The sequence below is a fragment of the Pseudomonas sp. MWU318 genome (genome assembly GCF_016756945.1).
Classification (GTDB): domain Bacteria; phylum Pseudomonadota; class Gammaproteobacteria; order Pseudomonadales; family Pseudomonadaceae; genus Aquipseudomonas; species Aquipseudomonas putida_A.
The window spans coordinates 56,707-145,460 of record NZ_JAESJL010000013.1; the positions used below are offsets into that span (position 1 = coordinate 56,707).

General features: G+C 60.1%; 88 protein-coding genes (1 of these 88 running past the window's edge). 51 read left to right on the top strand and 37 right to left on the bottom strand.

Going from position 1 to position 88,754, the window contains the following annotated elements:
- The 7 genes in view from nuoH to nuoN are tightly spaced (at most 39 nt apart) and all read left to right on the top strand, a layout consistent with a single transcriptional unit that may run on beyond the window.
- Positions 1-567: the 3' portion of an NADH-quinone oxidoreductase subunit NuoH gene (nuoH, locus tag JN524_RS24770; protein WP_007964859.1), read on the top strand. Its footprint begins 441 nt before the window's first position; the window shows 567 of its 1,008 coding nt (coding positions 442-1,008); its start codon lies beyond the left edge, outside the window; the stop codon is at positions 565-567.
- Between the two features lie 11 nt (positions 568-578).
- On the top strand, positions 579-1,127 hold the full coding sequence (nuoI, locus tag JN524_RS24775; protein WP_003223795.1) for an NADH-quinone oxidoreductase subunit NuoI: 549 nt from the start codon (positions 579-581) through the stop codon (positions 1,125-1,127).
- 9 nt (positions 1,128-1,136) lie between these two features.
- Complete coding sequence (gene nuoJ, locus JN524_RS24780; protein WP_003223793.1) at positions 1,137-1,637, top strand: NADH-quinone oxidoreductase subunit J; 501 nt, start codon at positions 1,137-1,139, stop codon at positions 1,635-1,637.
- A gap of 3 nt (positions 1,638-1,640) precedes the next feature.
- Positions 1,641-1,949: an NADH-quinone oxidoreductase subunit NuoK gene (gene nuoK / locus JN524_RS24785; protein WP_003180046.1), complete on the top strand. Its 309-nt coding sequence runs from the start codon at positions 1,641-1,643 to the stop codon at positions 1,947-1,949.
- Entirely contained in the window at positions 1,946-3,799 is a 1,854-nt protein-coding gene (gene nuoL / locus JN524_RS24790) for an NADH-quinone oxidoreductase subunit L (protein ID WP_007964862.1), read from the top strand. The genes nuoK and nuoL overlap by 4 nt, the downstream gene beginning before the upstream one ends.
- A 39-nt stretch (positions 3,800-3,838) precedes the next feature.
- Entirely contained in the window at positions 3,839-5,371 is a 1,533-nt protein-coding gene (gene nuoM, locus JN524_RS24795) for an NADH-quinone oxidoreductase subunit M (RefSeq protein WP_202371040.1), read from the top strand.
- A gap of 7 nt (positions 5,372-5,378) precedes the next feature.
- Positions 5,379-6,842 (top strand): NADH-quinone oxidoreductase subunit NuoN, encoded by a 1,464-nt coding sequence (nuoN, locus tag JN524_RS24800; RefSeq protein ID WP_097088123.1) that lies wholly within the window; start codon positions 5,379-5,381, stop codon positions 6,840-6,842.
- Between the two features lie 142 nt (positions 6,843-6,984).
- Here nuoN and JN524_RS24805 read toward each other — a convergent pair whose 3' ends face one another.
- Positions 6,985-7,449, bottom strand: a complete 465-nt coding sequence (locus JN524_RS24805) for a GNAT family N-acetyltransferase (protein WP_202371041.1) — start codon at positions 7,447-7,449, stop codon at positions 6,985-6,987.
- 293 nt (positions 7,450-7,742) lie between these two features.
- Between JN524_RS24805 and JN524_RS24810 the strand changes: the two genes are divergently transcribed.
- Positions 7,743-9,068 (top strand): OprD family porin, encoded by a 1,326-nt coding sequence (locus JN524_RS24810; protein WP_202371042.1) that lies wholly within the window; start codon positions 7,743-7,745, stop codon positions 9,066-9,068.
- Between the two features lie 184 nt (positions 9,069-9,252).
- Here JN524_RS24810 and JN524_RS24815 read toward each other — a convergent pair whose 3' ends face one another.
- The 4 genes from JN524_RS24815 to JN524_RS24830 form a co-directional block, all read right to left on the bottom strand.
- Positions 9,253-9,408 carry a DUF2474 domain-containing protein gene (locus tag JN524_RS24815; protein ID WP_202371043.1) on the bottom strand — a complete coding sequence of 52 codons (156 nt, stop codon included), beginning with the start codon at positions 9,406-9,408 and terminating at the stop codon, positions 9,253-9,255.
- The gene (gene cydB / locus JN524_RS24820) at positions 9,395-10,411 is read right to left on the bottom strand and encodes a cytochrome d ubiquinol oxidase subunit II (protein ID WP_202371044.1); all 1,017 of its coding nucleotides are present in this window, start codon (positions 10,409-10,411) and stop codon (positions 9,395-9,397) included. Before cydB ends, JN524_RS24815 begins: the two co-directional genes overlap by 14 nt.
- A gap of 3 nt (positions 10,412-10,414) precedes the next feature.
- Positions 10,415-11,818, bottom strand: coding sequence for a cytochrome ubiquinol oxidase subunit I (locus JN524_RS24825; RefSeq protein WP_202371102.1), 1,404 nt, complete (start codon positions 11,816-11,818; stop codon positions 10,415-10,417).
- A gap of 106 nt (positions 11,819-11,924) precedes the next feature.
- Entirely contained in the window at positions 11,925-14,249 is a 2,325-nt protein-coding gene (locus JN524_RS24830) for an FdhF/YdeP family oxidoreductase (protein WP_202371045.1), read from the bottom strand.
- Positions 14,250-14,606: 357 nt separating this feature from the next.
- Here JN524_RS24830 and moaA point away from each other — a divergent pair, with 357 nt between their 5' ends.
- Positions 14,607-15,605, top strand: coding sequence for a GTP 3',8-cyclase MoaA (gene moaA, locus JN524_RS24835; RefSeq protein WP_202371046.1), 999 nt, complete (start codon positions 14,607-14,609; stop codon positions 15,603-15,605).
- 35 nt (positions 15,606-15,640) lie between these two features.
- A complete protein-coding gene (locus JN524_RS24840; protein WP_202371047.1) occupies positions 15,641-16,540 on the top strand; it encodes a bestrophin family protein in 900 nt (299 codons plus the stop codon).
- Between the two features lie 242 nt (positions 16,541-16,782).
- Here JN524_RS24840 and JN524_RS24845 read toward each other — a convergent pair whose 3' ends face one another.
- Entirely contained in the window at positions 16,783-17,988 is a 1,206-nt protein-coding gene (locus JN524_RS24845; RefSeq protein WP_202371048.1) for a molybdopterin molybdotransferase MoeA, read from the bottom strand.
- A complete protein-coding gene (gene moaB / locus JN524_RS24850) occupies positions 17,985-18,524 on the bottom strand; it encodes a molybdenum cofactor biosynthesis protein B (RefSeq protein ID WP_027611709.1) in 540 nt (179 codons plus the stop codon). The genes JN524_RS24845 and moaB overlap by 4 nt, the downstream gene beginning before the upstream one ends.
- Before the next feature lie 285 nt (positions 18,525-18,809).
- Between moaB and JN524_RS24855 the strand changes: the two genes are divergently transcribed.
- From JN524_RS24855 to JN524_RS24890, 8 genes are all read left to right on the top strand, one after another.
- On the top strand, positions 18,810-19,703 hold the full coding sequence (locus JN524_RS24855) for a LysR substrate-binding domain-containing protein (RefSeq protein WP_202371049.1): 894 nt from the start codon (positions 18,810-18,812) through the stop codon (positions 19,701-19,703).
- Positions 19,704-19,922: 219 nt separating this feature from the next.
- Positions 19,923-20,756 (top strand): formate dehydrogenase accessory sulfurtransferase FdhD, encoded by an 834-nt coding sequence (gene fdhD / locus JN524_RS24860; protein WP_202371050.1) that lies wholly within the window; start codon positions 19,923-19,925, stop codon positions 20,754-20,756.
- Positions 20,753-21,238 carry a cyclic pyranopterin monophosphate synthase MoaC gene (moaC, locus tag JN524_RS24865; protein WP_202371051.1) on the top strand — a complete coding sequence of 162 codons (486 nt, stop codon included), beginning with the start codon at positions 20,753-20,755 and terminating at the stop codon, positions 21,236-21,238. Before fdhD ends, moaC begins: the two co-directional genes overlap by 4 nt.
- On the top strand, positions 21,235-21,486 hold the full coding sequence (locus JN524_RS24870) for a MoaD/ThiS family protein (protein ID WP_202371052.1): 252 nt from the start codon (positions 21,235-21,237) through the stop codon (positions 21,484-21,486). The genes moaC and JN524_RS24870 overlap by 4 nt, the downstream gene beginning before the upstream one ends.
- A gap of 2 nt (positions 21,487-21,488) precedes the next feature.
- Complete coding sequence (gene moaE / locus JN524_RS24875) at positions 21,489-21,950, top strand: molybdopterin synthase catalytic subunit MoaE (protein ID WP_202371053.1); 462 nt, start codon at positions 21,489-21,491, stop codon at positions 21,948-21,950.
- A 240-nt stretch (positions 21,951-22,190) separates the two neighbouring features.
- Positions 22,191-23,534, top strand: a complete 1,344-nt coding sequence (gene chrA, locus JN524_RS24880; protein ID WP_202371054.1) for a chromate efflux transporter — start codon at positions 22,191-22,193, stop codon at positions 23,532-23,534.
- Positions 23,535-24,082: 548 nt separating this feature from the next.
- Positions 24,083-25,447 (top strand): glutamine synthetase family protein, encoded by a 1,365-nt coding sequence (locus tag JN524_RS24885; RefSeq protein ID WP_202371055.1) that lies wholly within the window; start codon positions 24,083-24,085, stop codon positions 25,445-25,447.
- A 147-nt stretch (positions 25,448-25,594) separates the two neighbouring features.
- The gene (locus JN524_RS24890) at positions 25,595-26,878 is read left to right on the top strand and encodes an NAD(P)/FAD-dependent oxidoreductase (RefSeq protein ID WP_202371056.1); all 1,284 of its coding nucleotides are present in this window, start codon (positions 25,595-25,597) and stop codon (positions 26,876-26,878) included.
- Positions 26,879-27,055: 177 nt separating this feature from the next.
- On the opposite strand, the gene JN524_RS24895 is transcribed toward JN524_RS24890, so the two are convergent.
- Entirely contained in the window at positions 27,056-27,841 is a 786-nt protein-coding gene (locus tag JN524_RS24895; RefSeq protein WP_202371057.1) for a DeoR/GlpR family DNA-binding transcription regulator, read from the bottom strand.
- 252 nt (positions 27,842-28,093) lie between these two features.
- Positions 28,094-28,987, bottom strand: a complete 894-nt coding sequence (locus JN524_RS24900; RefSeq protein ID WP_202371058.1) for a LysR family transcriptional regulator — start codon at positions 28,985-28,987, stop codon at positions 28,094-28,096.
- An 86-nt stretch (positions 28,988-29,073) separates the two neighbouring features.
- Here JN524_RS24900 and JN524_RS24905 point away from each other — a divergent pair, with 86 nt between their 5' ends.
- Complete coding sequence (locus tag JN524_RS24905) at positions 29,074-29,850, top strand: NAD(P)H-dependent oxidoreductase (RefSeq protein ID WP_202371059.1); 777 nt, start codon at positions 29,074-29,076, stop codon at positions 29,848-29,850.
- Between the two features lie 130 nt (positions 29,851-29,980).
- Here the strand turns inward: JN524_RS24905 and JN524_RS24910 are convergent, their stop codons facing one another.
- The 7 genes from JN524_RS24910 to JN524_RS27295 form a co-directional block, all read right to left on the bottom strand.
- On the bottom strand, positions 29,981-31,000 hold the full coding sequence (locus tag JN524_RS24910; RefSeq protein WP_202371060.1) for an AbrB family transcriptional regulator: 1,020 nt from the start codon (positions 30,998-31,000) through the stop codon (positions 29,981-29,983).
- Between the two features lie 142 nt (positions 31,001-31,142).
- The gene (locus JN524_RS24915) at positions 31,143-31,565 is read right to left on the bottom strand and encodes an HD domain-containing protein (protein ID WP_202371061.1); all 423 of its coding nucleotides are present in this window, start codon (positions 31,563-31,565) and stop codon (positions 31,143-31,145) included.
- Positions 31,566-31,580: 15 nt separating this feature from the next.
- Entirely contained in the window at positions 31,581-31,961 is a 381-nt protein-coding gene (locus JN524_RS24920; RefSeq protein ID WP_202371062.1) for a hypothetical protein, read from the bottom strand.
- Between the two features lie 201 nt (positions 31,962-32,162).
- Positions 32,163-32,576 (bottom strand): hypothetical protein, encoded by a 414-nt coding sequence (locus tag JN524_RS24925; protein WP_202371063.1) that lies wholly within the window; start codon positions 32,574-32,576, stop codon positions 32,163-32,165.
- 131 nt (positions 32,577-32,707) lie between these two features.
- Positions 32,708-33,046, bottom strand: coding sequence for a hypothetical protein (locus JN524_RS24930; RefSeq protein ID WP_041073440.1), 339 nt, complete (start codon positions 33,044-33,046; stop codon positions 32,708-32,710).
- 80 nt (positions 33,047-33,126) lie between these two features.
- Entirely contained in the window at positions 33,127-33,558 is a 432-nt protein-coding gene (locus JN524_RS24935) for a hypothetical protein (RefSeq protein ID WP_041073442.1), read from the bottom strand.
- A gap of 70 nt (positions 33,559-33,628) precedes the next feature.
- Positions 33,629-34,054, bottom strand: coding sequence for a hypothetical protein (locus JN524_RS27295; protein ID WP_237403166.1), 426 nt, complete (start codon positions 34,052-34,054; stop codon positions 33,629-33,631).
- Between the two features lie 588 nt (positions 34,055-34,642).
- Here JN524_RS27295 and JN524_RS24945 point away from each other — a divergent pair.
- The 5 genes from JN524_RS24945 (at position 34,643) to JN524_RS27605 (ending at position 37,557) form a co-directional block, all read left to right on the top strand.
- Positions 34,643-34,924, top strand: a complete 282-nt coding sequence (locus JN524_RS24945; protein ID WP_103386517.1) for a fructose-bisphosphate aldolase — start codon at positions 34,643-34,645, stop codon at positions 34,922-34,924.
- A gap of 256 nt (positions 34,925-35,180) precedes the next feature.
- Positions 35,181-35,543, top strand: coding sequence for a hypothetical protein (locus tag JN524_RS24950; RefSeq protein WP_169429849.1), 363 nt, complete (start codon positions 35,181-35,183; stop codon positions 35,541-35,543).
- 121 nt (positions 35,544-35,664) lie between these two features.
- Complete coding sequence (locus JN524_RS24955) at positions 35,665-36,405, top strand: hypothetical protein (protein WP_202371065.1); 741 nt, start codon at positions 35,665-35,667, stop codon at positions 36,403-36,405.
- A 37-nt stretch (positions 36,406-36,442) separates the two neighbouring features.
- Positions 36,443-37,132, top strand: coding sequence for a pentapeptide repeat-containing protein (locus JN524_RS24960; RefSeq protein ID WP_202371066.1), 690 nt, complete (start codon positions 36,443-36,445; stop codon positions 37,130-37,132).
- 38 nt (positions 37,133-37,170) lie between these two features.
- Positions 37,171-37,557 carry a potassium channel family protein gene (locus tag JN524_RS27605; RefSeq protein ID WP_202371067.1) on the top strand — a complete coding sequence of 129 codons (387 nt, stop codon included), beginning with the start codon at positions 37,171-37,173 and terminating at the stop codon, positions 37,555-37,557.
- A 187-nt stretch (positions 37,558-37,744) separates the two neighbouring features.
- On the opposite strand, the gene JN524_RS24970 is transcribed toward JN524_RS27605, so the two are convergent.
- The 4 genes from JN524_RS24970 to JN524_RS24985 form a co-directional block, all read right to left on the bottom strand.
- Positions 37,745-38,293: a cupin domain-containing protein gene (locus JN524_RS24970; protein WP_042558757.1), complete on the bottom strand. Its 549-nt coding sequence runs from the start codon at positions 38,291-38,293 to the stop codon at positions 37,745-37,747.
- A 489-nt stretch (positions 38,294-38,782) separates the two neighbouring features.
- Entirely contained in the window at positions 38,783-40,066 is a 1,284-nt protein-coding gene (locus tag JN524_RS24975; protein ID WP_202371068.1) for an NAD(P)/FAD-dependent oxidoreductase, read from the bottom strand.
- 51 nt (positions 40,067-40,117) lie between these two features.
- Positions 40,118-41,608: an aldehyde dehydrogenase gene (locus tag JN524_RS24980; protein WP_202371069.1), complete on the bottom strand. Its 1,491-nt coding sequence runs from the start codon at positions 41,606-41,608 to the stop codon at positions 40,118-40,120.
- 178 nt (positions 41,609-41,786) lie between these two features.
- Positions 41,787-43,163 (bottom strand): glutamine synthetase family protein, encoded by a 1,377-nt coding sequence (locus JN524_RS24985; RefSeq protein WP_027611689.1) that lies wholly within the window; start codon positions 43,161-43,163, stop codon positions 41,787-41,789.
- A 282-nt stretch (positions 43,164-43,445) separates the two neighbouring features.
- Between JN524_RS24985 and JN524_RS24990 the strand changes: the two genes are divergently transcribed.
- From JN524_RS24990 to JN524_RS25010, 5 genes are all read left to right on the top strand, one after another.
- Positions 43,446-44,207, top strand: coding sequence for a gamma-glutamyl-gamma-aminobutyrate hydrolase family protein (locus JN524_RS24990; protein ID WP_135296113.1), 762 nt, complete (start codon positions 43,446-43,448; stop codon positions 44,205-44,207).
- 350 nt (positions 44,208-44,557) lie between these two features.
- A complete protein-coding gene (gene potA / locus JN524_RS24995) occupies positions 44,558-45,700 on the top strand; it encodes a polyamine ABC transporter ATP-binding protein (protein WP_041073459.1) in 1,143 nt (380 codons plus the stop codon).
- Positions 45,701-45,729: 29 nt separating this feature from the next.
- Positions 45,730-46,611, top strand: a complete 882-nt coding sequence (locus JN524_RS25000; protein WP_171061872.1) for an ABC transporter permease subunit — start codon at positions 45,730-45,732, stop codon at positions 46,609-46,611.
- Positions 46,608-47,480 carry an ABC transporter permease subunit gene (locus JN524_RS25005; RefSeq protein ID WP_103367711.1) on the top strand — a complete coding sequence of 291 codons (873 nt, stop codon included), beginning with the start codon at positions 46,608-46,610 and terminating at the stop codon, positions 47,478-47,480. Before JN524_RS25000 ends, JN524_RS25005 begins: the two co-directional genes overlap by 4 nt.
- A 222-nt stretch (positions 47,481-47,702) precedes the next feature.
- Positions 47,703-48,800, top strand: coding sequence for a polyamine ABC transporter substrate-binding protein (locus JN524_RS25010; protein WP_202371070.1), 1,098 nt, complete (start codon positions 47,703-47,705; stop codon positions 48,798-48,800).
- A gap of 229 nt (positions 48,801-49,029) precedes the next feature.
- Here the strand turns inward: JN524_RS25010 and thpR are convergent, their stop codons facing one another.
- Entirely contained in the window at positions 49,030-49,569 is a 540-nt protein-coding gene (gene thpR, locus JN524_RS25015) for an RNA 2',3'-cyclic phosphodiesterase (RefSeq protein WP_202371071.1), read from the bottom strand.
- A 105-nt stretch (positions 49,570-49,674) separates the two neighbouring features.
- On the opposite strand from thpR, the gene JN524_RS25020 reads away from it, so the two are divergent.
- Positions 49,675-49,869, top strand: coding sequence for a hypothetical protein (locus JN524_RS25020; RefSeq protein WP_202371072.1), 195 nt, complete (start codon positions 49,675-49,677; stop codon positions 49,867-49,869).
- A gap of 251 nt (positions 49,870-50,120) precedes the next feature.
- Here JN524_RS25020 and JN524_RS25025 read toward each other — a convergent pair whose 3' ends face one another.
- Positions 50,121-50,474 (bottom strand): DUF1428 domain-containing protein, encoded by a 354-nt coding sequence (locus JN524_RS25025; protein WP_202371073.1) that lies wholly within the window; start codon positions 50,472-50,474, stop codon positions 50,121-50,123.
- 2 nt (positions 50,475-50,476) lie between these two features.
- Positions 50,477-51,556, bottom strand: coding sequence for a hypothetical protein (locus JN524_RS25030; protein WP_202371074.1), 1,080 nt, complete (start codon positions 51,554-51,556; stop codon positions 50,477-50,479).
- A gap of 303 nt (positions 51,557-51,859) precedes the next feature.
- On the opposite strand from JN524_RS25030, the gene JN524_RS25035 reads away from it, so the two are divergent.
- Entirely contained in the window at positions 51,860-52,132 is a 273-nt protein-coding gene (locus JN524_RS25035; protein ID WP_003226119.1) for a hypothetical protein, read from the top strand.
- A 45-nt stretch (positions 52,133-52,177) separates the two neighbouring features.
- On the opposite strand, the gene JN524_RS25040 is transcribed toward JN524_RS25035, so the two are convergent.
- Positions 52,178-52,381 (bottom strand): hypothetical protein, encoded by a 204-nt coding sequence (locus JN524_RS25040; RefSeq protein ID WP_202371075.1) that lies wholly within the window; start codon positions 52,379-52,381, stop codon positions 52,178-52,180.
- A gap of 241 nt (positions 52,382-52,622) precedes the next feature.
- Between JN524_RS25040 and JN524_RS25045 the strand changes: the two genes are divergently transcribed.
- From JN524_RS25045 to paoC, 4 genes are all read left to right on the top strand, one after another.
- Complete coding sequence (locus JN524_RS25045) at positions 52,623-54,377, top strand: L-lactate permease (protein WP_202371076.1); 1,755 nt, start codon at positions 52,623-52,625, stop codon at positions 54,375-54,377.
- Positions 54,378-54,656: 279 nt separating this feature from the next.
- On the top strand, positions 54,657-55,280 hold the full coding sequence (paoA, locus tag JN524_RS25050; RefSeq protein ID WP_097088855.1) for an aldehyde dehydrogenase iron-sulfur subunit PaoA: 624 nt from the start codon (positions 54,657-54,659) through the stop codon (positions 55,278-55,280).
- Positions 55,277-56,233 carry an FAD binding domain-containing protein gene (locus tag JN524_RS25055; RefSeq protein ID WP_202371077.1) on the top strand — a complete coding sequence of 319 codons (957 nt, stop codon included), beginning with the start codon at positions 55,277-55,279 and terminating at the stop codon, positions 56,231-56,233. Before paoA ends, JN524_RS25055 begins: the two co-directional genes overlap by 4 nt.
- Positions 56,230-58,425, top strand: coding sequence for an aldehyde oxidoreductase molybdenum-binding subunit PaoC (paoC, locus tag JN524_RS25060; RefSeq protein WP_202371078.1), 2,196 nt, complete (start codon positions 56,230-56,232; stop codon positions 58,423-58,425). The genes JN524_RS25055 and paoC overlap by 4 nt, the downstream gene beginning before the upstream one ends.
- A gap of 94 nt (positions 58,426-58,519) precedes the next feature.
- On the opposite strand, the gene JN524_RS25065 is transcribed toward paoC, so the two are convergent.
- Entirely contained in the window at positions 58,520-58,951 is a 432-nt protein-coding gene (locus JN524_RS25065) for a (R)-mandelonitrile lyase (protein ID WP_202371079.1), read from the bottom strand.
- Between the two features lie 197 nt (positions 58,952-59,148).
- Between JN524_RS25065 and JN524_RS25070 the strand changes: the two genes are divergently transcribed.
- On the top strand, positions 59,149-60,042 hold the full coding sequence (locus JN524_RS25070) for a LysR family transcriptional regulator (RefSeq protein ID WP_202371080.1): 894 nt from the start codon (positions 59,149-59,151) through the stop codon (positions 60,040-60,042).
- 4 nt (positions 60,043-60,046) lie between these two features.
- Here the strand turns inward: JN524_RS25070 and JN524_RS25075 are convergent, their stop codons facing one another.
- Entirely contained in the window at positions 60,047-61,006 is a 960-nt protein-coding gene (locus JN524_RS25075) for an aldo/keto reductase (RefSeq protein ID WP_202371081.1), read from the bottom strand.
- 112 nt (positions 61,007-61,118) lie between these two features.
- On the opposite strand from JN524_RS25075, the gene JN524_RS25080 reads away from it, so the two are divergent.
- The 3 genes from JN524_RS25080 (at position 61,119) to JN524_RS25090 (ending at position 64,059) form a co-directional block, all read left to right on the top strand.
- Positions 61,119-61,892 (top strand): alpha/beta hydrolase, encoded by a 774-nt coding sequence (locus JN524_RS25080; RefSeq protein WP_202371082.1) that lies wholly within the window; start codon positions 61,119-61,121, stop codon positions 61,890-61,892.
- A gap of 262 nt (positions 61,893-62,154) precedes the next feature.
- A complete protein-coding gene (locus tag JN524_RS25085) occupies positions 62,155-63,021 on the top strand; it encodes a CAP domain-containing protein (protein ID WP_202371083.1) in 867 nt (288 codons plus the stop codon).
- Positions 63,022-63,627: 606 nt separating this feature from the next.
- The gene (locus JN524_RS25090) at positions 63,628-64,059 is read left to right on the top strand and encodes a nuclear transport factor 2 family protein (RefSeq protein WP_202371084.1); all 432 of its coding nucleotides are present in this window, start codon (positions 63,628-63,630) and stop codon (positions 64,057-64,059) included.
- A 149-nt stretch (positions 64,060-64,208) separates the two neighbouring features.
- On the opposite strand, the gene mqo is transcribed toward JN524_RS25090, so the two are convergent.
- Complete coding sequence (mqo, locus tag JN524_RS25095) at positions 64,209-65,855, bottom strand: malate dehydrogenase (quinone) (RefSeq protein WP_007962427.1); 1,647 nt, start codon at positions 65,853-65,855, stop codon at positions 64,209-64,211.
- 448 nt (positions 65,856-66,303) lie between these two features.
- Positions 66,304-67,917: a methyl-accepting chemotaxis protein gene (locus JN524_RS25100; RefSeq protein ID WP_202371085.1), complete on the bottom strand. Its 1,614-nt coding sequence runs from the start codon at positions 67,915-67,917 to the stop codon at positions 66,304-66,306.
- A 190-nt stretch (positions 67,918-68,107) separates the two neighbouring features.
- Between JN524_RS25100 and JN524_RS25105 the strand changes: the two genes are divergently transcribed.
- The gene (locus tag JN524_RS25105; protein WP_007962425.1) at positions 68,108-68,422 is read left to right on the top strand and encodes a DUF2388 domain-containing protein; all 315 of its coding nucleotides are present in this window, start codon (positions 68,108-68,110) and stop codon (positions 68,420-68,422) included.
- Positions 68,423-68,490: 68 nt separating this feature from the next.
- A complete protein-coding gene (locus JN524_RS25110; protein ID WP_442964291.1) occupies positions 68,491-68,913 on the top strand; it encodes a hypothetical protein in 423 nt (140 codons plus the stop codon).
- On the opposite strand, the gene ligD is transcribed toward JN524_RS25110, so the two are convergent.
- Genes ligD through JN524_RS25125 form a run of 3 tightly spaced genes read right to left on the bottom strand, consistent with a single transcriptional unit; the run spans position 68,914 to position 73,892 of the window.
- Positions 68,914-71,532, bottom strand: a complete 2,619-nt coding sequence (gene ligD, locus JN524_RS25115; RefSeq protein ID WP_202371087.1) for a DNA ligase D — start codon at positions 71,530-71,532, stop codon at positions 68,914-68,916.
- Positions 71,533-71,549: 17 nt separating this feature from the next.
- A complete protein-coding gene (locus tag JN524_RS25120) occupies positions 71,550-72,503 on the bottom strand; it encodes a methyltransferase (RefSeq protein ID WP_202371088.1) in 954 nt (317 codons plus the stop codon).
- A 9-nt stretch (positions 72,504-72,512) separates the two neighbouring features.
- Positions 72,513-73,892 (bottom strand): iron-containing redox enzyme family protein, encoded by a 1,380-nt coding sequence (locus JN524_RS25125; RefSeq protein ID WP_202371089.1) that lies wholly within the window; start codon positions 73,890-73,892, stop codon positions 72,513-72,515.
- A gap of 338 nt (positions 73,893-74,230) precedes the next feature.
- Between JN524_RS25125 and JN524_RS25130 the strand changes: the two genes are divergently transcribed.
- Positions 74,231-74,689 carry an REP-associated tyrosine transposase gene (locus JN524_RS25130; protein ID WP_202371090.1) on the top strand — a complete coding sequence of 153 codons (459 nt, stop codon included), beginning with the start codon at positions 74,231-74,233 and terminating at the stop codon, positions 74,687-74,689.
- 89 nt (positions 74,690-74,778) lie between these two features.
- On the opposite strand, the gene JN524_RS25135 is transcribed toward JN524_RS25130, so the two are convergent.
- Complete coding sequence (locus JN524_RS25135) at positions 74,779-75,546, bottom strand: tellurite resistance TerB family protein (RefSeq protein WP_202371091.1); 768 nt, start codon at positions 75,544-75,546, stop codon at positions 74,779-74,781.
- Positions 75,547-75,806: 260 nt separating this feature from the next.
- Here JN524_RS25135 and pcsA point away from each other — a divergent pair, with 260 nt between their 5' ends.
- On the top strand, positions 75,807-76,529 hold the full coding sequence (pcsA, locus tag JN524_RS25140) for a phosphatidylcholine synthase (protein ID WP_098964514.1): 723 nt from the start codon (positions 75,807-75,809) through the stop codon (positions 76,527-76,529).
- A gap of 117 nt (positions 76,530-76,646) precedes the next feature.
- Here pcsA and JN524_RS25145 read toward each other — a convergent pair whose 3' ends face one another.
- On the bottom strand, positions 76,647-77,459 hold the full coding sequence (locus JN524_RS25145) for a class I SAM-dependent methyltransferase (protein ID WP_097088834.1): 813 nt from the start codon (positions 77,457-77,459) through the stop codon (positions 76,647-76,649).
- A 30-nt stretch (positions 77,460-77,489) separates the two neighbouring features.
- Positions 77,490-77,762 (bottom strand): DUF4242 domain-containing protein, encoded by a 273-nt coding sequence (locus JN524_RS25150; RefSeq protein WP_202371092.1) that lies wholly within the window; start codon positions 77,760-77,762, stop codon positions 77,490-77,492.
- A 228-nt stretch (positions 77,763-77,990) separates the two neighbouring features.
- Between JN524_RS25150 and JN524_RS25155 the strand changes: the two genes are divergently transcribed.
- Positions 77,991-78,452 carry a GNAT family N-acetyltransferase gene (locus JN524_RS25155; protein WP_202371093.1) on the top strand — a complete coding sequence of 154 codons (462 nt, stop codon included), beginning with the start codon at positions 77,991-77,993 and terminating at the stop codon, positions 78,450-78,452.
- Positions 78,453-78,495: 43 nt separating this feature from the next.
- Here JN524_RS25155 and JN524_RS25160 read toward each other — a convergent pair whose 3' ends face one another.
- The gene (locus JN524_RS25160; RefSeq protein WP_202371094.1) at positions 78,496-78,759 is read right to left on the bottom strand and encodes a DUF2790 domain-containing protein; all 264 of its coding nucleotides are present in this window, start codon (positions 78,757-78,759) and stop codon (positions 78,496-78,498) included.
- Between the two features lie 296 nt (positions 78,760-79,055).
- Between JN524_RS25160 and JN524_RS25165 the strand changes: the two genes are divergently transcribed.
- The 4 genes from JN524_RS25165 (at position 79,056) to JN524_RS25180 (ending at position 83,333) form a co-directional block, all read left to right on the top strand.
- Positions 79,056-79,796: a response regulator gene (locus tag JN524_RS25165; RefSeq protein WP_202371095.1), complete on the top strand. Its 741-nt coding sequence runs from the start codon at positions 79,056-79,058 to the stop codon at positions 79,794-79,796.
- Positions 79,793-81,094: an ATP-binding protein gene (locus tag JN524_RS25170; protein ID WP_202371096.1), complete on the top strand. Its 1,302-nt coding sequence runs from the start codon at positions 79,793-79,795 to the stop codon at positions 81,092-81,094. Before JN524_RS25165 ends, JN524_RS25170 begins: the two co-directional genes overlap by 4 nt.
- Before the next feature lie 197 nt (positions 81,095-81,291).
- Positions 81,292-82,338 carry a class I SAM-dependent methyltransferase gene (locus tag JN524_RS25175; protein WP_202371097.1) on the top strand — a complete coding sequence of 349 codons (1,047 nt, stop codon included), beginning with the start codon at positions 81,292-81,294 and terminating at the stop codon, positions 82,336-82,338.
- Positions 82,339-82,490: 152 nt separating this feature from the next.
- Positions 82,491-83,333 carry an NAD-dependent protein deacetylase gene (locus JN524_RS25180; RefSeq protein WP_202371098.1) on the top strand — a complete coding sequence of 281 codons (843 nt, stop codon included), beginning with the start codon at positions 82,491-82,493 and terminating at the stop codon, positions 83,331-83,333.
- Positions 83,334-83,455: 122 nt separating this feature from the next.
- Here the strand turns inward: JN524_RS25180 and JN524_RS25185 are convergent, their stop codons facing one another.
- Positions 83,456-84,331 (bottom strand): LysR family transcriptional regulator, encoded by an 876-nt coding sequence (locus tag JN524_RS25185; RefSeq protein ID WP_202371099.1) that lies wholly within the window; start codon positions 84,329-84,331, stop codon positions 83,456-83,458.
- Between the two features lie 263 nt (positions 84,332-84,594).
- Between JN524_RS25185 and JN524_RS25190 the strand changes: the two genes are divergently transcribed.
- The 3 genes from JN524_RS25190 to JN524_RS25200 are packed head-to-tail and all read left to right on the top strand — an operon-like array spanning position 84,595 to position 87,176.
- Positions 84,595-85,293 (top strand): CoA transferase subunit A, encoded by a 699-nt coding sequence (locus JN524_RS25190; RefSeq protein ID WP_098964529.1) that lies wholly within the window; start codon positions 84,595-84,597, stop codon positions 85,291-85,293.
- 24 nt (positions 85,294-85,317) lie between these two features.
- A complete protein-coding gene (locus JN524_RS25195) occupies positions 85,318-85,983 on the top strand; it encodes a CoA transferase subunit B (protein ID WP_096796497.1) in 666 nt (221 codons plus the stop codon).
- 11 nt (positions 85,984-85,994) lie between these two features.
- On the top strand, positions 85,995-87,176 hold the full coding sequence (locus JN524_RS25200) for an acetyl-CoA C-acetyltransferase (RefSeq protein ID WP_202371100.1): 1,182 nt from the start codon (positions 85,995-85,997) through the stop codon (positions 87,174-87,176).
- A gap of 195 nt (positions 87,177-87,371) precedes the next feature.
- Here the strand turns inward: JN524_RS25200 and JN524_RS25205 are convergent, their stop codons facing one another.
- Positions 87,372-88,691, bottom strand: a complete 1,320-nt coding sequence (locus JN524_RS25205; RefSeq protein ID WP_202371101.1) for an Nramp family divalent metal transporter — start codon at positions 88,689-88,691, stop codon at positions 87,372-87,374.
- Positions 88,692-88,754: the final 63 nt, after the last annotated feature.

An 88,754-nucleotide genomic window follows, 5' to 3' on the forward strand; every position in this document is an offset into this window, starting at 1 on the left:
CGTGCCTCGGCGCAGACCGTGTCCTACGAAGTGTTCATGGGCCTGGCCCTGATGGGCATCGTGGTCCAGGTCGGCTCGTTCAACATGCGCGACATCGTCGAGTACCAGGCGCAGAACCTGTGGTTCATCATTCCGCAGTTCTTCGGCTTCTGTACCTTCTTCATCGCTGGCGTCGCCGTGACTCACCGTCACCCGTTCGACCAGCCGGAAGCGGAACAGGAACTGGCCGACGGTTACCACATTGAATACGCCGGTATGAAATGGGGCATGTTCTTCGTCGGTGAATACATCGGCATCATCCTGATCTCGGCGCTGCTGGTCACCCTGTTCTTCGGTGGCTGGCACGGTCCGTTCGGCATCCTGCCGCAACTGTCCTTCGTCTGGTTCGCACTGAAGACCGCGTTCTTCATCATGCTGTTCATCCTGCTGCGCGCTTCCATCCCGCGTCCGCGTTATGACCAGGTGATGGATTTCAGCTGGAAATTCTGCCTGCCACTGACCCTGATCAATTTGCTGATAACCGCTGCGGTTGTGTTGTGGAACACACCTGCGGTTGCGGTTCAGTGAGGATTTGACCCATGTTCAAATATATTGGCGACATCGTTAAGGGTACCGGTACCCAGTTGCGCAGCCTGGTCATGGTCTTCGGCCATGGCTTTCGCAAGCGCGACACCCTGCAATACCCGGAAGAGCCGGTCTACCTGCCACCACGCTACCGTGGTCGCATCGTCCTGACCCGTGACCCCGATGGCGAAGAGCGTTGCGTAGCCTGCAACCTGTGCGCCGTGGCGTGCCCGGTAGGTTGCATTTCGCTGCAGAAAGCTGAAACCGAAGACGGTCGCTGGTACCCGGACTTCTTCCGTATCAACTTCTCGCGCTGCATTTTCTGCGGTCTCTGCGAGGAAGCCTGCCCGACCACCGCAATCCAGCTGACCCCGGATTTCGAGATGGCCGAGTTCAAACGTCAGGACCTGGTGTACGAGAAAGAAGATCTTTTGATCTCCGGCCCCGGCAAAAACCCTGATTACAACTTCTATCGTGTTGCAGGTATGGCAATCGCTGGCAAGCCGAAAGGCTCTGCGCAGAACGAAGCCGAACCGATCAACGTGAAGAGCTTGCTGCCTTAAGGAAGAACGATGGAATTCGCTTTCTATTTCGCATCGGGTATCGCGGTGGTGTCCACGCTACGTGTGGTCACCAACACCAACCCTGTGCACGCCCTGCTCTACCTGATCATCTCGTTGATCGCCGTGGCCATGACCTTCTTCGCACTCGGCGCACCGTTCGCCGGCGTGCTGGAAGTGATCGCCTACGCCGGCGCCATCATGGTGCTGTTCGTGTTCGTGGTGATGATGCTGAACCTGGGTCCCGCCTCGGTTCAGCAGGAACGCACCTGGCTAAAGCCCGGTATCTGGGCGGGGCCGGTGATTCTCGCCGCCCTGCTGCTGGCCGAACTGCTGTATGTGCTGTTCGCTCACCAGAGCGGTCAGGCCATCGGCCACACCACCGTCGATGCAAAAGCCGTGGGCGTCAGCCTGTTCGGTCCGTATCTGCTGGTGGTCGAACTCGCCTCGATGCTGCTGCTCGCCGCAGCCGTCACGGCGTTCCATTTGGGCCGTAACGAGGCGAAGGAGTAAGACATGCCTGCTATCCCTCTCGAACATGGTCTGGCCGTTGCCGGCATCCTGTTCTGCCTTGGTCTGGTCGGCCTGATGGTCCGCCGCAACATTTTGTTCGTGTTGATGAGTCTGGAAGTGATGATGAACGCCTCTGCCCTGGCCTTCATCGTTGCGGGCGCCCGCTGGGCGCAACCGGATGGACAGATCATGTTCATCCTGGTGATCAGCCTGGCAGCTGCCGAGGCCAGTATTGGCCTGGCGATCCTGCTGCAACTGTATCGCCGCTTCCACACGCTCGATATCGACGCTGCCAGTGAGATGCGCGGATGAACCTAATCTTTCTGACTTTTGTATTCCCTCTGATCGGTTTCCTGCTGCTGTCGTTCTCCCGTGGACGCTGGTCGGAAAACCTCTCGGCGCTGATCGGCGTGGGTTCCATCGGCCTGTCGGCGATTGTCGCCGCCTACGTCATCTGGCAATTCAACGTCGCGCCTCCCGAGGGCGGCCACTACACCCTGGTGCTGTGGAAGTGGATGGCGGTCGAAGGCTTCAAGCCTGACTTCGCTCTTTACATCGATGGCCTGTCGATCACCATGCTTGGCGTGGTGGTGGGCGTGGGTTTCCTGATCCACCTGTTCGCGTCCTGGTACATGCGCGGCGAAGCGGGTTACTCGCGCTTCTTCTCGTACACCAACCTGTTTATCGCCAGCATGCTGTTCCTGGTACTCGGCGATAACCTGTTGTTCCTGTACTTCGGCTGGGAAGGCGTGGGCCTGTGCTCGTACCTGTTGATCGGTTTCTACTACAGCAACCGCAACAACGGTAACGCCGCACTCAAGGCCTTCATCGTGACCCGGATCGGCGACGTGTTCATGGCCATCGGCCTGTTCATCCTGTTCCAGCAAGTGGGCACGCTGAACATCCAGGAACTGCTGGTGCTGGCACCGCAGAAATTCCAGGTCGGCGACTTCTGGATCACCCTGGCGACTCTGATGCTGCTGGGTGGCGCAGTCGGTAAATCGGCACAACTGCCACTGCAAACCTGGCTCGCGGACGCGATGGCCGGCCCTACCCCGGTTTCGGCACTGATCCACGCTGCAACCATGGTGACCGCGGGTGTCTACCTGATCGCCCGTACCCACGGTCTGTTCACCCTGGCGCCGGAAATCCTCCACCTGGTCGGCATCGTCGGTGGTGTGACGCTGGTTCTCGCAGGTTTCGCCGCACTGGTGCAGACCGACATCAAACGTATCCTCGCCTACTCGACCATGAGCCAGATCGGCTACATGTTCCTGGCGCTGGGCGTTGGTGCCTGGGATGGCGCGATTTTCCACCTGATGACCCACGCCTTCTTCAAGGCCCTGCTGTTCCTTGCTTCCGGTGCGGTGATCGTTGCCTGCCACCACGAGCAGAATATCTTCAAGATGGGCGGTCTGTGGAAAAAGCTGCCACTGGCCTACGCCAGCTTCATCGTCGGTGGTGCTGCACTGGCCGCCCTGCCACTGGTCACCGCAGGCTTCTACTCCAAGGACGAAATCCTTTGGGAAGCGTTCGCCAGCGGCAACCACGGTCTGCTTTACGCAGGTCTGGTCGGCGCGTTCATGACTTCGCTGTACACCTTCCGTCTGATCTTCATCACGTTCCACGGTGAAGCCAAGACCGAAGCCCACGCCGGCCACGGCATCTCGCACTGGCTGCCTCTGTCGGTACTGATCGTGCTGTCGACTTTCGTCGGCGCGATGATCGTGCCACCGCTGCACGGCGTACTGCCTGAAAGCGTTGGCCATGCCGGTGGCGAAGCCAAGCACAGTCTGGAAATCGCCTCGGGCGCCATCGCTCTGGCCGGTATCCTGCTGGCGGCCCTGCTGTTCCTCGGCAAGCGTCGCTTCGTGACGGCGATCGCCAACAGCGGCATCGGCCGTTTCCTTTCGGCCTGGTGGTTCGCTGCCTGGGGCTTCGACTGGATCTACGACAAACTGTTCGTCAAGCCGTACCTTGCGATCAGCCATGTACTGCGCAGAGACCCGCTCGACCAGACCATCGGTCTGATCCCGCGTATGGCCAAAGGCGGTCACACCGCCCTGAGCCGCACCGAGACCGGTCAACTGCGTTGGTATGCCGCCTCGATGGCTGCTGGTGCCGTGCTGGTAATCGGCGCCATCGTGCTGGTAGCGGTCTGATATGAACCTTGCGAATTTGCGAAAGGAAACGAGCCCGTCATGATTCTGCCTTGGCTAATCCTGATCCCCTTCATCGGCGGCCTGCTGTGCTGGATGGGTGAGCGCTTCGGCGCTACCCTCCCCCGCTGGATTGCGCTGTTGACCATGACCCTGGAACTCGCCCTCGGCCTCTGGCTGTGGGCCCACGGTGACTATTCATTTGCTCCGGCGCCTGGCGCCGATCCGACCTGGGCGCTTGAGTTCAAGCACGTCTGGATCCAGCGTTTCGGCATCAACGTGCATCTGGCCCTCGACGGCCTGTCGCTGTTGATGATCCTGCTGACCGGTCTGCTGGGTATCCTCTCGGTACTCTGCTCGTGGAAAGAGATTCAACGTCACGTTGGCTTCTTCCACCTGAACCTGATGTGGATCCTGGGCGGCGTTGTCGGCGTGTTCCTCGCCCTCGACCTGTTCATGTTCTTCTTCTTCTGGGAAATGATGCTGGTGCCGATGTACTTCCTCATCGCGCTCTGGGGTCACAGTTCTTCGGACGGCAAGAAAACCCGGATCTACGCGGCGACCAAGTTCTTCATCTTCACTCAGGCTTCCGGCCTGATCATGCTGGTGGCGATCCTCGGTCTGGTGCTGGTCAACTTCAACAACACTGGCGTGATTACCTTCAACTACGCCGACCTGTTGAAGACCAAGATGTCGATGACCACCGAGTACATTCTGATGCTCGGCTTCTTCATCGCCTTCGCGGTCAAGCTGCCAGTTGTACCGTTCCACTCGTGGCTGCCTGATGCCCACGCCCAGGCGCCGACTGCCGGTTCCGTCGACCTCGCCGGTATCCTGCTGAAAACCGCGGCCTACGGTCTGCTGCGTTTCGCCCTGCCGCTGTTCCCGAATGCTTCGGCCGAGTTCGCGCCGGTCGCCATGACCCTCGGTCTGATCGGGATCTTCTACGGCGCGTTCCTCGCGTTCGCGCAAACCGACATCAAGCGTCTGATCGCCTTCTCGTCCGTTTCCCACATGGGCTTCGTGCTGATCGGCATCTACTCCGGCAGCCAACTGGCGCTGCAAGGTGCAGTGATCCAGATGCTGGCGCACGGTCTGTCGGCCGCGGCCCTGTTTATCCTCAGCGGCCAACTGTACGAGCGTCTGCACACCCGTGACATGCGTGAAATGGGCGGTCTGTGGTCGCGTATCGCGTACCTGCCGGCGATCAGTCTGTTCTTTGCAGCCGCCTCCCTGGGTCTGCCGGGTACCGGTAACTTCGTCGGCGAGTTCCTGATCCTGATCGGTACGTTCGCCAGTGCGCCATGGATCACCGCGATTGCCACTTCCGGTCTGGTGTTCGGTTCGGTCTACTCGCTGATCATGATCCACCGTGCCTACTTCGGTCCGTCGAAATCGGATTCGATCCTGCACGGCATGGACGGTCGCGAACTGACCATGGTGCTGGGCCTTGCGGTGCTGCTGATTTACCTCGGCGTCTACCCGCAACCGTTCCTCGACACTTCCGCCGCCACGATGCATGGCGTGCAGCAGTGGCTCGGCACCGCCTTCACTCAACTCGCTTCGGCCCGGTAAGAGCGCTATGGAATTCACGATTCAACACTTTATTGCGCTTGCGCCACTGTTGATCACCAGCCTCACCATTATCGTGGTGATGCTGGCAATCGCCTGGCGCCGCAACCACTCGCAGACCTTCCTGATCTCGGTCGCCGGTCTGAACCTGGCCCTGCTGTCGATCCTGCCAGCCCTGAAAGTCGCGCCTCTGGCCGTGACTCCTTTGCTGCAAGTCGACACCTTCGCCTGCCTGTACATGGCGCTGATCCTGGTCGCCACCCTCGCCTGTGTGACCCTCGCCCACGCCTACCTCGGCGATGGCGGTTCGGGTTACCCGGGCAACCGTGAAGAACTGTACCTGCTGATCCTGATGGCCGCCGCCGGTGGTCTGGTTCTGGTCAGCGCGCAGCACCTGGCCGGTTTGTTCATCGGTCTGGAACTGCTGTCGGTACCGGTCTACGGTCTGGTGGCTTACGCCTTCTTCAACAAGCGTTCGCTGGAAGCCGGTATCAAGTACATGGTGCTGTCGGCCGCCGGTTCCGCGTTCCTGTTGTTCGGTATGGCCCTGCTCTACGCTGACGCCGGCACCCTGAGCTTCGTCGGTATCGGTCAGGCGCTGGCCACCACCAACCTGCCGAGCTCGCTGGCTCAGTTGGGTCTGGGCATGATGCTGATCGGTCTGGCGTTCAAGCTGTCGCTGGTACCGTTCCACCTGTGGACGCCGGACGTGTACGAAGGTGCTCCGGCGCCGGTCGCCGCGTTCCTCGCCACGGCGTCGAAGGTTGCCGTGTTCGCGGTGATGGTGCGTCTGTTCCAGATCTCCCCTGCCGCGAGCAGTGGCGTGCTGAGCGACGTACTCAGCGTGATCGCCGTCGCCTCGATCCTGTTCGGTAACCTGCTGGCCCTGACCCAGAGCAACCTCAAGCGTCTGCTCGGTTACTCGTCCATCGCGCACTTCGGCTACCTGCTGATCGCTTTGGTGGCGAGCAAGGGTCTGGCGGTGGAAGCCATCGGCGTGTACCTGGTCACCTACGTGATCACCAGCCTTGGCGCCTTCGGCGTGATCACCCTGATGTCCTCGCCGTACAACGGCCGTGACGCCGACGCACTGTACGAGTATCGCGGCCTGTTCTGGCGCCGTCCGTACCTGACCGCGGTACTGACCGTGATGATGCTGTCGCTGGCCGGTATCCCGCTGACTGCCGGCTTCATCGGCAAGTTCTACATCATCGCCACCGGTGTCGAGTCGCACCAATGGTGGCTGGTCGGTTCGCTGGTACTGGGCAGCGCCATCGGCGTGTTCTACTACCTGCGCGTGATGGTCACCCTGTACCTGATCGAACCGAACCTGCGCCGCCACGACGCCCAGCTGCACTGGGAACAGAAGGCAGGCGGCGTGATGCTGCTGGCCATCGCCGTGGTCGCGTTCTTCCTCGGTGTGTACCCGCAGCCACTGCTGACTCTGGTTCAGCAGGCAGGTCTGGCGGGCTGATATTCGGCTGGCTGGAAACGGAAACGGCACCTTCGGGTGCCGTTTTTGTTTTTGTGGGATTTAACGTCAAAAGATCGCAGCCTGCGGCAGCTCCTACAGGTGAATTGTGTAGGAGCTGCCGAAGGCTGCGATCTTTTGATCTTTACAACCTCTTCACCATCGGCACGCACGCCAGTTGCAGACCCGAAGGCGATTGATAAACCGCACTCTCTTCCCCGACATAACCACAGCGCCGATAAAAGTCGGCCGCATTCAATGTTGCGTCCAGACACACCTCGGTCAGCCCGAGATCCCGCGCCAAATCTTCGAGAAAGAACAGAACACGCTTGCCCAGCCCACGCTGCATGAAATCCGGGCGAATGAAGATCGCGCCGATTTCACGGTAATCCAGATCAAGCATGCCGGTCGCTACAGCCTGACCCTCAATGCAGCCCAGATAAAAGTGTTTTGCCATCAGCGAGTCGTAGCCGTCTTCGGCCGCGCCTTTGGTCCAGTCGAGCATTTGCTGCTGACTGTAGGCACCGACGCATTGATGCCGGATGGCCAGTCGCCGAATCTCGAACGCGATCTGCGCGTCGTCCGGGGTGGCTCTTCTTATGTCGAACATTTCTCTCTCCTTGAGCCATGTGCGGACGGGAATGAACCTGCGAAGGTAACAGCCATTTCTGCACAAATGTGGATCATTGTGGGAGCGTGGCTTGCCCGCTCCCACAGGTTTGCGTGGGATTCACAAGATCCGGGTTCAGCCACATGACGAAATTGTAATTCCCCCATCACCTTGGCGTTATCCGCAGCTTGCAACGATGTGACCCGGCGACCAATGCCGGCGGGCCCTGCCCCGCCGAACAATAAAACCACGCCGACGCACGTTCCCGTTCTGCCGAACCCAAGGAGTGTTTGATGGTTAACAATACAAAAATGTCGATGGCCGCTTTAGCGGTGGTGGTCGGCTCAGGGCCGTCCATGGTGTTTGCAGAAGACAAGCCTGAGGGCTTTGTCGAAGGCAGTAGCCTGACGGTGCTCAACCGCAACTTCTACTTCAATCGTGATCATCGCAACGGCCAGTCCAGCCCCACCGGCAACGGTTATTCCGAGGCCTGGGCGCATGCGGTAATCAGCAAGTTCGAATCCGGTTTCACTCAAGGCACCGTTGGGGTCGGTGTCGATGCGTTTGCCATGCTCGGCTTGAAACTCGACACCGGTGATGGGCGCAACGGCGGGCGCAGTTCGTTCGATGTGCTGCCGGTCAACCGTGACGGTCAGGCAGGGGATGAATACACCAAGATCGGTGGCGCCGCCAAAGTGCGGGCGTTCGATACGGTGATCAAGGTCGGGGATGTGTTCCCGGTCAACCCGGTGGTGGCGGCCGGTGATTCGCGCTTGTTGCCGGAGAGCTTTCGCGGCGTGACGGCGAGCAACACCAGTATCGACGGTCTGTCGATCCAGGGCGGCCGTCTGCATGCGATGAGCCAGCCGGTGTCCAGCGACATGCGCGAAAACTTCGCCACGTTCTACGCAGGTCCAGTCAATTCGCCGTGGATCGCTTACGGCGGCGGCGATTATGTGCTGAACAAAAACTTCAGTTTCAGCCTGTACTCCAGCCGCCTCAAGGATGCCTGGAACCAGTACTACGCCGGCACCGCCTGGACCTATCCACTGTCGGACGAGCTGTCGCTGTTCGGCGGCCTGAACTATTACAAAGCGGTCGACGAAGGCAAACAACTGCTCGGCCAGTTCGACAACAACATCTGGAGCGGCCGCGTCGGCGTGAAGCTCGGCGCGCACTCCGTCGCCCTCTCCCACCAGCGCAACAACGGCAACGACGACTTCGATTACCTGCGCCAGTCGGACTCGATCTTCCTCGACAACTCGATCCAGTACAGCGACTTCAACTCGCCGAAAGAACGTTCGTGGATGGTGCGTTACGACCTCGACATGACCCCTTACGGTGTGCCGGGTCTGTCATTCATGACCCGTTACGCGCGCGGCACTGACGCCGACTATTCCAACGCCAACGCCGTGTATATGCGCCGCGATGCCGAGGGCAATCCACTGACCGACCAGAAGCGCTGGGAGCGTGACATCGAAGTCAAATACGTGGTGCAGAGCGGTTCGATGAAAGACCTGTCGCTGCGCTTGCGCCAGGCCACCACCCGCGCCACGGCGTTCGAGTCCGACCTGGATGAAGTGCGGGTGATCGTCGAATACCCGCTGGCGATTCTCTGAGTTTCCCGAGCAATACCATTCACCTTTAGAAGCTCCTTGCTCCTTTGGTCAGAGGTGAATTTTTTGGCGTCCTTCGGGATGCCTTTTTTATGTCTGCCGATTTCACGCCGCTGCCCCAGGTTTGATCAACGATTGCAGAACGCCGGGCACAAAAAAACCGGAGCCATGGCTCCGGTTTTTCAGGTCAGTGGGTCCTCATTCCCGCTGCATACATCGCCAGTTTCAGCACACTCGCCACCACTCCGAGCGATACCACGCTGCCAAACCAGATCAGCAACAACCAGCCCAGACGCTTGTACCAGCGGGAGGATCTGACCTCACGCGAATCAATGGTAGCCATCGCCAATCCTCACTTTTCCGCGGAATACGTAGTAGCTCCAGAAGGTGTACATCAGGATCACCGGCAGGATGAACAGTGCGCCGATCAGGGCGAACAACTGGCTCGAGGGCGGGGATGCCGCTGCCCACAGGCTCACCGATGGCGGGATGATGTTCGGCCAGATGCTCAGCGCCAGACCGATGTAACCGAGCAGCATCAACACCAGAGTGAACACAAACGGCCAGTGGGTGTGACGCTGACGCAAGGTGCGCAGCAGCCCGAACAACGCCAGCAGCGCCAGCACCACCAACCCGGCGAACACCATCAGATGTCCGCTGGTCGACCAGCGAGTGGCCAGTTCCGGGTGCAACTTCAGTGTCCACGCACCAATCACCACCACCATCGCCGTCAGCAACCACGCCAGCGGCCGGGTGAACAGACGCATCCGCGACTCGAGCATGCCTTCGGTCTTGACCAGCAACCAGGTGCTGCCCAGCAGCGCATAAGCCACCACCAGACCGACGCCGCACACCAGCGGAAACGGCGCCAGCCAGTCCAGGCCGCCACCGGCAAACTGCCGATTCACCACGGGAATGCCCGACACGTAGGCGCCGATCGCCACACCCTGGGAGAACGTCGCCAGCAGCGAACCGCCGATGAACGCCTTGTCCCACCAGTGACGCTTTTGCGCTGACGACTTGAAGCGAAACTCGAACGCCACGCCACGGAAAATCAGCCCGCAGAGCATCAGGATCAGCGGCAGGTACAGCGCCTCCAGAATCACCCCGTAGGCCAGCGGAGACGCGCCATACAACGCCGCACCACCGAGCACCAGCCAGGTTTCGTTGCCGTCCCACACCGGGGCGACAGTGTTCATCATCACGTCGCGCTCCTGCTCATCCGGGATCAGCGGAAACAGGATCCCCAGGCCCAGATCGAAGCCGTCCATGATCACGTACATCATCACCCCGAAGGCGATGATCACACCCCAGATCAACGAGAGATCGATACCTTGAATACCCATGACTCAATGCTCCTTCATCGGGGCGGTAGCCGCCGAAATAGGCCGGCGCGGGGTCTGCAACTGATCGCCCTCCGGCGGATGTTCGTGATGCGGCTGCGGGCCCTTCTTCACCAGTTTCATCATGTAGCCGATGCCCACGGTGAATACCGAGCAGTAGATGACCACGAACAGCAACAGCGAGGTGCTCATCTGCGCCACCGAGTGGTGCGACGCGGCGTCATGGGTGCGCATCAAGCCATAAACCACCCACGGCTGACGCCCGACTTCGGTGGTGATCCAGCCGGCCAGCAACGCGATCAACCCGCTCGGCCCCATCAGCAATACCAGACGCTGGAAGCCGCGATGCTGATAGAGCTTGCCGCCACGGCGCAGCGCCAGACCGAGCACACCGACGAGGATCATCAACATGCCCAGCCCGGCCATCACGCGAAAGCTCCAGAAGATGATGGTCGAGTTCGGCCGATCCGCTTTCGGGAAGCTCTTCAGCGCCGGGATCTGCTTGTCGAGGCTGTGGGTCAGGATCAGGCTGCCGAGGTACGGGATTTCCAGCGCATATTGGGTCTTCTCCGCCTGCATGTCGGGGATGCCGAACAGCACCAGCGGCGTCGGGCCGTTGTCGGCGTTTTCCCAGTGGCCTTCGATGGCGGCGATTTTTGCCGGTTGATGCTCCAGGGTGTTCAAGCCATGGGCGTCACCGACCACTGCCTGAATCGGTGCCACGATCAGCGCCATCCACAACGCCATGGAAAACATCCTGCGCACCGGCGCGGTATTGTTGCCGCGCAGCAAATGCCAGGCCGCCGACGAGCCCACGAAGAAGGCCGTGGCGACGAACGCGGCAATCGCCATGTGCGCCAGACGGAACGGAAACGACGGGTTGAACACAATCGCCAGCCAGTCCAGCGGCATCACCCGCCCGTCGACGATTTCGAAGCCCTGTGGGGTCTGCATCCAGCTGTTGGACGCGAGAATCCAGAACGTTGAAATCAATGTGCCGATGGCAACCATCACCGTGGCAAAGAAGTGCAAGCCACGGCCGACGCGGTTCCAGCCGAACAGCATGACCCCGAGGAAACCTGCCTCAAGGAAGAACGCCGTCAATACTTCATAGGTCAGCAACGGCCCGGTGATGCTCCCGGCAAAGTCCGAAAAGCCGCTCCAGTTAGTGCCGAACTGGTACGCCATGACCAGCCCCGAGACCACGCCCATGCCGAAGTTGACGGCAAAGATCTTCGACCAGAAGTGGTAGAGATCGCGGTAGCTGTCGTCACGGGTTTTCAGCCACAGGCCTTCGAGTACCGCTAGGAAACTCGCCAGGCCGATGGTGATCGCCGGGAAGATAATGTGGAACGAAACCGTGAACGCGAATTGAATTCGCGCCAGGTTCAGTGCCTCCATGTTGAGCATGATGATGTCCTCATCCAGGCTGAAAAGCGGCAGCACGTCGCCGGGCCACCGCCAAGCGCGAACGCCTGCAGCCAGTCAAATTGCCAAGGTTTTTATAAGTAGCGGGTCAGGCCAGCGATGCCGGGATCAGGTTGCTGACCTTGGCCGCTTCGAGGCGAATCGCGACGAATTTCGAGGTCGGCGTGTAGGTCCGGTCGCCGTAGCTTTCCAGCGGTACCAGCGGGTTGGTTTCCGGGTAGTACGCCGCCGCCTGACCGGGCGGAATGTCGTAGGCAATCAGGGTGAAACCGCTGACCCGTCGCTCGCGCTCGTCATCCCACAGCGCCACCAGATCGACCTTCTGCCCCGGTTCGAAACCGAGACGCTGGATGTCCTGCTCGTTGGCGAAGATCACGTCGCGCATGCCATAGACCCCGCGATAACGGTCGTCGAGCCCGTACAGCGTGGTGTTGTACTGGTCGTGGGAGCGCATGGTCTGCAGGATCAGATCCGGCTTGACCGGCAGGTTGCGCACGCCTTCGCTGATCAGGTGTTCCGGCAGCACGCACGGGGTGAACTGGGCTTTGCCCGACTCAGTGTTCCAGACCCGATCCGAGGCATCGTTGCCGAGGTGGAAGCCGCCCGGGGTCAGCAGTTTTTCGTTGAAGTTCTCGAAGCCCGGAATCACATCGCCGATCAGGTTGCGGATGCGTCCGTAATCGCCCACCGCCCACTCCCAGTCGATTGGATGCTTGCCCAAGGTCGCGGCGGCAATCCCGGCAATGATCGCCGGCTCGGACTTCAAGTGCGCCGACTTCGGTTTCAACTGACCGAACGACAAGTGCACCATGCTGAAGGTGTCTTCCACGGTCACGCCTTGCGGGCCTTCGGCCTGGATGTCGATGTCGGTGCGACCGAGGCACGGCAGGATCAATGCGTCGCGACCGGTGACCAGATGGCTGCGGTTGAGCTTGGTCGAAATGTGCACCGTCAGGTCGAGTTTGCGCATCGCTTCGTGGGTGCGCGGGGTGTCCGGCGTGGCTTGGGCAAAATTGCCGCCCAGACCGATAAACACCTTGGCTTCGCCACGCTCCATGGCACCGATCGCCATGACGGTGTTGTGGCCGTGCATGCGCGGCACTTTGAAGTTGAAGCGTTTTTCCAGCGCGTCCATCAGTTCTTTCGGCGCCAGTTCGTTGATACCCATGGTGCGGTCGCCCTGCACGTTGCTGTGACCACGCACCGGCGACAGGCCGGCGCCCGGACGGCCAACGTTGCCGCGCAGCAGTTGCAGGTTGATGACCTCCTGCAGGGTCGGCACCGAGTGCACGTGTTGGGTCAGGCCCATGGCCCAGCACATGATCACGCTCTTGGCGCGGCCATACATGCGCGCGGCCAGTTCGATGTCGTGCAACGGCACGCCGGACTGCTCGAGGATGTGCTCCCAAGTCGTGGCGTCGACTTCTGCCAGGTAGCTGTCCAGACCCGAAGTGTGCTCGGCGATAAACGCGTGATCGAACACCGGTTCGCCACCGCTGGCCTGGGCTTCACGCTCCCACTGCAGAAGGAATTTGACCATGCCACGAATCATCGCCATGTCACCACCCAGCGCCGGGCGGAAGTACGCAGTGTTGGTCGCTTCCCAGCCGTTGCTGAGCATTTCGATCGGGTTCTGCGGGTTCTGGAAACGCTCCAGGCCACGCTCTTTCAGCGGGTTGATGCACACCACTTGCGCGCCGCGTTTCACCGCTTCACGCAGCGGTTCGAGCATGCGTGGGTGGTTGGTGCCGGGGTTCTGGCCGATGACGAAGATCGCGTCGGCATGATGCAGATCCTCGTAGACCACGGTGCCCTTGCCCACGCCCAGCGTCTCGCCCATGCTCACCGCACTGGCTTCGTGGCACATGTTCGAGCAGTCGGGAAAGTTGTTGGTGCCGTAGGCGCGGACGAACAACTGATAGAGAAACGCCGCTTCGTTGCTGGCCCGGCCCGAGGTATAGAACTCGGCCTCGTGCGGCGATTTCAGACCCTTGAGGTGTTCGGCGATCAGCGCGAACGCATCTTCCCAGGTGGTTTCCACATAGCGGTCGACCCGCGCGTCGTAACGCATCGGGTGGGTCAGACGGCCCTGATATTCCAGCCAGTAGTCGCTCTGCTCGGCCAGGCTCGATACCGTGTACTTGTTGAAGAACGCCGGGTCGACCAAACGCCCGGTGGCCTCCCAGTTCACCGCTTTGGCGCCGTTCTCGCAGAACTTGAGCATGCTCGCACCGGGTGCTTCACCCCAGGCACAGCCCGGGCAGTCGAAGCCGCCGTTCTGGTTGGTCTTGAGCATGGCGCGGATGTTTTTCAGGGCGTTTTCACTGCCCAGCCAACTTTTGGTCAGGCTGATCACAGCCCCCCAACCGGCAGCGGCACCCTTGTAAGGTTTGTAACGGTCGACTTGTGACATGGGACATCTCCATGACGATGCACACAGGCATGAACCTGATCTTGGTTAAACAGCGACGGCCGACTTTGCACAGCAATAAAGTGGTCGTTTCAGTTGCCGGAGCAAGGATATGAACCGTTACAAAACATTGTCTAATCGCTATTTATGACCACATTATCGAAACCCTCTATCACGGCGAAAAACCCTTTATTTACGGTGTGTTGCGAAACTAAAGCGGTAACTTTCCAGAGAAAATAATTGATCATCGACGCGCTCAATCAAGCAGTCATAAACAGTGATTGGACGAGATCTGAAGTTGCCCATAATCTGCGCTAACCGGTTCCGTCCAAGCGGACTTCCCACTTCTGCGAGGCTGTCATGTCAGAGCGTGTCCTGATCGATGGTTACAACCGCCGCGTCGACTATCTGCGCATGTCGGTCACCGACCGCTGCGACTTCCGCTGCGTGTATTGCATGTCCGAGGACATGCAGTTTCTGCCGCGCCAGCAAGTGCTGACGCTGGAGGAGATCTATCAACTGGCGCAGAGCTTCGTGGCGCTGGGCACGCGCAAGATTCGCCTGACCGGCGGCGAGCCGCTGATTCGTCCGGGCGTGGTCAAGCTGTGCGAGCAGATCGCCGCCCTGCCCGGCCTGCGTGAACTGTGCATGACCACCAATGGCTCGCAGCTGGGCAAACTCGCCGCGCCGCTGTTCGACGCCGGGGTCAAGCGGCTGAACATCAGCCTCGACAGCCTCGACCCGGAGCGCTTCAGGCAAATGACCCGCACCGGTGATCTGGCGCAGGTGATCAGCGGCATCGATGCGGCGCGCAAGGCCGGTTTCACCCGAACCAAACTCAACGTGGTGGTGATGCAGGGGCGCAACGATCAGGAGATCAACGATCTGGTGAGCTTTGCCATCGACCGCCAGCTCGACGTCTCCTTCATCGAGGAAATGCCGCTGGGGATCATCAGCGAACACAGCCGCGCCGAGTCGTTTTTCTCCAGTGCCCAGGTGCGCGAAAAAATCGCCGAGCGCTACACCCTGATCGACTCCGCCGAGTCGACCCAGGGCCCGTCGCGCTATTGGCGGCTGGCCGAGGCGCCGGACATTCGTCTGGGCTTTATCTCGCCGCACAGCCACAATTTCTGCGGTACTTGCAACCGGGTGCGGCTGACTGTCGAGGGGCGCCTGCTACTGTGTCTGGGTAACGAGCATTCGGTGGATCTGAAAGCCGTGCTGCGCGCTCATCCGGGGCAACCAGAGCGGCTGGAGAAGGCCATTATCGAGGCGATGAAGCTCAAGCCGTATCGACACAATTTCGAAGTGAACGACGACGTTCAGGTCGTGCGCTTCATGAACATGACCGGCGGCTGAGCCGCCCTCACCCTGCGTAACCGGGATCGCCCAGCATGATCATCAGACCCAAGGTCAACCAATTCGCCATCCTCTTCACCCTCAAGGGTTCGATCGCCAAACGTATCGCCCTGCGCACTCTGATGGTCACCCTGCTGGCTTCTGCCATCGTGCTGATTGAAATGCTCCATCCGAGCAACTTCACCAAGGTCAACGCCACGCCGTTCACCTTGCTCGGGCTGTCACTGTCGATCTTCATGAATTTTCGCAACAACGCCTGCTACGACCGCTGGTACGAAGCGCGCAAGGCTTGGGGGGATGTGCTGGTGCACATTCGTTCGGTGATTCGCGAAACCCATGTCATCCGCGAATCGGCGCAGCGCAAGCCATTGCTGCTCAACCTCTGCGGATTTGCTCATGCGCTGAATGCGCGATTGCGCCGGGAAAGCGAAGCGGCGGCCAGCAGTGACTGGATCACGCCGAAACACGATGCGCAGGTGCCGGACTATAGCGGACGGATTCTGCAGCAGGTCGGCCAGCAGTGTTCCGACCTGCATCAAAGCGGTGAACTGACTGAATGGCGCTACATGCTACTGGCCAATCACTTGACCAGCCTGACCCAGGCGCAAGCGGTGTGCGAGCGGATCAAAAACACCCCGCTGCCCTTCCCCTACACCTTGCTACTGCACCGCACCATCTACCTGTTCTGCATCCTGCTGCCGTTCGCCATGGCCGAACCGCTGGGCTGGCTGACCCCGCTGTTCACGGCGATTGTCAGCTACACGTTCTTTGGTCTGGATGCGATTGCCGATGAACTGGAAGACCCGTTCGGCCGCGACGAAAACGATTTGGCAACCGACTCGCTGGTGCGCACCATCGAGCGCGATATTCTCAGCGAACTGGGCGTGACCGATCTGCCGCCGATGTTGCTGCCGGTGGACTATGTGCTGAGCTGATCACATTTCTCCAAACACCAAAAAACCTGTGGGAGCTGGCTTGCCAGCGATAGCGCCGGGTCAGCCAACTTCAATGTTGGATGTGCCGGCCTAATCGCTGGCAAGCCAGCTCCCACAGGGATTGCTAGTGTTTATACGTTCTGCATAAGCATTACAAAAAAGATCGCAGCCTTCGGCAGCTCCTACAGTGGAATGCGTTTCCTGTAGGAGCTGTCGAAGGCTGCGATCTTTTGATCTTCGCTTTAAAACAGTTCGCTGAAGGGAATAAAGCGCAGCGGATCGCCAATGCCGTGGGTGCTGTTTTCCGGCACCTCCACCAGCCCATCGGCCCAGGTCGCTCCGAGCAAAACGCCGGAACTCTGGTTCGGATACAACACCGCGCGCCCCGCCTCCAGCCGCACCCGCAGATACTCTCGACGGCTGCCCGCCTTGTTCCAGGCGAAACCGGCATTCACCGTGAAGCTCAACGGCATGACCTCTTCCACGCCTTGAATGCGCAGCAGGTACGGCCGCGCCAGCAGGCCGAAGGTCACCAGCGCCGAGGTTGGATTGCCCGGCAGGCCAATCACCGGCACCGTGCCGAAATGCCCCACGGTCAGCGGTTTGCCAGGCTTGATCGCCAGCTTCCACAGCAGCGGTTTGCCGTCCTCGCGCAGCACCTGCCCGAGGCAATCGGCATCGCCGGCAGACACACCGCCGGTGGTCAGAATCAAGTCAGCCGCCACTTGCAGCTGCTCAAGTTTGAGCCGCGTCTGCGCCGGACGATCCGGCAGGATCCCGGCGTCGATCACCTCGCAGCCCAGTTCCTTCAGCCAGTGGCCGAGCAGCACACGATTGCTGTTGTAGATGCTGCCGGGACGCAGCGGCTGGCCCGGCTCGACCAGTTCGTCACCGGTGGACAGCAGCGCCACGCGCGGGCGCCGCACCACGTGCAACTGTGCCAGCCCTTGCCCGGCGGCGACCGCCAGTTCGAACGGCCCGAGGCGTTTGCCGGCACGCAGCAGGATGTCGCCGACGCGGTTTTCCTGACCCTGCGCGCGAATGTTCTGCCCCGCCTTCAACGGCTGCAAAAAACGCACGCGGCCGTCCTCCAGCACTTCGACGTTCTCCTGCATCTCGACGCAGGTAGCGCCAGGTGGCAACGGTGCGCCGGTAAAGATCCGCGCGCAGGTGCCGGGCAATAGCGCGTCCGGTGCCAGACCGGCGTAGACCTTCTGCGACACCTTCAGCGGCTGACGATGCAGATCGGCCAGGTTCAAGGCATAACCGTCCATGGCACTGTTCGGCCACGGCGGCAGGTCGAGTGTCGCCACCAGATCACTGGCCAGCACCCATCCACGCGCCTCGTCGAGCGGCAACAGTTCGCTGTCGGCCAGACGTTGCTCATTGGCCATGCCGAGCAACTGGTCGAGGGCGTCCTCGACCGGCATCAACCCTGCCTTGCTCATCCGCGGGGCCCACAGGCAGCGACTGATTTGAGGTGCGGCACAAAGTTGCACGGGCGATGGCGGTTATCCAGTTGCTCGGCGAGGATGCCTTCCCACGCGGTGCGGCAGGCACCGGTCGAACCCGGCAGGCAGCACACCAGCGTGCCGTTGGACAGCCCGGCCAGCGCGCGGCTTTGCACAGTCGAGGTGCCGATATCGAGAATCGAAATGGCGCGGAACAACTCGCCAAACCCGTCGATCTGCTTGTCGAGCAGACAGGCCACTGCTTCCGGCGTGCTGTCGCGCCCGGTGAAACCAGTGCCGCCGGTGATCAGCACTACCTGAATGCTGTCGTCGGCAATCCAGTGCGCGACCTGAGCGCGGATCTTGTACAGGTCATCCTTGAGCAGGTTGCGTTCGCTCAGGGTGTGGCCGGCCTCCAGCAAACGACTGACCAGCAATTGGCCCGAGGTGTCGCTCGCGTAATCGCGGGTATCGCTGACGGTCAGTACGGCTATGTTCAGAGGAACAAACAGGGCATCCGCTTTCGCACTCATGAGAATCTCCGGCAGTAGTCAATCAGATTGCCAAGCAGCCTAAGTGCCACTTATGAGTACTGTCTAATCACTCTGGCCAACCACATTATCGAGCTGCTCTATCGGCGCCGTTGACCTCGGCCAAAGCGTTTGAAACCATGGGCGATAGAGCTGATCGATAGGCTTTTCAATGCTTCCGATTGGACGCAAACACGGTCAAATGAGATCGTCGCACCTCGCGTTTTCCGTGCGCTGCGCGCATCTGCGTCAATACTCCATCCAATTTCTCAACGAGCAGGTGCCTGCGTGGACATCAAACAACTCAAGTTCCTGATCGCACTGGACGAAACCCGACACTTCGGCCAGGCTGCCGCACGCTGCCACATCACCCAGCCGACCCTGTCGATGCGCCTGCGCAATCTCGAAGACGAACTGGACCTGGTGCTGGTCAATCGCGGCCAGCGCTTTGAAGGTTTCACTGAGGCCGGCGAACGGGTACTGGCCTGGGCGCGCACGCTGCTGGCCGCACATGACGGTCTGTTCGCCGAAGCGGCGGCGTGCCGCGGGCAACTGGTCGGTAGCTTGCGCCTGGGTCTGGTGCCGCTGAGCAATTTCAACCCGGTCAATTACATTCAGAGTTTGTCCGGGACCTATCCGGAGCTGAAATTCAGTCTGTCGTCGGGGAGTTCCGACGAGATCATCGCCGGCCTTGGCAACAACCAACTGGACCTGGGCGTGTGCTATCTGGACCACGTCAACTCGAACTATTTCGATTTTTTCGAGATCGGCGAAACCCGCGTCGGGTTGCTTTATGACAACCGCCACTTCCATTTCGAAGGCTCGGAAATGAGCTGGGAAGACGCCGCCGAACTGCCGCTGGGGATGATCACCACCGGCATGCATTACCGCAAATCCATCGACCTGAGCTTCCGCAGTCGCGGGCTCAATCCGCAGCCGATCATGGAAAGCGATTCGACCTATCAGCTGCTACAGGCGATTCACCAGGGCTTCTGCTGCTCGATCATGCCGCTGGACAGCGGGCTGGAAGAGCCGATCGAACACCTGTCGTTCATGCAACTGCCGGATGCCAGCGTACTGGCGCCACTGGGGCTGGTGATGCGCAAGACCGAGCCGCGCTCGGCGATTGCCGAAAAGTGTTTCGCCGAGGCGCGGAAGATGTTTGGGGTTGAAGTAATTTAAGCCAGATCCCCCCCCTGTAGGAGCTGCCGAAGGCTGCGATCTTTTGATCTTGATTTTTGTTTTTAAGATCAAGATCAAAAGATCGCAGCCTTCGGCAGCTCCTACAGGGGTAGGCCTTGGTGATAGATCAGCCCGATCATCGCATCAGAACAAGCGATTGGACGCACTTTTGACTCCCCCGTAGCCTGAACCCACTTCAGCGCTTCGGGACTTTTCAAGATGCTCTGCCACGTCGAACCCACCACCGAACCCAACGCCCCCGCCCCGCAACCGTCACAGGTGGCGTTTCGCGAACACCTGCCGCACGCCCCGCTCTCGCACGCCGCCCTGGCTGCGGAAATTGCCTTGGCGATCACCTTCAATGGCCTGAGCCAGGCGGTGATGATGGTCTCGCCCGGCAACCTCGAAGACTTCATCCGGGGCTTCGCCCTGAGCAACGCGATCATCGACAGCGTCGACGAGATTTACGACATTCGCCTGAGCCATTTCGATCAGGCCTGTCAGGCTGACGTGCAGATTTCCAGCCGGGCGTTCTGGGCGCTGAAAGATCATCGTCGGCAAATGGCCGGCACCAGCGGCTGCGGCATTTGTGGCGTCGAGGCGCTGGAGCAGGCGTTGCCGCAACTGCAGATTCTGCAACCCTGCGCCCTGCCGCCGGCCGCGCATTTCGACGGTATCCGCCAACGCATCGAACAGGCTCAGCAACTGGCCCGCAGCAGCGGCGCCCTGCACGCGGCGCTGTACTTCGATGCCAGCGGTGAAGCGCTGCTGTGCCGCGAAGACATTGGCCGGCACAACGCGCTCGACAAGCTGATCGGCGCAATGCAAATCGCTGACGTCGATGTACGGCAGGGCTTCGTGGTGGTCACCAGCCGTTGCAGCCTGGAGCTGATCCACAAAGCCGTGCGCGCCCGCCTCGGCACCCTTGTCAGCCTGTCCGCCCCCACCGCATTGACGGTGCGTTGGGCGCTCAAGCATCGGCTCAATCTGATCCACGTGCCGCACCGCAACGCCCCGCGAATCTACAGCCCGATCCAGGAGCTTTTGCCATGAGTAACCCCCTCACCCACCTCGACGATCAGGGCCGCGCCAACATGGTCGACGTCAGCGACAAAGCCGCAACCCGCCGCGAAGCCACGGCGCAGGCCTGGGTGCAGATGCAACCGCAAACGCTGCAGATGATCCAGGCTAACGGTCACCCCAAGGGCGACGTTTTCGCCGCGGCGCGCATCGCCGGGATTCAGGCGGCCAAGCGCACCCACGAACTGATCCCGCTGTGTCACGCGCTGCTGCTCAGCTCGATTCACGTTGAACTCACGGCCTGCGAACCGGACCGCGTGCAGATCACCAGCACCTGCCGCCTCACCGGCCAGACCGGCGTCGAACTCGAAGCGCTGACCGCCGCCAGCGTCGCCGCATTGACGATCTATGACATGTGCAAAGCGGTGGACCGGGCGATGGTCATCAGCGACATCCGCCTGCTCAGCAAACACGGCGGACGCTCCGGGCATTTTCAATGGGAGAACGCGCAATGATCCTGATCAACTACTTCGCCAGCTACCGTGATCGCCTCAATCTGGGCGGGGAAAAAATCCCCTTGAGCGACAACCTGCGCAGCATCGAGGACGTGCGGCAGATGCTCATGGCTCGCGGTGAGGAATGGCGCGAAGTGCTCGGCGCCGGCAACCTGATGTGCGCGTTGAATCAGGAGCTGTGCCAACCGAGCGCGGCCATCGAAGACTACGACGAGATCGCGTTTTTCCCACCGGTCACCGGGGGCTGAGCATGACGGTTCGAGTTCAGTACAAAAGCTTCGACGTCGGCCAGTTGACCGCCGACCTGCATGCGCGCAATCCACGGGTCGGCGCGGTGGTGAATTTCATCGGTTATGTGCGCGATCTGAACATTGGCCAGAGCGTGAACGAGCTGTTCCTCGAACACTATCCGGGCATGACCGAAAAAGCCCTCGAACAGATCGCCGAAGAAGCGCGCCAGCGCTGGCCGCTGCTGGGAGTGGAGATTGTGCATCGGGTCGGCGCATTGTCGGTGTGCGAGCCGATCGTGTTCGTCGGTGTCAGCAGCAAGCACCGGCACATGGCGTTCGAGGCCTGCGCGTTTATCATGGACGTGCTCAAGACCCGCGCGCCGTTCTGGAAGCGCGAGACCACGGCGCAGGGTTCGCATTGGGTCGAGGCGCGGGAGAGCGACCAGAATGCGGCGCTGCGCTGGAGTCTGGCGCATGCCTGAAGAGCAAAAGCCCCTCACCCTAACCCTCTCCCCGAGGGAGAGGGGACTGATTGGGGAATATTGAAGAAATTCACCGAATTGAAAGATTGGTTCTGAATCCATAATCGACTCGATCTTTCAGGTCGATGGATAACGCCAGACACCTCGGTCGGCCCCCTCTCCCTCTGGGAGAGGGCTGGGGTGAGGGTTGAAAGTCTGATTAGATAGCCACTCCGCCAGGATTAAACTCCGGAGTCTCGTTTGAGCACAGCGCCCAACAACCTGCCCCGCCCCGCTCCCGTCACCCTGCGCCAAGCCTGGCGCTTCTGGTTCAAGCTCGGCTGCATCGGTTTCGGTGGCCCGGCCGGGCAGATCGCGATCATGCATCAGGAACTGGTCGAGCGCCGACGCTGGATCTCCGAGCGACGCTTTCTGCATGCACTCAACTACTGCATGTTGCTGCCCGGCCCCGAGGCCCAGCAACTGGCGACCTACATTGGCTGGCTGTTGCATCGCACCTGGGGCGGGGTGATTGCCGGGGCGCTGTTCGTGCTGCCGTCGCTGTTCATCCTGATTGCGCTGTCGTGGGTGTACATCGCGTTCGGTGATGTGCCGGTGGTGGCCGGGGTCTTCTACGGAATCAAACCGGCGGTGACCGCGATCGTCTTGCACGCAGCGCACCGTATCGGCTCGCGGGCACTGAAAAACAGTTGGCTGTGGGCGATCGCCGGGGCGTCATTCGTGGCGATTTTTGCCTTCAATCTGCCGTTCCCGCTGATCGTCCTCGGTGCAGCGTTGCTCGGCTATTTTGGTGGACGCCTGGCGCCGCAGCGCTTCAACAATGGCGGGCAGCGCAGCAGTGCCAAATCCTTCGGCACGGCGCTGATCGATGACGACACGCCGACACCTGAGCATGCGCGATTCAGCCTGCCGAAACTGTGGCGTCTGCTGCTGGTTGGCGCAGCGCTGTGGTGTTTGCCGATGGCGCTGCTGACCGCGCTGTTCGGCTGGGACGGTACGTTCACGCAAATGGGCTGGTTCTTCACCAAAGCCGCGTTGCTGACGTTTGGTGGCGCTTACGCGGTGTTGCCCTACGTCTATCAGGGCGCGGTCGGGCACTACGGCTGGCTGACGCCGACGCAGATGATCGACGGCCTCGCCCTCGGCGAAACCACGCCCGGGCCGCTGATCATGGTGGTAGCGTTTGTCGGTTTCATCGGCGGTTATGTGCAACCGACGTTCGGTGCGGAACATGCATTCGCCGCTGGCGCACTGGCGGCGACGCTCGTGACCTGGTTCACCTTCCTGCCCTCGTTCCTGTTCATCCTCGCTGGCGGGCCGTTGGTGGAATCAACGCACAACGAACTGAAGTTCACCGCACCGCTGACCGCGATCACTGCGGCAGTGGTCGGGGTGATTCTGAACCTGGCGTGTTTCTTCGCTTATCACGTGTTCTGGCCCAACGGTTTTGCCGGGCACGCGGATCTGTTTTCGATCGGGCTGGCGCTGCTGGCGGCGTTGGCACTGTTCATTTTCAAACGCGGCGTGATTGAAGTGTTGATCGTTTGCGCCATTGCCGGGCTGGGCTTGCACCTGCTGCGCTGAGCGTCGGCCAAAGAAGCAGGGGCACAATCAGCGGTTTACAGGCCCGCAGATTGCCCCTTACTATCCGGACACACCGGTCGGCGGGGCCATCCCGCCACCGACGTTTTCCGCCAACGGAAACACGCGTTATGAGCACGTCACCACAACAACCAGAAAGGTTGAACGTCTCCGCTGTGTGCGCCCTCTGTCACAGGGGCCGCGCATGAATCGCATCGTCAATCTCCCCATGGCCCTGCGCCGTTCCAAGCTGCGTCACTCCGCACGCCCGCCGGATATCGCCTGCTGACTCCGACAGTCAGAAAAGATCCATTGTGGTGAGGGGATTCATCCCCGATGGACTGCGCAGCAGTCCCTATCTTTTTGGCCCGCTACGCGCGCCGTCGGGGATAAATCCCCTCACCACAGGTTCAGTGTCACTTCCGACTGCCGGGCATTAGCGAAATACTTTTTTCTTTTTGATATCCCTGCCAGGACACCCACGCCTATTTACCGCGTCGTGTCCGGCCCGATTCTGCGCGCCCATGCGGCGCCATCGTGAGTGATTGACCATGAAATTCGCAGCCATCGAAGACGCACGCCTGTTCCTGGAACAGAATCCCGATATCGACATGATCGAGCTGTTCATCCTCGACGCCAACGGCGTGCCGCGCGGCAAGCTGTTGCACCGCGAAGAACTGCTTGCCGTATACGAAAGCGGTCGCCCGCTGCCCAGCACCATCCTTGGCCTGACCGTGCAGGGCGAAGACGTGGAAAACTCGGGTCTGGTGTGGGACGTCGGCGACATCGACTGCCGCGCCTACCCGCTCGAAGGCAGTCTGGTGCGCCTGCCATGGCGGCAGATTCCGACCGCGGCGGTGCAGGTCAGCATGCACCCCACCGAGGGAATGCCGGCGAGCATCGCCGACCCGCGTCATCTGTTGATCAAGGTGATCGACGGCCTCAAGGCCGAGGGTTACCACCCGGTGATGGCCTGCGAACTGGAGTTCTATTTGCTCGACGCCAAACGCGATCACAACGGCCGTCCGCAACCGGCGCTGGACGCCGACGGTGGCCGACCGCGACACACCCAAGTCTACGGTTTGCGTGAACTGGAACAGATCGAACCGTTCCTCGCCGACCTCTACAGCGCCTGCAAACTGCACGGCATTCCGGCGCGCACGGCGATCTCGGAGTACGCCCCAGGCCAGGTGGAAATCACCCTTGAACACGGCGACGCATTGCTCGCGATGGATCAGGCGGTGCGCTACAAACGTCTGGTCAAAGCGGTGGCGCACAAGCACGGCATGCAAGCGACGTTCATGGCCAAACCGTTCGATGATCTGGCCGGTACTGGCATGCACATGCACGTCAGCCTCGCCGATGCCGAAGGGCGCAATCTGTTCGCCTCCGAGGACCCGGCGGGCACCCCACTGCTGCGTACGGCGATTGGCGGCATGCTCGCTTCGCTGCTCGATACGCTGCTGCTGTTCTGCCCCAACGCCAACTCCTACCGCCGCTTTCAGGCCAACAGCTACGCACCATTGGCGCCCACCTGGGGCGTCGACAACCGTACTGTCAGCCTGCGCGTACCAGGCGGCCCGACCAATACCCGGCACATCGAACACCGCATCTGCGGCGCCGACGCCAACCCGTATCTGGCGGCGGCAGCGATCCTTGCCGGGATCCATCGTGGCATCCGCGAGAACCTGGATCCGGGCGCACCGGTCGAGGGCAATGGCTATGCGCAAGCCAAGGAATTGCTGCCGACCGACTGGCTGACGTCGCTGCAGGCACTGGAGAATTCTGCGTGGGCGCGGGATGCCCTGGGCCAGGAATTTCTCGGTGTGTATCTGGCGGTGAAGCGTGCCGAGTACCGGCAGTTCATGGCCGAGGTGGGTGAACAGGATTGGCGCTGGTATCTGACCGAAGCCTGACATACACCCTAAATCCTGTGGGAGCTGGCTTGCCAGCGATGGGGCCGGCAAATTCAGCATCTCTGGTGACTGATACTCCGCTATCGCTGGCAAGCCAGCTCCCACAGGGTCCTCGATTTGACTTCCGAATTTTGTGTGGACACCGACATGAGCCAACGCTGCAATTCCTACTACACCGCCACCCTCAACCAGGACACCGACTACCCGACCCTGCAGGGCCGGCATCAGGTTGATGTGGTGATCATCGGCGGCGGTTTCACCGGCGTCGCCACCGCCGTCGAACTCGCTGAAAAAGGCCTGAAAGTCGCCATCGTCGAAAGCCACAAGATCGGCTGGGGCGCCACCGGACGCAATGGTGGCCAAGTCACCGGCAGCCTCTCCGGCGATGGCGCGATGCGCAAACAGATGCGTCCGAAACTCGGTGATGACGTCAACGATTTCATCTGGCACCTGCGCTGGCGCGGGCATGAAATCATCCGGCAGCGCGTGGCGAAATATGGCATTCAGTGCGATCTCAAGCACGGTCATCTGCACGCTGCTTACAAGCCGAGCCACATGGACGGTTTGCGCAATGATTACGAGGAAGCCGTGCGTCGCGGCCTCGGAGACGAGGTCAGCCTGCTCGACCGCAGCCAAGTGCGCGACCTGCTGCAAAGCGACCTCTACCACGGCGCTATCAAGAACACCCGCAACATGCACCTGCACCCGCTCAACCTGTGCATAGGCGAAGCGCGGGCGGCGGAAAGTCTCGGTGCCTTGATCTTCGAGAACAGTGAGGTGCTGGAAATCATTCACGGCAAGACGCCAGGCGTGCGCACCGCCCACGGCCAGATCGATGCCAATCAAGTGATGCTCGCCGGCGACGTCTATCACAAGCTCGAACCGGGTCAGCTCAAGGGCAAGATTTTCCCGGCCATGGGCGGCATCGTCACCACCGCGCCGCTGGGTGATCTGGCGCGGCAGATCAACCCCGAAGACCTCGCGGTGTACGACTGCCGTTTCGTCCTCGACTACTACCGCCTCACGGCCGACGGGCGCCTGCTGTTCGGTGGCGGCGCCAACTACAGCGGCAAGGATTCACGGGACATCGCCGCCGAGCTGCGCCCGTGCATCGAGCAGACGTTCCCGGCGCTCAAAGGGGTGCAGATCGACTACCAGTGGAGCTGCGCGATGGGCATCGTGATCAACCGCATCCCGCAACTGGGCAAGCTTTCGGATAACGTCTGGTATTGCCAGGGCTACTCGGGACACGGCATCGCGACGACGCACATCATGGGCGAAATCATGAGCCGCGCGATCACCGGGCAGATGGAACAGTTCGACACCTTTGCGCAGTGCCAGCACATTCGGGTGCCGATGGGGGATTTGCTGGGCAATCCGTTGCTGGCGGCGGGGATGTGGTATTACCAGATGCTTGAACGCCTTCGCTGACACCCCCGATCCCTGTAGGAGCTGCCGCAGGCTGCGATCTTTTGATCTTGATCTTAAAAACAAAGTCAAAAGATCGCAGCCTTCGGCAGCTCCTACAGTGTCCGCGCGGTACACAACATCTAAAACCTGTGGGAGCTGGCTTGCCAGCGATGAGGCCATCTGCCTCAGCACAAAACCTCAGTCCGGCAACTGCTCCACCACAATCCCCAACCGCCGATAATCCTCGACACTCCCCGACGCCACATGCCGCTCGGTAATCAGCGTATGCAGGCGCGTACACGCGGCCACCACAAACGGCTCCACCGCCCCGAGCTTGTCTGCCGTGGTCACCGCGATCACCCGCGCTGCGCTGTCGAGCAGCGCTTGTTTCACCGGCACTTCATCGAAATGCAGCGAGGTGATGCCCACCTCCGGGTGAATCGCACAGACGCCGGTAAACGCCAGATCTGCCTTGATCCCGGCCAGCATGCGCACAGCCTCGTGCCCACTGGCCGACATCGTACGCGGGTTCAGTTGCCCACCCGCCAGAATCACTTTCACGCCCTCGTATTCGGACAAGGCAATCGCCGTCATCGGCGCGGCGGTCACCGCAGTGATCTGGATATCCGCGCGCAACGAGCGCGCCACCTGCAACGCGGTCGAACCGGAATCGAATAGCACAATCTGCCCGTCCTCGACCTTTTGCGCCGCCAACTGCGCCAGCCGCACTTTTACCTCATCTGTCTCTTCCAGCCGGGTGAAGTAATCCTTGCCGCTGTCCTTGGGCCTTGGCAGTGCCCCGCCATGCACGCGCTGCACCAGCCCGGCGTGGTCCAGTTCGGCGAGGTCGCGGCGGATTGTGTCTTCGGACACGGCGAAGTGCTGGCTCAACTCGGAGGCCATGACCCTGCCGTCGCGTTCGAGGATCAGGAGGATTTTCTGCCGGCGCAGGGATGGCAGTTCGGTGACCGAATGATCGTGCATGTTTTTGCCTGTTTGTGCTTGTAGTTGCAGGTTTCGCCGAGACTAGCGAAAGCCTTGGGCAAACACAAATCGGCCGGTATCAATTGTTTCAATCATTGGAATCAACATGCCGAATTTTTTCTTTGCATTCAGCCTGTTCAGAATGGCCTCACTTTAAAAAGGCTCAGGATGAACAGCTGATGAATCTCAATTTTGCGTTTGCGTGCATGATCGTTGTGTCTTTTGCGATTGCTCTGGGTCACGCCTGATACGTCACACCGACGCCGCCAGATGCTCACGCAACCATTTGTGTGCCGGGTCGCGATGCGCGCGCTCGCCCCAGAACATCGCCATTTCGTAGCCCGGCACCGGCAACGGCGCATCGACTATCTGCAACGCCGGGTTGTCACGCGCCAGCCGTGACGGCAGCATCGCCACCAGATCGGTACTCGCCAGCACCGACATCACCATCAGAAAATGCGGCACCGACAGCACCACTTTGCGCGCCAGGCCGACCTCGGCCAGCGCCTTGTCGGTCACCCCGAAAAAACCGCCGCCCTCGCGCGACACCATCACGTGTTCCAGCGCGCAGAACTGTTCGCGAGTCGGCTTACGCTTCAACCCCGGATGCCCGACGCGACCGGCCAACACGTAATGCTCGGTGAACAGCACCCGTTGATGCAGATCCAGCGGCGCCTCTTCGGTGATGTGCAGCGCCAGGTCAAACACGCCCTGCTCCGCTTGCTTGGCCAACTGCGCCGGCATCAGATCGAGCACCGCCAACCGCGTGCCCGGCGCCTGAGTGCGCAAACCGCTGAGCGCTGGCAGCACCACCGTCGATTCGCCGTAATCCGTCGCCGCAACTTTCCAGATGTGCCGGGCCTGCGCCGGATCGAACGCGCTGGCCGGCGCTACCGCGCGTTCCAGTGCTTCCAGTGCCTCGCGCAACGGTTCGCGCAATTCATCGGCCCGTGCGGTCGGGCGCATGCCCCGTGGCCCGGGCAGCAACAGCGGATCGCCGAAGATCTCGCGCAGCTTGGCCAGGTGCACGCTCACCGATGGCTGCGACAGGCTCAGGCGCTCTGCGGCGCGGGTTACGTTGTGTTCTGCCAACAACACGTCTAGGGTCAATAGCAAGTTGATGTCCAGACGTCGTAAATTATTCATGGCTATACCTGACATATCAGACATTCATTTCCAATATACCGATCAAGGATTGATCCTGCCTGCATTCAACCAAGGAGAGTTGCAACATGAATGTGCTACTGGTCTACGCCCACCCCGAACCCACTTCGCTCAACGGCTCGCTCAGGGACTTCACCGTCCAGCGTCTGCAAGCCGCCGGCCACACCGTGCAGGTCTCCGACCTGTATGCGATGAACTGGAAGACCACGATCGATGCCGATGATGCTCCGGAGCGCGACTCCAGTCGTCCGTTCGACGCCTCCGGCAATTCGAAACTGGCTTACGCCCAAGGCACCCAGGCCGCCGACATCGCCGCCGAGCAGGCAAAATTGCTCTGGGCCGACGCGCTGATCCTGCAATTTCCGCTGTGGTGGTTTTCCATGCCGGCGATTCTCAAGGGCTGGGTCGAGCGCGTGTACGCCTGCGGGTTTGCCTACGGCGTTGGGGAACACTCCGATTCGCGCTGGGGCGAGCGTTACGGCGAAGGGAAAATGAAAGGCAAACGAGCGATGTTGATGGTCACCACTGGCGGCTGGGACTCGCACTACAGCCCGCGCGGGATCAACGGACCGATTGATGACGTGCTGTTCCCGATCAATCACGGAATCCTGTACTACCCCGGTTTTGAGGTGGTGCCGCCGTTCGTGGCCTACCGCGTCGGTCGAATGGACGAGGCGAAATTTGCCGCCACTTGCGAGGAACTGGGCACGCGACTGGATGAGTTGTGGAGCACCCGGCCAATTGCGTATCGGCAGCAGAATGGCGGGGATTATGAGATTCCGGCGTTGACGCTCAAGGATGATGTCGCTCCGGGTGAGGAAGGCTTCGCCGCGCATCTGCGTTGACCCGAAAAAAAGATCGCAGCCTTCGGCAGCTCCTACAGGGAAAACGTAAATCCTCTGTAGGAGCTGCCGAAGGCTGCGATCTTTTGCTTCTAATGTGCTGGAGGCGCATCGGCACGACGTCCAGGCCGGATCAGCTTTGTTCCCGCGCCCGCCGCACCTGCACCAGCAACGCCGGCGCAAAGTGCAGCAGCACCATCCGCGCCAAGTGGTGCGTGAGGATGAACACTACATTCAAGCCACCGGCAAACGCGACAATCGCAATCGTCTCGATAGCCCCCGGCATGTACGCCAGCCACAGCGACAGCGGATCACTGCCCAGCCACCGCGCCGCCACTTCGGCGAAAACCGCCGCCACCACGATCATCAGGCCGACCGACACCAACGCCGTCCGCCCATGCCGCCCCAATTCCGCAAGGCCGAGCCCCTGAAAGCGCGAACCGATTCGCACGCCAAGAATCAGCGCCGCCAGGTTCAGGCTCCAGTCCGGCATGTGAAAGCCATGCAGCCATCCCGATTTCACAAACACCGCCGTCAGCAAAATCGCCGTCAGCATGAACGGCGCCGGCACGCCGATCACCAACAGCAGTCGCCCGATGACGATGCTCAAGCCGATCAGCGCCAGCACGGTCAACGCCATGCCCGTGCTCAACGGAGCGTTTTCAACCACCGCCACCGAGGCCTGCCCGGGAATCAAAAAGCTCACCAGCACCGTGATCAACAGCAAGCGCATCAGGTGCACGATGATGACTTTGCTTGAGGCCTTTTCCGACTCCAGTAAATCGAACACCGCCGCCAATGCACCGGGGTACACCGCCAACAGCGCATCGGTGCGATTCCATCCCGCGCCGCGAGTCAGCCACCATCCGGCGAGGGCGATCTGCACCGTCAGACACAGTAGCAACACGCCGAGGCTTGGCAACATCGCCGACGCCGTCGCACTGTCCCACGCTTCGAACATCAGCCCGGTGGCGATGCCCAGCGTGACCTGGATGTAGCCCAGGCCATGAGGGGTTGCCGGGGCAAAACCGCTGCGCGTGGTGACCAATGCGGTGACGAGGATCGCCCCCAGCAACAGGCCATGAGGAACACCGCTGACCTGCAACGCAGCGCCGACAGCGGCAGCGATCAACAAACACAGAATCGATTTCATTTTTTCGCCTTCCTGGCTATTTCCCTGATGTATTCCACTCCCCTGTAGGAGCTGCCGAAGGCTGCGATCTTTTGACTTTGATTTTTAGAAGCAAGATCAAAAGATCGCAGCCTTCGGCAGCTCCTACAGGGGGGATTCGTTCTTACGTGCGCAACCGCCCGATCGCGCGGCGGTATTTCTCGACCCGCTCCAGATCCTCCCAACTCGGCGAGGCGATCCGCGACAGGTCGCTGTTCTCTTCCAGATCCGCCAGTTTCACCACCCGACCAATCGGGTTCTGCGCCGCGCGCTCGACGAAATCCTCATAGGACTCGCCCGGCACTTTGGTCACGGATTCAATAGCGCGCAAAACGTCTTCACTGAAACCTTCCTTGCGCAAATCATCGAGGCTGATGCCGCAATCCTCGACCACATCGTGCAGCACGGCGACGATGCGCTCTTCCAGCGTGGTCATGCGCAACATGACTTTCAGCGGATGCAGAATGTACGGCGCACCACCCTTGTCGACCTGCCCGGTGTGGGCGGTGGCGGCGATGGCGATAGCGCGCTCTAGGGTCTGAGTCATGGAAGTCTCCGTGGGTTAAACGCCGTAACGGCCGCCGACATGAATGTTGCGTTTGAGCCAGTTGCCGATTGTTTTCAAGCGCCCCACTGGCTGGGAATGTTGTTCAAGAATCACGGAAACCAATATCGCCTGATCCGCCCCCGGATGCGCATCGATCACCTGCGCCACCCACGCACAATCGGCTTTCTGCAGATGCTCACGCCACTCGCCGGGCCACGCGTCCAGCTCATCCAGCGCCAACCACCGCGCCCCGCCCTGATTGGCATGCCCGCCGCCAATCGATTGCTCGAAACAGAACGGCGTCGCCGGTCGGGACAAGTCAATGCTGAAGATGTAGATGTCTTGAGTGGGGTGCTGCGGCGTGGGGGCGTTGTTGCGGCTGCCGATTTCGATCATGCGCGGTTCCGTCCGTGGGTGAGGCGTTACAACTTGTTTCGCAGTCTACGACGTGGTGTCGATGGGGGGAACCTTTGGCGATGAACCGGGTTGTGACAAGTGAAAAGTTTGACTGGGCAGTCCGGGAATTGCGTTTCAGCCGCCCAGAAAAAAGGGACACCGTTGGGTGTCCCTTTTTGCGTTTGGATTCAGGCCGACGGATCAGCGCTTCATGGCTTCGCACTGACTGCGCAGATCATGATCGCTGATGGACGAACAACTACTGCCTTTCTTCGCTTCACAAAAGGCACGTTGGTCATGATCACCAATGCTTGAACAAGAACTGCCTTTCTCCGCTTCGCAGGCCGAGCGCATGTCATGGTCGCCAATGGACGAACAACTACTACCCTTTTTGGCCTCGCAATAAGCACGCTGGTCATGATCGCCGATGCTTGAACACGAACTGCCTTTCTCCGCTTCGCAGGCCGAACGCAGGTCGTGGTCACCGATGGAAGAACAGCTGCTGCCTTCCTGCCTGGCCTGGCAATAACTGCGCTTGTCGTGATCACTGATGCTGGAACAACTGGCGGAAACGTAGCCGCTGAACAGCAACAACATCGCAAGAATAAGTTTCATCTCACACTTCCCTGGATTGCCAGGAAACAGCCTGGCTCTGCTTGATCCACTCAATGAGAGTTGCGATGCGTCAACACAAATCCAAAAAGCGACGAATCATTTGAATGATTCAGTCACCTTTTCACTTGCTTTTATTCTTTTGGCGTACTGACCAAGCATGCAGCGAAATATTTGTTCTGGAATTCCGTAGTCGCAACCTTTTGCTGCTCTTCAGTTTCTCGTCGCGGCTCTTCAAATGCGTCTTGAATAAGCTTCTGGTACATCTTGGCGATGAACTTATTATCATTTTTTTCGGAGATTTCCCAAAGCGTCGCCATGGGAGCACCCTCCTGTCGCGCTTGCATGACGACCATTGCAGCATTTTCCAGGATATTGCAGCCTTTCAAATATTCGGCCTTGGAGATGCCGGCTTGAGCAGAGATGCTTACGGTAAGTAATGCTGCACCGGTAAAAAGACGTTTGCTTAGCACAGATGGTCTTCCTTGAAAAATTGGCCCGGGACTCTATCACTGATATCGCAATGCCATCAAATCGATCTAACCTGCAAGAATCAGCGCTTCATCGCTTCGCACTGAGCACGCAAGTCCTGGCTACCGATTCCGTTGCAGCTGCCACCATTTGTCTTGGCCTCACAGAACCGGCGCTGATCCTGATTATCGATACCGTTGCAACTGGCGCCACCCGTTTCTGCCTCGCACATTCTTCGTAAGTCCTGACTGTTGATACCATTGCAACTGCCACCGCGAGTCTTAGCCTCGCAATAACGGCGCTGATCCTGATTATCGATGCCGTTGCAACTGCCGCCCCCCGTTTCCGCCTCGCAGGCTCTGCGCAGATCTTGATTGTTGATACCGTTGCAACTGCCTCCTTCCGATTTGGCTTCGCAATAGCGCCGTTGATCCTGATCAGCGATCCCCATACAGCCAGCAAATGCTTGCCCTGCAAAAGCAAACATCAACAACGTTGCAAGCATTCGTTTCATTGCGCATTTCCCTGGGTTGCCAGGAAGCAGCCTGGCTCTGCTTGATGCAATCACTGAGCGATTTATTGCTTCAACGTTTCATGGCTTCGCACCGGGTGCGCAGGTCATGGTCGCCAATATTTCCGCAACTACCGCCGCCGGTCGTGGCATTGCAATAAGCTCGTTGATCATGGTCATCGATGTTCCCGCAAGAACTGCCGCCCTGCTCCGCGTTGCACCGCGCACGCAAGTCGTGATCATCGATATTGCCGCAACTGCTGCCGCTCTTTTTGGCGTTGCAGTAGGCGCGCTGGTCATGGTCGTCAATGTTGCCGCAGGAACTGCCGCCCATCTCCGCGTTACACGCCGCCCGCAAATCGTGATTATCGATATTGCCGCAACTGCTACCGCTCTCCCTTGCATTGCAATAGGCACGCTGATCGTGGTCATCAATGTTGCCGCAACTGGCAAAGCTGTAGCCGCTGAACATCAACAACATTGCGAGTAATAGTCTCATCACACACTTCCTTGGTTGACCAGGAACCAGCCTGGCACTGCTTGAACCGATGAATGAGCGTCGCGACACGCCATCAAATTGACATCGGTTTTGGGGAAAGTTCCGGGGTTGGAATGTGTGATGATTTTTTTGATCTGAAAGCGCCGTAGGAAATTACTCCGCGTGGTGAGGGAGGTTGTTCTTGTGGGGCTGCGAAGTGGGTCGAAACATGGCGAGTCAATTTCCCCTGCTACTCCGCAGCCCTTGATTTACAAGGGTTGCGCCGCTGACCGGGAGCTAAAGCGCTGCCCACACGTGGTGATCTCACGTCCTACAGTCTGATTGCGACGATGGGAATCGGTACCTAGAGTGGGTCTGTCGCTGAACGAATTTGGCGATAGGGTTTCGCAGCCCTTAAGATTGACACCCTGTTCCGTCTGGCACGGCCGACTCCCGGCTGCGCAATTTTTATGGCGGTTGTGCGTGGGAGACTTTCGGGTCTGCCGGGTCTTGGTGTTAATCCTCCGGTCTGCGAACCCGCGCATAGCTGCCACCCATTTTGTTTCGCAGCAGGACGGTGGCAATTCTCCTCATTAAAGGATTAGCACCATGGCGAACAAAAAACCGCTCTACTACTGCGCTGACATGTCCTATCCGGCTTCGGATCACCCTGTCCTGCTGATTAATGCCGAAGCCCCCTTAAGTGACCTACATGCCTGTGCATCCGAACGCCTTGAGGCAGTCCTCAAGTATCTAGATCTCATGGCGTGCACCAGCCTCCCCGACCATTCCGAACACGACATCAGCACCATCACCACGATCGCGAGAATCCTGGTGCAGGACGTGAGAGACGTATTTCGGGTAATTGGGCAACGAGCAATCGAATCCTGACCCAAGCGTTCTGCCCCCCCTTTGAAACCATAAAAAACCGCGATATCGCGGTTTTTTAGTCCTTTGGATGGATCGGAGTAGAAAACTCAGTCGCAAAATCGGCTGACGCTCCGCCGGCTAGCGACTTTGGTCTCAAAGTCTTCCACTGACAAAAACTTAGTGGCACTCTGATATCCGGCATTGAACGGTGTACTGAGGATCTTCGATCCTGATCAGCGACAATCACGGCAACAGTAGACGAGGAAAGGATATCTCCATGAAAAAATTGCTCTGCATTCTCACATTCTTCAGCTCATTTTCTTGTTCCGCCGCGACAATTCTCAATCCGATGGATTTCGACGGTTCAGAGGCACAGAAACAACAGGTCATTGATTCCATCACCGCAACGGTGAGGAAGGACTACTGCGAAAAAATCGACATGTGTCAGGAAAGCACTCTTCGCATGATGGAAAAGAAGAATCTTGACTCCTTCAAAGAAGCGACTAAAGCCACAGATCGAAAAATAATGAACGCAGTGATTCATGACTACTGCGAGAAAATTGACATGTGTAATTACAGCACTATATGGATGATGTATAAGAAAAATTTTGAAGCCAAGAACAAAAGCCTTACATGGTAGTTAAAGTACGAAACTTAAAGGTGACAGATCTACAAAACGCCACACAAATAAAGCTGTCAACCTCTCACCTTTTCAGCAAGAACACAAGCGATCATTAGTCAGCCGAAAAACGGATATTAAAATGAGCAATAATTCTGAAAAAAACTGGTGGGAATTTTACGGAATAAGATATGCACAAGGAACTGTAATTGGTGCAATGATCGTATATTTTTTATTTTCACAAAACAGCAACTTAAAAAAACTTCTATTCATGCCCACAGAGGCTAAAGACTTCGGAGTAGCTCACCTCACACTGCTTGCGATATATGGTCTGACATATTGCTACATTGCGAGCGCGCCAATTCTAGTAATGCATGCGGGTCGAGCCTTAATATTCAAAAGCGCTGTGAATCCCACACCTTATAAGGGAGCATCAATACGCATCCTATCGCTACTCACAATATCAATAGGAATACCCGCTTTTCTTTCCTCAACCAATAAAATAAGCAATGCAGAAACCGGAGCACTAACCGCATACCTAATACTTGTATTACTCCAACTGCAAATCGTTACAAGAATTATAAGTGGCAGTTGGAGTATAGCAATAACATTTTACACAGCAATCATAGACAAGAGAAAAGAGCCCAAACACGCCGAATACATCGAATCCTACAGACACATGAGAGAACACGGCAACTCTTTTCTAATTGTTATATTTCAAATGCTACTTGCAGTTCCTTTATACATACTTGCATGCTCCCCAGAACTCCCAGCAACAACCTCCATAACTAACTTATTTATGATAATTTTTTTCTGGACGGTTCCCGCCGCTTTCATTTGGGCGTACGCCACGAAAATCGAAAACAATATTCAAAATCTATAACCGCACACCAAAAAAAAGCAAAAACATGGAAGACAACATGACAGATGAAACCGTAGAAACCCCTAACAAATCTCATTACGAACTATTGCTTAGATGTGCACAAAAAGAAGACTTTAGCGAGTGGAACGACTTCGTATCTATTAGTGATGACATTATAAAGCTTCGTGGAGCTGACTTAAGCGGGCTCACGTTAACATCCATTTTACTCACGAACAAAAAAGGCAAAGGCGCAGATCTTTACGCCGCAAACTTAGAAAACTCAAAAATTGATACAATCGACTTCTCAGAGGTACACCTTTCAAAAGCAAACTTTCGAAACGCTAAAATTTCAAACTGTTTATTTTCAGAAAGCACCTGCATAAAAACAAATTTCACAAGCGCAACATTTGTACTTGTAAACTTTTCTCGGGCAAACTTACATCAAGCAAATTTCAGAAAAACTGAATTTTATGAATGCGACTTTTATGAAGCATTATTTACGATGGCAAATGTGGAGAGTGCAAAATTCATGGGTGGCGGACGCAACCCTTTTTTAAAAAAAAAGAGCAACGACGAAACATGTGCGGAGCATCGTTCAACAGAGCGAAATTTAACAATGCCACCTATTTCGATTTATTTAACATATCTAAAAACACTGATTTCAGATCTAGCACTTTCGAAAACTCGACATTTTCGTGCGGCCTTAAACAATCACTACAATACTGCAATCGCCGACACAACTGGATAGATTGGTATAGAGATCAAGGACACCTTAAAAGCTTTCTGGTGAGAACATTCTGGTTACACTCCGACTATGGAAGATCAGCAAGACATGTTATCTATGCCTTCCTAATCGCCTCCATATTTTTCGCCTCAATATATTTTCTCTTTCCAGGACTCATCAAAGGTCTAAGCACGCACCAACCCGTACAATCTCTTTATTTCTCCATAGTTACGATGACAACATTAGGCTATGGTGACATGTCAGCATCCCCAGGCAGTTGGACAGCCCAATGCGTAATAATCACGCAGGTTCTTTATGGGTATGTATTACTAGGCGCATTAGTATCCCTTTTAGCAAATATTTTCATTGCAGACGGACCTGCTCGCGGCCTGATCAAACATCCGGCTCCTCCGGTAAAAATAATGATAAAAACAATAAAGTCTATTTAGCGATCAGTCCACGGAAGCGCATGTAAACTTAAAAATAAAAGACGTCTAAAAAATATAATCTAGAGGCAATTAGCCGACAGCAAGAAACCATCCATTGTAGTAGCTACGAAAAAATTTGCCGGCAGTATTTGCACGCCGGCTTTTACTTTAAACATAAAATTATAATCACGCGCTGCAGTTGTACGAATCAAAAATTCGCAGGCGTATTCGCACTAATAATCTCAGCCTCATCCGCCCCTATATTCCGGAACTTATGCGGCAGCGTCGTCGGAAAGTAATACCCATCCCCCGCATTCAACACACTCACCGACCCATCCACCGTCAACTCCACGGTGCCGCGCGTCACCAACCCACACTCCTCACCTTCCGAGTGAACAATCGGCTCTTCCCCGGAACTCGCGCCCGGTGCGTATTGCTCGCGCAGCAAGCGCATCTGGCGGCTGGGGACCGAGGCGCCGATCAGCAGCAGGCGCAGGCCGTGGCGGCCCAGATCGGGTTGTTCGTTGGCGCGGAAGACGTATTGGTGTTCGCGCGGGGGCTGGTCGAAGGTGAAGAAGTCGGCCAGGGACATCGGGATGCCCTCGAGCAGCTTTTTCAGCGAGCTGACGGAAGGACTGACGCGATTCTGTTCGATCAGGGAGATGGTGGCATTGGTCACGCCGCTACGCCGGGCCAGCTCGCGCTGGGAGAGTTTGTAGCTTTCGCGTACTAGTTTGAGTCGAGAACCCGTATCCATGACAGCCTTATGTGAGAACGACTTAAGGGCGATGGGGGTGGGTGGCGGGTGACGCGCCGAGGGCGCGGATCACGTTGCTCCCGTGTCCCGGAACCGTGAAAGGCGGCTATTAAATCACGTTTGCAGATGTTGCTCAGCAGGTTCGATGGACGGTGCAGCAAAAGTCCTTGTTGCCTTGGTAATACAGTCACTGCGGGAGCGAGCCTGCTCGCGAAAGCGGAGTGTCAGACGACATGGAGGTTGGCTGATATGGCCTCTTCGCGAGCAGGCTCGCTCCCACAGTTGGATCTCTTTTGTATCAGTTGGCTTTGTGGCGGTTGTCAGGGAGTCATCGCTGGCAAGCCAGCTCCCACAGGGTTTGCAGTGTTTCTGTGGGAGTGATGGTGCCTGTACTGGCGCCATCGCGAGCAGGCTCACTCTTACAGTGGGCACCTTGGTGTTTAAGGTAAAAAACCGGCGGGGTCTTGGGGACCGCCGCCGGGGAGGTAACTAGATGCCGAAGCGGTCGCGCAGCGAGTAGTAGACGGCGCCGAGGGCGGTCAATGGGGCGGAGAAGGTGCGGCCGCCGATCATTGGCATGTGTGGCAGGGAGGCGAAGGCGTCGAAGCGTTCGGCGTCGCCACGGATCATTTCCGAAATCAGTTTGCCGGCCAGGTGCGAGCAAGTGACGCCGTGACCGCTGTAGCCTTGCATGTAGTAGGCGTTTTTCTCGATGCGGCCGAATTGCGGCATGCGTGACATGGTCAGCAGGAAGTTGCCGGTCCAGCGGTAGTCGATTTTCACGTCCTTGAGCTGCGGGAAGGTCTTGAGGATCTTCGGCCGGATCAGTTGTTCGATGTCATCCGGCTCGCGCGCGCCGTAAACCACGCCGCCGCCGTACAGCAGACGGTTATCGGCCGTCAGACGGTAGTAATCCAGCAGGTAGTTGCAGTCTTCCACGCAATAGTTGTTGGTGATCAGGCTGCGCGCCTGCTTCTCGGTCAGCGGTTCGGTGACGACGATCTGCGAGCCGCACGGCATGCTTTTCGCGGTCACGCGGTTGTCCAGACCTTGCGGCAGGTAGGCGTTGCCGGCGATCAGCAGATACTTGGCACGCACCTGGCCTTTGGCGGTGCGCACGACATTCGGCTCGCCGTACTTGATTTCCACGGCTGCCGATTGCTCGTAAATCTTGCCGCCCAGACGCACGATGGCCGCGGCTTCACCGAGAGCGAGGTTCAGCGGGTGAACGTGGCCGCCCTGCAGATCCAGCAGGCCGCCAACATAGGCGTCGGAGCCGATTTCGCGACGGATGTCAGCGGCATCGAGCATCTTCAGGCTCTTGTTGCCGTAACGTTCCCAACTGCGCTTCTGCTCGGCCAGGCCGTTGAGCTGTTTCTTGTTCATCGCTGCGAAAATGCCGCCCGGGCGGTAGTCGCATTTGATGTCGTATTCCTTGATCCGCGAACGGATGATATCGGCGCCTTCGAAGATCATGCTGCCGAGGATTTCCGCCGTCTTGTCGCCGTAGCGTTCTTCGATCACATCGACGTCGCGGCTGTAGGAGTTGACCAGTTGCCCGCCGTTGCGACCGCTGGCGCCGTAGCCGACTTTCGCCGCTTCCAGCACCGTGACTTTGTAGCCGGCCTCGGTGAGGAACAGCGCCGAGGACAGGCCGGTGTAGCCGGCACCAATGATGCAGACATCGCACTCGACCGACTCTTCAAGGGTCGGGAAGTCGATGACTTCGTTGCGCGTGGCGGCGTAGTAGCTGTTGACGTGTTGTTGCTTCATTTTATTGTTCTCCGAGGGTCGCCCATCAAGGGCGACCACCGCTGTAGAAAATCAGAGCTTGATCCAGGTCGCTTTCAGCTCGGTGTACTTGTCGAACGCGTGCAGCGATTTGTCGCGACCGTTGCCCGACTGTTTGAAGCCGCCGAACGGTGCGGTCATGTCGCCGCCGTCGTACTGGTTGACCCAGACGCTGCCGGCCCGCAGGCCACGGGCGAAGGTGTGCGCCTTGCTCAGGTTGCTGGTCCAGACACCAGCAGCGAGGCCGAAGATGCTGTCGTTGGCGATCTGCAGCGCTTCTTCAACGGTGTCGAAGGTGATCAGCGACAGCACCGGGCCGAAGATTTCTTCGCGGGCGATGGTCATGGCGTTGGTCACGCCGTCGAAGATCGCCGGTTGCACATAGAGGCCACCGGTTTCTTCGAGGGTGCGCTGGCCGCCGGCAATCAGCTCGGCGCCCTGCTCGCGACCGATGCTGATGTAGCGCAGCACGTTTTCCAGTTGACGCTGATCCACAACGGCACCGACGGTGGTCGCCGGGTCGAGGGCGTGCCCCGGTTTCCACGCTTGCAGCGCTTCCACCAACAGCGGAATGAATTGCTCGCGGATCGAACGCTCAACCAACAGACGCGAACCGGCGGTGCAGACTTCGCCCTGATTGAAAGCAATGGCGCCGGCTGCTGCCTGAGCTGCCGCGCGCAAGTCCGGGGCGTCGGCAAACACCACGTTCGGGCTCTTGCCACCGGCTTCGAGCCAGACGCGTTTCATGTTGCTCTGGCCGGCATAAATCATCAGTTGTTTGGCAATCGCCGTGGAGCCGGTGAAGGCCAGCACGTCGACGTCCATGTGCAGCGCCAGCGCCTTGCCAACGGTGTGACCGAAACCCGGCAACACGTTGAACACGCCTTTCGGAATGCCCGCGTCCAGCGCCAATTGAGCGATGCGGATCGCGGTCAGCGGCGACTTTTCCGATGGTTTGAGAATAAACGAGTTGCCGGCGGCCAGGGCCGGGGCGAATTTCCAGCTGGCCATGATCAGCGGGAAGTTCCACGGCACGATCGCGGCGACTACGCCGGATGGCTCGCGGGTCACCAGACCGAGTTGATCGTGCGGGGTGGCGGCGACTTCGTCGTAGATCTTGTCGATTGCTTCGGCGCTCCAGCGGATCGCGTTGGCGGTCGCCGGGATATCGATGCTCATCGAGTCGCTGATCGGTTTACCCATGTCGAGGGTTTCCAGCAGCGCCAGTTCTTCCTGGTGTTGCAGGATCAGATCGGCGAAGCGGATCAGGATGCGTTTGCGCTCGGCCGGGGCCTTGTGCGCCCACACGCCGGAGTTGAACGACTGGCGTGCGACTTCGACGGCGAGGTTGGCGTCGGCTTCATCGGTGCTGGCCACGGAGGCGAGAAAACGGCCGTCGACGGGGCTCAGGCATTCAAAGGTGGCGCCGCTGATCGCCGGGCGATATTCACCGTTGATGAACGCGCGGGATTCGATGCTCAGGGACTGGAAGCGTTGTTCCCAGTCGTTGCGTGTGGTTGTCATTGTTGTGGCTCGACAAGGGGATTGGGGGATATCTGGTACTCCGCCCCCTGTAGGAGCTGCCGCAGGCTGCGATCTTTTGATCTTGCTTCTAAAAATCAAAGTCAAAAGATCGCAGCCTTCGGCAGCTCCTACAGGGAATGGTGGTGAGACCGTCACCAGCCATTACGGCGGATGGTCGTTACACCGTATGCAGATACCAGTTGTACTCAAGGTCGGAGATCGAGTTCTCGAACTCGGCCAGCTCGCTTTCCTTGCACGCGACGAACACGTCGATGTACATCGGGTCGATGTACTTGGCCATGACTTCGCTGTCGTCCAGCTCACGCAATGCGTCGCGCAGGTTGTTCGGCAGGCTCTGTTCGTTCTGCTCGTAGCTGTTGCCTTCAACCGGCGCGCCCGGCTCGATCTGGTTGGTCAGGCCGTGGTGAATGCCGGCCAGTACCGAAGCCATCAGCAGGTACGGGTTGGCGTCGGCACCGGCCACGCGGTGCTCGATGCGCACGGCGTCAGCCGAACCGGTCGGTACACGGACTGCAACGGTACGGTTGTCGATGCCCCAGCTCGGCGAATTCGGCACGTAGAACTGCGCGCCGAAGCGGCGGTAAGAATTGACGTTCGGGCAGAGGAACGCCATTTGCGCAGGCAGGGTCTCCAGCACACCGCCGATCGCGTGTCGCAGCGCGGCGTTCTGCTCGGGATCCTCGCTGGCGAAGATGTTGTTGCCTTCTTTGTCCAGAATCGAAATATGTACGTGCAGACCGTTGCCCGCCTGGCCCGGATACGGCTTGGCCATGAAGGTGGTGTCCATCTCGTGGTCGTAGGCGATGTTCTTCACCAGACGCTTGAGCAGCACCGCGTAGTCGCAAGCCTTGATCGGGTCGGAGACGTGATGCAGGTTGACTTCGAACTGCGCCGGGGCGCTTTCTTTGACGATCGCGTCAGCCGGAATGCCCTGCTCTTTCGCGCCTTCGAGGATGTCTTGCAGGCAGTCGACGTATTCGTCGAGATCGTCGATCAGGTACACCTGAGTCGATACCGGACGCTTGCCGGACACCGGCGAACGTGGCGACTGCGGACGGCCGTTCACGTTGTCCTGGTCGATCAGGTAGAACTCCAGTTCGAACGCGGCGCAGATGGTCAGGCCCAGTTCATCGAACTTGCGCACCACGTTGGCCAGCACTTCACGCGGATCGGCGAAGAACGGCTCGCCCTCGATCTCGTGCATGGTCATCAGCAGTTGTGCGGTAGGGCGCTTCTGCCACGGCTCGATGCTCAGGGTGCCCGGGATCGGGTAGCAGATGCGGTCGGCGTCGCCGATGTCCAGGCCCAGGCCGGTGCTTTCCACCGTGGAGCCATTGATGTCGAGGGCGAAGAGCGAGGCCGGCAGGTTGATGCCTTTCTCGTAAACCTTGTGAAGACTGGTGCGCTCGATGCGCTTGCCGCGCACCACACCGTTCATGTCTGCAATCAGAAGGTCGACGTACAAAACCTCAGGATGTTTCTTAAGGAATGCGTTTGCTTCGTTGAGTTGAACGGCACGCAGAGGGACCGACATGATGCACCTATTTAGCTGTTAATTATTATGTTCACCGCTGTTTCGCCGAGCCAGTCAATCCGAAAGGCAAAGTGAAGTCAATAGCGAACACCTGGCCGCTCAGCGTTTATTTTTCGGGCTTTTTTTAACACTCACGTGCCAATGCAGGCGCCGCAAGGCCTGGAATCATGAAGATTGGATGAACGGCGTTTAGAATTTTTTACATGGCAGTTGTTAATTAAAATCAACGAGGCTAAGCTCCGGAAAAGCTCGTTCAAGTGTCAAACTTCGAGGTGAATAAAAATGGCATTCAAGCCATTGATCGGCGTTACTGCGTGCGTCAAACAGATTGGCCTGCACCCCTATCACATCAGCGGCGACAAGTACGTACGTGCTGTCAGCGTTGGCGCTCAGGGTCTTCCAGTGGTCATTCCTTCCCTTGGCAAACTGACTGAAATCGAAGACCTGCTCGGTCAGCTCGACGGTCTGTTGCTGACCGGCTCACCCTCGAACGTGGAGCCCTTCCACTATCAAGGCCCGGCCAGCGAACCCGGTACGGATCACGATCCGGCGCGGGACGCCACCACCCTTCCTTTATTGCGTGCAGCCATTGCGGCGGGCGTTCCGGTACTCGGCATCTGCCGTGGCTTCCAGGAAATGAACGTGGCCTTCGGCGGCAGCCTGCACCAGAAAGTGCACGAGCTGCCGGGCATGCTCGATCACCGTGAAGCCGACAGCCCGGACGTGGCCGTGCAATACGCACCAGCGCATGCCGTGAGCGTGTTGGCGGGCGGCGTGTTCGAAGCGCTAGCGTTGCCGGGCGAGTTCCAGGTCAACTCGATTCACAGCCAGGGCATCGACCGCCTCGCGCCCGGCCTGCGTGCCGAAGCGGTGGCGCCGGATGGCCTGATCGAGGCGATCTCGGTCGAGCACAGTCCGACCTTCGCCCTCGGCGTGCAATGGCACCCGGAATGGCAAGTGCTGGACAACCCGAACTACCTGAAGATTTTCCAGGCGTTCGGTGAGGCTTGCCGGCAACGGGCGACGCGTCGCAGCCAGCGCTGACACCACCCAGGATTTCAAAACTGTTTACTGCCCCCACGGGGTCGGCGGTTGCGCGTGTGCGCATCCGTCATCCGTGAAAACAACAAACCGTAATAACAACAAGTACGACCCAGGCAGCCAGGACGGCGGCGCCGACCAGGTCAGGGTAACCCGCAGCCAATGCGACCCACTGTAGGAGCTGCCGAAGGCTGCGATCTTTTGATTTTGTTTTTCAGAATCAGGATCAAAAGATCGCAGCCTTCGGCAGCTCCTACAGGGGCCGTGTGTGGCGAGGACAGTTTTCCCTGGCTTGCAATCCACTTAAGCCCGGCCACGTTGGCCGAGCGAACGAAACCTGTTGGGAGTTTCACATGGCAAACGCCTCCAGCACTTACCGGAAGGCACTTGAAGGCCACCAGCAACCGAAAAAGGTTCTGGTGAAAGTCGATCGTGTCACCAAGAAGTTCGACGAAACCACGGCCGTGGATGATGTGTCCCTGGAGATCCATCAGGGCGAAATCTTCGCCCTGCTCGGCGGCTCCGGTTCGGGCAAATCGACACTGCTGCGCATGCTCGCCGGTTTCGAGCGGCCAACTGAAGGGCGGATTCTGCTCGACGGTGTGGACATCACCGACATGCCGCCGTACGAGCGGCCGATCAACATGATGTTCCAGTCCTACGCGCTGTTCCCGCACATGACTGTGGCGCAGAACATCGCCTTCGGCCTCAAGCAGGACCGTTTGCCGGCCAGCGAAATCGACGCCCGCGTCGAAGAGATGCTGCGCCTGGTGCACATGACCCAATACGCCAAACGCAAACCCCATCAGTTGTCCGGCGGTCAGCGCCAGCGCGTCGCCCTCGCCCGCTCCCTGGCGAAACGTCCGAAGCTGTTGCTGCTCGACGAACCGATGGGCGCGCTGGATAAAAAACTGCGTTCGCAGATGCAACTGGAACTGGTCGAGATCATCGAGCGCGTCGGCGTGACCTGCGTGATGGTGACCCACGACCAGGAAGAGGCCATGACCATGGCCGAGCGCATCGCGATCATGCACCTCGGCTGGATCGCCCAGATCGGCAGCCCGGTCGACATCTATGAAGCGCCGGTCAGCCGCATGGTCTGCGAATTCATCGGTAACGTGAACGCCTTCGACGGCACCGTAGTGGAAGACCTTGAAGGTCACGCGATCATCCACAGCCCGGACCTGCAGCAGAAGATCTACGTCGGCCACGGCGTCAGCACGTCGGTGCAGGACAAGTCGATCACCTACGCGATCCGTCCGGAAAAAATGCTCGTCAGTACGCTCAAGCCAGAGACCCGCTACAACTGGTCCGAAGGCAAGGTGCATGACATCGCCTACCTCGGCGGCCACTCGGTGTTCTACGTCGAGCTGCCGGGCGGCAAGATCGTCCAGTCGTTCATGGCCAACGCCGAACGCCGTGGCGCGCGTCCGACCTGGGACGACAAGGTCTACGTCTGGTGGGAAGACGACAGCGGCGTGGTACTGCGCTCATGAGAACCTTCAATCAGCAATTCCTGCGCCTGGTGCCCAGCGGGCGAAAATTCGTCATCGGCATCCCGTTCATCTGGCTGTTCCTGTTCTTCATGTTGCCGTTCTTCCTGGTGATGAAGATCAGCTTCTCGGAAGCCGCGCTGTCGATCCCGCCGTACTCGGAGATCTACACCTACGCCGAACAGAAATTCCAGCTGATGCTCAACATCGGCAACTACACCATGCTCGGCGAAGACGAGCTGTACCTGTCGGCCTACCTCGGTTCGCTGAAGGTCGCGGCACTGAGCACACTGATGTGCCTGGTGATCGGTTTCCCGATGGCCTACGCAATCACCAAGGCGAGCAAGGAAGCGCAAAACGTCCTGCTGCTGTTGATCATGATGCCGACCTGGACCGCGATCCTGATCCGTGTTTACGCGTGGATGGGCATCCTCAGCAACAACGGTCTGCTCAATGCGTTTCTGATGTGGACCGGGCTCACCGATCACCCGATCGAGATCCTCAACACCAACACCGCGGTGTATATCGGGGTGGTGTATGCCTACCTGCCATTCATGGTGTTGCCGCTGTACGCCAACCTGGTGAAGCACGATGGCAGCCTGCTGGAAGCCGCCTCGGATCTGGGTTCGAGCAACTTCAACAACTTCTGGAAAATCACCGTGCCGCTGGCCAAGAACGGCATCATCGCCGGCTGCATGCTGGTGTTCATTCCGGTGGTCGGCGAGTTCGTGATTCCGGAACTGCTGGGTGGCCCGGAGACGCTGATGATCGGTCGCGTGCTGTGGCAAGAGTTCTTCAATAACCGCGACTGGCCAGTGGCGTCTGCGCTGGCGGTGGTGATGCTGTTGATCCTGATTGTGCCGATTCTGCTGTTCAACCGCAGTCAGGCCAAAGAGATGGAGGCACGGGGATGAAACGCTTCGGTTTTTCCAAGTTCATGTTGATCTTCGGCCTGATGTTCATTTATCTGCCGATGCTGATTCTGGTGATCTACTCGTTCAACGCCTCAAAACTGGTGACGGTGTGGGGCGGCTGGTCGGTGAAGTGGTACGTCGGCCTGCTCGACAACACGCAACTGATGGGCTCGGTGGTGCGCTCGCTGGAAATCGCCTGCTACACCGCGATTGCTGCCGTCGCACTGGGCACCCTCGCCGCGTTCGTCCTGACGCGGGTCACGCGCTTCAAGGGTCGCACGCTGTTTGGCGGTCTCGTCACCGCGCCGTTGGTGATGCCCGAGGTGATCACCGGTCTGTCGCTGTTGCTGCTGTTCGTGGCGATGGCGCAGTTGATCGGCTGGCCGCAGGAGCGTGGCATTGTCACCATCTGGATCGCCCACACCACGTTTTGTGCCGCCTATGTGGCGGTGGTAGTCTCCGCCCGCCTGCGGGAGCTGGATCTGTCGATCGAAGAAGCCGCGATGGATCTGGGGGCCAAGCCGTTCAAGGTGTTTTTCCTGATCACCATTCCGATGATCGCGCCGTCGCTGGCAGCGGGCGGGATGATGTCGTTCGCCCTGTCGCTGGACGACCTGGTGCTGGCGAGCTTCGTCTCCGGCCCGGGTTCGACCACGCTGCCGATGGAAGTGTTCTCGGCGGTGCGCCTGGGCGTGAAGCCTGAGATCAACGCCGTGGCCAGCCTGATTCTGCTCGCGGTGTCGCTGGTGACCTTCCTGGTCTGGTACTTCGGCCGCAAGGCAGAAGCGAACCGCAAGAAGGCGATTCAGGAAGCGATGGATCAGACGGCGAATGAGGCGTGGCAGCCTCAGCGCGCAGCCACCGCCTAAGCAACACCGATGAACACTGTGGCGAGGGGATTCATCCCCGATGGGTCGCGAAGCGGCCCCAAACCAAGCACTTGCGGTGTAACAGGAACACCGCATGCAATGGTTTGGCGACTGCTTCGCAGCCGATCGGGGATAAATCCCCTCACCACAGCAAGCTCCCTCGCCACAGGTTTTACGTACACCCGGTTTGTGTTTTTGAATAAAAAAAATGGAGTTTCACCGATGAAAATGTTTGGCAGGACTCTGCTGACACTGTCCTTAATGGGCGCAATCGCCACGGGCGTCCAGGCCAACGACAAGGTGCTGCGTGTTTACAACTGGTCCGATTACATCGCGCCGGACACCGTCAAGAAGTTCGAAGACGAGACCGGTATCCAGGTGACCTACGACGTGTTCGACAGCAACGAAACCCTTGAGGCGCGTTTGCTGGCGGGCAAATCAGGCTACGACATCGTCGTGCCGTCCAACAGTTTCCTGGCCAAGCAGATCAAGGCCGGGGTCTATCAGCCGCTCGACAAAACCAAGTTGTCGAACTGGAAAAATCTCAACCCGGTGCTGCTGAAAAACGCTGCCGCCAGTGATCCGGACAACGCCCATGCGTTCCCGTACATGTGGGGTTCGATCGGCATCGGCTACAACCCGGACAAGGTCAAGGAAGTGCTCGGCGCCAAGGCTCCGACCAACTCCTGGGACTTGCTGTTCAAGCCGGAAAACGCCGAGAAGCTGAAAGCCTGTGGCATCAGCTTCCTCGATTCGCCGACTGAAATGATCCCGGCCGCCCTGCACTATCTGGGCTACCCGGTGAACGACAAGGACAAGGCGCACATCCTCGAAGCCGAAGCACTGTTCATGAAGATCCGCCCGTACGTGGCGTACTTCCATTCCTCGAAGTACATCTCGGACCTGGCCAACGGCAATATCTGCGTGGCGGTCGGTTACTCCGGTGACGTGCTGCAGGCGAAGGCCCGCGCGGTGGAAGCCGGCAACAAAGTGCAGATCGATTACAGCATTCCGAAGGAAGGTGCCGGCAGTTTCTATGACATGGTCGCGATCCCGCGCGATGCGGCGAACGTCGAGAACGCCTACCTGTTCATGAACTTCCTGATGCGCCCGGACATCATCGCCGAGATCACCAACAGCAACGGCTACAGCAACGCCAACTCGGCGGCGACGCCACTGGTGGACGAAGCGATCCGCAACGATCCGGGTTCGTATCCATCGCAGGCGGTAATGGCGACGTTGTATGCGGTGCCGGATCAGCCGATTGCCACGCAACGAATCATGACTCGCGGCTGGACCCGGGTGAAGCTCGGTAAATAACTGACACCGCCCCCTGTAGGAGCTGCCGAAGGCTGCGATATTTTGATCTTGCGTCTAAAAAACAAAGTCAAAAGATCGCAGCCTGCGGCAGCTCCTACACAGGGATGTGGCGTAGCTTTTCCGTTCACGCAGCGCCTTACCACCGCTGCACCCTGCAATGAACGGCCTCACCTGGCTCCCTCGGCTCAGGTGAATTTTCAGGCGCCCTCGGGCGCCTTTTTTTCTGCGCTCAATTCAGCGGCCAATCCTGCAGAATCCGGTAGCGGCCCTTGTGCGATTCAAACAGGGCAAAACGCTCGGCGCGCAGGAAAAACTCCGGCGGCGTGGCGGCTTCCGGCTCCGTTGCACGGTAGTCTCGGGCGAGGGTCAGGTGCGGGCGAAACTCGCGTGGTGATTCTTCGAAGCCGAACGGCAGCATCGCCTGCTCCAGCGCATACACCAGACGCAACAGCGCCGGCGGCGCCTGCTCCGGCGCCAGCGACAGAATTCCGGCCCGATGCCAGACCTGCAGACGATCCAGCGCAATCCGTAACGGCTCACCCGGCGTGCGCACCTTGCCAGCGGCTTCGCAGACTTCATGGATCTGCGCCAGCGGTACGGCACCGAGGAACAGCAGCGTCAGGTGAAAGTTATCCGCCGGCACCGCTTTGCCGGTGCGCAACCCCAAATCGCCACGCCACTGAGCTATGGCCTTGCGCTGCGCCGGTGGGCAGTCGAGGGCAAAAAACAGTCGCTTGAACGGTTCATCCCTGCGCGCATCATCGGTCATGTGCCAACTCCTTCGCTCGTCGATCAGCCGATTCTACACAGGCTCCTCTGACGACTGGCGACAGCCGGCTATAGTTCAAGGATTGCCATCGAACCGGAGGTCGCCATGCGCGAGATCCTCAGCAAAGAACCGTGGTGGGCCCGGCCACCCAGCCCCGGGCAGGATGAAACCGAGCTGGAATGGGGCTGGCTGGTGCATTACAGCGAAGGTGAACCGCGTTTCGAATTCGTCCGCGAACGGCCCACGGACGAGCAGATTCGCAACCGCAAAGGCTGCCGGATCACCCCCTCTTCAGAGTGACCACCACCCCATGTGGGAGCGAGCCTGCTCGCGAAAGCGTCCGCACATTCAGCCTCACATTGCCTGACACGCCGCTTTCGCGAGCAGGCTCGCTCCCACACTGGATTTGTGGCGTGCCCATAATCGTCGCCATCCGCAAAACCCTGTGGGAGCGTGGCTTGCCCGCGAAGAGGCCGGCACATTTTGCAAACCCGCTGACTGACACACCGCCATCACGAGCAGGCTCACTCCTACACGGAATCTGGTGAGTTTCAGGATTCAAGAAGGTTCTTAAAGCCACCAAAAATCATGCGCTGACCATCAAACCCCATCGGGTTGACGTCCGGTTGCATGCGCGGGTCTTCCATCATTTTCGCCATGCCGGCATCGCGGGTGGCCTTGTCGGGCCAGATCAGCCAGCCGGACGACACCGTCTCGCCTTCCTTGAGTTTTACCGCCATCGGGAATGACGTGACTTTACCTTCCGGCACGTCATCGCCCCAGCACTGAACCACCTCCTTCGCTCCGTATTCCTTGAACAGTTTCGCGGCGATCTCACAGTGTTTTTTGTACTGTTCGCGATTGGCATTCGGCACGGGTGCTACAAAAATATCGATGTAAGCCATGATCACTCTCCTTGCACGTTGGGTTCGATCTGCCGGGTAGTCGATTGCGGCGGCTGCCATTCGACACGATTCACGCCCTGCCCGACCGACGGTTGTTCGCCCCCGCCAAGGCTGCCCTCGACCTGCCCGGCGATATGCAGGGTTCCGGCCATGACCCCGGTGGTCGGGTTCTGCAGCAATTTCGCCCAGGCCTTGTCGAACGTGCTGCCCAGGCTGCTGCGAATCAGCGCTTCGCTGTCGGGCCGGTCGTTGGCCTGGATGATCGCGCGGATGCCCGCCACGCCGATCGAGATCACCCCGCCGACCAACTTGCCAGCCGCAGCCGCCACCGCACTGGCCGCTCCACGCGGAGCCATTTCCGCTTCCATCCGCTGACTGGCGCGTTTGGCCACGGGGGCCATACCGGCGTCGGTCGAAGCGATGCCCTTGCTACCGCCTTCGGTGTGGATCTTGTCGATCAGCGCGGCATACGCCGGCAAGGTGTTCAGCGGTTCGGTGCTGATGATTTGATAGAGCGACGCATCCCGCGCCGGCGGCGGCCCGAGGGCAATCGCCGGGACTTTCTGCAGACGCCCGTTGAGCTGGGCCACCGGCACACCGTAACGCTGGGCGATGAGCGGCATCTGCTGGGCCATCAGTTGCGCGTAGAACGCCGTGGCCTGACCGAGGATCGCGTCCGGATCGATCTCCACCGCCACCGGTGCCAGCACTCTTTCCTGATATTGCTCAAGCAGATAGCTCGCCAGGCGCTTGGCCGACGCATCCTGCTCGCCGCCGGCACTGATGGTGTACCAACTGACCTTCATCGACAGCCATTCCTGGGTCCAGTAGCTGCTGAACCACGGAATGAAATTTTCTTCAGTTTGCTGATAGACGCGAGTGCGCCAATGTTCCATCGAGCCACGGGCAAATACTTTGACTTGCTCGGTGGATTGCTGCGAGGCGCTGACGATGTCGCGATCGATCTGCTGCCAGGTCGCCGCCGATACCACCACTGCTCGCGGCGCCACCGGGGCCCGCGCCGAGGAGGCACAGCCAGCCAGCAGACACAGTGCGGCGAGGCTCAGCGCACGCAGGTTCACGGTGGTGGAGTCCTTGAATGGAGGAAAACAGCATTGAGTATAGGTGTGTCAGTTTCCGAGGATGTTGGCTGTACCGACGCCATCGCTGGCAAGCCAGCTCCCACAGAGATCTTCAGTGGCCATGAATCCAATGAACACCCGAAAAACCTGTGGGAGCTGGCTTGCCAGCGATGAGGCCAGTCAATCCACCACACCTCTCAACCATCAACGCCGTCGATATTCACCATCGCCACGATTGCCTTCCGCCCGCCGCCCGGCGAAGGCACGATTGACCCATCCGAGACGCAACGAGGAGTACCCATCATGATTCGCACCATCACCCTCTCCGTGAGCTTCCCGGTGTTCGGCAGCAACTACTACGACCAGCAAGTCGTCTCGCGCAAGACCCAGGCGCTGCTGTTCAACGAAGATTTCGACGATGTGCTGATGCCCGCCGCGAGCAATCACTTCAGCAATGAAGTGGTCGGCATCAACGATCAGTTCCGCTTTCTGAGCGACATACTCGCCACCCATTTGCTGGATCTCGAGGCCACAGCGCCTGCGCATTCCAGCGTCCGGGCGAGCGCTCACTTTTAATCGGCGAGGGCGTTCCCGTTGCGGGAACGCCCTTTTGATTTCTACTCAGTCGTCGTCGCGATCACGATAGTAACGACGCCCGTCGCGACGACCATCGTCGCGGTCATCCCAACGCCGGTCATGGTCGTAATAGCGACCGTGATCACGCTCGTAATGTCGTCCGTGGCGATGATCATCAAAGTCCGCCACACAGCCAGCCAGCAAAACAGCGGCGAATATCGTCAACAGCAAGGTTGTTGCACGCTTCATTCAAACTTCCCTAACACCAAGGTCTTGACCACGGAACGGCTGTCACTGCCCGCGCCTGCAGGACGCAGTGCGCGCAGCCGCTGATACGACCGGACAAAAGGACTTTGATTCACTGCCCGACCACGACCGTTGATCGGCCCGCCGCCGGCATCCGGGCGGCGGCGAAATGCCACCTATACTGCTGCTTAGCGACTCCCACGCAACGGATCTGCGCCTCGATAACAACAAGCAGAGGTGGACCATGGTCTGGCAGCAAATTTACGACCCGTTCGGCAACCCGTTGATCTCCACGCTCATGGCTGCGGTGCCGGTGGTGGTGATGCTCGCGGCGCTGGCGTTCTTTCACGTCAAGGCGCATCTGGCCGCTCTGTTGGCGTTGGCGTCGGCCCTGCTCATCTCGATCTTCGCCTTCGGCATGCCGGCGAGCATGGCCGGTTCGGCGGCGCTGTTCGGCGCCGCCAATGGCTTGCTGCCGATCGGCTGGATCGTGCTCAACATCATCTTTCTGCATCGCCTGACCACCGAGAACGGCTCATTCAAAGTGCTGCAGGACTCCCTCGCTCGGATCACTGATGACCGGCGTTTGCAGTTGCTGCTGATCGCGTTCTGCTTCGGCGCGTTTTTCGAAGGCGCGGCCGGGTTCGGCACACCGGTGGCGGTGACCGGGGCGATTCTGATCGGCCTCGGTTTTTCGCCCTTGGCCGCCTCGGGGCTGGCGTTGATTGCCAACACCGCCCCGGTGGCGTTCGGCGCCCTCGGCACGCCGATCATCACCCTGGCCAAGGTCACCGGGCTGGACGAGATGGAGCTGTCGATGATGGTCGGTCGACAGCTGCCGTTTTTCTCGGTGCTGGTGCCGTTCTGGCTGATCTGGGCGTTTGCCGGGTGGCGCAAGATGCTGGAGATCTGGCCGGCGATTCTGGTGGCCGGGGTCAGCTTCGCGGTGCCGCAATTCCTCGTGTCGAACTACCACGGGCCGATGCTGGTGGACGTGATCGCCGCGCTGATTTCCATGGCCTGCCTGACCCTGTTTCTGCGGGTCTGGAAACCGGCGACGGTGTACACCTCAGCCGCCCTGTCCGGGCGGGTCGACAACTCCAGGGTCGAGGAAGAAACAGTCACCGCCAGCGGCGCCTTCCGCGATCAGGCGCGCCCGGCGGTGATGCGTGCGTGGATGCCGTGGATCATCCTCACCGTGTTCGTGTTTGCCTGGGGCACCCAGGGCTTCAAGAACATCTTCGACGTGCGCCCGGCGCTGGATCCGGTAACCCATTCGGTGAAACTCGATGCGCAAGGCAAACCGCTGAATGAGGCCAACCCGATTTTCTCGCCAGCGCTGACCTTCACCACCCTGCACCTGCAAGTGCAGAAAGTCCCGCCGGTGGTGCCGGCGCCGAAAGCCGAGGAAGCGATCTACAAGTTCACCTGGTTCACTGCCACCGGCAGCGGCATCCTGCTGGCGGCAATTGTCGGCGGGCTGCTGATGGGCTATTCGATCCCGCAACTGATCAAGCAATACCTGCGCACGTTGTGGGTGGTGCGCTTTTCGCTGATCACCATTGCGGCGATGCTGGCGCTGGGATTTCTCACGCGTTATTCCGGACTGGACGCCACCATGGGTCTGGCGTTTGCCGCGACCGGGGTGTTCTACCCGATGTTCGGCACCCTGCTCGGCTGGCTCGGCGTGGCGTTGACCGGCTCGGATACGGCCTCGAACGTGCTGTTCGGCGGACTGCAACGGGTGACCTCGGAACAACTGGGCATCAGCCCGGTGCTGATGGCCGCAGCCAACAGTTCCGGCGGGGTGATGGGCAAGATGGTCGACGCGCAATCAATCGTGGTCGCCTCCACCGCCACCCGCTGGTATGGGCATGAGGGCGAGATTCTGCGCTACGTGTTCTTCCACTCGATCGTGCTGGCGGTGCTGGTGGGTGGTCTTGTCACCTTGCAGGCGTATGTGGCGCCGTTTACGCACATGGTGGTCGGCGGGCATTAAACACAATCCCTGTGGGAGCGGGCTTGCCCGTGATAGCGGTGTGTCATTCATGCGAAAGGCTGACTGACACGACCTCATCGCTGGCAAGCCAGCTCCCACAACGTCAAGTGTCGCCCAGCGTATTAATGAATCCTGCGCATAACTCTATAGCGCAAATCCGCAAAAACCTTTTCCCCTCCGCGCAGGTCATTCCAAGAACGAGACCGGTAAACATGCCGGCGCGCCCGTTTGGGCCCTTCAATCCCTGCCGTCCTGATTAAGCCAGAGAGGAATCGAAGCATGACGATTTCCCGACGAAGATTCCTGATCCTCGGCGCGGTGACCGCCACCGCGTTTGCAATGCCCCCCTTCATTAGCCTCAAGGCCTACGCGGCCAGTCTGGAGCAACCCGCCATGGCCAAACTGACGATCAACGTCAACGGTAAACCCCAAGCCCTTGAGGTGGACAACCGCACCACCCTGCTCGACGCCCTGCGCGAGCACCTGCACCTGACCGGCAGCAAAAAAGGCTGCGACCACGGCCAGTGCGGTGCCTGCACCGTCATCGCCGACGGCCGCCGAATCAACTCCTGCCTGACGCTTGCGGTCATGCACGAGGGCAGCGAGATCACCACCATCGAAGGCCTCGGCATGCCCGACAACCTGCACCCGATGCAGGCCGCGTTCATCAAGCATGACGGCTACCAGTGCGGCTATTGCACGCCGGGGCAGATCTGTTCGGCGGTGGCGGTGCTCAAGGAAATCCGCGAGGGCATTCCCAGCCACGTCAGCCCGAGCCTGACCGAAGCCCCGCAACTGATCGCCAGCGAATTCCAGGAACGCATGAGCGGCAACATCTGCCGCTGCGGCGCCTACTCGAACATCATCGAAGCCATCACTGAAGTCGCGCAGGTGCCAGCATGAGAGCGTTCAATTACAGCCGCGCCGATTCCCCCGCCGCAGCCGCAACGCTGGCGGCGCAGGTCGAAGGCGCGAAGTTCATCGCCGGTGGCACCAACCTGCTGGACCTGATGAAACTCGACATCGAAACCCCGTTGCACCTGATCGACGTCAACCACCTGGGCCTCGATCAAATCGAAGCCACGCCTGAAGGCGGATTGCGCATCGGCGCGCTGGTGCGCAACACCGATCTGGCCGCTGACAGCCGCGTGCGCAAGGATTACGCGTTGCTCTCCCGCGCCCTGCTCGCCGGGGCCTCGGGCCAGTTGCGCAACATGGCGAGCACCGCCGGCAACCTGCTGCAACGCACCCGCTGCCCGTACTTCTACGACGTCAATCAGGCCTGCAACAAACGCCAGCCCGGCAGTGGCTGCGCGGCGATTGGCGGGGTCAGTCGTCAATTGGGGCTGATCGGCGTCAGCGACGCCTGCATCGCGACCCACCCGAGTGACATGGCGATTGCCATGCGCGCCCTCGATGCGCAGGTTGAAACGGTGAAGCCGGACGGCAGCACACGCAGCATCGCCATCGCCGATTTCCATCAACTGCCAGGCAATACGCCGAACATCGAAACCAGCCTCACGCCCGGCGAGTTCATCACTTCGGTAACCCTGCCGGCCCCGGTTGGCGGCACGCACATTTATCACAAGGTGCGCGATCGCTCGTCGTACGCTTTCGCGCTGGTGTCGGTCGGTCTGATCCTGCAAAAGGACGGCAGCGGCCGTGTGGCGGTCGGCGGTATTGCGCCGAAACCGTGGCGGGTGGAAGCCGCCGACGCGTTGCTGCCCAAAGGCGCAAAAGCCGTCAGCGAACGCTTGCTCGACGGTGCCACGCCAACCCACGACAACCAATTCAAACTGACCCTGGTCGAGCGCACGCTCGGCTCGGTGTTGGCGCAAGCGAGGGATGAAGCATGAAGTTCGACACGCCCGCCACCACCAACCCGATTGACCAGCTCAAGGTCGTCGGCAAACCCACCGACCGCATCGAAGGCCCGCTGAAAACCAGCGGTCAGGCGCCATATGCCTACGAGCAGCACGAGGCCGTGGCGAATCATGCTTACGGTTTCATGGTCGGCTCGGCCATCGCCAAGGGCCGCATCAGCCACATCGATCTCGACGCTGCACAAGCGGCGCCCGGCGTGCTGGCCATCGTCACCGCCGCCAATGCCGGCAAGCTTGGCAAAGGCCAATACAACTCGGCGCCGCTGCTCGCCGGGCCCGAGGTGCAGCACTATCACCAGGCCGTGGCGCTGGTGGTCGCCGAGACCTTCGAACAGGCCCGCGCCGCAGCGCAACTGGTCAAGGTCGACTACGTCGCGGCCAAAGGCGAGTTCGAACTGGCCAACGTGCTTGACCAAGGCGTCGAAGACGACGAGTTGCCCGATGTCACCCACGGCGATTTCGACAAAGCCTTCGCCGCTGCGCCGGTGCAGTTCGACCAGACCTACACCACTCCCGATCAGTCCCACGCGATGATGGAGCCGCACGCGACCCTGGCCGCATGGAAAGGTGATCATCTGACCTTGTGGACCTCCAACCAGATGATCGCCTGGAGCGTCGGCGACGTCGCCACGACCCTTGGCCTGCCCAAGGAAAACGTGCGCCTGATCTCGCCGTACATTGGCGGTGGCTTCGGCGGCAAACTGTTCATTCGCGCCGACGCGATCCTCGCCGCCCTCGGTGCGCGCCTGGCCAACCGCCCGGTGAAAGTCGCCCTCGCCCGCCCGCAAATGGCCAACAACACCACCCACCGCCCGGCCACGATCCAGCGCATTCGGATGGGCGCGACGGCGGACGGCAAGCTCAGCGCCATCGCCCACGAAGGCTGGTCGGGCAACCTCAAGGACGGCAAGGTCGAAGTCGCCGCGCAGCCGAGTCAGTTGCTTTATGCCGGGGAAAACCGCCGGGTGACCATGCGCCGGGCGCCACTGGATCTGCCCGAAGGCAATTCGATGCGCGCGCCGGGTGAAGCACCGGGGCTGATGGCGCTGGAGATCGCCATGGACGAAATGGCCGAGCAGCTCAAGCTCGACCCGGTGCAGTTCCGCATCCTCAATGACACCCAGGTTGATCCGGTGAAAACCGAGCGTCCGTTCTCCCAGAGACGGCTGATCGAATGCCTGCAGACCGGTGCCAAGAAATTCGGCTGGAACCAGCGCAACGCCACACCCGGTAGCCGTCGCGAAGGTCGCTGGCTGATCGGCATGGGCGTTGCCGCCGCGTTTCGCAACAACCTGCTGCTGAAGTCCGGCGCCCGGGTGCGGCTGGAGCGCGACGGCAAGGTCACGGTGGAAACCGACATGACCGACATCGGCACCGGCAGCTACACCATCATCGCCCAGACCGCGGCCGAGATGATGGGCGTGGAACTGGCGGACGTCAGCGTGCATCTGGGGGATTCGACCTTCCCGGTATCGTCCGGCTCCGGTGGCCAGTTCGGCGGCAACTGCTCGACTGCCGGGGTGTATGCCGCGTGCATGAAACTGCGTGAAGCGGTGGCGACGAAGTTGGGCATGAGCGGTAGTGACGTCGAGTTCGCCGACGGTCAGGTGCGCGCCGGCGGCAAGGCCCTCTCGCTGCGTGATGCGGCAAAAGATGGCGTGGTCGAGGCCGAGGACAGCATCGAATTCGCAGACCTCGCCAAGCAGTATCAGCAGTCGACCTTCGGCGCGCATTTCGTGGAGGTTGCGGTGGATGCAGCGACCGGCGAAGTCCGCGTGCGGCGCATGCTCGCCGTCTGCGCAGCGGGACGGATTCTCAACCCGAAAGCCGCGCGTAGCCAGGTGATCGGCGCGATGACCATGGGCGTCGGTGCGGCGCTGATGGAAGAGCTGGCGGTGGACAAACGGCTGGGCTTTTTCGTCAATCATGACCTGGCCGGATACGAGGTGCCGGTGCATGCCGACATCCCGCATCAGGAGGTGATTTTCCTCGACGAAACCGATCCGATTTCATCGCCGATGAAGGCCAAGGGCGTGGGTGAACTGGGGATTTGCGGCGTGAGTGCAGCGGTGGCGAATGCGATCTACAACGCCACCGGGGCGCGGGTGCGCGAGTATCCGATCACCCTCGACAAGATCCTCTCTTCCTTGCCGCCGATGATCTGACTCCCTGTAGGAGCTGCCGCAGGCTGCGATCTTTTGACCTGGTTTTTGAAGATCAAGATCAAAAGATCGCAGCCTGCGGCAGCTCCTACAGAGGTCAGTTCGGGTACTGCGCCGCGCTCACCTGCTCCATCCACTCCACCACTTCACCGTCCAGCACTTCGGCAATCGCAATGTGCGTCATCGCCGTGGTCGGCGCGGCGCCATGCCAGTGCTTCACCTGCGGCGCGATCCACACCGTATCGCCGGGACGGATCTGTCGAACCGGCTGACCCCACTCCTGCACAAAACCTGAACCGGCGGTGACGATCAGCGTCTGACCCAACGGATGGGTATGCCACGCGGTGCGTGCGCCGGGCTCGAAGGTCACCGTGGCGCCGCTGACACGCGCGGCATCGCTGCCTTTGAACGGTGCATCGACCCGCACAGTGCCGGTGAACCAGTCTGCCGGGCCTTTGGCTGAGGGCTGCGAACCATTTGTGGTAACAGTTACCCCCGGGGCGTGCTCAGTATCAGCAATCGAATTCATCGCAAAACTCCAGATTTATACAGAATCTCCCTGTAGGAGCTGCCGCAGGCTGCGATCTTTTGATCTTGATCCTGAAAAACAAAATCAAAAGATCGCAGCCTGCGGCAGCTCCTACAGGGAACTTGCGTCACTTTAGCGGGCCGTATTCTTTAGATAATCGACTAGAATTCGAAAAAACTTATGCAGGACACTCATTAATGCTTCGAGAAAACGCCAGTGACCTGCTCGCCTTCCTTGCCGTGGCCCGCGAGCGCAGCTTCACCAAAGCCGCAGCCAAACTCGGCGTCTCGCAATCGGCGCTCAGCCATACCATCCGCGCCCTTGAAGCGCGCCTGGGCCTGCGCCTGCTGACCCGCACCACGCGCAGCGTCTCACCCACCGAGGCTGGCGAACATTTGCTGCAGACCATCGGCCCGCGCTTCGAAGAGATCGAACAGGAACTGGCGGCCCTGAGCAACCTGCGCGAAACCCCGGCCGGCCGGATCCGCATCAGCGCCACCGACCATTCGCTGAACTGGCTGCTGCGCCCGGTGCTCAAGGAATTCCTGCCCCAGTATCCGGACATCGCCGTCGAGGTGATCTGCGATTACGGTTTCGTCGACATCGCCGGACAAGGCTTCGACGCCGGCATTCGGCTGGGCGAAGACGTGGCCCAAGGCATGATCGCCACCCGCATCGGCCCCGACATGCGCATGGCGGTAGTCGGCTCCCCGGCCTATTTCGCCAACCGTACACGCCCGCAAACACCAAGAGATTTGACCGACCACGCCTGCAACAACCTGCGCCTGCCCACCAACGGCGGGCTGTACACCTGGGAATTCGAGAAGGGTGACGAAAGCCTCAAGGTGCGAGTGTCCGGGCAAGTCACGCTGAATGGCGTCTACCCGCTGCTCGACGCCGCACTGGATGGTTTCGGCCTCAGCTACATTCCGGAAAACATCGTCGCGCCGCATCTGGCCGACGGACGTCTGGAGCAAGTGCTGGCAGACTGGTGCCCGACGTTTGCCGGTTACCACCTGTACTACCCGAGCCGACGACAGGCGGCGCCGGCGTTTGCGCTGTTGGTGGAGGCGTTGCGGTATCGCGGTTGACCGCCTACCCCAGCAGCGCAATCAACTGATGCCGCTGCGCATCGGTGAGCATCGGCCCGAATCCGGCGCCAGCGTTGTCGGCCATGTAGCGCGGATTGCCGGTGCCGGGAATCACGCAAGTCACCGCCGGGTGCGACAGTAGGAACTTCAACGCCAGTTGCGGCCAGCTGTTGACCTGCACGTCCGAGACCCAGGCCGGCAACGATTTGCCCTTGAGCCGCGCGAGCAACCCGCCACCGCCGAACGGCCGATTGCAGATCACCGCCACCCCGCGCGCACGGCACAGCGGCAGAATGCGTTTCTCCACGCCACGGTCGTCGAGGGCGTAGTTGATCTGTAAAAAGTCGAGCTGTTCGGCCTTGAGTACAGCTTCGACTTCTTCATAGGCCGAGGGCGTGTAATGGGTGATGCCGATGTAGCGAATGCGTCCCTCGGTTTTCCATTCGCGCAGGGTCGGCAGATGGGTTTGCCAGTCCAGCAGGTTATGGATCTGCATCAGGTCGATGCGTTCGGTGCGCAGCAGACGGAAAGACTGCTCCATCTGTGCGATGCCCTCCTTGCGCCCGCGGGTCCAGACCTTGGTCGCCAGAAACGCGGGTGAACGCGGTTCGTGAATCGATAGCAGCTCGCCACTGGTTTGCTCGGCGCGGCCATACATCGGCGAGCTGTCGATCAACGTGCCACCCTTTTTGAACAGCTCGTCGAGCACTGCTGGCAATAGCTTATAAGCCGGATCGCCGGGGGCAACGTCGAAGCCGCGATACGTGCCCAGGCCCACCATTGGCAGAGGCTCGGAGCTGGAAGGGATGGCGCGGGTCTGCATGGTCTGGTCTCCTGCCGTGCTGGGCGAAGTGGCAGTCGGCGTGATGGCAGTGGCCAACGCCCGGTCAAAGGTCAAGACCGCCGAAACCCCGGCAGCCAGCGTAAGCAAGCGGCGCCGGGAACAACCCTCAGTGTGGCTCATGCGGGTTCCCCTGCTGCGTGAATCTGTTGCACGTTGTGTGCGACGGCGGTCGGCCCGATTCGCTGGACTACACTGCGACTGCGAACACCCGCGCCCCGTTAAAGTTAGCCGAATGTCCAGAAAACTGATGTCACTCGTCGCCTTGCTCATCGCCCTCTACCTGTTGCTGTGTGCAGCGCTGTTCATTTTTCAGCGCTCGCTGATCTACTTTCCCCAATCCGGCAGCGCCGTTACCGCGCCGGAGTCCCGGATGAAACTGGTGATGCGGGATGCTGATGTCTGGGTGACCGTTCGCGAGCATGCCGGGCCGAAAGCGCTGATCTACTTCGGCGGCAATGCCGAGGACGTGTCGCGCAATCTATCGTCGTTCAGTGCAGCCTTTCCCGACTACGCGGTGTTTTTGCTGAACTACCGGGGCTTCGGTGGCAGCAGCGGCTCACCTTCGGAAGAAGCGATTGCCGAAGATGCGTTGGCGCTGTTCGATCAGGTGTACGCCAGCCATCCAAAGATTGCCGTGATCGGGCGCAGCCTGGGTTCCGGGGTGGCGGCGCGGCTGGCGAGTCAGCGTCCGGCGGAGATATTGATTCTGGTGACGCCGTACAACAGCCTCGAAGATATCGCCGTCCGCCAATATCCGTGGCTGCCGGTGAAATGGCTGCTGAAGGATCGCTTCGAGTCGGGCCGCTATGCCGCGCACATTCGTGTGCCGACGTTGCTGTTGGCGGCCAGCGATGATGAGGTGATTCCTCTGGCCAGCACACAACGACTGCTGAAGAGTTTCCCCAAAGGCGTGGCGACCCTGCGGGTGGTGCCGGATTCAGGGCACAACTCGATTTCCGAGCGGGCGCAGTATCTGCAGTGGATCCAGGAAATGCTCAATCGCTGATAGTCGATTATTGCGTTGGCTGAACTGGCCCCTTCGCGAGCAAGCTCGCTCCCACAGAGGTACGCATTGCCAAGGTGGGAGCGAGCTTGCTCGCGAAGGGGCCAGTTCAGACAACACAAAGTCCGGCTCGCCTGCCCCGCATCAGCCCTGCAAAAAAGCCAGGTGGCCAGCATGAACCAAGTCCGAAAAGCCCAGTCCTAGTGGCGCCGCAATTCGCGGCTGCCCACTTCAGCACTGTCCTTTTCCCTGAGTCTGCCGTCCCATGCGCCATGTCGTTCGCTCATCACGCTTCGTTTCGCTGTGCCTGCTGATCCTTGCCCCACTGTTCACCGAGACCACCCACGCCAGCGAGGAGCGGCAACTGGTGGCCGCGATCAACGACTACCGCGCCCATCCGCAACGCTGCGACCGCCGCCCGGCCCAGCGCCTGGCACCACTGTCGCTGAAATCGAACCTGGCGTTGCCGATCGGCTATGGCTACGGCGGTGGTTTGCGCGAGACGTTGAAGTCCTCGGGTTATTCGGCGGTGGCGGTACGCAGTATCCACATCATTGGGGCCGGGGATGCCGAGGAAGCCTTTGAGCAGTTACAAGACAGCCACTGCAGCGCGCTGCTTGACACCCAGTACGCCGACATCGGCGTCAGCCGCTCCCGTGGTGAATGGCAAGTGGTGCTGGCGCAACCGGTGCTCGACAGTCGTGTCGGCGACAACCGCAGCGTCGGCAAGGCCCTGCTCGCCGAAGTCAACGCCGCCCGGGCACGACCACGGATGTGCGGGCGCCAACGCTTCGCCGCCGCCCGCCCCCTGAGCTGGAACGCCGCGCTGGGCGCCGCCGCACAAGGCCACAGCAAAGCCATGGCCTACGGCAACTATTTCGCCCACCGCGACCCGGACGGCGACCTGCCGGCGGATCGCGCCCGGGCAGCGGGTTATCGGGGACGGCAGATCGGCGAAAATATCGCCGCCGGGCAGAGCTCACCGGGCAAGGCGATGGCCGGATGGCTGGCCAGCCCCGGCCATTGCGCCAACTTGATGAACCCGATGTTCACTCAGGTCGGTGCCGGGTTCGCCAGTGAGGCGCGCAGTGATGAAGGGGTTTACTGGACGATGGTGTTCGGGGCGCCTTGATTCGCTTGAGAGGTTTCAGTGACGCTACTGGCCTCTTCGCGAGCAAGCCCGCTCCCACACTGGATCTGTGTTGTTCACAAATCCATGTGGGAGCGGGCTTGCTCGCGAAGAGGCCGGTACAGACACCCTCAATCGCTTGCGCCGCCTCCCGGTTCAGTCCAGTTCGGTGTGATGCGAGAAGTTACAGCGCAGTAGAAACAGTTGCGCCCTTCGACAAAAAGGGCGCTGGAGTCTGGTGTAAAACGACCGGGGTTCAGACCGGAGAAATCGTCGCAAGCATTCCGATCAGAATGGTCAACGTCAGAAACCCACCGAGGAAAATCGCCATTTTGTTCATGCTGCTCTCCTTAATGTTGAGCTTGCGGTGCACCGGGCGCTTCGGGATGAAGGGCTGCCGCGGGCGACCGAATTGCCGGGCTATTCTGAGCGCCTGACTGAGCCGGTTACAGAGGCAGATCCAACAGAAAAATACGGATCAGATGCCCATCTGATCCGCTCCGGCCATGCTCTGGTATTCAGATCGGCACACAACGGTTCGAGATCCGCCGCTTTGAACTAGAGTGATTGCCGTCGCGCGAAGAACAACAACAATTCCAGGAGTGGTCAATGTCCGAACTGAACCTGCACCCCAACGCCGCCGAATCCCTGAGGCGCTGGCACGAGATGATCCGCACCGGCAACCTCAAGGCCTTGCCCGAACTGCTCGACCCGAACGCGGTGTTTCGCTCGCCCATGGCCCACTCGCCCTACCCCGGCGCGCCAGTGGTGACGATGATCCTCAACACCGTATTCGACGTGTTTGAAGATTTCAAATACCACCGCGAACTGGTGACTGCCGATGGTTTGAATGTGGTGCTGGAGTTCAGTGCCAAGGTGGGGACGAAAGAACTGAAGGGGATCGACATGATTCGCTTCGATGAGAGCGGGAAAATTGTAGAGTTCGAGGTGATGGTGCGGCCGTTGAGCGGGTTGCAGGCCCTCGGCGAAGATATGGGGCGGCGGCTTGGTGCCTATCTGGCAAACGCAAAACCTGTGTAGGAGCTGCCGCAGGCTGCGATCTTTTGATCTTTTTTTTGAAAATCAAAGTCAAAAGATCGCAGCCTGCGGCAGCTCCTACAGGATTTGGGGCATGAAAAAGCCCACTGACCGTTACCGGTTCAGTGGGCTTTTGCGTATCTGGCGTCTAGTTACAGAGCCATGTCACGTGCAGCATTTTCCTTCGGTGCTTCAGCTTTTTCAGCTGCTGGTGCAGCCGGAGCAGCAGCCTGACCGATGACCGGAGGCGTTGGCAGTTCGAGGATCTTGGCGGTGTACGCCCACTCTTGTGCCACTTTGGCCGGATCGTTGTTCAGCTGAGTGCCGTAGCTTGGAACGATCTGGTGCAGCTTGGCTTGCCACTCAGGGGTCGCGACTTTGTCTTTGAAGACTTTCTGCAGCACGCTCAGCATGATCGGTGCAGCGGTCGACGCGCCTGGCGATGCGCCCAGCAGGCCGGCGATGGAGCCGTCTTGTGCAGCAACGATTTCGGTGCCCAGTTTCAGCACGCCGCCAGCGGCTTCATCACGCTTGATGATTTGCACGCGCTGGCCGGCTTGCCACAGGCGCCAGTCTTCGGCTTTGGCGTTCGGGAAGTATTCCTTCAGCGCGTTCAGACGGTCTTCATCCGACAGCATCAGTTGACCGGCCAGGTACTCGACCAGCGGGTATTCCTTGATGCCGACCTTGGTCATCGGCCAGATGTTGTGGGTGGTGGTGCTGGTCAGCAGGTCCAGGTACGAGCCTTCTTTGAGGAACTTGGTGCTGAAGGTCGCGAATGGGCCGAACAGGATGACGCGCTTGCCGTCCAGAACACGGGTGTCCAGGTGCGGAACCGACATCGGCGGTGCGCCAACCGAAGCTTTACCGTAGGCCTTGGCCAGGTGCTGCTCGGCGATGGCCGGGTTATCGGTCACCAGGAACGAGCCGCCGACCGGGAAGCCAGCGTATTCCTTGGCTTCAGGAATGCCCGACTTCTGCAGCAGGTGCAGAGCGCCGCCACCAGCGCCGATGAACACGAACTTGGCGTCGGTTTCGGTCTTGGTGCCGTCTTTCAGGTTTTTGTAGCTGACGCGCCAGGTGCCGTCGGCGTTCTTGGTGATGTCTTCGACTTCACTCGACAGCTTCAGGTCGAAGTTAGGCTTGGTCTGCAGGTAACCGGCGAACTGGCGGGTGATTTCGCCGAAGTTCATGTCGGTACCCAGCGGGCTCCAGGTGGCCGCGATTTTCTGGTTCGGGTCACGCCCTTCCATCATCAGCGGGACCCACTTCTTGATCACAGCCGGGTCTTCGGAGTACTGCATGCCGGCGAACAGCGGGCTCGCTTGCAGGGCTTCGTAGCGCTTTTTCAGGAACTTGATGTTGTCATCGCCCCACACGAAGCTCATGTGCGGCGTGGTGTTGATGAACGAGCGAGGGTTCTTCAGAACGCCTTGCTGAACCTGCCAGGCCCAGAACTGACGGGACACCTGGAACGCTTCATTGATCTCGACAGCTTTCGGGATCGTCACGTTACCTTTGTCGTCTTCCGGGGTGTAGTTCAGCTCAGCCAGGGCGGAGTGACCGGTACCGGCGTTGTTCCAGCCGTTGGAGCTTTCCAGGGCGACGCCGTCGAGGCGCTCGACCATTTCCATCGACCAGCTTGGCTCCAGCTCATTGATCCACACACCCAGGGTGGTGCTCATGATGCCGCCGCCGATCAGCAGAACGTCGACTTTCTTTGCTTCTGCAGCATTGGCGGACGACATCCCCATCGCCAAAGCCAGCCCGAGCAAGGCTGTGTTCACTTTCTTAAACATCCGTTGCACCTATGATAAAACGCCTTCCGCCCGCCGCTGTTATCTGTATGCGATCCGCTTTGATGACGCTCAGGCTCGCGTCGCAGATTCCGGCACACTTCAATTTTGACGGGTGGGCACACAAGGCCGACGTACCGCATCGACCTCAGTTAATGTCCCTTCTGAACTGACTTCTTATCATTATTGGCTTCAGCTACTTGAGCGACAGGGATTCCGTCAGCCCGCCCCAAAGGCAGGCAAACCGAATAAGGTCAAACCAAGTTGGCGCGAAGAATATCACGTCAGGGCAAACCCGCGCGTCTGTTCCCGACTTGAGAGTCTTTTTCCGCTCTGGGCGTTATCGGCCGGTTTGGGCTGAACATGATTCAGAAACCTGTGGTGGCTGGGCTGGCTCCATCGCGAGCAGGCTCACTCCTACAGGGAATGGGCTGCTCTCGCGATGGCGGCGCTACAACCGAAACCGATCCACCGACAACGCCAACGCCCCCGCCAGACTCGACAGTTCATCGGTGGTATTGGCCGTCTGCCCGATCACTTTGCTGTTGCCCTCGGACATCCCGGCGATCATTTCCACCTGATGGGCTATTTCGTTGCTGGCCTGGCTTTGCTCGCCAATGGTGCGGGTGATGTCGTTGACCAGTTGCGTGGTGCTGAGGGTGGCGTCGAGGATTTCGCGTATCGCTCGTTCGACTTCAGCCGTGACCGCCATGCCCTTGTCCACCTGGGCCACCCCGGCCTCCATGCTGCTCACCGCCTCGCGGGTGCTGTTTTGGATCCGTGCAACCATCGCAGCGATTTCCTGAGTTGAGGCACTGGTGCGTGCCGCCAGGCTGCGCACTTCGTCGGCAACCACGGCAAAACCCCGGCCCTGCTCGCCGGCCCGCGCCGCCTCGATGGCGGCGTTGAGTGCCAGCAGGTTGGTCTGGTCGGCGATGCTCTTGATCACCTGAATGATGTTGAAGATGCCTTCGGATTCCTGATCCAGCGTACGGATCACCTGCGCCGACTGTTGCGCCGAGCGGGCGATGTCGTCCATGTCGCTGACCACCTGATGGATCACCTGTCCGCCGCTCTTGGCCAGCGACTCGGCCTGATTGGCCATGCCCAGCGCGCGCTCGGCATGACGGGTGATTTCCTCGATGCTGGCGGTCATCTGGCTCGCGGCGGCGGCCATGGTGCCGGCCGCGGCGCTTTGTTGCTGACTGCTGTCAGCGACCTGATGGCAGCCGTGGCTCAACTGCTCGCTCATGCCGCTGACCCCATGGGCGTTGCGCCGAACGACATCGATCATGTTGCGCAGGTCACGCTGCATGGTCGCCAGACTGCGGATCAGCGTACTGGCCTCGTCCTTGCCGGTCGGCTCGCTGATCGGTTCGCTGAGGTTGCCGTGGGCAATGCTTTGCGCGATCTGGTTAGCGGATTTCAGCGGCCCCATGATGCTGCGAGTCACCCAACGCCCTTGCCCCAATAACAGCAACAGACTGGCGAGCAACACCACACCGAGGGCGATATTGGCATTGCGAATGGCGCTTTCGGTGGCCTGGCTGGTGTCACGGGTGTTGCTTTCGATCAGTTCGCTAAGGGCCGCCATCTGCTCTTCAAGCTGACTGAAGGCGCTGTTGAACGTGCCCAGCTCCCGTTGCGCGCTATCCGGGTTGTCCAATGCCAGGCCGACAATGCGCTCGGCCGCTGCAATGTAGGTGTCCAGGCTGGGTTTTATGTGTTCCAGCGCAGACTTGATCGTCGGGTTGACCGGCAATTTGAGGTTTTCATCCAGCACTTCGCGAAAATGCGTAGCGTGCTCGTTGATCGAGTCCCGCACCTCTGCGGCCGTGCCGGTACTTTTGCCCAGGCCCACCAGCATCGCCGAATACACGTCGGCCCGCAGCGCGTCGTGCATCATGTCGGCTTCCATGTGATTGCGCAGCGCGGTCATGCTCACCGCGTTGTCGTTCACCGCTGCAGACATGCGCGTATTCCCCACATAGCTGACCAGACTCACAATCAGCGCCGTCAACAGACTGGTGGCAATCAGCAGCAGCAAACGCAATTTGATCGACACGGTGGGTTCCTCCCCTGAGGCGCGCCGGAATGCGCCGTTCAGGATTTCAGTTAAGCTTATTTGTGCAGATGTGCCGCTTCAGAGCGTTTCAGCAAGTATCCACACGTTCGAATGGAACTCCGGCAAAGGTCGCACCTCTGAGATTATGTAGTCCTTCCTTTTTGCTTCGCGCTTGTGGAGGAACATCGTCATGCGCAAGTTAGTGCTCATTTCTTCTCTCCTGCTCTGCCTCCCTGTCGGCTCGGCTCTGGCCCGTGTCGACGCCGGCGATGTCGCCACCTCAGCGGGCGTTTCCGCGTCCCTGTACTCGACCTTCAAGGATCACAAAATGGTGATCCCGGCGCGCGACGACCTGTCAGCGTTCGTCGCCAGCGGCGGGGCCATCCGTGGGGTTTATCTTGAGTCGGTACTGCAACAGGTGCGGCACGACAACCCTGGCCTCAATGCCAGCGATGAAGACCTCGCCAACGCGATTCTGGTGCATTACGAAGGCCTGAATCAGTAGTTGCCAGGGACGCAGCGGCCGATGGACGGCAGCTGAGGGCACATAGGCAAAACCGTCTTACGGCCTCTATGATGGAGGCCATGACGACTCTTGCGCCTCCTGCGCCTTTGCGCTCACCCTGCCCGCCCGGCGCCTGCGATTGCGGGCGCGACGCGTTGCTGGAAACGCCGGGCACGGATCTGCGCATTCTGCGCCTGACCCGCGAGCAGGAAAAAATCCTCCTCGCACGCCTGGAACAACTCGAAGACCTTGCGGACTTGCGGCATCTGCAACAGCGCATGCACGAACAGTTGGGCCTGCGGGTGGAAATCTCCCCGGGCTTTCATGAAGTGCGCAGCATGCTCGGCATCGAGATTCAGATCGAGGCGCTCCCGGGACTGTGCCGCAAGACCCGCAAGTCAATTCCGGCGGCCATTCGCCGAGGCCTGAACAACCGCCCCGAAATCGCTTTCGAGCTGCTCAACGCTCACGACTTGCTGCGCGACACCTGATCATTTTTTCATGCCAACCCGCTTGCGCATCTCCGCGGTGATGCTCTGGCGGGTTTTCTTCAGGTCGGCCCACGGCTCATCGCCGATTTCGTTCAGACGCTCATGGACATTGCTGATGTTCCACTGATTGCCGCCCTTGATCTCGGCCACTTCCTCGCGAAACAGCGGCACGGACACCGGCAGCCCCTCTCGGGTGCGCGCGGCGTAGGCACAAATGGTGGTGGCGCCCAGGCCGTTGCGCAGGTAGTCGATGAAGATCCGCCCGACACGATTTTTCGGCCCGGACACTGCGGAAAAGCGTTCCGGCAGCAGGTTCGCCATATGGCTGACGATCGCGTGACTGAAGTCCTTGACCTCATCCCAGCCATGTTTGCGGGTCAACGGCACCACCAGGTGAATGCCCTTGCCACCGCTGGTCTTGAGAAACGCCTTGAGCCCCAGTTCATCCAGTACGGTCAGGGTCAACGCGGTGGCTTCGACCATGCTTTTCCACGGCAGCGCGGGATCCGGATCGAGGTCGAGGACGAAGCGATCAGGCTTGTCCAGATCGACGGTGGTGGCGTTCCAGGTGTGCAGCTCGACCGTGCTCATCTGCACCGCGCCGATCAGTGCTTCGGCATTGTTGATCAGCATCACCGGTTGCCCGGTGACGTCCTTGTCCAGTGTGGTAATGCCGGGAATCGCCAGGCGCTCGGCGTTTTTCTGGAAAAACAGTTCGCCGGCAATTCCGTCCGGCGCCCGCACCAGCGCGACCGGGCGATCCTTGAGCTGCGGCAGAATCCACTCGGCGACGCTGGCGTAATACTCGGCCAGTTGCATCTTGGTGGTGCCGCTGACCGCATCGATCACCCGATCGGGATGGGTAATGCGCACTTTGCCACTGGCCAGCCCCAGCTGGGACGGCGCCGGTTCGGCTTTCTTCGACTCAGCAGCTTTCTTTGATTCTGCAGCTTTCTTCGACGAGGCAGCTTTTTTCGACGGGGTGGCTTTCGCTGAAGTCTTCACGGGTTTCGCGCGCTCCTCGGTAATCGACCTGGCCGGTTTGTCATTGCGCAGACCATGGAACACGGCGTGACGTACCGAACCGTCCTTGGTCATTTCGGCGAACGCCACTTCTGCCAACAGTTTCGGTTTGAGCCAGTGCACGCCTTTGGCCTCGAAGCCGCTCAGTGGATTGACCACCGCAGCCTTCTTCACCTGCAACGGCTTGAGCTGGGCCAGGATGCTTTTCAGTGTGGTTTCGTTGAAACCGGTGCCGACCTTGCCGGCATAGCGCAACTCGCCACTGTCGCGATCATGCAGCCCCAGCAGCAACGCGCCGAAGGCACTGCGCGCGCCTTTCGGATCGGTGTAGCCGACGACCACGAATTCCTGCCGATGCTTGCACTTGAGCTTGATCCAGTCACTACTGCGCCGCGACACGTAGGGCGAGCCGAGGCGTTTGCCGATCAGCCCCTCCATCTGCATCTGACAGGCGCTGTTGAGCAGTGCGTCCGCCGTTTCATCGAAGGCTTCGGAGAAGCGCAGCAACGGCTGCTCATGCCCACCGAGTACCGTGGACAGCGCAGCGCGGCGCTCCTCGACCGGCACTTCGCGCAGGTCGACGCCGTTGAGGTACGGCATGTCGAACAGGTAGTACATGATGCTGGCGCTGCGCCCGGCTTCGAAGGCGTTTTGCAGCGCCTGAAAGTCCGGTACACCGCGCTCGTTGGTGACCACCACTTCGCCGTCCAGCCACGCCGATTCCAGCCCCAAATCGGCCAGGGCTTGCGCCTGTTGCGGCAGTTTGTGCGTCCAGTCGTGACCGTTGCGGGTGAAGAGTTGCACCTGATCGTGATCGATGCGCGCCATGATCCGGTAGCCGTCGAATTTGATCTCGTAACTCCAGTGTCCTTCGGGTGCACTGTCGACCAGGGTCGCCAGTTCCGGTTTGAGCTGCGTCGGCAGTTTGGCCTTGCGCGCACCCGTGAGCGTCCCGGACGCCGCTTTACGCGGTTTCGCCGGGGACTTCTTCACTGGCTTGGCTTGCTCGGCGGCGAGCTTGGGTTTGCTGATCAGGGTGCGTTCGCTGAGCACGCTGTCCGGCTCCGCACTGAGCACATCGTAGTCGTCCTGCGGGCGCGCAGCACTGTCCTGATGTTTGATCAGAAACCAGTTTTCCTTCTTGCCCGGCATGTGCGTGCGCACCAGATTCCAGATCCCGGAGAGCTTTTCGCCTTGCAGTTCGAACTTGAGTTTGCCCTTGGCGTAGGCCTTGGCTGGATCCTCCTGCGGAATCCACACACCACGATCCCAGACGATCACATCGCCCGCACCGTAATGCCCCTCGGGGATGCTGCCCTCGAAGGTCGCGTAGTCCAGCGGATGGTCTTCGACGTGCACCGCCAGACGCTTGACCTTGGGATCGAGCGACGGGCCCTTGGGCACCGCCCAGCTCTTCAGCGCACCATCGAGTTCGAGGCGAAAGTCGTAATGCAGGTGCGAAGCGTCGTGCTTCTGGATGCAGAACTGCCGCGCATGCTCAGTGGCCTTGCTGCGGCCTCGGCGTTTGACCGCGGCGGGTTCCGACGTCGCGGAAAAGTCGCGCATGCGGTTGTAGTCGTCAAGGTTCCTGGTCATGGCGCACCTGCCTTGTATCAGCCAATGCGGGTCACGGTCAGCGCGACCACAGCGATCCGGTCCACGCGCTGGTAACCGGGGTTCAACAACTCTTCACCGAACACGTCGGGATCCAGCTCGCGATAGGTCCAGCCGAATCGCGTCGAATCCAGCCGTGGGACAACCGTATCGAAAAACGGATCGCGGCCATCGACCATCGCTACCCCTGTGTACAACAGCAACGAGCCACCGGGCGCCAGTCGATTGAGCGCCTGCTCGACGATACGCAGCGACAGGCCGGCGCCGAGCGAGCCACCGCCATGCCGATAAGCACGCCCGGCCGGATCTGCCATGTACGGGGGGTTGGCGACAATCAGGTCGAAGTTGCCTTCAGTACCCTGCAGTACATCACTGGCCTGCACCTCGACATTGGCGACCTCGGCCAATGCCGCATTGATCGCGGTCAGGCGCAGCGCGGCAGGATTGATGTCCACCGCCAGCACCTGCGCTTCACGCCGTGCGCGCGCAATCAGAATCGCGCCGACGCCGGCACCGCAGCCGATGTCCACCGCGCGCTGAATCGGCGCGAAGCTCTGTTGCAGATGCGCGTGAATCAGCTGTGCGAAACGATAGGTGTCCGGGCCGAAAAACACCGAATCGGCGGCATCGGTTGGGAAGCCCGAATGCACGAACAACAAATCATCCAGACTCGACCAGCGCACCCGGCTTTTCAAGCGGCCGTCGTAGACGTCAATCACTTGTGCCTCCTGCAATTGCCGCTGTTCGTCAGCGGACAACAGCCCCGGTTCGAACGGCCGCGACCAACCGAAGACGTCGCGCAGGGTATCGGCCACCTGCCCTTCATCACGCTGGTTGACCCGCTGATGGGTCAAGGGCGTCGGCGTGATGAAACGGTAGCCGTCGGCCTGCAAGCGTCGGCCGAGTTGCAGCAGCGTCAGGTCGTGGGCGGACAGTTGTTCTTCCTGATTCATGAGATTTCCTTAACGCAGACTGGATTTGAGTTCGATGAAGCGGCGTGTCGCCAGAAGCCCCGCCGGGTGGGCATGGCGGGCCGGTGCCAACCATGGGATCAGCGTGGCCATTTGCGCGTGTCCATCCTGACCTTGCAGGGCAGACATGAGGCGCTGCACATCGGGATCGTGTTCGGGCACGGCGGCGTCCGGGGTGGCGACCTGACGGCCGCGTCGTGGCGCTTTGCGTTGGTCGGATGGCGTCCAGTCGCCGGCAATCCAGTCGTGCAGCAGTTGCTTTTCATAGGGACTGAACACGCCGAACATCGCCGCACCGTCGCCGTCGATCAACTGCCAGAAACGGCTGGCTTGCGGATCTTCATTGCGTTTGATCCAGCCTTTGTCCTGCATTGCCTGCAGGAAACCCGGTAGCTGTTCGGGAGTGGCCAGCCACTGATTGACGGTTTTGCCTTCGAAACGGCAGTAGTCGGAGTGCATGTGCTGACCGAACGGGCGCTTGCGCTCGAGCATCGCCAGCACTTCCTGCTCCAGGTCAAAACCTTCGATGATCGCGCGGCTACCCTGCCCCAGGTCGTTGAGTCGATAGCCCAGCGATACCCGGCGCAGGAATTCGCCGCGATCGGCTTCCAGCGGTAGCAGGTCGAGCACCGACTGCACGGCTTTTTGCGCGTGGCCGGTGCTGGCGTTATCGATGGTCACGTGGAGGGTGAAGTAGTAAGGATCAATGCCCAACTCGCTGAGTTCATAGGCACTGATCAGCAAGTGCAGCGGCAGTTGTTCGTAGCCGAGGTTGTAGCCGATCACCTCCGGCAACATGCTTTCGCCACAGGCACCGAGTGCCAGTTGCAGCGCACCTTGCAGGTAGCGTTCATCGGCAATAGCGCTGGCGTCCTGCAAACCGTGCTCAGCGAGCAGTTTGCGGTAGATCACCACGTGGTTTTGCGCCGGATTGCCGTCGCCGAGTTCTTCCAGATAGGTACACAGCAACCCGTCGAAACGCGGGTCGCGCCATTGCGCCAACAAGCCGTACAGCCACGCGCCATCCACCAGTTTGGTCGGCGCTACGGCTTGCAGAAAGTACAACGCGTGAGCCTTGTTGCGGAAGAACTGGCGCGGTCCGCCGGCCTGGCGCTGTTGCAGGTAATCGGCGTACTGCCGGGCAACTTCTGTGCAATGTTCGGCGACCCAGCCTTGCCACGCCGACGGATCCTGCGGAAGTTCTTCGGGCAACAGCGCGACACGCTGCAACTGCTCGGCGAGAAAATCCTGCGCGAGGGTTTCAGGCACATCCTCAAGCAGCAGTGCCTCATAAATACGCCGCAGGTCACCGTCGGCAGTGATGGGCTGTTGCTGCGCGCTCGGCGCCTGCAGAGGGGTCAGGGCAGTCATGTCAGTGTTCTCGTTCGGTTGGCCGGTCAGGGCGTTGTTTCACGCCTCTACATCAGCAGAGCAACCGCTACGGAGAAAAATTCAATCGACATGAAAATTGCCCTGACGGACGGCCTGATCAGTGCCGATTCTCTTTCACTTGGTCACTTGATCACTTGATCACTTGATCACTGTAGGAGCTGCCGCAGGCTGCGATCTTTTGATTTTGTCTTTCACGATCAAGATCAAAAGATCGCAGCCTTCGGCAGCTCCTACATTTACATCGTGTAATGGCTTGGGTTCGTGAACTGTCATTGGGCAGCTAGTGTTGAAGGACGATGGTTACAGAGGGCAATGGAATGCCTGAAGCTGCAAAAGCCTGCGGTTTACGCAAGGGACGCTATTCGGAGGTTGGGCGGGTTTATTTGCTGACGGCGGTGGTTAAAGAGCGTCGGCCGGTTTTTTCCGACTGGAAAGTCGGAAGATTATTGGTTGAGCAGATGCGCGCGGCAGATGAGGCAGGATTGGTCGTGTCTTTGGCTTGGGTAGTCATGCCGGATCACCTGCATTGGTTGGTCGACCTGAAACGAGGTTCCTTGGCCCAGCTGATGTGCCGCGTCAAATCGCGTAGTTGTCGGTCGGTAAACCTGATGTCTGACAGCCGGGGAAGCCTGTGGCAACGCGGCTATCACGACCGAGCTCTGCGTCGCGATGAAGATTTGAAAGCGGCTGCCCGCTACATTGTCATGAATCCATTGCGGGCAGGTCTGGTAAAGCGCTTGGGTGATTACCCGCTATGGGACGCAGTCTGGCTCTGAGGATCAAAAGATCGCAACCTTCGGCAGCTCCTACATTGGAATTCGTCTCTGTAGGAGCTGCCGAAGGCTGCGATCTTTTGACTTTTGCTTCAGCCCTGCCCCTTGGCCTGCTGTTCCAGATGCACCTGCAATTGCGGGTCGATCTTGAGCGCCGCAGCCAGTTCATCCAGGTAGGTGCGTTCGGCGTCTTGCTGATCGTCCACCAGGATCACGCTGACCAGGTACATTTCGGCGGCCGTCGCCGGGTCGTCGTTGGCCGCCTGCGCGACTTCGTTCGCATCCAGCGGTTTGGCAACTTCAGCGTTAAACCATTGCTGCAATTCTGGATCGTCGGTGTGTTTGCCAATCTCTTCATCGATCATCTGCCGTTCCCGGTCATCGATCTCACCATCCGCCTTGGCCGCCGCGATCAGCGCCCGCAGCACAGCATGCCCGTGCTCCTCGACTTCGGGCCCGGCCAGCAGATTTGCGGTTGGCGGAATCTGTTGTGGCGCCGCCGAGGCCTGACTGCGCTGCCAGGCCTGATATGCCTGGAACGCCATCATTCCCAATGAGGCCAGCGCCGCATAATTGGTGCCGCCGGAACGACTTTGTGTTCCGCCGCCACCGAGTGCCCCACCCAGCGCGCCGCCCAAGCCACCACCGCTACCGCCGCCGAGCAGGCCACCGAGCAAACCGCCCAAACCGCCCAGCCCTCCGGACTGCACCGCACTACCGCCGGGGCCTGCCCCGCCACCCAGCAGACCGCCAAGCAAGCCGCCCAATCCACCCAGCCCACCGCCGGCCGAACCAGCACCTTGTTGTCCCGCCGAGGCCTGGCCCCGCAGCAGTTGTTCGAGCAAATCGCTGGTGTTCATGATCTCGTCCTCAGCCATTGGCAATAAATGCGTCAGGCAACAATAGACCGCCGACGCCGGCGCGCCAGCACCGTTTGGCTGACGCCGGGTGCCACCTGCGGATTTCGCCGAGGTATTTTTTGTGCGGGCAGCTAAGATTCAAAGGTGGTGAACCTTATCCCGGCCAAACCGGTCGATAGCTGCAACCCCGACCCGGTTTGCCGGCGCCCTTTGCCCAAGGGTGATACCCGGCATGCTTCATTTTTCTGGAGAACGCCCCTGTGATATCGACCGTACACATCGCCAGGCTCAAAGCATGGGGCGCCCATGGTTTTACCGCGACCGGCGTGGTCACAGCCTTTCTGGCGACCCTCGCCCTGCTGGAGAACCAGCCGACTCACTGCCTGATGTGGCTGGGCGTAGCATTGATCGTCGACGGTCTCGACGGGGCGTTGGCGCGTAAGGTCAATGTGCAGTCGGTGCTGCCGAGTTTCGACGGCTCGATCCTCGATCTGGTGATCGATTATCTGACCTACGTGTTCATTCCGGCGCTGTTCATCTATCGCTACATTCCCCTGCCCGACTACACCCTGCTGCTGAGCGTGTCGCTGATTCTGGTGTCGTCGCTGTTCTGTTTCTGCAACGTCAACATGAAAAGCAAGGACAACTATTTCGTCGGCTTCCCCGCCGCGTGGAATGTGGTTGCCCTATGCCTGTACATCATCAATCCGGGGCCGTGGATCACCTTTCTGACCATCATCGGTCTGGCGCTGCTGACCGTGACCCGCATGAAGTTCCTGCACCCGTTCCGGGTACGCCGGTTCATGCCGATCAACATCGCGGTGACGGCAATCTGGCTGCTGTGCAGCCTGTCGCTGGTGCTTAATCACCCGATGATCAATCCGCTGGTGATGGGTTTGTGGTTGCTGGCGTCGGCGTACTTTCTGGGGATCTGCATCTGGCGTACGGCGCTGGAGTGGGTTGACGGGGCGCATTTGAAATAAACCCCACCGATGCCCTGTAGGAGCTGCCGCAGGCTGCGATCTTTTAAATTTGGTTTTGAAAAAACAAGATCAAAAGATCGCAGCCTGCGGCAGCTCCTACAGGGGGGCATTGATGTTTCAGCGTTTGGTGATGACCACCTCCAGATACTCGCTCGGCACCACCAGCGACTTCTCTCCCACCCGGTTCGAGCGGTTCAGCAGATCCGCCAGATCACTCTCCAGCGCCTGCCCGCTTTCCGGCGGCAATGCCGCAAAGGCCTTGTGCACCGGCCCGTACCAGTGACGGAAAATGTCGATGAAATGCGCCGCCGAGCGATAGCGGAAATTGAAGGTGCGGCGGGTGACCTGCAGCAGAAATTCGCGCTCATTGAAGTGGCTGTGCAACCACGCTTCAGTGCCCCAGTTCGACGGCGGCTGGGCCACGGCGGGGGGTGGCACGTGGCGACCGAGAACCTTGAACATCTGGCCGACGAAACCTTCCGGCGTCCAGTTCGCCAGACCGATGCGCCCGCCCCTTCGGCAGACCCGCGCCAGTTCCGCTGCGGCAGTCGCCTGATCCGGGGCAAACATCACGCCAAAGGTCGACAGCACCGCGTCGTAACTCTCGTCGGCGAACGGCAACGCTTCGGCATCGGCGACCTGAAAAATCACATCCAGATGCTCGGCCCGCGCCCGATCCTGTCCCCGCTCCAGCAGCGCCGCGACATAGTCGGTCGAGGTCACCTGACAACCACGTCGCGCCGCCGCCAGAGTCGCATTACCGTTACCGGCGGCGACATCCAGCACTTCCTCATCGCAGTGCAGGTCGCAGGCCTCGGCGAGGTTTTCGCCGACGATCTGCAGGGTGGTGCCGATCACCGCGTAATCACCGCTGGCCCAGGCGACTTTCTGGCGCTCTTTCAGGCCCGTCAGATCAATGGGAGTACTCATCAATCGTGCTCCGCAGCAGGTAGAAGGACTTCATTCGGCCGTGGTCGGGTCGATGACCGTCATCACCCGCGCCACGCTGTTGGCCGGGAATCCACCCAGCCTGGCGTGCTCGCGCCCCTGCTCTTCGTCAGGGGCGATGTAGACGCAATAGATTTTGTCGGCGGTGACGTAACTCTGCAGCCACTGCACCTGTGGCCCGAGTTCACGCAACACCTGGCAGGAGGTTTGCGACACGGCTTGGAGTTCTTGCGGCGACAGCTTTCCGGCCCCTGGAATCTCGCGTTCAATCACGAATTTCGGCATGGCAACCTCGCGTTCTTTTTATCAGTGACAGGGACGGCAGTGGCCCTGCTCATCCACTATCGCGCCGAGGGTCGATGGCGTCCCTGCCAATCGTCCGAAGAGCCCGGAAAACCCCGGCCTGGCCGATGAATGGCGACTTTTTGTAAAGGCCTCGAGACACTTCGAGATTGCCATTGCATGGGGCATTCGGCTTTTATGCCTTCCCGTCTTCCGTGAATGGATTCCATCATGTCCCTGCGTCTTGAATGGCTCGTCGATCACCCGCAGCACAGCGACACTTACGCCGCGTGGATTCACCGCCAGTTCGCCTACGAATATGGCGAGCAACCCTTGACCGATTGGCAACGCGAGTTCGCTGCCGGCCAGAACAATGGCGACTGGTCATGCCTGATTGCGCTGGACGGCGAGCGTCTGCTCGGCGGTGCGGCACTGGCCCGGGCGGATCTGGCCCTGCGCCCGGATCTCGGCCCGTGGCTGGCGTGCGTGTTTGTCAGCCCGCAAGCTCGTGGCCAGGGGCTGGCAGAGCGGTTGATCGATGGCATCAGCCAGACGGCGAAACAGCGCGGCTTCGCGCGTTTCTATCTGCACACCCAGAGCAAGCAGGACTACTACGCCAAACGCGGCTGGACAGTGCTGGAGCGCTTTCGCGCGTGGGACAACGAGCAATGGCTCATGGTGCGCGACCTGTGAGCCATTGATGTGCGCGGCGGTGACTGTCGATGCATCTGAGCACTCAGTTCTGGTTGTTACAGCCATCGGCAAATTTGCGGTAATCCAGCACCTGGGTTTTTCCGGCCGAATCCAGGTACGTCATGCGCGCATCGATAATGCCGCAGTTCACCGCGTTGTCCTCGGTCATCGATAGCACTTTCTGGATGTCCAGGTGCGTGCCGTAGTTGTAGGTGTGCGGGCTGACATCGGCTTCGGCCCGGGCCGACAGGGTGCAGATGTTCAGGGCGGCGAACAGGCAGGCGGCGACAACGGTTTTGTGCGTCATGGTGGTTTCCTCAAGGCTTGTATGGGTTGAGCCGAGGCAAACTGTGTGGGCCTCGATGGAGCCTATTTGAGGCGCGTGAGGTATCGCGTCTGTGTCAGGAAACGGCCGCTATCAATCACTGTGTATCCCCACCGCCCGGAGATACACAGCGATACAAAACCCTGAAAAAATCGCGTTTTTGCATGTGTGTGTATCCGCCATTACGCCAGATACACTGCAATACAAGCCCGGGCAGGCAAGCCGGCGCAGGCTCGATAGACTGCATGGCATTGCCCTTTGATAGAGGTTCTGCACCGATGGAACATGTCGATCACATTCTCATCGTCGACGACGACCGCGAGATCCGCGAGCTGGTCGGCAATTACCTGAAGAAGAACGGACTGCGCACCACCGTGGTCGCCGATGGCCGGCAGATGCGCAGTTTTCTCGAAGCCAACACCGTCGACCTGATTGTGCTCGACATCATGATGCCCGGCGATGATGGCCTACAGCTGTGCCGCGAACTACGCGTGGGCAAACACAAGGCCACGCCGGTGCTGATGCTCACGGCGCGCAACGATGAAACCGACCGCATCATCGGCCTGGAAATGGGCGCCGACGATTACCTGACCAAGCCGTTCGCCGCCCGCGAACTGCTGGCGCGGATCAACGCGGTGCTGCGGCGCACACGCATGCTGCCGCCGAATCTGGTGGTCACCGAAAGCGGTCGCCTGCTGGCCTTCGGCCGTTGGCAACTGGACACCTCGGCCCGGCATCTGCTGGACAAGGACGGCACACTGGTCGCCCTCAGTGGTGCCGAATACCGCTTGCTGCGGGTGTTCCTCGATCATCCACAACGGGTGCTCAGCCGTGATCAGTTACTCAACCTGACCCAGGGCCGCGAAGCCGATCTGTTTGATCGCTCGATTGATCTGCTGATCAGCCGTTTGCGCCAGCGCCTGCTTGATGATGCGCGTGAGCCGGCCTACATCAAGACCGTGCGCAGCGAGGGTTATGTTTTTTCGCTACCGGTGGAAATCCTCGGGGCCTCGGCATGAGCCTCAAGCTGCATTGGCCACGCACCCTGGCTTCGCGGTTGTCGCTGATCTTTCTGGTCGGGCTGATCCTGGCCCAGGCCCTGTCGTTTGGCGCGCAGTATTACGAGCGTTTCCAAAGCGCCAGAAGCACCATGCTCAGCAATATGCAAAACGACGTTTCGACGTCGGTTGCAATCCTCGACCGCTTGCCCGCGCAGGAACGCCCTGCCTGGCTGCCACGACTGGCTCGCACCAACTACGATTATCGGTTGAACGACGGCGATCCCGGCGCCCCGCTCGACGCCGAGGAGTTACCGGTGGCCGCGACCTCGATCAGCAGTGCGATCGGCGGCGCCCATCCGCTGTCCTTCAGCCGTTTTTCCGCAGAGAAAAAACACTTCCAGGCCCATTTGCGCCTCAGCGACGGCAGCCCGTTGACCATCGATGTGCGTCCGGCCATGCCGCCGCTGTCGCCGTGGCTGCCGGGGGTATTGCTCGGGCAACTGGCGCTGCTGATCGCCTGCACCTGGCTGGCGGTGCGCATTGCCATACGCCCCCTCGCCCGCCTCGCCAATGCCGTGGAATCCCTCGACCCCAACGCGCACCCGGTGATGCTCGACGAACACGGCCCGACCGAAGTGGCCTACGCCGCACGGGCCTTCAACGCAATGCAGGCGCGGATCGCTGCGTATCTGAAGGAGCGCATGCAACTGCTGGCGGCGATTTCCCATGACCTGCAAACCCCGATCACCCGCATGAAATTGCGCGCAGAGTTCATGGACGACTCGGTCGAGAAAGACAAACTGTGGAACGACCTCGGCGAGATGGAGCATCTGGTGCGCGAAGGCGTGGCGTATGCCCGCAGCATCCACGGCTCGACCGAGGAAAGCCGGCGCACCGATCTCGACTCGTTCCTCGACAGCCTGGTGTTCGACTATCAGGACATGGGCCAGGACGTGCAACTGAGCGGCAAGAGCGCGGCGGTGATCGATACCCGTCCCCAAGCCCTGCGCCGGGTGCTGGTGAACCTGACCGACAACGCACTGAAATTCGCCGGTGCCGCGCAGTTGCAGGTCGATATCGACGACGGTCTTTGCATCAAAATCCTCGATCGCGGGCCAGGCATTGCCGAAGCCGAGTTGCAACAGGTCATGCAGCCGTTCTACCGGGTGGAAAACTCGCGCAACCGCAGCACCGGCGGCACCGGCCTGGGCCTGGCCATCGCCCAGCAACTGGCCATGGCCCTCGGCGGATCGCTGACCCTGAGCAACCGCGAGGGCGGAGGCCTGTGCGCCGAACTCAAACTGCCACTGCGCTGATCCGCACAATGGAATCTGCATGGGGCACAAACACTGCATCTTGCCCCAGTCCGGCTAGACTGATTCATTACCCAGTCGAGGGGGAATGCAGGACGACGTCAGCTGTGCCCTGCCCACTTTTGTGACCACCGCCCTGCGGCCCATGCCTCGACAACGTTTTGCCACCGGACGGTGATCCTGTATCAGGAGCACTCGTGATGGACGAAACACGACTCAACGCATTCATGGGCAAACTGGTCAACGACATGGGCGGCGCCGCGATGCTGGCGAACGTCATCGTTGGCGAAGAACTCGGGCTGTACCGGGCGATGGCCGACAGTCAGCCGATCACCCCGCAAGCCCTCGCCGAAAAAACCACCTGCAACCCGCGTCTGGTGCGCGAATGGCTCAGCGCGCATGTCGCGTCCGGCTACATGGAGCATCACGATGGCCAGTTTCGGTTGCCGGAAGAGCAGGCACTGGCGCTGGCGGTCGAGGATTCGGCGGTGTATGTCGCTGGCGGACTTGGCGTGGTGGCCTCGTTTTTCCATGACAAGGACAAACTGGTCAAGGCTATGCGCGGCAACGGCGCCCTGCCCTGGGGCGATCACCATCCGTGCATGTTCAGCGGCACCGAACGCTTCTTTCGCCCCGGCTACAAAGGTCACTTGATCGCTGAATGGCTGCCGGCGCTGGACGGCGTGGTCGCCAAACTCGAAAAAGGCGCCAAAGTCGCCGACATCGGCTGCGGCCACGGCGCCTCGACGGTGATCATGGCCCAGGCGTATCCCAACTCGCGCTTCGTCGGTTTCGATTATCACGCGCCGTCGATCACCGTCGCCACCCAGCGCGCCGAAGAAGGAGGCGTCAGCAGCCGGGCGGAATTCTTCCAGAACGACGCCAAAAGCTACCCCGGCGACGACTATGACCTGATCTGCTATTTCGACTGTCTGCACGACATGGGCGACCCGGTCGGCGCGGCACGGCATGCGTTCGAATCATTGAAGGGCGACGGCACGGTGCTGCTGGTCGAGCCGTTCGCCAATGATGCGCTGGACGACAACATCAACCCGGTCGGACGCCTGTTTTACGCGGCCTCGACCTTTATCTGCACGCCGAATTCGCTGTCCCAGGAAGTTGGCCTGGGGCTGGGTGCGCAGGCCGGTGAAATGCGCTTGCGCAAGGTGTTTACCGAGGCCGGGTTCAAGCATTTTCGCCGGGCGACGCAGACGCCGTTCAATCTGATTCTGGAGGCGCGCAAATAAATCACCGCGATCACCTGTGGCTAGGGAGCTTGCTCCCGTCGGATTGCAAAGCAAGCCCAAAACAGGCCTGCTGCGCAGTCCCGCGGGAGCAAGCTCCCTCGCCACACGGTTAATGCTAACCTGCGGGCATCGTCCTCCCCGGAGTGCTGACCATGCTCGACAGCCCGACCCGCGAACACCTCGACACCCTGCACCAGGCCATGGCCGATGGCGGCTTTGTGGTGCTGACCGGCGCGGGCATCAGCACGCCGTCGGGCATCCCGGATTACCGCGACAGTGAGGGCGTACGGCGGGGTCGGCAGCCGATGATGTATCAGGAATTTCTCGCCGCCCCGGAATCCCGTCGCCGCTACTGGGCACGGGCAATGCTCGGCTGGCCACGGGTGCGCCAGGCGCGGCCGAATGCAGCGCATCAAGCACTGGCCGATTTACAGCGCCGGTGTCTGATCAGCGCCTTGATCACGCAGAACGTCGACACCCTGCACGATCAGGCTGGCAGTCAGGACGTGATCGAACTGCATGGCAGCCTGCACCGGGTGTTGTGCCTGGATTGCGGCCAGCGCAGCGCGCGTGACGACATTCAGCAGCGGATGGTCGAGCAGAATCCGTATCTGGCCGGGGTCGACGCGGTGCAGGCGCCGGACGGCGATACCCTGCTCGATCCGGCCTTCGAAGCACGTTTTCAGACGCCACAATGCCCGTATTGCGCCGGTGAACGGATGAAGCCGGACGTGGTGTTCTTCGGTGAAAACGTGGCGCAGCCGACGGCGGCGCGGGCCATGGCGGCGGCAGAAAATGCCGCGGGATTGTTGGTGGTGGGCTCGTCGCTGATGGCCTATTCGGCGTTTCGTCTGTGCCGGGTGATCGCCGATCGGGGCAAGCCGTTGCTGGCGATCAATCTGGGCAAGACCCGCGCCGATGATCTGCTGGATCTGAAGATCGAGGCGTCATGCGAACAGCTGCTGCCGTTGCTGGTGCAACGCCTGACCACCTGAACCCAAAAATCCCCTGTAGGAGCTGCCGCAGGCTGCGATCTTTTGATCTTGCTTCTAAAAAACAAAGTCAAAAGATCGCAGCCTGCGGCAGCTCCTACAGGGATGGGATCGCAGTTCAGGGTTCAGTGTTCGGCTTTGAGGATGTCGAACAGTGCCTGCGCCGCTGCCGACAGCTCATTGCCCGGCTCCGTGAGCACACCAATCGCCCGCTCAACCGAATCATTCAACGTCAGGCAATGCGCGCCCAGCTCCTGCATCTGCTCGGCGCACAACGCCGGCACCGCACTCACCCCCAGGCCACTGGCGACCATGCGCCCGACGGTTGCCAGTTGATGACTCTCGAATTCCACCGGCAGTTTCATGCCCCGGGCCTGCAAGTGTTCTTCGAGCATCACCCGTACCGTCGACGGCCGTTGCAGCGTGATGAACGGTTCCTGCAGCAAGGTCTGCCAGTCGATTTCGCCAAGCCCGGCCAGCGCTGAATCCTGTGGCACCACGGCGACAAAGCGGTCCATGTACAGCGGGGTAAACGTCAGCGAGGTGTTCTGCATCGGTTCGAACGCGACACCCAGTTCCACATGGCGGTCGCGAACCATTTCCAGCACTTGCTCGTTGATCACGTCGTTGACCGTGACGTTGACGTTCGGATAGCGCGCGCGAAAGGTCTTGAGAATCGGCGGCAGCAGGTTGCCGGCAAACGACGGCATGGCCGCCAGCGTCACCCGCCCGCGTTGCAGGCTGAAGCGCTGACGCATTTCGTCTTCGGCGTTGTCCCAGTCGGCAATCAGACGCCGGGCCAGCGGCAGCAGCGATTCGCCCTCGGCGGTCAGCGCCACATTGCGCGTGTTGCGACTGAACAACCGCCCGCCCAGCCCCTCTTCCAGCGCCTTGATGGTTAGGCTCAGTGCCGATTGCGACAGGTGCAGGCGCTCACAGGCCACGGCGAAGCTCAGGCTCTGAGCCACGGCGAGGAAGGCGCGGATCTGTTTGATGGTCATACTGGATACCTTACCGTTTCAACGTCGTACCCACTGTAGGAGCTGCCGAAGGCTCGGGCCGCGTTCGGACGATCTTTTGATCTTGATCTTGAAAAACAAAATCAAAAGATCGCAGCCTTCGGCAGCTCCTACAGGGATAGCGCCAACTATTGAGTTTTATCTATTAATCAACCTTAAAAATCAACTTAACAAATATATTCTCCAGCGCGACACTCCAGTCATTCGGCTAGCCAGCCGCCCGACAAACAATAAAAGAGGTGCATATGGCAGGTTTCGACAAGCGCGTGAGTTCCTACGAGGAAGCTCTGGCCGGTCTTGAAGACGGCATGACCGTGATCGCCGGCGGCTTCGGCCTGTGCGGCATCCCGGAAAACCTGATCGCCGAGATCAAGCGCAAGGGCACCCGCGACCTCACCGTGGTTTCCAACAACTGCGGCGTTGACGGTTTCGGCCTCGGTGTGCTGCTGACCGATCGCCAGATCAGCAAAGTCATCGCCTCCTACGTCGGCGAAAACAAACTGTTCGAAGAGCAACTGCTCAAGGGCGACATCGAAGTCATCCTGACCCCGCAAGGCACCCTCGCCGAGAAAATGCGTGCAGGCGGCGCCGGCATCCCGGCCTTCTTTACCGCCACCGGCGTCGGCACCCCGGTCGCCGAAGGCAAGGAAGTGCGCGAATTCAACGGGCGCAAGTACCTGATGGAAGAGTCCATCACCGGCGACTTCGCCATCGTCAAAGGCTGGAAAGCCGACCATTTCGGTAACGTCGTCTACCGTCACACCGCGCAGAACTTCAACCCGCTGGCGGCCACCGCCGGCAAGATCACCGTGGTCGAAGTCGAAGAAATCGTCGAGCCCGGCGAGCTGGATCCGTCGCAGATCCACACCCCCGGCATCTACGTCGACCGGGTCATTTGCGGCACGTTCGAAAAGCGCATCGAACAGCGCACCATCCGCAAATAATCCAGGCTGACGGAGAATAAAAACATGGCACTTACCCGCGAACAAATGGCTCAGCGCGTCGCCCGCGAAATGCAGGACGGCTACTACGTGAACCTCGGCATCGGCATTCCGACCCTGGTCGCCAACTACATTCCCGACGGCATGGAAGTCATGCTGCAATCGGAAAACGGCCTGCTCGGCATGGGCCCGTTTCCGACGGAAGACACCATCGATGCCGACATGATCAACGCCGGCAAACAGACCGTCACCGCGCGCATCGGCGCATCGATCTTCAACTCCGCCGAATCCTTCGCGATGATTCGCGGCGGGCATGTCGACCTGACCGTGCTCGGCGCGTTCGAAGTCGACGTCGAAGGCAACATCGCTTCGTGGATGATTCCCGGCAAACTGGTCAAGGGCATGGGCGGCGCGATGGATCTGGTGGCCGGTGCCGACAACATCATCGTGATCATGACCCACGCCTCCAAGGACGGTGAGTCCAAACTGTTGGCCAAGTGCAGCCTGCCGCTGACCGGCGCCGGCTGCATCAAGCGGGTGCTGACCGACCTCGCCTATCTGGAAATCGAAAATGGCGCTTTTGTCCTCAAGGAACGCGCACCTGGCGTCAGCGTCGAGGAAATCGTCGCCAAAACCGCTGGTAAACTGATCGTCCCGGATCACGTACCGGAAATGCAGTTCGCTGCCCAGTGAGGAATTCGAAAATGCAAGACGTCGTAATTGTTGCCGCCACCCGCACCGCGATCGGCAGTTTCCAGGGTTCGCTGGCCAGCGTGTCCGCGGTGGATCTGGGCGCTGCGGTGATTCGCCAGCTGCTCGAACAGACCGGTCTGGACGGTGCGCAGGTCGATGAAGTGATCATGGGCCAGGTGCTGACCGCTGGCGCCGGCCAGAACCCGGCGCGTCAGGCGGCGATCAAGGCCGGCCTGCCCCACGCCGTGCCGGCCATGACCCTGAACAAGGTCTGCGGCTCGGGCCTGAAAGCCCTGCACCTGGGCGCACAAGCGATCCGTTGCGGCGATGCCGAGGTGATCATCGCCGGCGGTCAGGAGAACATGAGCCTGTCCAACTATGTGATGCCGGGCGCACGCACCGGCCTGCGCATGGGTCACGCGCAAATCGTCGACACCATGATCAGCGATGGCCTGTGGGATGCGTTCAACGATTACCACATGGGCATCACTGCCGAGAATCTGGTCGATAAATATGAGATCAGCCGCGAGCAGCAGGACGCCTTCGCCGCCGCTTCGCAGCGCAAAGCCGCTGCGGCCATTGAGGCCGGACGCTTTGTCGATGAGATCACCCCGATCCTGATCCCGCAGCGCAAAGGCGATCCGGTAGCGTTCAAGGTCGACGAACAACCACGCGGCGACACCACCGCCGAATCGCTGGCGAAACTGCGTCCGGCGTTCAAGAAGGACGGCAGCGTCACCGCCGGTAATGCTTCGTCGCTGAACGATGGCGCCGCTGCAGTGATCCTGATGAGCGCCGAAAAGGCCAAGGCCCTGGGCCTGCCAGTGCTGGCAAAAATCGCCGCGTATGCCAACGCTGGTGTGGACCCGGCGATCATGGGCATCGGCCCGGTCTCGGCCACCCGTCGCTGCCTGGAAAAGGCTGGCTGGAACATCGGCCAACTGGATCTGATCGAGGCCAACGAAGCGTTCGCCGCGCAATCGCTGGCAGTGGCCAAGGATCTGCAATGGGATCTGGACAAGGTCAACGTCAACGGCGGCGCCATCGCCCTCGGTCACCCGATCGGTGCATCGGGCTGCCGCGTGCTGGTGACGCTGCTGCACGAAATGATCAAGCGTGATGCGAAGAAAGGTCTGGCGACCCTGTGCATCGGCGGCGGTCAGGGTGTGGCGCTGGCGCTGGAACGCGCTTAATCCAAAGGAGCAATACAGACGGCGGACGGATCCACGACATCCGCTCGCTGTCTGGTTTCACCGCTTTTGTGGCGAGGGGATTTATCCCAGATGGGATGCGCAGCAGCCCCACAATTTTTCGCCTCGACACACATCTTTGCCAGCGCTTCGCACTGGATCGGGGATAAATCCCCTCGCCACAGGGTGCTTTGAAAGTCACACCGCCATCTGCAGAATCAACCAGGCATTCGCGCCACTGATCACCGCAAACAAGCCCCACGCCAACACCCGGGTCGGCAGCCGGTTCACAAACGGTCCCATCAATTGCTTGTCACTGGTCATGCGGATCAGCGGGTACAGTGCAAATGGCAGCTGCAGGCTCAACACCACCTGACTCAACACCAGCAACTTGCCCACCGCGTTATCGCCCATCAGCCACACGCCGATGAACGCCGGGATCAGCGCCAGCCCACGGGTGATCAACCGCCGCTGCCAGCAGGGAATCCGCAGGTTCAGATAACCCTCCATGATCACCTGTCCGGCGATGGTTCCGGTGAACGTCGAGCTCTGCCCCGACGCCAGCAACGCCACGCCGAACAGCACACTGGCCAGCGCGCCACCGACCAGCGGGTCGAGCAGGTGGTAAGCGTCCTGAATATCGACCACATCGGTATGCCCGGACTGGTGAAACGCAGCCGCCGCCAGAATCAGGATCGCCGCGTTGACCAGCAGCGCCAGGGCCAGCGAACCGATGGTGTCGATGCGTGCCAGGTTCACCGCGTCCTGCTTGCTCGCCAGGTCCTTGCCGATCATCCGCGTCTGCACGATCGAAGTATGCAGGTAGAGGTTATGCGGCATCACCGTGGCGCCGAGGATACCGATTGCCAGGTACAACGGCGCGGCATCGCTGATCGCCGAGAGCGACGGTTTGAACCCGGCGAACACGTCTGGCCAGTACGGTTTGATCAGCACCAGTTCAACGAAGAAACACACGCCGATGGTCGCCACCAGCACCAGCATTATCGCTTCGAGCCGACGGAAGCCACGATTCTGCAGGGCCAGCACCAGCACCGTGTCGAAGGCGGTCAGGGCAATGCCGAAGGTCAGCGAACAACCCAGCAATAAATGAAAGGCCAAGGCGCAGCCGAGCACTTCGGCCAGATCAGTGGCGATGATCGAGATTTCCGCCAGCACCCATTGCAGGCGAGCGGTCGGAGTGCTGTAGCGCTCGCGGGACAGTTGCGCGAGATCGCGGCCGGTGGCGATGCCCAGCCGCGAGCACAGGCACTGCACGACCATTCCCGCCAGACTTGCGAGCAACACCACGAACAGCAGGCTGTAACCAAAACGCGAACCGGCCTCGATCGCGGTCGCCCAGTTGCCCGGGTCCATGTAGCCGATCGACACCAGCAAGCCAGGCCCGGCAAAACGCAGCACGCGTTTGAAGAACGAAGCGCTCGGATCCACCGCGACGCTGCCGGCCACTTCCGGCGGGCAGAACGGCGCGGTGGCGATTTTGGGTAAGCTGAATTTCACGCACACATCCAGAAACAAGTTCGAAAGACGCAGCTTAGACGTTTCAGTAGAACCCTTGAAGAG

What these genes read in the sequence shown, in the direction of transcription:
- nuoI (WP_003223795.1), top strand. Translation starts at nt 579, where the DNA reads ATGTTCAAATATATTGGCGACATCGTTAAGGGTACCGGTACCCAGTTG.
- nuoJ (WP_003223793.1), top strand. Translation starts at nt 1,137, where the DNA reads ATGGAATTCGCTTTCTATTTCGCATCGGGTATCGCGGTGGTGTCCACG.
- nuoK (WP_003180046.1), top strand. Translation starts at nt 1,641, where the DNA reads ATGCCTGCTATCCCTCTCGAACATGGTCTGGCCGTTGCCGGCATCCTG.
- nuoL (WP_007964862.1), top strand. Translation starts at nt 1,946, where the DNA reads ATGAACCTAATCTTTCTGACTTTTGTATTCCCTCTGATCGGTTTCCTG.
- nuoM (WP_202371040.1), top strand. Translation starts at nt 3,839, where the DNA reads ATGATTCTGCCTTGGCTAATCCTGATCCCCTTCATCGGCGGCCTGCTG.
- nuoN (WP_097088123.1), top strand. Translation starts at nt 5,379, where the DNA reads ATGGAATTCACGATTCAACACTTTATTGCGCTTGCGCCACTGTTGATC.
- JN524_RS24805 (WP_202371041.1), bottom strand. Translation starts at nt 7,449, where the DNA reads ATGTTCGACATAAGAAGAGCCACCCCGGACGACGCGCAGATCGCGTTC.
- JN524_RS24810 (WP_202371042.1), top strand. Translation starts at nt 7,743, where the DNA reads ATGGTTAACAATACAAAAATGTCGATGGCCGCTTTAGCGGTGGTGGTC.
- JN524_RS24815 (WP_202371043.1), bottom strand. Translation starts at nt 9,408, where the DNA reads ATGGCTACCATTGATTCGCGTGAGGTCAGATCCTCCCGCTGGTACAAG.
- cydB (WP_202371044.1), bottom strand. Translation starts at nt 10,411, where the DNA reads ATGGGTATTCAAGGTATCGATCTCTCGTTGATCTGGGGTGTGATCATC.
- JN524_RS24825 (WP_202371102.1), bottom strand. Translation starts at nt 11,818, where the DNA reads ATGCTCAACATGGAGGCACTGAACCTGGCGCGAATTCAATTCGCGTTC.
- JN524_RS24830 (WP_202371045.1), bottom strand. Translation starts at nt 14,249, where the DNA reads ATGTCACAAGTCGACCGTTACAAACCTTACAAGGGTGCCGCTGCCGGT.
- moaA (WP_202371046.1), top strand. Translation starts at nt 14,607, where the DNA reads ATGTCAGAGCGTGTCCTGATCGATGGTTACAACCGCCGCGTCGACTAT.
- JN524_RS24840 (WP_202371047.1), top strand. Translation starts at nt 15,641, where the DNA reads ATGATCATCAGACCCAAGGTCAACCAATTCGCCATCCTCTTCACCCTC.
- JN524_RS24845 (WP_202371048.1), bottom strand. Translation starts at nt 17,988, where the DNA reads ATGAGCAAGGCAGGGTTGATGCCGGTCGAGGACGCCCTCGACCAGTTG.
- moaB (WP_027611709.1), bottom strand. Translation starts at nt 18,524, where the DNA reads ATGAGTGCGAAAGCGGATGCCCTGTTTGTTCCTCTGAACATAGCCGTA.
- fdhD (WP_202371050.1), top strand. Translation starts at nt 19,923, where the DNA reads ATGCTCTGCCACGTCGAACCCACCACCGAACCCAACGCCCCCGCCCCG.
- moaC (WP_202371051.1), top strand. Translation starts at nt 20,753, where the DNA reads ATGAGTAACCCCCTCACCCACCTCGACGATCAGGGCCGCGCCAACATG.
- JN524_RS24870 (WP_202371052.1), top strand. Translation starts at nt 21,235, where the DNA reads ATGATCCTGATCAACTACTTCGCCAGCTACCGTGATCGCCTCAATCTG.
- moaE (WP_202371053.1), top strand. Translation starts at nt 21,489, where the DNA reads ATGACGGTTCGAGTTCAGTACAAAAGCTTCGACGTCGGCCAGTTGACC.
- JN524_RS24885 (WP_202371055.1), top strand. Translation starts at nt 24,083, where the DNA reads ATGAAATTCGCAGCCATCGAAGACGCACGCCTGTTCCTGGAACAGAAT.
- JN524_RS24890 (WP_202371056.1), top strand. Translation starts at nt 25,595, where the DNA reads ATGAGCCAACGCTGCAATTCCTACTACACCGCCACCCTCAACCAGGAC.
- JN524_RS24895 (WP_202371057.1), bottom strand. Translation starts at nt 27,841, where the DNA reads ATGCACGATCATTCGGTCACCGAACTGCCATCCCTGCGCCGGCAGAAA.
- JN524_RS24900 (WP_202371058.1), bottom strand. Translation starts at nt 28,987, where the DNA reads ATGAATAATTTACGACGTCTGGACATCAACTTGCTATTGACCCTAGAC.
- JN524_RS24905 (WP_202371059.1), top strand. Translation starts at nt 29,074, where the DNA reads ATGAATGTGCTACTGGTCTACGCCCACCCCGAACCCACTTCGCTCAAC.
- JN524_RS24910 (WP_202371060.1), bottom strand. Translation starts at nt 31,000, where the DNA reads ATGAAATCGATTCTGTGTTTGTTGATCGCTGCCGCTGTCGGCGCTGCG.
- JN524_RS24915 (WP_202371061.1), bottom strand. Translation starts at nt 31,565, where the DNA reads ATGACTCAGACCCTAGAGCGCGCTATCGCCATCGCCGCCACCGCCCAC.
- JN524_RS24920 (WP_202371062.1), bottom strand. Translation starts at nt 31,961, where the DNA reads ATGATCGAAATCGGCAGCCGCAACAACGCCCCCACGCCGCAGCACCCC.
- JN524_RS24925 (WP_202371063.1), bottom strand. Translation starts at nt 32,576, where the DNA reads ATGAAACTTATTCTTGCGATGTTGTTGCTGTTCAGCGGCTACGTTTCC.
- JN524_RS24935 (WP_041073442.1), bottom strand. Translation starts at nt 33,558, where the DNA reads ATGAAACGAATGCTTGCAACGTTGTTGATGTTTGCTTTTGCAGGGCAA.
- JN524_RS27295 (WP_237403166.1), bottom strand. Translation starts at nt 34,054, where the DNA reads ATGAGACTATTACTCGCAATGTTGTTGATGTTCAGCGGCTACAGCTTT.
- JN524_RS24945 (WP_103386517.1), top strand. Translation starts at nt 34,643, where the DNA reads ATGGCGAACAAAAAACCGCTCTACTACTGCGCTGACATGTCCTATCCG.
- JN524_RS24950 (WP_169429849.1), top strand. Translation starts at nt 35,181, where the DNA reads ATGAAAAAATTGCTCTGCATTCTCACATTCTTCAGCTCATTTTCTTGT.
- JN524_RS24955 (WP_202371065.1), top strand. Translation starts at nt 35,665, where the DNA reads ATGAGCAATAATTCTGAAAAAAACTGGTGGGAATTTTACGGAATAAGA.
- JN524_RS24960 (WP_202371066.1), top strand. Translation starts at nt 36,443, where the DNA reads ATGACAGATGAAACCGTAGAAACCCCTAACAAATCTCATTACGAACTA.
- JN524_RS24970 (WP_042558757.1), bottom strand. Translation starts at nt 38,293, where the DNA reads ATGGATACGGGTTCTCGACTCAAACTAGTACGCGAAAGCTACAAACTC.
- JN524_RS24975 (WP_202371068.1), bottom strand. Translation starts at nt 40,066, where the DNA reads ATGAAGCAACAACACGTCAACAGCTACTACGCCGCCACGCGCAACGAA.
- JN524_RS24980 (WP_202371069.1), bottom strand. Translation starts at nt 41,608, where the DNA reads ATGACAACCACACGCAACGACTGGGAACAACGCTTCCAGTCCCTGAGC.
- JN524_RS24985 (WP_027611689.1), bottom strand. Translation starts at nt 43,163, where the DNA reads ATGTCGGTCCCTCTGCGTGCCGTTCAACTCAACGAAGCAAACGCATTC.
- JN524_RS24990 (WP_135296113.1), top strand. Translation starts at nt 43,446, where the DNA reads ATGGCATTCAAGCCATTGATCGGCGTTACTGCGTGCGTCAAACAGATT.
- potA (WP_041073459.1), top strand. Translation starts at nt 44,558, where the DNA reads ATGGCAAACGCCTCCAGCACTTACCGGAAGGCACTTGAAGGCCACCAG.
- JN524_RS25005 (WP_103367711.1), top strand. Translation starts at nt 46,608, where the DNA reads ATGAAACGCTTCGGTTTTTCCAAGTTCATGTTGATCTTCGGCCTGATG.
- JN524_RS25010 (WP_202371070.1), top strand. Translation starts at nt 47,703, where the DNA reads ATGAAAATGTTTGGCAGGACTCTGCTGACACTGTCCTTAATGGGCGCA.
- thpR (WP_202371071.1), bottom strand. Translation starts at nt 49,569, where the DNA reads ATGACCGATGATGCGCGCAGGGATGAACCGTTCAAGCGACTGTTTTTT.
- JN524_RS25020 (WP_202371072.1), top strand. Translation starts at nt 49,675, where the DNA reads ATGCGCGAGATCCTCAGCAAAGAACCGTGGTGGGCCCGGCCACCCAGC.
- JN524_RS25025 (WP_202371073.1), bottom strand. Translation starts at nt 50,474, where the DNA reads ATGGCTTACATCGATATTTTTGTAGCACCCGTGCCGAATGCCAATCGC.
- JN524_RS25035 (WP_003226119.1), top strand. Translation starts at nt 51,860, where the DNA reads ATGATTCGCACCATCACCCTCTCCGTGAGCTTCCCGGTGTTCGGCAGC.
- JN524_RS25040 (WP_202371075.1), bottom strand. Translation starts at nt 52,381, where the DNA reads ATGAAGCGTGCAACAACCTTGCTGTTGACGATATTCGCCGCTGTTTTG.
- JN524_RS25045 (WP_202371076.1), top strand. Translation starts at nt 52,623, where the DNA reads ATGGTCTGGCAGCAAATTTACGACCCGTTCGGCAACCCGTTGATCTCC.
- paoA (WP_097088855.1), top strand. Translation starts at nt 54,657, where the DNA reads ATGACGATTTCCCGACGAAGATTCCTGATCCTCGGCGCGGTGACCGCC.
- JN524_RS25055 (WP_202371077.1), top strand. Translation starts at nt 55,277, where the DNA reads ATGAGAGCGTTCAATTACAGCCGCGCCGATTCCCCCGCCGCAGCCGCA.
- paoC (WP_202371078.1), top strand. Translation starts at nt 56,230, where the DNA reads ATGAAGTTCGACACGCCCGCCACCACCAACCCGATTGACCAGCTCAAG.
- JN524_RS25065 (WP_202371079.1), bottom strand. Translation starts at nt 58,951, where the DNA reads ATGAATTCGATTGCTGATACTGAGCACGCCCCGGGGGTAACTGTTACC.
- JN524_RS25070 (WP_202371080.1), top strand. Translation starts at nt 59,149, where the DNA reads ATGCTTCGAGAAAACGCCAGTGACCTGCTCGCCTTCCTTGCCGTGGCC.
- JN524_RS25075 (WP_202371081.1), bottom strand. Translation starts at nt 61,006, where the DNA reads ATGAGCCACACTGAGGGTTGTTCCCGGCGCCGCTTGCTTACGCTGGCT.
- JN524_RS25080 (WP_202371082.1), top strand. Translation starts at nt 61,119, where the DNA reads ATGTCCAGAAAACTGATGTCACTCGTCGCCTTGCTCATCGCCCTCTAC.
- JN524_RS25085 (WP_202371083.1), top strand. Translation starts at nt 62,155, where the DNA reads ATGCGCCATGTCGTTCGCTCATCACGCTTCGTTTCGCTGTGCCTGCTG.
- JN524_RS25090 (WP_202371084.1), top strand. Translation starts at nt 63,628, where the DNA reads ATGTCCGAACTGAACCTGCACCCCAACGCCGCCGAATCCCTGAGGCGC.
- mqo (WP_007962427.1), bottom strand. Translation starts at nt 65,855, where the DNA reads ATGTTTAAGAAAGTGAACACAGCCTTGCTCGGGCTGGCTTTGGCGATG.
- JN524_RS25105 (WP_007962425.1), top strand. Translation starts at nt 68,108, where the DNA reads ATGCGCAAGTTAGTGCTCATTTCTTCTCTCCTGCTCTGCCTCCCTGTC.
- JN524_RS25110 (WP_442964291.1), top strand. Translation starts at nt 68,491, where the DNA reads ATGATGGAGGCCATGACGACTCTTGCGCCTCCTGCGCCTTTGCGCTCA.
- ligD (WP_202371087.1), bottom strand. Translation starts at nt 71,532, where the DNA reads ATGACCAGGAACCTTGACGACTACAACCGCATGCGCGACTTTTCCGCG.
- JN524_RS25120 (WP_202371088.1), bottom strand. Translation starts at nt 72,503, where the DNA reads ATGAATCAGGAAGAACAACTGTCCGCCCACGACCTGACGCTGCTGCAA.
- JN524_RS25125 (WP_202371089.1), bottom strand. Translation starts at nt 73,892, where the DNA reads ATGACTGCCCTGACCCCTCTGCAGGCGCCGAGCGCGCAGCAACAGCCC.
- JN524_RS25130 (WP_202371090.1), top strand. Translation starts at nt 74,231, where the DNA reads ATGCCTGAAGCTGCAAAAGCCTGCGGTTTACGCAAGGGACGCTATTCG.
- JN524_RS25135 (WP_202371091.1), bottom strand. Translation starts at nt 75,546, where the DNA reads ATGAACACCAGCGATTTGCTCGAACAACTGCTGCGGGGCCAGGCCTCG.
- JN524_RS25145 (WP_097088834.1), bottom strand. Translation starts at nt 77,459, where the DNA reads ATGAGTACTCCCATTGATCTGACGGGCCTGAAAGAGCGCCAGAAAGTC.
- JN524_RS25150 (WP_202371092.1), bottom strand. Translation starts at nt 77,762, where the DNA reads ATGCCGAAATTCGTGATTGAACGCGAGATTCCAGGGGCCGGAAAGCTG.
- JN524_RS25155 (WP_202371093.1), top strand. Translation starts at nt 77,991, where the DNA reads ATGTCCCTGCGTCTTGAATGGCTCGTCGATCACCCGCAGCACAGCGAC.
- JN524_RS25160 (WP_202371094.1), bottom strand. Translation starts at nt 78,759, where the DNA reads ATGACGCACAAAACCGTTGTCGCCGCCTGCCTGTTCGCCGCCCTGAAC.
- JN524_RS25165 (WP_202371095.1), top strand. Translation starts at nt 79,056, where the DNA reads ATGGAACATGTCGATCACATTCTCATCGTCGACGACGACCGCGAGATC.
- JN524_RS25170 (WP_202371096.1), top strand. Translation starts at nt 79,793, where the DNA reads ATGAGCCTCAAGCTGCATTGGCCACGCACCCTGGCTTCGCGGTTGTCG.
- JN524_RS25175 (WP_202371097.1), top strand. Translation starts at nt 81,292, where the DNA reads ATGGACGAAACACGACTCAACGCATTCATGGGCAAACTGGTCAACGAC.
- JN524_RS25180 (WP_202371098.1), top strand. Translation starts at nt 82,491, where the DNA reads ATGCTCGACAGCCCGACCCGCGAACACCTCGACACCCTGCACCAGGCC.
- JN524_RS25185 (WP_202371099.1), bottom strand. Translation starts at nt 84,331, where the DNA reads ATGACCATCAAACAGATCCGCGCCTTCCTCGCCGTGGCTCAGAGCCTG.
- JN524_RS25190 (WP_098964529.1), top strand. Translation starts at nt 84,595, where the DNA reads ATGGCAGGTTTCGACAAGCGCGTGAGTTCCTACGAGGAAGCTCTGGCC.
- JN524_RS25195 (WP_096796497.1), top strand. Translation starts at nt 85,318, where the DNA reads ATGGCACTTACCCGCGAACAAATGGCTCAGCGCGTCGCCCGCGAAATG.
- JN524_RS25200 (WP_202371100.1), top strand. Translation starts at nt 85,995, where the DNA reads ATGCAAGACGTCGTAATTGTTGCCGCCACCCGCACCGCGATCGGCAGT.